Source organism: Sphingopyxis sp. H115 (assembly GCF_001468465.1).
Lineage (GTDB): Bacteria > Pseudomonadota > Alphaproteobacteria > Sphingomonadales > Sphingomonadaceae > Sphingopyxis.
Window position 1 is genome coordinate 1 of the sequence record NZ_LNSA01000018.1, and the last position, 93,062, is coordinate 93,062.

The 93,062-nt window shown below is 64.8% G+C and carries 75 protein-coding genes, 1 tRNA gene and 1 pseudogene; 50 read left to right on the forward strand and 27 right to left on the reverse strand.

Annotation, left to right across the window (positions count from 1 at the left end):
- From ATE71_RS22195 to ATE71_RS13345, 3 genes are all read left to right on the forward strand, one after another.
- On the forward strand, positions 1-96 hold a 96-nt coding region (locus tag ATE71_RS22195), incomplete at its 5' end, for a DUF4893 domain-containing protein (protein ID WP_152998778.1).
- Positions 97-133: 37 nt separating this feature from the next.
- Positions 134-1,447 carry an amidohydrolase gene (locus ATE71_RS13340; RefSeq protein ID WP_152998779.1) on the forward strand — a complete coding sequence of 438 codons (1,314 nt, stop codon included), beginning with the start codon at positions 134-136 and terminating at the stop codon, positions 1,445-1,447.
- A gap of 107 nt (positions 1,448-1,554) precedes the next feature.
- Entirely contained in the window at positions 1,555-2,376 is an 822-nt protein-coding gene (locus tag ATE71_RS13345; protein WP_235588015.1) for a helix-turn-helix domain-containing protein, read from the forward strand.
- 158 nt (positions 2,377-2,534) lie between these two features.
- Here ATE71_RS13345 and ATE71_RS13350 read toward each other — a convergent pair whose 3' ends face one another.
- Positions 2,535-3,302 (reverse strand): crotonase/enoyl-CoA hydratase family protein, encoded by a 768-nt coding sequence (locus tag ATE71_RS13350; protein ID WP_058803814.1) that lies wholly within the window; start codon positions 3,300-3,302, stop codon positions 2,535-2,537.
- A 241-nt stretch (positions 3,303-3,543) separates the two neighbouring features.
- Here ATE71_RS13350 and ATE71_RS13355 point away from each other — a divergent pair, with 241 nt between their 5' ends.
- The gene (locus ATE71_RS13355; RefSeq protein ID WP_235588016.1) at positions 3,544-3,741 is read left to right on the forward strand and encodes a DUF465 domain-containing protein; all 198 of its coding nucleotides are present in this window, start codon (positions 3,544-3,546) and stop codon (positions 3,739-3,741) included.
- Positions 3,742-3,809: 68 nt separating this feature from the next.
- On the forward strand, positions 3,810-4,796 hold the full coding sequence (locus ATE71_RS13360) for a TerC family protein (protein ID WP_058803815.1): 987 nt from the start codon (positions 3,810-3,812) through the stop codon (positions 4,794-4,796).
- Between the two features lie 144 nt (positions 4,797-4,940).
- Here ATE71_RS13360 and ATE71_RS13365 read toward each other — a convergent pair whose 3' ends face one another.
- Positions 4,941-6,533, reverse strand: a complete 1,593-nt coding sequence (locus ATE71_RS13365) for an isocitrate lyase (protein ID WP_058803816.1) — start codon at positions 6,531-6,533, stop codon at positions 4,941-4,943.
- Between the two features lie 140 nt (positions 6,534-6,673).
- On the opposite strand from ATE71_RS13365, the gene ATE71_RS13370 reads away from it, so the two are divergent.
- The 3 genes from ATE71_RS13370 to ATE71_RS13380 all read left to right on the forward strand — a co-directional run bounded on the left by ATE71_RS13370 (position 6,674) and on the right by ATE71_RS13380 (position 11,400).
- A complete protein-coding gene (locus ATE71_RS13370; protein ID WP_058803817.1) occupies positions 6,674-8,062 on the forward strand; it encodes a helix-turn-helix domain-containing protein in 1,389 nt (462 codons plus the stop codon).
- Between the two features lie 90 nt (positions 8,063-8,152).
- Positions 8,153-9,499 carry an HD-GYP domain-containing protein gene (locus ATE71_RS13375; RefSeq protein WP_152998780.1) on the forward strand — a complete coding sequence of 449 codons (1,347 nt, stop codon included), beginning with the start codon at positions 8,153-8,155 and terminating at the stop codon, positions 9,497-9,499.
- A 95-nt stretch (positions 9,500-9,594) separates the two neighbouring features.
- The gene (locus tag ATE71_RS13380; protein WP_058803819.1) at positions 9,595-11,400 is read left to right on the forward strand and encodes a diguanylate cyclase; all 1,806 of its coding nucleotides are present in this window, start codon (positions 9,595-9,597) and stop codon (positions 11,398-11,400) included.
- A gap of 33 nt (positions 11,401-11,433) precedes the next feature.
- Here the strand turns inward: ATE71_RS13380 and ATE71_RS13385 are convergent, their stop codons facing one another.
- From ATE71_RS13385 to ATE71_RS13400, 4 genes are all read right to left on the reverse strand, one after another.
- Complete coding sequence (locus tag ATE71_RS13385) at positions 11,434-13,512, reverse strand: TonB-dependent siderophore receptor (RefSeq protein WP_058803820.1); 2,079 nt, start codon at positions 13,510-13,512, stop codon at positions 11,434-11,436.
- Between the two features lie 152 nt (positions 13,513-13,664).
- Entirely contained in the window at positions 13,665-15,494 is a 1,830-nt protein-coding gene (locus tag ATE71_RS13390) for a DUF885 domain-containing protein (RefSeq protein WP_058803821.1), read from the reverse strand.
- A 48-nt stretch (positions 15,495-15,542) separates the two neighbouring features.
- A complete protein-coding gene (locus tag ATE71_RS13395; protein ID WP_058803823.1) occupies positions 15,543-16,253 on the reverse strand; it encodes a helix-turn-helix transcriptional regulator in 711 nt (236 codons plus the stop codon).
- Between the two features lie 3 nt (positions 16,254-16,256).
- The gene (locus ATE71_RS13400) at positions 16,257-17,303 is read right to left on the reverse strand and encodes a mannose-1-phosphate guanylyltransferase (RefSeq protein WP_058803825.1); all 1,047 of its coding nucleotides are present in this window, start codon (positions 17,301-17,303) and stop codon (positions 16,257-16,259) included.
- A gap of 166 nt (positions 17,304-17,469) precedes the next feature.
- Here ATE71_RS13400 and ATE71_RS13405 point away from each other — a divergent pair, with 166 nt between their 5' ends.
- The 5 genes from ATE71_RS13405 to ATE71_RS13425 all read left to right on the forward strand — a co-directional run bounded on the left by ATE71_RS13405 (position 17,470) and on the right by ATE71_RS13425 (position 24,727).
- Positions 17,470-18,858: a TIGR03013 family XrtA/PEP-CTERM system glycosyltransferase gene (locus ATE71_RS13405; protein ID WP_058803827.1), complete on the forward strand. Its 1,389-nt coding sequence runs from the start codon at positions 17,470-17,472 to the stop codon at positions 18,856-18,858.
- 4 nt (positions 18,859-18,862) lie between these two features.
- Entirely contained in the window at positions 18,863-20,980 is a 2,118-nt protein-coding gene (gene prsK / locus ATE71_RS13410; protein WP_058803829.1) for an XrtA/PEP-CTERM system histidine kinase PrsK, read from the forward strand.
- Positions 20,977-22,371: a PEP-CTERM-box response regulator transcription factor gene (gene prsR, locus ATE71_RS13415; protein ID WP_058803831.1), complete on the forward strand. Its 1,395-nt coding sequence runs from the start codon at positions 20,977-20,979 to the stop codon at positions 22,369-22,371. Before prsK ends, prsR begins: the two co-directional genes overlap by 4 nt.
- Positions 22,372-24,216: a tetratricopeptide repeat protein gene (locus ATE71_RS13420; RefSeq protein ID WP_058803833.1), complete on the forward strand. Its 1,845-nt coding sequence runs from the start codon at positions 22,372-22,374 to the stop codon at positions 24,214-24,216.
- Between the two features lie 97 nt (positions 24,217-24,313).
- A complete protein-coding gene (locus ATE71_RS13425) occupies positions 24,314-24,727 on the forward strand; it encodes a hypothetical protein (protein WP_152998781.1) in 414 nt (137 codons plus the stop codon).
- Positions 24,728-24,762: 35 nt separating this feature from the next.
- Here the strand turns inward: ATE71_RS13425 and ATE71_RS13430 are convergent, their stop codons facing one another.
- Together ATE71_RS13430 and ATE71_RS13435 are read right to left on the reverse strand one after the other, a co-directional pair.
- On the reverse strand, positions 24,763-25,110 hold the full coding sequence (locus tag ATE71_RS13430; RefSeq protein ID WP_058803837.1) for a GntR family transcriptional regulator: 348 nt from the start codon (positions 25,108-25,110) through the stop codon (positions 24,763-24,765).
- Positions 25,111-25,181: 71 nt separating this feature from the next.
- Positions 25,182-25,763: a nitroreductase gene (locus ATE71_RS13435; RefSeq protein ID WP_058803929.1), complete on the reverse strand. Its 582-nt coding sequence runs from the start codon at positions 25,761-25,763 to the stop codon at positions 25,182-25,184.
- 183 nt (positions 25,764-25,946) lie between these two features.
- On the opposite strand from ATE71_RS13435, the gene ATE71_RS13440 reads away from it, so the two are divergent.
- The 5 genes from ATE71_RS13440 (at position 25,947) to ATE71_RS13460 (ending at position 31,626) form a co-directional block, all read left to right on the forward strand.
- On the forward strand, positions 25,947-27,530 hold the full coding sequence (locus ATE71_RS13440; RefSeq protein ID WP_058803839.1) for a peptide MFS transporter: 1,584 nt from the start codon (positions 25,947-25,949) through the stop codon (positions 27,528-27,530).
- Between the two features lie 3 nt (positions 27,531-27,533).
- The gene (locus tag ATE71_RS13445; protein ID WP_082665205.1) at positions 27,534-28,946 is read left to right on the forward strand and encodes an amidohydrolase; all 1,413 of its coding nucleotides are present in this window, start codon (positions 27,534-27,536) and stop codon (positions 28,944-28,946) included.
- Positions 28,943-30,244, forward strand: a complete 1,302-nt coding sequence (locus tag ATE71_RS13450) for an amidohydrolase family protein (RefSeq protein WP_201022955.1) — start codon at positions 28,943-28,945, stop codon at positions 30,242-30,244. Before ATE71_RS13445 ends, ATE71_RS13450 begins: the two co-directional genes overlap by 4 nt.
- 136 nt (positions 30,245-30,380) lie before the next feature.
- Positions 30,381-31,079, forward strand: a complete 699-nt coding sequence (locus tag ATE71_RS13455) for an NnrU family protein (RefSeq protein ID WP_058803841.1) — start codon at positions 30,381-30,383, stop codon at positions 31,077-31,079.
- A gap of 10 nt (positions 31,080-31,089) precedes the next feature.
- Positions 31,090-31,626, forward strand: coding sequence for a DUF1003 domain-containing protein (locus ATE71_RS13460; protein ID WP_058803843.1), 537 nt, complete (start codon positions 31,090-31,092; stop codon positions 31,624-31,626).
- Between the two features lie 51 nt (positions 31,627-31,677).
- Here ATE71_RS13460 and ATE71_RS13465 read toward each other — a convergent pair whose 3' ends face one another.
- Positions 31,678-32,505: a hypothetical protein gene (locus ATE71_RS13465; RefSeq protein ID WP_058803845.1), complete on the reverse strand. Its 828-nt coding sequence runs from the start codon at positions 32,503-32,505 to the stop codon at positions 31,678-31,680.
- Between the two features lie 113 nt (positions 32,506-32,618).
- Complete coding sequence (locus ATE71_RS13470; protein WP_058803848.1) at positions 32,619-33,065, reverse strand: RrF2 family transcriptional regulator; 447 nt, start codon at positions 33,063-33,065, stop codon at positions 32,619-32,621.
- Positions 33,066-33,216: 151 nt separating this feature from the next.
- On the opposite strand from ATE71_RS13470, the gene ATE71_RS13475 reads away from it, so the two are divergent.
- From ATE71_RS13475 to ATE71_RS13485, 3 genes are all read left to right on the forward strand, one after another.
- On the forward strand, positions 33,217-33,774 hold the full coding sequence (locus tag ATE71_RS13475) for a hypothetical protein (protein ID WP_058803932.1): 558 nt from the start codon (positions 33,217-33,219) through the stop codon (positions 33,772-33,774).
- Entirely contained in the window at positions 33,771-34,478 is a 708-nt protein-coding gene (locus ATE71_RS13480) for a hypothetical protein (RefSeq protein ID WP_058803849.1), read from the forward strand. The genes ATE71_RS13475 and ATE71_RS13480 overlap by 4 nt, the downstream gene beginning before the upstream one ends.
- Positions 34,479-34,566: 88 nt before the next feature.
- On the forward strand, positions 34,567-35,169 hold the full coding sequence (locus tag ATE71_RS13485; RefSeq protein ID WP_058803852.1) for an HD domain-containing protein: 603 nt from the start codon (positions 34,567-34,569) through the stop codon (positions 35,167-35,169).
- A gap of 78 nt (positions 35,170-35,247) precedes the next feature.
- Here ATE71_RS13485 and ATE71_RS13490 read toward each other — a convergent pair whose 3' ends face one another.
- Both ATE71_RS13490 and ATE71_RS13495 read right to left on the reverse strand, forming a co-directional pair.
- A complete protein-coding gene (locus ATE71_RS13490; protein ID WP_058803854.1) occupies positions 35,248-36,051 on the reverse strand; it encodes an enoyl-CoA hydratase-related protein in 804 nt (267 codons plus the stop codon).
- A gap of 127 nt (positions 36,052-36,178) precedes the next feature.
- Positions 36,179-36,682 carry an FKBP-type peptidyl-prolyl cis-trans isomerase gene (locus tag ATE71_RS13495; RefSeq protein WP_058803856.1) on the reverse strand — a complete coding sequence of 168 codons (504 nt, stop codon included), beginning with the start codon at positions 36,680-36,682 and terminating at the stop codon, positions 36,179-36,181.
- 210 nt (positions 36,683-36,892) lie between these two features.
- Here ATE71_RS13495 and ATE71_RS21755 point away from each other — a divergent pair, with 210 nt between their 5' ends.
- The 4 genes from ATE71_RS21755 (at position 36,893) to ATE71_RS13510 (ending at position 40,249) form a co-directional block, all read left to right on the forward strand.
- A complete protein-coding gene (locus ATE71_RS21755) occupies positions 36,893-37,066 on the forward strand; it encodes a DUF1328 domain-containing protein (protein WP_082665206.1) in 174 nt (57 codons plus the stop codon).
- A 361-nt stretch (positions 37,067-37,427) separates the two neighbouring features.
- On the forward strand, positions 37,428-38,027 hold the full coding sequence (locus ATE71_RS13500; protein WP_058803858.1) for an EF-hand domain-containing protein: 600 nt from the start codon (positions 37,428-37,430) through the stop codon (positions 38,025-38,027).
- A 144-nt stretch (positions 38,028-38,171) separates the two neighbouring features.
- The gene (locus ATE71_RS13505; protein WP_058803860.1) at positions 38,172-38,906 is read left to right on the forward strand and encodes a response regulator; all 735 of its coding nucleotides are present in this window, start codon (positions 38,172-38,174) and stop codon (positions 38,904-38,906) included.
- Positions 38,903-40,249 (forward strand): sensor histidine kinase, encoded by a 1,347-nt coding sequence (locus ATE71_RS13510; protein ID WP_058803863.1) that lies wholly within the window; start codon positions 38,903-38,905, stop codon positions 40,247-40,249. Before ATE71_RS13505 ends, ATE71_RS13510 begins: the two co-directional genes overlap by 4 nt.
- Positions 40,250-40,367: 118 nt before the next feature.
- On the opposite strand, the gene ATE71_RS13515 is transcribed toward ATE71_RS13510, so the two are convergent.
- Together ATE71_RS13515 and ATE71_RS13520 are read right to left on the reverse strand one after the other, a co-directional pair.
- Positions 40,368-41,363 carry an aldo/keto reductase gene (locus tag ATE71_RS13515; protein WP_058803865.1) on the reverse strand — a complete coding sequence of 332 codons (996 nt, stop codon included), beginning with the start codon at positions 41,361-41,363 and terminating at the stop codon, positions 40,368-40,370.
- Positions 41,360-42,616: a dicarboxylate/amino acid:cation symporter gene (locus ATE71_RS13520; protein WP_082665208.1), complete on the reverse strand. Its 1,257-nt coding sequence runs from the start codon at positions 42,614-42,616 to the stop codon at positions 41,360-41,362. Before ATE71_RS13520 ends, ATE71_RS13515 begins: the two co-directional genes overlap by 4 nt.
- Positions 42,617-42,787: 171 nt before the next feature.
- Between ATE71_RS13520 and glmM the strand changes: the two genes are divergently transcribed.
- The 8 genes from glmM (at position 42,788) to ATE71_RS13560 (ending at position 50,078) form a co-directional block, all read left to right on the forward strand.
- The gene (glmM, locus tag ATE71_RS13525; RefSeq protein ID WP_058803867.1) at positions 42,788-44,128 is read left to right on the forward strand and encodes a phosphoglucosamine mutase; all 1,341 of its coding nucleotides are present in this window, start codon (positions 42,788-42,790) and stop codon (positions 44,126-44,128) included.
- A 118-nt stretch (positions 44,129-44,246) separates the two neighbouring features.
- The gene (locus ATE71_RS13530) at positions 44,247-44,480 is read left to right on the forward strand and encodes a DUF1272 domain-containing protein (protein ID WP_011541267.1); all 234 of its coding nucleotides are present in this window, start codon (positions 44,247-44,249) and stop codon (positions 44,478-44,480) included.
- A gap of 35 nt (positions 44,481-44,515) precedes the next feature.
- On the forward strand, positions 44,516-45,658 hold the full coding sequence (gene thiD, locus ATE71_RS13535) for a bifunctional hydroxymethylpyrimidine kinase/phosphomethylpyrimidine kinase (protein WP_058803869.1): 1,143 nt from the start codon (positions 44,516-44,518) through the stop codon (positions 45,656-45,658).
- A complete protein-coding gene (locus ATE71_RS13540; protein ID WP_235588019.1) occupies positions 45,655-46,209 on the forward strand; it encodes a ribonuclease HII in 555 nt (184 codons plus the stop codon). The genes thiD and ATE71_RS13540 overlap by 4 nt, the downstream gene beginning before the upstream one ends.
- A gap of 16 nt (positions 46,210-46,225) precedes the next feature.
- The gene (locus tag ATE71_RS13545) at positions 46,226-47,122 is read left to right on the forward strand and encodes an oxidoreductase (RefSeq protein ID WP_058803871.1); all 897 of its coding nucleotides are present in this window, start codon (positions 46,226-46,228) and stop codon (positions 47,120-47,122) included.
- Positions 47,123-47,339: 217 nt separating this feature from the next.
- Entirely contained in the window at positions 47,340-48,479 is a 1,140-nt protein-coding gene (locus tag ATE71_RS13550) for a site-specific DNA-methyltransferase (protein WP_058803873.1), read from the forward strand.
- Positions 48,479-49,609 (forward strand): dihydropteroate synthase, encoded by a 1,131-nt coding sequence (gene folP, locus ATE71_RS13555; RefSeq protein WP_058803875.1) that lies wholly within the window; start codon positions 48,479-48,481, stop codon positions 49,607-49,609. Before ATE71_RS13550 ends, folP begins: the two co-directional genes overlap by 1 nt.
- Before the next feature lie 88 nt (positions 49,610-49,697).
- A complete protein-coding gene (locus tag ATE71_RS13560) occupies positions 49,698-50,078 on the forward strand; it encodes a host attachment family protein (protein ID WP_058803877.1) in 381 nt (126 codons plus the stop codon).
- 7 nt (positions 50,079-50,085) lie between these two features.
- Here ATE71_RS13560 and ATE71_RS13565 read toward each other — a convergent pair whose 3' ends face one another.
- Positions 50,086-51,516 carry a sigma-54-dependent transcriptional regulator gene (locus tag ATE71_RS13565; protein WP_058803879.1) on the reverse strand — a complete coding sequence of 477 codons (1,431 nt, stop codon included), beginning with the start codon at positions 51,514-51,516 and terminating at the stop codon, positions 50,086-50,088.
- Between the two features lie 231 nt (positions 51,517-51,747).
- Here ATE71_RS13565 and ATE71_RS13570 point away from each other — a divergent pair, with 231 nt between their 5' ends.
- The 3 genes from ATE71_RS13570 (at position 51,748) to ATE71_RS13580 (ending at position 53,762) form a co-directional block, all read left to right on the forward strand.
- A complete protein-coding gene (locus ATE71_RS13570) occupies positions 51,748-51,870 on the forward strand; it encodes an aa3-type cytochrome c oxidase subunit IV (protein WP_058803880.1) in 123 nt (40 codons plus the stop codon).
- Positions 51,871-51,880: 10 nt separating this feature from the next.
- Positions 51,881-53,002 (forward strand): NAD(P) transhydrogenase subunit alpha, encoded by a 1,122-nt coding sequence (locus ATE71_RS13575; RefSeq protein WP_058803882.1) that lies wholly within the window; start codon positions 51,881-51,883, stop codon positions 53,000-53,002.
- Positions 53,003-53,144: 142 nt separating this feature from the next.
- Positions 53,145-53,762 carry a response regulator gene (locus ATE71_RS13580; RefSeq protein ID WP_058803884.1) on the forward strand — a complete coding sequence of 206 codons (618 nt, stop codon included), beginning with the start codon at positions 53,145-53,147 and terminating at the stop codon, positions 53,760-53,762.
- Here ATE71_RS13580 and ATE71_RS13585 read toward each other — a convergent pair.
- A complete protein-coding gene (locus ATE71_RS13585) occupies positions 53,748-55,991 on the reverse strand; it encodes a sensor histidine kinase (protein ID WP_082665209.1) in 2,244 nt (747 codons plus the stop codon). The genes ATE71_RS13580 and ATE71_RS13585 overlap by 15 nt on opposite strands.
- 346 nt (positions 55,992-56,337) lie before the next feature.
- Here ATE71_RS13585 and ATE71_RS13590 point away from each other — a divergent pair, with 346 nt between their 5' ends.
- The 9 genes and pseudogenes from ATE71_RS13590 to ATE71_RS22910 form a co-directional block, all read left to right on the forward strand.
- Positions 56,338-62,244 (forward strand): autotransporter domain-containing protein, encoded by a 5,907-nt coding sequence (locus tag ATE71_RS13590; protein WP_058803888.1) that lies wholly within the window; start codon positions 56,338-56,340, stop codon positions 62,242-62,244.
- A gap of 238 nt (positions 62,245-62,482) precedes the next feature.
- Positions 62,483-63,733, forward strand: coding sequence for a cation:proton antiporter (locus tag ATE71_RS13595; protein ID WP_058803890.1), 1,251 nt, complete (start codon positions 62,483-62,485; stop codon positions 63,731-63,733).
- 291 nt (positions 63,734-64,024) lie between these two features.
- The gene (locus tag ATE71_RS22200; RefSeq protein ID WP_058803892.1) at positions 64,025-67,708 is read left to right on the forward strand and encodes a BapA/Bap/LapF family large adhesin; all 3,684 of its coding nucleotides are present in this window, start codon (positions 64,025-64,027) and stop codon (positions 67,706-67,708) included.
- 208 nt (positions 67,709-67,916) lie between these two features.
- Positions 67,917-69,125: a TolC family outer membrane protein gene (locus ATE71_RS13605; RefSeq protein ID WP_235588017.1), complete on the forward strand. Its 1,209-nt coding sequence runs from the start codon at positions 67,917-67,919 to the stop codon at positions 69,123-69,125.
- Entirely contained in the window at positions 69,122-71,263 is a 2,142-nt protein-coding gene (locus tag ATE71_RS13610; protein ID WP_058803897.1) for a type I secretion system permease/ATPase, read from the forward strand. Before ATE71_RS13605 ends, ATE71_RS13610 begins: the two co-directional genes overlap by 4 nt.
- A complete protein-coding gene (locus ATE71_RS13615) occupies positions 71,260-72,444 on the forward strand; it encodes an HlyD family type I secretion periplasmic adaptor subunit (protein ID WP_058803899.1) in 1,185 nt (394 codons plus the stop codon). Before ATE71_RS13610 ends, ATE71_RS13615 begins: the two co-directional genes overlap by 4 nt.
- The gene (locus ATE71_RS13620; protein ID WP_082665211.1) at positions 72,441-75,590 is read left to right on the forward strand and encodes a UDP-N-acetylmuramoyl-tripeptide--D-alanyl-D-alanine ligase; all 3,150 of its coding nucleotides are present in this window, start codon (positions 72,441-72,443) and stop codon (positions 75,588-75,590) included. Before ATE71_RS13615 ends, ATE71_RS13620 begins: the two co-directional genes overlap by 4 nt.
- An 11-nt stretch (positions 75,591-75,601) precedes the next feature.
- Complete coding sequence (locus tag ATE71_RS13625) at positions 75,602-76,057, forward strand: winged helix DNA-binding protein (RefSeq protein ID WP_152998782.1); 456 nt, start codon at positions 75,602-75,604, stop codon at positions 76,055-76,057.
- A 58-nt stretch (positions 76,058-76,115) separates the two neighbouring features.
- A pseudogene (locus ATE71_RS22910) lies at positions 76,116-76,301 on the forward strand (integrase); the annotation flags it as partial.
- A 90-nt stretch (positions 76,302-76,391) separates the two neighbouring features.
- Here the strand turns inward: ATE71_RS22910 and ATE71_RS13635 are convergent.
- From ATE71_RS13635 to ATE71_RS13660, 6 genes are all read right to left on the reverse strand, one after another.
- Positions 76,392-76,467: transfer RNA gene (locus ATE71_RS13635), tRNA-Lys, on the reverse strand.
- A 110-nt stretch (positions 76,468-76,577) separates the two neighbouring features.
- Complete coding sequence (gene rodA, locus ATE71_RS13640; protein WP_058803905.1) at positions 76,578-77,684, reverse strand: rod shape-determining protein RodA; 1,107 nt, start codon at positions 77,682-77,684, stop codon at positions 76,578-76,580.
- Positions 77,681-79,588: a penicillin-binding protein 2 gene (gene mrdA / locus ATE71_RS13645; protein WP_058803907.1), complete on the reverse strand. Its 1,908-nt coding sequence runs from the start codon at positions 79,586-79,588 to the stop codon at positions 77,681-77,683. Before mrdA ends, rodA begins: the two co-directional genes overlap by 4 nt.
- 18 nt (positions 79,589-79,606) lie before the next feature.
- The gene (locus tag ATE71_RS13650) at positions 79,607-80,128 is read right to left on the reverse strand and encodes a rod shape-determining protein MreD (protein ID WP_058803908.1); all 522 of its coding nucleotides are present in this window, start codon (positions 80,126-80,128) and stop codon (positions 79,607-79,609) included.
- Positions 80,125-81,027 carry a rod shape-determining protein MreC gene (mreC, locus tag ATE71_RS13655; protein ID WP_058803910.1) on the reverse strand — a complete coding sequence of 301 codons (903 nt, stop codon included), beginning with the start codon at positions 81,025-81,027 and terminating at the stop codon, positions 80,125-80,127. Before mreC ends, ATE71_RS13650 begins: the two co-directional genes overlap by 4 nt.
- A 17-nt stretch (positions 81,028-81,044) precedes the next feature.
- Entirely contained in the window at positions 81,045-82,091 is a 1,047-nt protein-coding gene (locus tag ATE71_RS13660) for a rod shape-determining protein (protein ID WP_058803912.1), read from the reverse strand.
- 198 nt (positions 82,092-82,289) lie between these two features.
- On the opposite strand from ATE71_RS13660, the gene mutL reads away from it, so the two are divergent.
- From mutL to ATE71_RS13675, 3 genes are read left to right on the forward strand one after another with little or no spacing between them, the layout of a single operon-like run.
- Positions 82,290-84,113, forward strand: a complete 1,824-nt coding sequence (gene mutL / locus ATE71_RS13665; RefSeq protein ID WP_058803913.1) for a DNA mismatch repair endonuclease MutL — start codon at positions 82,290-82,292, stop codon at positions 84,111-84,113.
- 57 nt (positions 84,114-84,170) lie between these two features.
- Positions 84,171-84,443: a hypothetical protein gene (locus ATE71_RS13670; protein ID WP_152998783.1), complete on the forward strand. Its 273-nt coding sequence runs from the start codon at positions 84,171-84,173 to the stop codon at positions 84,441-84,443.
- 31 nt (positions 84,444-84,474) lie between these two features.
- Entirely contained in the window at positions 84,475-85,002 is a 528-nt protein-coding gene (locus ATE71_RS13675) for a hypothetical protein (protein WP_058803916.1), read from the forward strand.
- Here the strand turns inward: ATE71_RS13675 and ATE71_RS13680 are convergent.
- From ATE71_RS13680 to ATE71_RS13690, 3 genes are all read right to left on the reverse strand, one after another.
- Positions 84,953-86,182, reverse strand: a complete 1,230-nt coding sequence (locus tag ATE71_RS13680; RefSeq protein WP_058803918.1) for a nucleotide pyrophosphatase/phosphodiesterase family protein — start codon at positions 86,180-86,182, stop codon at positions 84,953-84,955. The two genes, ATE71_RS13675 and ATE71_RS13680, sit on opposite strands and share 50 nt — an antisense overlap.
- Positions 86,183-86,224: 42 nt before the next feature.
- Complete coding sequence (locus tag ATE71_RS13685; protein WP_058803920.1) at positions 86,225-87,793, reverse strand: alkaline phosphatase D family protein; 1,569 nt, start codon at positions 87,791-87,793, stop codon at positions 86,225-86,227.
- Between the two features lie 77 nt (positions 87,794-87,870).
- Complete coding sequence (locus ATE71_RS13690; RefSeq protein WP_235588018.1) at positions 87,871-88,608, reverse strand: MauE/DoxX family redox-associated membrane protein; 738 nt, start codon at positions 88,606-88,608, stop codon at positions 87,871-87,873.
- A 41-nt stretch (positions 88,609-88,649) separates the two neighbouring features.
- Here ATE71_RS13690 and ATE71_RS13695 point away from each other — a divergent pair, with 41 nt between their 5' ends.
- On the forward strand, positions 88,650-89,048 hold the full coding sequence (locus ATE71_RS13695) for a MerR family DNA-binding protein (protein WP_058803923.1): 399 nt from the start codon (positions 88,650-88,652) through the stop codon (positions 89,046-89,048).
- Positions 89,049-89,475: 427 nt separating this feature from the next.
- Here the strand turns inward: ATE71_RS13695 and ychF are convergent, their stop codons facing one another.
- Positions 89,476-90,573, reverse strand: a complete 1,098-nt coding sequence (gene ychF, locus ATE71_RS13700) for a redox-regulated ATPase YchF (RefSeq protein WP_058803924.1) — start codon at positions 90,571-90,573, stop codon at positions 89,476-89,478.
- Positions 90,574-90,703: 130 nt separating this feature from the next.
- Between ychF and ATE71_RS13705 the strand changes: the two genes are divergently transcribed.
- Positions 90,704-91,366 carry a CAP domain-containing protein gene (locus tag ATE71_RS13705; RefSeq protein ID WP_160328039.1) on the forward strand — a complete coding sequence of 221 codons (663 nt, stop codon included), beginning with the start codon at positions 90,704-90,706 and terminating at the stop codon, positions 91,364-91,366.
- Positions 91,367-91,418: 52 nt separating this feature from the next.
- On the opposite strand, the gene ATE71_RS13710 is transcribed toward ATE71_RS13705, so the two are convergent.
- The coding region (locus tag ATE71_RS13710; RefSeq protein WP_058803926.1) for a PhoX family protein at positions 91,419-93,062 on the reverse strand (1,644 nt) is incomplete at its 5' end.

Genomic DNA, 93,062 nt, shown 5'->3' on the forward strand with positions numbered 1-93,062 from the left:
GTCGAACGGATCGGCGACAATCGCTGGCGGCTCGTGTTGCCGGCGCCCGCCTATGAATCGCTGCTCGACGTGATCGAACTGGTCCCGGCGGGCTGAGGGCAGAACGGACAGACCGGCAAGCAGGGGAGTGAAGATGCGGATTTTGTGGACGGGCGCGGCGGCCCTGGCGCTCGCGATGCCGGCTTCGGCGCAGTCGCTGCGCGGCGAGGTGGATAAGCAGATGCCGTCACTGATGGCGATCTACAAGGATTTGCACGCCAATCCCGAACTCAGCTTCATGGAGGTGCGCTCGGCAGGCATCCTCGCTGCCGAGGCGCGCAAGCTGGATTTCAAGGTAACCGAAAAAGTAGGCGGCACCGGCGTCGTCGCGGTGATGGAGAATGGGCCCGGCCCGGTGGTGATGGTTCGTGCCGACATGGACGGGCTGCCGGTGACCGAGCAGACGGGCCTGCCCGGCGCATCGAAGGTGCGCGTCACCACCGAGGAAGGCGTCGAAACGGGCGTGATGCACGCTTGCGGGCACGACACGCATATGACCGCGTGGATCGGCGTCGCGCGGCTGATGGCGGCGAACAAGGCGAAGTGGTCGGGCACGCTGGTGATGATCGGCCAGCCCGCCGAAGAGCGCGGCGCGGGCGCGCGGATGATGCTCGAGGACGGGCTCTACACGCGCTTTCCCAAGCCGCAATATGCCCTTGCGTTTCACGACGCCGCGCAATTTCCCGCGGGCAAGATTGGCTATACGCCAGGCTATGCACTCGCCAATGTCGACAGCGTCGATATAGCGGTAAAGGGTGTCGGCGGTCACGGCGCCTATCCGCAGACGACGAAAGACCCGATCGTGCTTGCGAGCCGCATCGTCGGCGCGCTCCAGACGCTCGTATCGCGCGAGATCAGCCCGCTCGACAGTGCGGTGGTCACGGTTGGCAGCTTTCACGCTGGCGCGAAGCATAATATCATTTCCGACGAGGCAAAGTTGCAGCTGACAGTGCGCAGCTACACCGACGAGGTGCGCGATCACCTGCTGGAGGGCATCGCGCGCATCGCGAAGGGAGAGGCGATCGCCGCCGGGATGCCGGACGACAAGATGCCGGTCGTCACGGTGCAACGTGAAGAATATACGCCAGCGACGTTCAATACCCCCGATTTTACCGAGGAGATGGCGACGTTCCTGAAGGCCGGGTTTGGTGACGACCGGGTCGTGCAGATGCCGCCGGTGATGGGCGGCGAGGATTTCGGCCGCTTCGGCCGTGAGGACAAGAGCATCAAGAGCCTGATCGTCTGGGTCGGCGGGGTGCCGCAGGCCGAATATGATGCAGCGAAGAAGGATGGCCGGACGTTGCCCAGCCTGCACTCGCCCTTCTGGGCGCCCGACGCCCCCGCAGTGATCTCGACCGCGACCGAAGCGCTAACAGCGATGACGATGAAGCTGATGCCCAAAGGGTAGGTTGGAGCGCACCAGCGCTTCCTTGGCGCAATGTTCGGTGCGCCACGCGCCCGTTTCCCAAATAAATTGGGATGGACCTGTTCGCGGGGCTGTGGTGAGCGAAGGACATGTCTGCCAATCAACCTGCTCCTGGCTTGTCCGCATGCCTTACCGACCGGGAAATGGAAGTTCTGCGCCTGTTGGTTGCAGGGCATACCGTCAAGACCATCGCGGCGCGGCTGGGCCGATCAGAAACTTCAATCAACGAGCGTTTGCGTTCCGCCCGCCGCAAGACGGGGGTCGGTAGCAGCCGCGAACTGGCGCGGCTTCTGGATCTCCAAAAAACTTGTGACGAAAATATCGATCTTCCGGGCTCGCGCGGCGCGGTGACAGATTTGGCGCGCACCGCAGCCATCGGGGTTCGCGGTTCGAAAGGAATGATCGCCATGTTCATCGCAATATCTATGGCGGCCGTCGGATTGATGGTCGCAGCCCCGCCTTCCAGCGACCAGATGGGCATATCAAATGCCGTTCGAAGTGCAGCGTCCCAGCCGCCGCTGGCCGGAAGCTGGTCGCTCGACGCGTCGCAAATGCCCGAGCAAGAACGGCCTCAGCGCGTGACGATGACGTTCCGGCCCACGCACGACGGCAAATGGACAACGCGGGTCGAAATCATCGCGCCGGACGGCTCCGCTAGATATGCGGAATCGACCGCCGCGCTCGATGGCGTCGCCGTGCCCATCACCGGCAATATGGATTTTATCGATAGCGTCGCCCTGCGTCAGCCGGCGCCGGACACGCTGGTCATGACGCTGGGAAAGGCCGGCGCGCGGGTATCAACGCGCATTTACACCGTTGCCAAGGACCAGAAATCCATGACCGAAACGACTGTGTGGTCGAGTGACAAGCTTCAGAGATTGGAAACGACTCACTTTAATCGCGTTTCCTGATCGCTTCCACCACCGGCATCGCGCGGGGCTTCGAAGAAATGCCGGACCTCACGCGTTCAGGGCTTGCAAAGTTGCAGACGTCGGGCGCGCAATGCCCCCCTCCCAACCTTTGGCACCTCGGGCTTGCCCCCGGGGGGCCGCCTTCTATGGCTTCTCGGTCATTCTCCCGTGAATGCGGCAAAGCTGCCGCCGCGGCCTGCTCCGTCGGCAAAGCGTTTTGCGCCCACCGCCGCACCTTCGCGCAAGGGGATGACGCCGGCGTGGGCTTCGTGGGCGAGGGCCGCTTCGACGTCGAAATCCCATTGGGGGTACGCGCTCGACCGGTCGCTGTTCATGCAGATTTGCGGAAAGGCGGCGATCTGTTTGGCAAGTTCGATCGCGGCGGCTAGCGCGCTGCCGTCGGGCACGACGCGGTCGGCAAGGCCGATGCGCTGTGCCTCGTCCGCGCCGACGGGGCGGCCGGTCAGGATCATGTCGAGAGCGCGGCCTTGCCCGACGATGCGGGGCAGGCGCACCGTGCCGCCGTCGATCAGCGGCACGCCCCAACGGCGGCAAAAGACACCGAAAATCGCGCTTTCCGCCGCGACGCGGAGATCGCACCAGAGCGCTAGTTCGAGCCCGCCTGCGACGGCGTGCCCCTCGATCGCTGCGATCACCGGCTTTTCGAGTAGCATCCGCGTCGGCCCCATCGGCCCCGGGCCGTCGGGGTCGTAGCGCGAGGCGCCGACCGCGCCGAGGTCGAAGCCGGCACAGAAATGGCCTGAACTGCCGGTCAGGATCGCGACACGCGCGCCGGCATCTTTCGCGAACGCGGCGAAGGCTTCGCGGAGCGCGAGCGCGGTCAGCGGGTCGACCGCATTGCGCTTTGCCGGGCGATCGATCGTGACGATCGTGACGGGGCCATCCTTTGCGATGGTGACGCTCATCGGTTTGCTCCTTCCAGAAATGCAGCGTGGCGCGGGGCGGGGGGACTTGCAAGCGGCGGGCGCGCTTCCTACATAACGTCTATGCGGGCCGGGCCCCTCTGGCGTCGGCGGGAGATTTCCCGCCACGTGATGTCGGACCGCATCGGGTGACACCGATGCTTGCGGCCCTTTCTCCCCCCTGTTTTGAGGGTAGCGGCATCGGCGTCACCTGCTTGATTTCTCAATCAGGAGGCCCTTTTCGATGACCATTTCTCCCAATTTCTATCGCCTGACCCAGCTCCATCGCCAACTCGACGATGCCGAGCGGCGCGAGGCGCGCCGCCGCGGTGCCAATCCGTTCCGCCTGCTACGGCTGAAGACGCTGAAGCTCGCAGTCAAGGAACGGCTGGCGGCGCTGACAATGCGTTTGCCCGCGTTGCGCCCGGCGCTCGCCCGCTGATCACCGACATTTGACGACGGGAGCGCTGCCGAAAGGCGGCGCTTTCGGCGCATCCAGGGAAAGATATCATGGAATTTCTGTTCTCCGACTGGCTGGGGACCCCGGCTTGGTTTTGGCTTTCGTTCATCACGCTGGTGATCGCGCTGACCGCCTTCGACCTTGGCATCCTCAACAAGGAAAACAAGGAGATGGGGATCGGCGAGAGTTTGAAGCTCTCGGCGCTCTACATCGGCATCGCGGTGGCGTTCGGCGCGTGGGTCTGGGCTGCGAAGGGCGGCGAGGCCGGCTTGCAATATTATACCGGCTTCTTCATCGAGAAGGCGCTGTCGATCGACAATATCTTCGTGATCTCGCTGATCTTTACGACCTTTGCGATCCCGCCGCGCTACCAGTATCGCGCGCTCCTATGGGGGATCGTCGCAGTGATCGTGCTGCGCGGTATCATGATCGCGGGCGGCGCGGCGCTGGTCACCGAATATGGCTGGGTGCTCTATATTTTCGCCGCCTTCCTCGTTTTTACCGGCGTGAAGATGCTGTTCGCGAGCGATACGCCGATGGATGTGAAGGGCAATCCGGTCGTCAAATGGCTGTCGCGGCACATCCCGCTGACCGACGATCTGCACGGCGAGAAATTCTTCGTGCGCGTACCTGATACGAAAACAGGCAAGATGGTCGTGGCTGCGACGCCGCTGTTCCTTGCGCTGGTGGTTATCAATCTCGCCGACCTGGTGTTCGCGGTCGACAGCGTGCCCGCGATCTTCGCGATCACGACCGACACCTTCATCGTCTATACGTCGAACATCATGGCGATTCTCGGCCTGCGCGCGCTCTATTTCGCGCTGTCGGCGATGGTTCACCGTTTCCATTACCTCAAATATGCGCTTGCGCTGGTGCTGGTGTTCATCGGGTCGAAGATTTTCGTCGCCGATTTCATCCTCGGCGGCGACAAATTTCCGCCGTTGGTCAGCCTGGGCGTCACCGTCGCGCTGATCGCGGGCGGGATCATCTGGTCGCTCGTAAAGACGCGCGGCGAGGCGGCGGCGGTGCAGCGATAAAAATGTCCGCCGGAAGCGCAAAGAGCTTCCGGCGGACAGGCTTTCCTCCCCAGGAAAGCTCGGGAGGCGCGAGGCGGGTCGCTGGCCCCGCGCCAAGAGGGTTGGCGCGAGGGGGTGCAACGGGCCCCTCGCGCCGAACTCGTATCAGGCGGCGAACTGATTCATCGTATTGTCCTTGCCTGCGGCCTTCAGCGCCGCTTCGCCGGCGAAATATTCCTTGTGATCGTCGCCGATGTCGCTGCCCGACATATTCTGGTGCTTCACGCAGGCGATGCCCTGGCGGATCTCGGCGCGCTGGACGCCCTTGACGTAGCCGAGCATCGCTTCGTCGCCGAAATATTCCTTGGCGAGATTGTCGGTGCTGAGCGCCGCGGTGTGGTAGGTCGGCAGCGTGATCAGGTGGTGGAAGATGCCCGCCCGCTTTGCCGCGTCGCGCTGGAAGGTGCGGATGCGGTTGTCGGCCTCTTCGCCCAGCGGAGTCGCGTCATAATCGGCGCTCATCAGCTTGGCGCGGTCATAGGCGCTGAGGTCCTTGCCTTCCTTTTCCCAAGCGTCGAACACCTGCTGGCGGAAGTTAAGCGTCCAGTTGAAGCTTGGCGAATTATTGTACGCGAGCTTCGCATTGGGGACGACTTCGCGGATCCGGTCGACCATGCCAGCGATCTGTTCGATGTGCGGCTTTTCGGTTTCGATCCACAGCAAGTCGGCGCCGTTCTGAAGGCTGGCGATGCAATCCATCACGCAACGATCCTCGCCGGTTCCGGGACGGAACTGATAGAGGTTCGAGGGCAGGCGCTTCGGACGCATCAGCTTGCCGTCGCGGTTGATGAGGACGTCGCCGGGGTTGCCCGCGCCTTCGACCTCTTCGCAATCGAGATAGCTGTTATACTGGTCGCCAAGGTCGCCGGGCTCCTTTGAGAAGGCGATCTGCTTGGTGAGGCCTGCGCCTAGGCTGTCGGTGCGCGTCACGATGATGCCATCCTCGACGCCGAGTTCCATGAAGGCGTAGCGGCAGGCGCGGATCTTCGCGATGAAATCCTCATGCGGTACGGTGACCTTGCCGTCCTGGTGACCGCACTGCTTTTCGTCGGAGACCTGGTTTTCGATCTGCAGCGCGCAGGCGCCGGCTTCGATCATCTTCTTGGCGAGGAGGTACGTCGCCTCGGCATTGCCGAAGCCCGCGTCGATATCCGCGATGATCGGCACGACGTGCGTTTCATGATTGTCGATCGCGGCCTGGACCTGCTTGGCCTTGAGTTCGTCGCCCTCGGCGCGCGCGGCGTCGAGGTCGCGGAACAGCATACCGAGTTCGCGCGCGTCGGCCTGACGCAGGAAGGTGTAGATCTCCTCGATCAGCGCCGGAACGCTGGTCTTTTCGTGCATCGACTGATCGGGCAGCGGACCGAATTCGCTGCGCAGCGCGGCGATCATCCAGCCCGAGAGATAGATGTAGCGGCCCTTGACGGTGCCGAAATGCTTTTTGATCGCGATCATCTTCTGCTGCGCGATGAAGCCGTGCCAGCAACCCAAGGACTGGGTGTAGTTCGCCGGGTCGGCGTCATAGGCGGCCATGTCGGCGCGCATGATGCGTGCGGTGTAGCGCGCGATGTCGAGGCCGGTGCGGAACTTGTTCTGGGCGCGCATGCGGGCGACGCTTTCGCCGCTGATGCCGTCCCACGTGCCGTCGTAATCGCGAATGAGGCGGCCTGCCTGCGCCATGTCTTCTTGGTAGCCCATCGTCTTTGTCCTTGAGAGGAGGTGATGGGTGGATGTTGGCGAAGGTGCTGCGGAAAGTGAAAAGCTTTGTCAATAATATTTGTGAAATACGGCCATAAGGTGTAAATTGAGATGTAAATTAGTAAAGAAAGTTACATTTCATGGCGGAGCGACGGGTGTTTGCGGGGCCGGCGGTACGCAAGGTACGGCGCGAGGCGGGGATGACGCAGGCGGCGATGGCGGAGGCGCTCGATATTTCGCCGAGCTACCTCAATCTGATCGAACATGGCCAGCGGCCTTTGAGCGCGACAGTGCTGGTAAAGCTGGCAGAACGTTTCGGTTTCGACGCCGCGAGCCTCGGCGGTGAGGATGTGCCGGGGGGCGCGGCGGGGTTGCGCCGCCGGCTCGCCGATCCGCGCTTCGCCGACCTTGGCATCGGCGCGCTGGAGGTCGAGGAGTGGTTGCAGACCGCCCCCGCGACCGCCGCCGCCTTTACGCGGCTGTTCGATGCGGCGCCCGAGGAGCGTTCGGAAGGCGAAGGCGATGCGCCCGAAGTGGCCGCGGTGCGCCGCGCGATCGAGAAATGGCGCAACCATTTCCCCGATCTCGACCGTCAGGCCGAGGAGCTGGCCGACGAACTGCGGCTCGCTGGCGGCGATCTTTATGGCACGATTTCAGAGCGTTTACGCACGCGGCACCAACTGGGCATCCGTATATTGCCGAGTGACGTGATGCCCGACCGGTTGCGCTGGCTCGACTGGCACGCCCGGCAACTTATGCTGAACGAACTGCTGCGGCCCGCCTCGCGCACCTTCCAGGCAGCGGCGACACTGGCACAGGTCGAGGCAAAGGGCGAGATCGACGCACTGGTCGCGGGCGCCGAGTTCGCCGAACCCGCCGCCGCCCGCCTGTTCGAGCGCCATCTGGTCCATTATTTCGCGGCGGCGCTGATGATGCCATACAGCCGTTTTCTGCGGGCGTGCGACGCGACCGGTTATGACTTGCTGCTGCTTCAGCGGCGCTTCGGCGCGGGCTATGAGCAGGTCGCGCACCGGCTGACGACCTTGCAGCGCGTCGGCGCGCGCGGACTGCCCTTTTTCATGCTGCGCATCGATCGCGCGGGGCAGGGGAGCAAGCGCTATGCCGGCGCGAGCCAGTCGCCGCTGACGGGAGGCGACGCGCGCTGCCCGCTGTGGGGCATTCACGAAGCCTTTGCCCGCCCAGGCGAGGTCCTCGCCGACCTTGTCGAACTCGAAGACGGCTCGCGCTGGTTCACCCAGTCGCGTTCGGTCGCGGCGCCCGGCGCGACGGGCAGCGGCACGCCCGCGCGCTTTGCCGTGTGCGTCGGGGTCGACGCGAAGGTCGCCGCGCCGCTGGTCGCCGCGCGCGGGCTCGACCTGATGCGCAGCCCCGCGACGCCGATCGGCCTCGGATGCAGGCGTTGCACGCGCACCGGTTGCGTCCAGCGATCGATGCCGCCGCTCGGCCGGCCGCTGCGCTTTCGCGACGGCGAGCGCGGGGTGTCGGCGTTCGATTTCGCGGGCGATTGATCCCCCAGCTGCAGCGCCGCTTAAATTGGCACGCGCCGTGCCGTATCTGGAGGCGTGCGTGCTGATCAGGCGGCCGCAACGGGACCCGAAATGCTTGTTCGAATCGAATTGAAGGATGTCGAAATCGGTATGTTCGTCCACGCCTTTGAAGGGTCGTGGTTCGATCATCCGTTCTGGCGCCGCTATTTCCGGGTCGAAACGCAGGAGCAACTCGACCGGATCCGCAATTCGGACATCGACGGGATTATCATCGACGACGAGCGCGGGCGCGGGCCCGCCGACGGCCGCGAGCCCGACGCACCGGCGCAAATGCAGCGCGCCGCGCGCGCGCCGGCCTCCGGGCGGGGGCAGGGCAAGGCCAAGCCGGTTCGCACGGCCGCAGTCTTTTCGCCGCCGCACTCGCCCGCGGACGAAGCGTCGCGCCGCCGCACAGGATATGTCGGCGAATGTCGCCGGGCAAAGCGGACGATCGACCGGACGTGCGCGGCGGTGGTCGACATGTTCGACGATGCGCGATTGGGCCGCGCGATCGGGGTTCGCCGGATGGTCCGGCTCGCCGGCACGATCGGCGCGTCTATCGAGCGCGATTCCAAGGCGCTGATCAACCTCGTCCGGTTGAAAGAGAAGGATGAATATACCTATCTCCACTCGGTCGCGGTGTGCGCGCTGATGATCAATTTTGCCCGTCATCTCGAACTCGACCCGCAACAGGTCGAGGATCTTGGGGTCGCGGGCCTGTTGCACGATATCGGCAAGGTCGCGGTGTCCGATCAGATTTTGAACAAGCCCGGCGGACTATCGAAGGACGAAATGCGTTCGGTTCGGTCGCACCCGGTCGCCGGATATCGCCTGCTCGCGAGTTCGCCGGGTGCCCCCGCCCTCGCGCTGGAACTCTGTTTGCGCCACCATGAAAAGGTCGATGGCACCGGATATCCCGGCGGGCTGAAGGGCGACGAGCTATCTCTCGCCGCGCGCATGGGGGCGATTTGCGACGTTTATGACGCGGTGACGTCGAACCGCCCCTATAAGCGTGCATGGACGCCCTGCGAGGCGCTGACGGCGATGAAGCAGTGGGAGGGGCATTTCGACCCAGTGCTGCTCGACCGTTTTGCCGACAGCCTGGGCATCTATGCGGTCGGGACATTGGTCCGGCTGTCCACCGGCGAGTTGGGCATTGTCGTCGGAAGCACTGGCGAAGCCGACGAGGATGTCGTCGTTCGCGCTTTTTTCGATTGCGCGATGCTGGCCGAGATCGAGCCCGTCGATCGTGCGATCGCGCCCTCCGCCGAACATCCGCGGATCGTCGGGCGCGACAGCCCCAGTTTCTGGCGTTTCGACGATTGGGAGACGCTGCGGGCCCGCTTGCTTGCGCCGCCCGAGGCGCGCGAGGCGGCGGTTGGCGAGGGGCGACCGATCGGTCCGCGCGGCCTTGCGTAGCGCGCCGACGGCAAACCCTTATCCGCCGGGGCCGACCGGTTTTTTCCGGTAAGACGATTAACCCGCCGCAAGCATTTATCATTTAGGGCAAGCCCATGCGCCTCGCGACAATCACCAACTGGGCCTATGGCGCGACCGTCGTGTTGACGATCGTGTCGAGCACGACGATGATCTTTGCGTCCAACGCGCAGGATCGCGAGCGCGCCGCAGTCGAGCAACGATATGTCCTCGACCGCGCGACCGCCGAATTGGGCAATGAAATCTACCTGCTGAGCGACCGGGCGCGGCAATTCGTCAACACCGACGACCCCACCTATCTGGCGGCCTATCGCAGCGAAGTCGCGGCGTTGAAGGCGATCGAGGAGCGCATCGCGCATATCGGCAATGCCGGCGCGACCGCGAGCGAGCTTGGCGCGTTGAAGGAGGCGATCGCGCTGGCCGACACGCTCCACGACGAGCAGGAAGCCGCGCTGAAGGCTTATGTGAGCGGCGATGTGGCCGCCGCGCGGAAAATCCTGTTCGGGGCCGAATATGAACGGCAGCTCGACCGCGCCGAACTCGATATCCAGCGCTTCCAGGACCGGCTCGACAGCCGGATCGCCGCGCAAGTCGCCGATGCGACCGAGATTTCGCAGCTGTGGAAGCGGATATCCGAGGTCGCGCTGGCGCTGACCGCGCTGCTCGTGCTGTGCGTCCTCTATTTCGTTTTCAAGCAGCGCGTCCTGCACCCGGTGGTGAAGCTGAGCGATGTGGTCAACCGGCTTGCGGTACAGGATTATGCCGCCGAGCCGCCCGAATTCAGCCAGATCGACGAGATTGGCGACATGGCGCAGGCGATCCGCATCTTCCGCGAAAACGGCCTCGAGCGGCAGCGGCTGGAAGCCGAACGCGATGCCGACCGCATGATGCGCGATCTGTTGTCGCGGATGACCCAGCGCATGCAGGGTTGCGACACGCTTCACGACTTGCAGGAGGTCGTCCAGCGTTTCGTCCCCGAAATCGCGCCGGGCCTGCCGGGGCGGCTGTACCTGCTCGACAAACAGCGCAACCTTGTCGTCGAAGCAGGAAGCTGGCTCGGGCCGGTTCGGTCGGCGGGGCAATTTTCCCCGATATCCTGCTGGGCGCTGCGGCGCGGGCTTCGTCATCGCCCCGCCGGCGACAATGTCGACGTGCCCTGCGATCATGTCGATCGCGACACCGGGCTGCCGATCGATACCTTGTGCTTGCCGCTGACGGCGCAGCGCGAGACGCTTGGGCTGCTCTATTTCGAGATGCCCGCGGACGAGGCGCCACGGATCGCCGCGCAGATGATCTATTTCGACATGCTCGCGGAAAATATCGGGCTGGCGATCGCCAACCTTCAGCTTCGCGACACGCTGCGCGAGATGGCGATGGCCGACTCGCTGACCGGCCTCGCCAACCGGCGGCAACTCGGCCATGTGCTCGAGACGCAGATCGCGCAGGCCGAGCGCTTGGGCGAGCCGCTCGGCTGCCTGATGATCGACGTCGACCATTTCAAGCGTTTCAACGATGTCCATGGCCATGAGGCGGGCGACGCCGTGCTGCGCGCGGTCGGCCAGGTGCTCGCCAATGTGACCCGCGAAACGGGGCTGGCCTTTCGTTATGGGGGAGAGGAGTTTCTGGTACTGTTGCCGACGCTGTCGTCCCGGCAGGCCGAAGATCGTGCGCAGGATATCCGCGCGCGCATCGCGGCGCTGGAACTCGGGCATGGTGGCAAGGATCTCGATCCGATCAGCGTGTCAGTCGGGGTCGCGGTCGCGCCGGTTCATTGCGGGTTCGACCGGCTGGTGCGCACCGCCGACGCCGCGCTGCTCCGCGCGAAGGCGAACGGCCGCGACCGCGCCGAAATGGCGCAGCCGAGGGAGGCGAAGGCCGAATAGCCGCCGCGCGGGTGCGCAGCGGCCATCCGACGATCAGAAGCGATAGCCGATCGTTCCCATCACATTGCGCGGGGCGCCGACGAAACAGTCGCCGCGCGCCAGGCACGATGCGTAATATTTGTTGTTGAGCAGGTTGGTGGCGTTGACCGCGAAACGCCAATTGGTCCAGCTGATCTCGGCCAGCGCATCGACCGTCGTGCGCGATGGCGTGACGATCGACCACACCGGGCTCGTCGAGACGCTCTTGCCGCTGTAGACGACGCCGCCGCCAAGGCGGAGCTGCGCGTCCTCGGGAAGGCCGAAGGTCTTGGTCGACCAGAACGACGCGGTGTGGCGCGGCATATAGTCGAGGCTGGTGTTGGTTTCCGACTTGAGCTTGGCATAGCCGTAATTGGCGAGCAGCTCGAAATTGCCGGGCAGCGTGTGGCTGGCCTCGATCTCGAAACCCTTGGTATCGAGTACGCCCGACTGGGCCGTGCCGCCGGCGGCAAGATAGAGGACGCGGTTGCGCTCCTTGATCTTGAAGGCGGTGGCGGTGACGAGCGTGTTTGCCGTCGGCTGCCACTTCACGCCGGCTTCATACTGCGTGCCCGTCTGCGGCCGGTAGGGATCGCCGAAGGTGCCGTCGCCGTTTTCGATGCGGCCGGCGACCGGCAGGAAGCTCTCGGTGTAGCTGAAAAAGGGCGAGATGCCCGCGCCGATCTCGCCGATGATGCCGGCGCGGAAGGTGGTGGCATTGTCCTTCTGCCCCGACGATCCGGTGACGCGGTCGCGGCGCGCGCCAAGCACGACCGAGACGCGGTCGAAGAAGCGGATCTGGTCCTGGACATAGACGCCGAGCTGCTTCTGGCTTTCCGGGGTGAAATCGCCGCTGGGTTCGTAAGCGAGCAACGCGTCGCCGTCGATATCGTAGAGGTCGACGATCTCGAAGCCGAAAATCCCCCGCTTTTGCACCTTGTTCCAGCTGTAGTCGACGCCGACGAGCAGCTTGTGCGCGATATTGGCGCCGGTGTCGAAATTGAACTGCAGATTATTGTCGGTCGAAAAGACGTTCATCCGCGCGTCGCTGGCGTCGGCATAGAGGCCGATGGTGCGCCCGTCGGTGCCATAGACCGAGAAGGGATCCTGCGGGTTCGTATAGCTGTCGGCATAGTGCGTCTTATATTCGAGGTCGCTGTCGATATAGCGCGCCTTGAGGCTGAGCTGCACATGGTCCGAGAAGCGGTGCGTGATCGATCCGCCGCCCTGAAGCGAGCGGCCGGCATAACGGTCCCAGCCGGGCTTGCCGACGAAGGTGTAGCGATCGAGCTGCGCGCCGGCGACGGTGTTGGGCCGGAAGGTGCCGACGATCGGCAGGAATTGCGAGGTCGAGCCGGTGTCGTCCTCCTGATAGAGGCCGGTCAGCACGACGTCGGTGTCGGGGGTCGGTTGCCAGCGGATCGAGGGCGCGAACATCACGCGGTCGTCGGGGACGTGGTCGATATAGGTGTCGGCATCGCGCGCGCGGCCGACGAGGCGGACCGCGAGATTGTCGGCGAGCGCGAGGTTGATGTCGCCGAGCACTTCCTTGCGGTCATGGCTGCCATAAACAAGGCTCACTTCGCCGCGCGTATCGAAGTCGGGGGTCTTGCTGACCAGGTTGACGAGGCCGCCGATCGAACCCTGCCCGAACAGCACCGAAGCCGGGCCGCGCACGATCTCGACGCGCGAGAAATTATAGGGGTCAGAGGTGATCGAGGCATAATAGCTGAAGATATCGCGCATGCCGTCGCGGAATTGCAGCGCATCGAGCCCGCGGACGTTGAACCCGTCGACGCGGGTGTCGCGGCCATAGGGATTGGCGAGGACGCCGGCGGCATATTTCACCGTGTCGCTGATGCTGATCGCGCCCTGCGCTTCATATTGTTCGGCGGTGACGACCTTGATCGGCTGCGGCAATTCGGTGAGCGCGGTGTCGGTCTTGGTTCCGGTATAGCCGGTGACGACGATGGTGTCCTCGCCGGCGACCGCATCGGCGTCGGCAGTCTCGACGGCTTCGTCGGCGCGCGCGGCGGCGGCCGTGAAGGCGAGGGCGGCGGCGCCGCCCATGGCGAGCGTGCGGACGAGTTTCATATCATATCCCTTTTTTGCGACTCAATCTCAATTGGTCGCGTCGTTAGGGCTATTGATATTCATTCGCAAGAACAATGGCCGAAAAAATGCAACGTGCCGGCCGGGAGCAATCCCTTCGCCGTGCCAGCGCCGGCGAAGGGCCTCGCCCCGCGTCAGGCCATTTGCGCGGCGGTCCAGCGGGTGATCACCGATTCGAGCACCGAAATCGGCATGGCGCCCGCTGCCAGCGCGGTGTCGTGGAAAGCGCGCAGGTCGAACTTGTCGCCGAGCGCGGCCTTCGCCTGTTCGCGGATCGCGACCCACCGTGTCTGCCCGACCATGTAGCTCGTCGCCTGACCGGGCCAGACGCAATAGCGTTCGATTTCGGTGACGTTCGACGGCTCAGGGGTGCCGAGCGTGTCGTTATAGTAGCGGATCGCCTTCTCGCGCGTCCATTTATAATGGTGGAGCCCGGTGTCGGCGACGAGGCGTGCGGCGCGGAACATATAGCTCTGAAGATAGCCGAGCCGGCCCCACGGATCCTTTTCATAGACGCCCATCTCGTCGGCGAGCTGCTCGGCATAGAGGCCCCAGCCCTCGGTGTAGACCGAATAAGCGGGAAGGCGGCGAAGACGCGGGATTCCCTCGGCTTCCTGCGCGAGCGCGATCTGGTGATGATGGCCGGGCGAGGCTTCGTGATAGGTGAGCGTCGGCAGCGTCCAGCTCGGGTTTTCGGCGGTGTCGCGCAGATTGATATAATAGGCGCCGGGGCGCGAGCCGTCGAGCGCGGGGATCTGGTAATAGCCGCCGGTCGCGCCATCCTCGATATCCGCGGGGACGCGGCGGATCTCGACCTTCGCCTTGGGCAGGCGCCCGAAGGCTTCGGGAAGGCGCGCCTGGATCGCCTGCATCTGGGCGTTGAGCTCGGCGATCAGTTTCGCCTTGCCCTCGTCGGTGTTGGGGTAAAGGAAGCGCGGATCCTTGCCGAGCGCGCGCATCCGTTCGGCGACCGTCCCCTTGGTCATGCCCTGCGCCTTGAAGATCGCGTCGGCGCGCGCGCTGAGATCGGCGACGCGGTCGAGCCCGAGCTGGTGCACCTCCTCGGCCGACATGCCCGTTGTCGTCGCATAGCGCAGCGCATAGGCATAATATTCGTCGCCCTTTGGCAGGCGCCAGACGCCGGCGTCGTGCGTGGCGCGCGGGCGCGCGGCGCGGAGCTCATCGGCCTGGCGGCGCATCGCCGGATAGATCTTGCCCTCGATAAGTGCGGCGCAGCGTTTGGCCCAGTCGCCGGGGATGTCCTTCGTCTTGGCGGCGAGATTCTTCGTCAGGCCGTTGGCGTCGGGTGCGGGGCCCCAGATGCGGTCGAACTGGCCGAGCGTGCGGTCGATGACAAAATCGGGCGGGATGACCCCGTTCGCATGATCGGCCTTGATGCGGCCCGTTTCGTTATCGAGCTGCACCGCGAAATCAGCGCAGCGCGCGAGATAGGCCTCGGCATCGGCGGCGTTCGCGATGCTGTGCTGGTTGATCAGGAAGTCGGGGATCGAACGGTATGTGCCGCTCAATTGCGTCACCGGATGCGGTTCCGGCCAGCTGTGGAGGCCGTAGTCGAACGTGTCATAGGCGTTGACGAAATGCTCCCACGGATCACGGAAAGTTTCGTAATTTACGAGGTCCATCCCAGAAAGCTTTGAAACGTCGATCTTTTTCAGTTCGGTGAGGCCGTCGCGATAGAGCTGGTGGCTCCTCTTGATTCCCGCCGGAGAACGGTCGTCGAGCTTCGCCTTGAGCGGCAGGCGGGCGTCCTTGTCGAGCCCAAGCGCGGTCGCGAATTCGGGGCTTTCATCGACGAGCCGGTCGTAGAGGCGTTCGTAGAGCGCGGTGAGCTTCGCGCCTTCGCCGCTGGAGGCGTCGGCGACCATCGCGCGCGTGGGCGAGCGGACGCCCACGAGGGCGGACGTCGCGGCAAGCGTGGCGATCAGGGTGCGGCGGTCGAGCATGGGGAGGTCTCCGTTGACTGTGTATTGCAAGACTATAACGGCGCCGCGTCAGCGCTGTCTTGTATCCATTTGACGTCGCCGCCACCAACCGGGGGTGGCGCCGGTCAGGCCGGCGACGGCGTGCGTCATATGCGCCTGGTCGGTAAAGTTCAGGCGATGCGCGATGTCGGCGAAGGGTTCGCAGCCAAGCCGTGCGGCGGCAAAGGCGGCGCGCGCGCGGACGTCGGCGCGATAGGATTTGGGCGTGCAGCCATAGGCCGAGCGGAAGCCGCGGCTGAGCGTTTCGGGGCGGACGCCCTTGTCGTCGGCCCAATCGGCGAGCGCGAAGGGAGCGAGCCGGCGCAGGTCGTCGGCGAGCATATCGGGCCAGTCGAGCGCCGTTGGTGCGTCAGCGACGAACATCTCGCCGAAAAGCGTCGATGCGGCCCGGCCGTCGCGTTCGGCGAGCCGGACGAGGCTGTCGGGATCGGCGACATGCCCGCGGACGATCGAAGTCGCCGCAAGCCGCGCCGGCAGGTCCAGCACGAGTACGCGCGCACCTCGCGCCTCGACCCGGTCGAGATGCGATTCATAGGCGTGGTGGATTAGCGCGTCGCCGGGGCGGACGTTCCAGCGCCCCTCGTCGCCGGCCTCCTGATAACCGCCTTCGAGCACGACCGCGACAAAGGCGTCGTCGTGGCAATGGCGGTCGCGCAGCTCGCTGGGGCCGTGGTCGAGCAGGCCCAGCGGAGCGTCGGCGAAACAGGGCGGCGATGCCATGATCTATTCGCGCGCCTTTGCCGCGGCGCGAACCTCCTGCGACCGTTCGAGCGGGATGACCAATATATCGTCGCCGTCGACGATGACCGCGATATTGTCCATGCCGAGGATCGACACGCGCTTGTCGCCCGCGCGGACAAGGTTGCCGCGGCTTTCGTGGAGAAAGGCGTCGCCGGTGACCGCATTGTCGGCATCGTCCTTGTCGGCGAGCGCATGGATCGTGTGCCAGCAGCCAAGATCGGACCAGCCCATCGCGGCGGGGACGACGGCGACGCGATCGTCCTTTTCCATCACCGCATAATCGATCGAATCCGAGGGCGCTTTCGCAAATTCGATCGCGTCGGCATAAAGCGCGTCGCCGTCGCGCATGCCGGCGGCGATCGCCTTGTCCGCCGCCTCGAAAATCGAGCGGCAATGCGTCAGCATCGCGTCGCGCATCCGCGCCGCGCGGAAAAGGAAAATCCCGGCGTTCCAGCTGTAGCCGCCCGCGGCGAGCATCGCCTCGGCGTCGGCGAGCGGGGGCTTTTCGACGAAGCGGTCGACCGCGAAGCCCCAATTTTCGCCGCCTTCGCCGAGCGGCTTGCCCGCGGCAATATAGCCGAAGCCGGTTTCGGGCCGATCGGGGGTGATGCCAAAGGTGACGAGCCAGTCGCGTTGCGCAAGGCGGACCCCCTTGGCGATCGCGGCGTGAAAAGCCGCGACGTCGGCGATGACATGGTCGCTCGGCATGACGAGGAGCAGCGTATCGGCGTCGGCCTGCGCAACGGCCAGCGCGATCGCTGCGGCGGTGTTGCGCGGCATCGGTTCGACGAGCAGTTGTTCCTCGCGGTCACCCATCTGTTCGCGGACCATCGCGACATGGCCGTCGCCGCACAGCACGACGGGAGGCAGGAAATCGGGACCGGCTGGGGTGCGTTCGACGGTTTGGCGGAACAGGCTGCGCTGGCCGTGAAGAAGCAGGAACTGCTTGGCGCGCGTCCCCCGCGATTCGGGCCAGAGGCGCGTTCCGGCACCCCCGCACAGGATAACGGGCTGGATCATCAAGGTCATTCGGCAGGTCTATCGCGCGATGCCGGGGGGGCAAGCGATAAGATGTGGGCGAAGCGCTTGAGATGGCCAGCATCTCGTCGCCGGCGGGACAAATGATAAGTGTAAAATTAACCGACAGTTGACGCCTCGGCTGTAGTATCGCGCGGGCGAAAGGGTCCCGCGATCGATGTTCCGGCTGTTCAAACATTATGTCCCGCACGCCGTCGTCTGGCTGGCGCTGATCGAATTTGTCGCGCTGCTCTTCTCGGCCGAGGGGGCGTGGCATCTCTATGCACGTCAGGCAGGGTTCGACGCCGGACCGCTGGGCGACCGCTGGCTGCCGCTCGTCACCTTCGGCATCGCCAACTCGCTCGCGATGATGGCGACGGGGATGTACGGGAACGAGGGCCTGCGGTCGATGCGCTTTGCCACCGCGCGCCTGCTCGCGGCGATTTCGCTGGGCGTGATTTTCCTGTCGGTGCTGGGGTTCCTGCTGCCGACCGCGACGCTGTGGCGCGCGAACAGCCTCTATGCGATGATATTCGCGATCGCCGCGCTGTTCGTCATCCGGCTGGCGCTTACCCAGTCGGCGGGCGCCGACGCCTTTCGCCGCCGTATCCTCGTGCTGGGTGCGGGACCGCGCGCGGCGCGGCTCGCGGCGCTGGCAAGCGAACCCGGCAGCGGGCTGGAGATGGTCGGCTTCGTCGCGATGAGCGGAATCGAAAAGGCGGTTCCGGGCGCGATCCCGCGCGAGGCGATCGAGAATCTGTCGGACCATGTCGTCGCGCTGCGCGCGGGCGAAGTCGTCCTCGCGCTCGAGGAACGGCGCAACGCCCTGCCGCTGAACGATTTGCTGCGCGTCAAGACGACGGGGGTGCATGTCAACGATATCGCGAGCTTTATCGAGCGCGAAACGGGACGCGTCGACCTGGCGACGACCAACCCCAGCGGGCTGATCTTTTCCGACGGCTTTTCGGCGGGACAGCGGATTTCCAAGGTCGGCAAGCGATTGTTCGACATCCTCGCCAGCCTGCTCGTGCTGGTGATCGGCCTGCCGATCGTCATCGTCGCCGCGATCGCGGTGAAGCTCGACAGCCGCGGGCCGGTTTTCTATCGCCAGCCGCGCGTCGGGCTGTTCGGCGAAACCTATGACATCTTCAAGATCCGGTCGATGCGCACCGACGCCGAAGCGGAAGGCAAGGCGGTGTGGGCGAGCGAGAACGACCCGCGCGTGACGCGCGTGGGCCGGGTGATCCGCAAGCTGCGCATCGATGAACTACCGCAGACCTGGTGCGTGCTGAAAGGCGATATGAGCTTCGTCGGTCCGCGCCCCGAACGGCCGAGCTTTGTCGAGGAGCTCGAACAGAAGCTGCCCTATTATGCCGAACGCCATATGGTGAAGCCGGGACTGACGGGCTGGGCGCAGATCAACTATCCTTACGGCGCGTCGGTCGAGGACGCGCGGGTCAAGCTGGAATATGACCTTTATTACGCCAAAAATTATTCGCCGTTTCTCGACCTGTTGATCCTGCTCCAGACGGTGCGCGTCGTGCTGTGGCCGGACGGCGCGCGTTGACGCCATGACCGCGCTGGCGGGCCTGTCCCAATCCCTGTCGATGCTGGCCCTCGCGGGCTTTGCCGGGGCCGCGCTGTGGCTGCTGGCGCGATCGCCGGCGCGCATGGCGGCGCCGATGCCCGTGCCCCGCCGGTTGGCGCTGGCGGCGGCGGCGACCGCGATCTGGTGCGGCGCGCTCTATGCCTTTGCGCCGGGATCGTCGCAGGCGCTTGTCGTCCAGTCGCTCCGCGATCTCGCGATGCTGTTCTGGCTGTCGGGAACCTTCTGGTCGGCGACCGCGCCGATGTCGCGGCCGCAGCGCGTGATCCTGTGGATGCTTGTGACGATCGACCTGTTCGCGTTGCTGCTCGGCGGCGCGGCCTATTTGCGCGCGGGGGCGGGGGCCTTCCCGTGGATGACGTCGACGCTGACCGTCGGCGCGATGCTGGTCGCGGTCGGCGGGCTGCTGATCGTCGACAGCGGCGTGCGCCGCGCCGGGGCGGGGCAGCGGATGCCGGTGATGGCGGTCGCCGGCGGCTTTGCGATGCTGTGGGCCTATGAGCTCAATGTCCAGCTGATCGGCGCGCTGACGGGCGAGACGGCATCGACGCTGATCCAGCTGTTGCCGGCCGTCGCGCTGCTCGTCCTGCCGACCTATGTCGTCGCGGCGATGGACGCCGGCCGCGAGCGGATGCAGCTGTCGCGTACCGCCGCGATGCGGACGCTGCTGCTGCTTGGCGGTGCGGCCTATCTGGTGCTGATCGGGCTGACCGGCGCCGTCGCGCGGATGATCGGCGGCGACTATGCCGAACTGGCGCAGGCGACGTCGCTGGTCGTGGCGCTGGGGACCGGCGGCATATTATGGGCCTCAGACCGCGCGCGGGCGTGGCTGTCGGTCATGATTTCCAAGCATTTTTTCGAGCATCGCTACGATTATCGCACCGAATGGATGCGGTTCACGGCGACGCTGGGGCAGGGGGCCAAGGGCGACGGCGAAGACGACGGCAATCTTTACCGCCGCGTCGCAAAGGCGCTCGCCGAACTGACGGGCAGCCCCGGTGCGTTGCTGATGCTGCCGGCGGCTACGGGCGGCTTTCGCGTCGCGGAACAATGGCACTGGCCGGCGGGGATCGACGAGGATGCGGCGCTGTCATTGCGATCGGCGTTCATGTTGCAGGAAACGCGGCATATCGTCGATCTCGACGCCCAGCGGCGCGGCCAGCCGGCGCAGGACCTTGCGATCCCCGAGTGGCTGGTCGCCGACCATCGCGCGTGGGTGGTGGTGCCCGTCGTGCATTACCAGCGGATGATCGCGGTCGTCGTGCTCCACCGTCCGCCGGTGTCGCGCGCGCTCGATTGGGAAGACCTCGACGTGCTGCGCATCGCGGGCCAGCAGGCGGCGAGCTACCTGGCCGAATCGCAGAGTCAGCAGGCGCTGTCCGAGGCGCGGCGCTTCGACGAGTTCAATCGCCGCTTTGCCTTCATCATGCACGACATCAAGAATCTGGCGAGCCAGATCGGGCTGCTCGCGCGCAACGCCGAACGTCATGCCGACAAACCCGATTTTCGCGCCGACATGGTCGAAACGCTGAAGATTTCGGCGGGCCGGCTTTCGGACCTGCTCGTCCGCCTGTCGCCGCGCGAGCGGGGTCCCGCCGCGGAGGCCGGGCGCGTGCTGATCGAGCCGTTGCTGGCCAACGTTGCCGCCGAGGTGCGTCCGCGCCGCGAACTGTTCGTCGGGTGTCAGGCGGGGCTTGCCGCCTGGGGCGATGCGGGATCGATCCGCCAGGTCGTCCAGCACCTCGTCACCAATGCGATCGACGCGTCGGCGCCCGAAACGCCGGTGCAGCTTGTCGCGGTCGCCGAACAGGGGCGGGTGCGGATCGACGTGATCGACCAGGGATGCGGCATGACGCGCGATTTCATTCGCAACGAATTGTTCAAACCCTTCGTGTCGACGAAGGACGCGGGATTCGGGCTCGGCGCCTTTGAAGCCTTGCAGATCGCCCAGGCAATGGGCGGCGCGATCGAAGTGGCGAGCGCGCCCGGGCAGGGTAGCGACTTCACGCTGTGGCTGCCGCTCGCGGGCGCGCACGGCGAAGCGGGCGTCGACCCGCGCATGATGAAAGTGGGATCGAAATGAGTGCGGGAACCAAGGGGGCGGAGGCCGACATCCGCACATTGCTGGTGGTCGAGGACGACCCCGGGCTGCAGGCGCAGCTCAAATGGGCCTATGAAGATTATCGGGTGCTCGTCGCGGGCGACCATGACGCGGCGATCGAATTGCTGCGCGCCGAGGAGCCCGAGGTCGTCACGCTCGATCTGGGGTTGCCGCCCGATCCCGACGGGACGCGCGAGGGGTTCCGGACGCTGAAGGCAATCCTCGAGGCGAAACCCGATACGAAGGTGATCGTCGTATCGGGGCATGGCGAGCGCGCGAGCGCGCTAACGGCGATCGCCAGCGGGGCATGGGATTTCTACCAGAAACCGATCGATATCGAGGAACTAGGCCTGATCGTCGCGCGTGCCTTTCATGTGCGCGAGCTCGAAGCCGAAAATGCCCGGCTGGCGCAGCAGGGGGCGAGCGACAATCGCGTGCTGGGCGGGATGATCACCGGCGCGCCCGAGATGCTGAAAGTCGCGCGCACGATCGAACGCGTCGCGAACCTCGACGTGTCGGTCATGCTGCTCGGCGCGAGCGGGACAGGCAAGGAGCTGCTTGCGCGCGGGCTGCACGAGGCGAGCGCGCGGCGCGACGGCGCGTTCGTCGCGATCAATTGCGCCGCCATCCCGGAAAACCTGCTCGAAAGCGAGCTGTTCGGGCATGAAAAGGGGGCGTTCACCGGGGCGGTGAAGACGACCGAGGGCAAGATCGAACTCGCCCATGGCGGGACGCTGTTCCTCGACGAGGTCGGCGACATTCCGTTGCCGCTCCAGGTCAAGCTGCTGCGTTTTCTGCAGGAGCGCACGATCGAGCGCATCGGCGGGCGCAAGCCGATCGCGGTCGATACGCGTATCGTCTGCGCGACGCATCGCGACCTCGACGCGATGATCGCCGAACAGAGCTTTCGCAACGATCTCTATTACCGGCTTGCCGAAATGGTGGTGAGGATTCCGTCGCTGGCCGAGCGGCCGGGCGATGCCGTGCTGCTCGCGCGGCACTTCCTCCATCAATATGCGCCCGACATGAACCCCGGCGTGCGGGGATTTGCGCCCGATGCGTTGCAGGCGATCGACGAGGCGCGCTGGCCGGGGAATGTGCGCGAGCTTGAAAATCGCATCAAGCGTGCCGTTATCATGGCCGACGGCAAGCTGGTGATGCGCGAGGACCTCGATATGGCGGGCAGTGAAAGCGGCGAGGGAGCCGACGAGGCGTGGTTGAACCTGCGCAGCGCCCGCGAGGCGGCCGACCGCGTCGCGATCCGCCGCGCGATGACGCAGAGCGAGGGCAATATCTCGCTCGCCGCCAAGTTGCTCGGGATTAGCCGGCCGACGCTGTACGACCTGCTCAAACAATATCGGATGCAGGCCTGAGTGCGCTTGCGCCGTTCTTGGACCGGCACGCTGCTGATCGCAGCGCTGCTCGCGGGGTGCGACGGGGGCGGCGCCGCAGCGCCGCGTCGCGCGTTCGAGGAGCGGCGCGCCGAATTGCAGGAGGCGATCCGCGACAATCCGCAGGCGATCGCCGAGCGCGTCGAACTGGCGCGCGTCGCGATCCGGCTGGGCGACGGTGTCGGCGCCGAGGCGGCGGTCAAGGGCGCGCTGGCGGCCGGCGCGAAAGACGCGGCGCTGCGTCCGCTGCTCGCGCGCGCCTATGCCATGCAGGGCGAGGGGGCGCGGGCGCTCCAGACGATCGATGCCGGGCCGATCATTCCCGAGATGATCGGCGAGGCGGCGTGGGTCGCGGGCGACGTCCATCTGGAAAACGGCGACCTTGGCGCGGCGCGCGAGGCCTATGATCGCGCGGTTCACGAACTGCCGCGCAACGCCGCGCTCTGGGTCGATGTCGCGCGGTTCCGCGATGCCAATGCCGACACGCTCGGCGCGCGCGACGCGGTCGATTATGCGATCGAACTCGACAAGGCGAACAGCGCCGCGCTGGCGTTCAAGGCGAATCTCGTCCGCACCGAAGATGGCCTCAACGCCTCGCTCGACTGGTACGACCGCGCGCTGGCGGCCGATCCGGACAATGCCGACGCGCTGATCGAACAGGCGGCGACGCTAGGCGACCTTGGCCGGTATCGCGACATGCTCGGCGCGCTGCGCCACGCCGCGACGCTCGTCCCGCGCGATCCGCGCCTCTTTTACCTGCAGGCCGTGCTCGCGGCACGCGCCGACAATTACCGGCTGGCGCGCAGCCTGCTCCAACGGACGCGCGGCGAACTCGACGACCAGCCGTCGTTCATGCTGCTGAGCGCGATCGTCGAACTCGAACTGGGCGGCGAAGCGGTGGCCGCGACCTGGGCCGACCGGCTGATCGCGCAGCAGCCGCAGAACTTCACCGCGCACCGCATCCTCGCCGCCGCCAACTGGGCCGACGGCGATGCCGACGGCGCGATCGAGGCGCTGACGCCGATCGTCGACCGGCCCGATGCCGATAGCTGGTCGCTGCTGCTCGCCGCGCGCGCCGCCTCCGAACTGGGGCGGGGTGGCGAGGCTGCCGATTATCTTGCGCGCGCTGCCATGTTGACACGCGGGGAGGCGCTGCCCTTTGCCGCGAACAACGACTATGGCCTGCTGACGATGGCGGCCGACGCCGCGCCGCTCGATCCGGCAAAAGTGATCCCGGCGATTTCGGCCGATATATCGAGCGGGAACAGCAGCCGCGCGATCGAGCGCGCGATGCGGCTGCGCGACGCGAACCGCGGCGTTGCCGACGCGCATATCCTGCTCGGCGACGCGGCGCTCGCCGGCGGGCGATACGAGCTTGCGGTGCAGGCCTATCGCGCGGCGCGCGACCTCGACGCGGGCGAGCGGACGACGCTGCGGCTTGCCAATGCCTTGTTCCGGGCGGGTGATGTGGCCGGATCGGGCGCGGCCATCCTTGCGCTGCGCGACAGCCAGCCATCGAGTATCGCCGCCGACCGGCTGGCGGGGCATTTGGCAATGGACCTGGAACGCTGGGACCAGGCGATCGCCTATTTCGAACGGGTTCGCAGCCGGATCGGCGATCGCGATGTCGTGATCCTGCGCGAACTGGCGCGCGCCTGGGCCGCGAAGGGCGACGATGGGCGCGCGCTGCCGCTGATCGATCGGGCCTACCGGTTGCAGCCGCTCAATGCCGGGATCATGGAATTTTATGCGAGCCTGCTCGACCGGCGTGGCGACCGCCGGGCGGCAGCAGATTTACGCGACAAGTCGGCGCAGATCGGCCGGTAGGCCGGGGGCGACGGGTTTCGACCGATTGCTGACGTTTGGCACTTCGACCATAATGTCGCCTTCGCGTCGATGCGACGCGGCATCGGGAGAGCCGTGAATGAAAGTTTGGCTAATGATAGCTATAGCGGTCGCATTGATCGCTCCCGAAGCCCGCGCTACTTCAACAAGGTGTAGCAATCCGAAGAGAGAGCAAGTTCTTGCGACGGCCCGAGTGGCGCTACCCACTCGAGATATCGAAGCGCTGGAACAGCGCTTTGAGCTTGTTGCACCCAAAATCGGGATGACCACGTGGGGTGTCGCGGGAGATGACGGCCGTGGCATTCGCGACGTTACTTTAGGGCTGCAAAGTCCCAAGGTGAGCGTCAGTATAACGGCCGAATGGCGAACTGGTCAGAAAGCCGCTTTTTTGCAGGTAGAGCGAACTTGCATCAACGATGCTCTCGAACCGTGGCAGCCTTACTGGAAACACTTCCTAAGCGAGCTGCGGGAAGCTGGCTACGTCGTCGGGTGAAGTCCGCTTCCCACCCCAAAGCAGAAATGGCAGCTTTACGCCTCGGTCAAATCGAGCAGCGTCCGCGCGTCGAGGCCGATGCGGCGCATCTGCTGGGCGACGGGGGGCCACACATTGGTAAGGAAATCCTCGCGCATCAGGTCGCGGAGGCGCTCGGTGGCGCCTTCGGCGACGAACATGCCGACCCCGCGCTTGACCGTGACCAGTCCTTCGTCCTGAAACGTCTGGTACGCCTTGGCGACCGTCAGCGGGTTGGCGCCTTCGTCGGCCGCAAGCGAGCGGACCGACGGGAGCATGTCGCCGTCGCGAAAACTGCCGTCGAGGATCGCATTGGCGATGACATCGCGCAGGCGCTGGTACACGGGTTTGGACTGATCGAGCATGCCGCCTTAATGCCATAAGACAGCAGCACAGTCAAATGCGTTCCGTTACAACGTATACCGCATAGACGAAATTAAATTTCCCAAGTGGAGACAGTATCGTCATATTCGGGGCGCGGGCGTTCGTCGAGCGCGCGGCCGGCGGTGCCAAGGAAGAAATAGCCGACGATCGTATCGCCGTCGCCCGCACCGAAGGCCGCAGCGACATCGGCATTATAGGCGGCCCAGCCGGTGAGCCAGCTGCCGACGAAACCATGCGCATGCGCGGCGTGGAGCAGGTTCATGCCAACGGCGCCCGCCGACATCTGTTGCTCCCAGACCGGGATCTTGCTGCCCGCGACCGGCGTCGAAAGCAGCACGAGCAGCGTCGGTGCCTGATGCGCAAACTGGTCGAGTGCCGACAGGTCCATCCCCGCCGCACCGGGATTTTCGGCGACCCATGCATTTTTGAGCAGCGCGGCGAAAGCGTCGCGCTGGTCGTCGGCAACGGTGACGATGCGCCAGGGCGCGAGCTTGCCATGGTCGGGGGTGCGCAGCGCGAGGGCGATGATGTCCCTGAGCTGCGTGGCGTCGGGGCCCGGCGATATCATATCGCGGGCCTTGCCCGAACGTCGGGTGGCGAGGTAGGCGAGGAGTGAGGAGCGGTCGTTGAACATGCGCGCCATGTGGCCTTTTGCGAGGCTTTGCGCAAGTGTTGCGAATCATTCGCAACAGAATCCGGCCCGATCGCGATGGTTTCGCGCGCAATTAGATTCTTCCCATACGCAATTTTGACGCTAGTGTTACGGCCAGCCGCCCCGTTTCCCGGGGCCAACATCATATTCCAGGGAAGGGTCGCCATGACCAAAGCCTATGCCCAGCACGGGGATGCCGCCGGGACATTTCTCGGCCACCCGAAGGGCCTTTTTGTCCTGTTTTTCGCCGAAATGTGGGAGCGTTTTTCCTATTATGGGATGCGCGCGCTGCTCATTTTCTACCTGACCAAGCATTGGCTGTTCTCGGACAGTGAATCGGGCGTGATCTATGGCGCCTATACGGCGCTGGTCTATATTACCCCGGTGCTCGGCGGCTATCTTGCCGACCGTTGGCTGGGGCAGCGAAAAGCGGTCGCCTATGGCGCCATATTACTGACATTCGGCCATTTCATCATGGGATTCGAGGGCGATGGCGGGCAGGATCCGGCCAGCCTCAGCATCTTCTGGCTCGCGCTCGCCTTCATCATCGTGGGTTCGGGCTTCCTGAAAGCGAACATCTCGGTGATCGTCGGCCAGCTTTATCCGCGCACCGACGTGCGCCGCGACGGCGCCTATACGATCTTCTACATGGGGATTAACCTCGGCGCCTTCCTCGGTTCGCTGCTCTGCGGCTATCTCGGTGAAACCTATGGCTGGTCCTATGGCTTCGGCGCCGCGGGCTTCGGCATGCTGCTCGGTCTGATCGTCTTCATCTGGGGCAAACCGCTGCTGCTCGGCCGCGGCGAACCCGAAGATCCGGCGAAGCTGGCGCAGCCCGTCATGGGCATCAAGTTCGAGTGGCTGCTCTATATCATCGGCCTGCTGGCGGTCGGCGTCTGCTGGTGGATGGTGCAGAATCAGGCGCTTGTCGGGACGCTGCTCGGCGTCGCGGGCGCGGCGCTCGTTCTCTATGTCGTCTTCACCGCGGTCGTGAAACTGCCGCCCCACGACCGCGACCGTATTTTCGCCGCGATGTTCCTGATCCTCGGGTCGATCCTGTTCTGGGCGTTGTTCGAACAGGCGGGTTCGTCGCTCAACCTGTTCGCCGACCGTTATGTCGACCGCGCGGGCGTTCCGGCGTCGGTCTTCCAGTCGCTCAACGCCGGCTATATCGTCCTCTTTGCCCCCGTCTTCGCGGCGCTGTGGACCTGGCTCGGCCGCCGCGGGTGGGAGCCTTCGGCGCCTGCCAAGTTCGGCCTTGCGATGCTCCAGCTCGGGCTCGGCTTCTTCATCCTCAAATGGGGCGCCGAAGCCGCGGGCCTCGAAAATGCGACCCCGGTGCTGTTCATCTTCCTGATCTACCTGCTCCACACGACCGGCGAGCTGTGCCTGTCGCCCGTGGGCCTCAGCGCGATGAACCGGCTGGCGCCGGCGCATATGGCGTCGCTGATCATGGGCACCTGGTTCTTCGCATCGGCGACCGGCAATTTCGCTGCCGGTCTGATCGCGGCGGCGACGGGTTCGGAAAAGGCGAGCGGCGAGGGCGCCGGCAAGGCGCTGGTGCTCGACGTCTATGGCACGATCGGTCTGTGGGCCATCGGCTTTGGCGTGCTGGTGATCGTCGTGTCGCCGCTGATCAAGAAGCTGATGCATCTCGACACGCTGCGCGATGCCGAGGATCTTGCAGGCGAGAGCGAACTGGCCGAACCGCAGGGCGCCGGCGTTCATCCCGAACCCAAGGGGGCGTAATCGATGATCCGGGGCGTGAAGGGCAGCCTGCTGGCTGCGGTGTCGCTGGCGCTCGTCGGCTGCGCGGCGACCGGGGGCGAGGCGAAGTCGGCGGGCGATGCGCCTGCCGCACCCGCCGCGAAGCCGGCCAAGTTCGATAAGGATCCCTATCCGTCGACCTACAAGGGATATCCGACCCGTCTGACGGTGGTGAAGGGCGTCACCATCTTCGACGGCGAGGGCGGGCGGATCGACAATGGCTCGATCGTGATGTCGAGCGGGAAGGTCACGGCGGTAGGTGGCCCCGACATGGAGCTGCCGACCGACGCCGACGTCATTGACGGCACCGGCAAATATCTCACCCCCGGCATCATCGACATCCACAGCCACCTTGGCGACTATCCCTCGCCGTCGGTCGATGCGCATTCGGACGGCAATGAGGCGACGTCGCCGACGACGCCCGAAGTGTGGTCCGAACATAGCGTGTGGCCACAGGACCCCGGCTTCAGTCGTGCGCTGGCGAACGGCGGCGTGACCGCCCTTCAGATCCTGCCCGGTAGCGCGAATCTGATGGGCGGGCGCTCGATCACGCTCAAGAACGTTCCCTCGCGCACCGTGCAGGGGATGAAATTCCCCGGCGCACCCTATGGCCTCAAAATGGCGTGCGGCGAGAATCCGAAGCGCGTCTATGGCGGCAAGGGGCGGATGCCCTCGACCCGCATGGGCAATTTCGCGGTCAACCGCGCGACCTGGGCGAAGGCGGCAGCGTACAAGAAGAAGATGGACGACGGGAAAGCCGTCGAGCGCGACCTGGCGATGGAAACGCTCGCCGGCGTACTGGCGGGCGAGATCCTGGTGCACAATCATTGCTACCGCGCCGACGAAATGGCGCTGGTGATCGATATGTCGAAGGAATTTGGTTACAAGGTGTCGACCTTTCACCACGCGGTCGAAAGCTACAAGATCGCCGACGTCCTCGCGAAGGAAGGCATTTGTTCGGCGATGTGGGCCGACTGGTGGGGCTTCAAGATGGAAGCCTACGACAGCGTGAACGAGAATATCCCGCTGGTCTACAATGCCGGCGCGTGCACGATCGTCCATTCGGACGACGCGAACCAGATCCAGCGGCTGAATCAGGAAGCGGCGAAAGCGCGTGCCGCCGGGCGCCGCATCGGGATCGATGTCAGCGACGAAATGGCGTGGACCTGGCTGTCGTATAATCCCGCCAAAGCCTTGGGTATTGCCGACCAGACGGGCAGCCTGAAACCCGGCAAGATGGCCGACGTGGTGCTGTGGAACGGCAATCCGTTCAGCGCCTATACGCGGCCCGAAAAAGTGTGGATCGACGGCGCGTTGATGTTCGACGCGAACGATCCGAAACGGCGTCCGGTGAGCGATTTCGAACTGGGTCAGCCGGGTGAAGGAGACGTGAAATGATGCGCGCGCTTCTTCTTTCCGCCGCCGCCATGATCGCACTTCCCGCAGCGGCGCAGGATGTGGCGATCGTCAATGCCAAGCTGGTCATCGGCGACGGCAGCGCGCCGGTTGAGGGCGGCACCGTCGTCGTGCGCGGCGGCAAAATTGTCGCGGCGGGCGCGGGCGTTGCGGTGCCCGCGGGCATCGAGCGTGTCGATGCGGAGGGCAAATATGTCACCCCGGGGATCGTCGCGGCGTTCAGCCGCGTCGGGCTGACCGAGGTCGACGCGGTCAGCGGAACCAACGATCGCTCGGCGCCGCGCACGCGCTTTTCGGCGGGGCTCGACATCGCGCCCGCGCTGAACCCGATGGGCTCGCCCGTCGCGGTGAACCGCGCGTCGGGCGTGACGCGCGCGATCGTCGCGCCGGGCGGCAGCAGCAATTTGTTCGCCGGGCAGGGCGCGGTGGTCGACCTCGCCGACGACATGGACATGGTGACCAAGCCGCGCGCGCTGCAATATGTCGCGTTCGGGGAGGATGGCGCGTCGAAGGCCGGGGGCAGCCGTGCGGCGACCTTCCTGCTCTTCCGCGAACAATTGCTCGCGGCGCGCAGCTATGCGCGGAACCCCGCGACGCTGGCCGAATGGGGCAACGATGCGATGCTCCAGCGCGCCGACGCCGAGGCGCTGGTGCGCGTGATCGACGGCACGACGCCTTTGTTCGTCCGCGTCGATCGCGCCGCCGACATCGTCAATGTGCTGAAGCTCAGGCAAGAGTTCCCGGCGCTGAAGCTGGTGCTGGTCGGCGTGACCGACGGCTGGCTCGTCGCGCACGAGATTGCCGCGGCGAAGGTGCCGGTGCTCGTCTCGCCGCTCAGCGATCTGCCCGACAGCTTCGAGCGGCTGGCGGCGACGCAGTCGAACGCGGGGCGGCTCAAGGCCGCGGGCGTCGAGGTGTCGGTCGGTGTGTTCGACGACGATGACGCGCACAAGATGGGCTATGCGACGCAATATGCAGGCAATCTTGTCGGGCTGGCGCGCGTCCCGGGCGCGAGCGGAATGACCTGGGATCAGGCCTTCGCCGCGATCAGCAGCGTGCCCGCACGCGCGGTCGGCATGGAAGGCAGCATCGGGTCGCTGCGTCCGGGCCGCGCCGGCGACGTCGTGATCTGGGACAATGATCCGCTAGAGCTTGGCAGCCGCCCGACCGCCATCTGGATCGACGGCAAGGCGCAATCGCTCACGACTCGCCAGGACCGCCTGCGCGATCGTTACCGGACCCCGCAGGAAGGGACGCTGCCCAAGGCTTACGACCGCTAGCGACGGGCAGGCTCGGCGGCGCCTGCCTCGTCTCCACCTCTATGTTGACACTGTTATCTTTGTAGCGGATGGTGCCGGCATGAGGCCGCGAGTCGCCTGCCGCCGGCGGGATCACCGGGGCCGGGAAGGATGGACCATGCAACCGATATCGCTCTTGGTCGTCACCGGCGTGCTGTTCGTCGGTTCGCACCTCTTGCTGTCGCACCCCCTGCGCGCGGGGCTTGCGGGGCGGCTGGGCGAGCGGGGGTTCCAGATCGTCTACTCGATCGTCGCGATCGCAACGCTGATCATGGTGGTGCAGGCGTGGCGCGGGATGCCGCCCGAACCCCCGTTGTGGGCGGTCGGCGACGGCCTTTGGACGGTCGCGTCGCTGCTTGTGCTTTTTGCGAGCATCTTGTTCATGGGATCGCTCATCGGTAATCCGGCGCTGCCCGCACCGGGCGCCGAAAAGGCCGCCGGGGCGCCGCCGCGCGGCGTATTCGCGATCACGCGGCACCCGATGATGTGGGGCTTTACGCTCTGGGCGGTGGCGCATGCGATGGTGATGCCGACGCCGGGCCAGATCATATTGTCGGCGATCATCGCCTTTCTCGCGCTCGTCGGGTCGGCGGGGCAGGATACGAAAAAGGCGCGTTTGATGGGCGATGCCTGGCGCGGCTGGGCGGCGCGCACGAGCTTCATTCCCTATGCGCGGCAGGTTTCGGGCCAATCGCCGTGGGGCGACGCGATCCCGCGTCCGCATGCCCTCTTGGGCGGAATAGTGCTTTGGATTGCCGCGACCTGGGCGCATGGTGCGCTTGGTTACATGGTCGCCGGCATCTGGCGCTGGGTCTGATAGGAGCCCGATGAACGCGGTCACGCATCTCAACGATCTGTCCTTGCGGTTGCTGGGCCGCGCGTTCGACCAGCTCGATGCCGAAGAACGGCGCGTCGTTGAAGCGATCGCCGCGCGTGCGCCGAGCAGCCGCGACGCCGCCGATATCGAGGACGCGCAGGCCAGCTATGGCGACCGGCTGGCCGACAAGGTCGCGGCGGTCGGCGGATCGTGGGGGTTCATCATCGTCTTTTCGCTGGTGCTGCTCGGCTGGATGCTGCTCAATTCCGAGGTGCTCGAACGCTGGGGGCTGGCGTTCGATCCTTATCCCTTCATCTTCCTCAATCTGATGCTCTCCACGCTCGCCGCGGTGCAGGCACCAATTATTATGATGAGCCAGAACCGGCAGTCCGCGAAGGACCGGCTGACCGCGAGCGTCGATTACGAGATCAATCTGCGCGCCGAGCTGGAAATCATGCGGCTGCACGAAAAGCTCGACCAGATGCGCGTGAACGATCTGGCGGCCAAGGTCGACGAATTGTGCGCGCGGATGGAAGCCAAGGGCTGACGCCGCAAAAAAGGTCGGTTTGGGGGCGGGAAGCAGACGTCATTCTCGTGCTCATTTCAGTTCGGGATGAGGAGCCATCCAGAGCTTTTCATGAGGAAAAGGAAAGCGGATGGAAGCCGCCCATTTTTCATCGTCTATTTCGACGGCGCCTTTTTCCTTCCGGCGCTTTAGGAATGCGCGCAACTCGGCAAGTTGGAGCGACGGCATAAATATACTGAACGAGTCGCCTCGTCTAATCGTCTTTGGATCGCTGAGACCGGGCCATTCCGGTGGCCATCTCACCGACAGACCGGGTGCATTCTTATATGGCCAGATCATCACTTCAATGTTTTTAGGTAGCCAAGCGCGGCTTTTGGGGTGTTGGAATTGGGTCAGCATATCGTAGGCAGCGGTGACTTCCTTCGGTATCTTCGCCCGGACATTGCTGTCCTTAAGCGAGCCATACACAGAAACGAATACCGGCCTCTCAGCCCGATAGACGAGCAAATCTTGGGTGGGTTGATCCGTTGCGTTCTCGGCCTCAAAACGTCCGTAAAACCGCGAGAGGGCCGGAAGATTAAGTCGATCGAGAAAATACTTCAGTTCTTGGTCGGTTAAGCGCGTAGCCGTGAAGCCGTTCGCAGCTTTCTGGATTACAGTTCCCTCCTCATAGAGTGCGAACGTCGGGGAGTCCGACCCAATCACCGCCGCCCATGGGTCGCGATCAAGCAAAATCACGAGTGGGCTGGGCACATCGGACCTTCGGGCTGCGGCAAGCGTAATCGGTCGTTCGAAGAACGAGACTTGATCTGGTTGGGGGAGGATTGTCTTCTGCTCGACCTTGGGCTCGGCGGCGGTGGAGCCGCCGACAAAACACATGAGCGTAAGCTGCAATATCATGCGGGTAGCGCCCATTCCTTGCACCTTCTTATTCTATCGGCCTTGCCAACCGGAATGTTGTCGCAACCTCCGCCATCGAAGGAAGCCCGCTGGTCTGACGCAGCTTCCTGCCGCTATTCGGCCGCCTCGTCCTTTTCGAACAGGGGCTCCATCTTGATCGGGTCGGCCAGCGTGATGCGGTCGAGGATCGCCGCGGTGTCGTCGCGGACCTTCAGCATCAGGCTGCGCATCCGGCATTCGATTTCGGGCAGGCAATTCTTGCATTGTTCGTGCGCGTTGCGCGCCGCACAGGGAACGAGCGCAAGCGAGCCGCGCGTCAGCCGGACGAGGTCGCCATAGCTGATATCGACCGGCGGCAGGGCCAGCTGGTATCCGCCGTCGCGCCCGCGCTGCGAGATGAGCAGACCCTCACGCGCCATTTCGGACAGGATGACGGTCAGGAATTTGGGCGGGATATTCTGCGCCTCCGCAATGTCCGCCAGCTGCACCTGCCCCTTGCCCCAATGGTCGGCAAGGTGCTGGAACGCGCGGATCGTATAGCGGGTCTTTTGCGAGAGCATGGCGGCGTTACTGTGACATATTCGGTGTTAATTCAACCTGTCTGGATGACATAAGTTGCAAGGTTGATGAAAATCACAGCGGGTGGCATGAAAAGCGCCTATAAAAGGTCGCACGATGGCCCGGCACCGGGCGCCACGAGGGTGGATTATGATGCGTAAAATATGGGCGACCCCGGCCGTTCTTGCGGCCTGCCTGCTGACCGTCGCACCGGCGCAGGCGCAGTTCGGCAGTCTGCTGCGCAAGGTGACGACGCCTGCGCCCAAACCGAGCGAAGAGGGCAACGGCGGCTGTCCCAAGGGTAAGAAGGGCAATAGCATCGGCCGCAACATCCTCGGCAATGTGCTCAACGACGCGGTCGGCGATGCGGCGAGCAAGGCCGGTGTCTATTCCTATGTGCCGATTGCAGAGGTGAGCGGGACGCTGACCGACGCGATTGCCTGCCGCCTCGATCCCGGCGAGCAGGTGCAGGCGGCGGCAGCGACCGAGGAGGTGACGCGCGGCGAAGAGGTCGGCGCGACCGCGAACTGGACGAGCGCGACGCGCGAGAATGTTAGTGGATCGTCGACTGTCGTGGCGCGCAACGACGAGGCGGGCGGCCGGCGCTGTATGAGTGTTACCGACTTCATCATCGTCGAAGGCGAGGAAACGCGGGTCACCAAGCGCATGTGCAAGGAACCCGGCCAGGCGCGATATGTGGTTGCGGCATGAAGCCGTTCGCGCGTCTTTCGATCGCCGCCGCCGCGCTGCTTGCGATCGGCGCTACGCCGGCAAAGGATCCGATCAATCCGACTTGCCCGCTCAACCCCGGCTGGTCGACCAATCCGCAGATGCAATTCACCTATTTCGAGCAGGGCGGGTGGAAAATCATCAAGGGGGAAGGGCGCATCGACAAGGATGTCGTGCCCCGGCTGAAGGCCGCGCTCGCGAAGCATCCCGACCTCGATGAAATATGGCTGAGCTCGCCAGGCGGCGATGCGCGCGCAGGCAATGAAGCGGGGCGGTTGATCCGCGACACGCTGGACGTCGTCACGCGCATCCCTTCGGGTTGGGCCTGTTACAGCGCGTGTAACTTCATGTTCATGGGCGGGCGGTCGCGCACCATCGATCCCGGCGGGGAGTTTATCGTGCATATGTTCACCCGCACCGGCGACAGGAGCACGATCGATTACAGCGTCGCCATGGGTACCGATGCGACGACCGAGCTGATCGGCGAGATTGAGCAGGATGCGGCGCAGCTCGCAAGTGAGGACAATGATTTCATGATCCGCATGTTCCTGTCGCGTGAGCTGCTTACCGACATCATGTACAAGCAGAAGGCGGTGAAAGGCAGCGGTCCCGACAAGTCGACGCGGCGCTGCCTGACGCTGGACGAAGCCCGCAAATATGGCGTCATGAACGCCGAGTTCGAGTAGGCGCCGCAGGGCCGTCGGGGTTCGATCGCCGGACAGTTGCAAACAGCAACGAATGACGTAGACTGGTCGCCAACAAGGAGAGGCTGCCATGAACGACATGACGCACGAGCATGCGACCTTCCGGTCGATGATCGACGGGACGCAGGAAGACTGGGACATTATCGCGCGCGAGCAAAAGGAGTTCGCGCCCAACAATGGCAAGCGCATCCTAGAGCATCTGAAGCTGCTCGGTGGCGATTATGGCGGCTTCCCGGTCGACCGGCTCGAACATTGCCTGCAGACCGCAACGCGCGCGCACCGCGACGGCCGCGACGAGGAATATGTCGTGATGGCGCTGCTCCACGACATCGGCGACACGCTCGGCGCGTTCAATCATCCCGATGTCGCAGCCGCGATCCTCAAGCCTTTCCTGTCAGAAGAAAATCTGTGGATCGTCCAGCATCACGGCATCTTCCAAGGGCATTATTTCTTTCATTATCTCGGGCTCGATCGCGACATGCGCGATCAGTTCAAGGACAGCCCGCATTATGCGGCGTGCGCCGAATTCTGCGAGAAATATGACGCGCCGGCGTTCGATCCCGATTATGACAGCGAGCCGCTGGAATTCTTCGAGCCGATGGTGATGCGGCTCTGCTCCTATCCGCGCACGAGCATCTACAAGAAGGTGATGGTCGAGGAAGCGGCCGAATAAGGATCGTGGCCCCCGCCGAAAGCCGGGGCCCATTCACGGTTGGTTGCGGGACCCGGCTTTCGCCGGGGATCACAATGCTTACATCCCCTTGAACCCGGTCTTGCGCTTTTGCTGGAACGCCATGATGCCCTCCATCGCATCGGCGGTGCCGCCCGCGATGAACTGGCCCTTGGCTTCGGCATCGAGCGTCGTCGCGAAATCCTGCGTCAGCCCGTCGCGCAGAATCTTGCGCATCGTGCCGAGCGCGATCGTCGGCCCGTTCGCGAGCCGCGCCGCCAGCGCCTTCGCTTCGGCCATCAGGTCGGCATCGTCGACGCTCTTGTAGATCATGCCCCAGTCGGCGGCCTGATCGGCCGAAATCTTCTCGCCCAGCATCATCATCTGCAATGCGCGCGGCACGCCGACCAGTCGCGGCAGCAACCACGACGAGCCGCCGTCGGGGACGAGGCCGATGTTGACGAAAGCCTGCAGGAAATAGGCGCTCTTGCCCGCGATAGTGAAATCGCCGGACAGCGCAAAGCTGCACCCCACGCCCGCCGCGGGGCCGTTGACCGCGACGACGACGGGGATGTCGAGATTGGCGAGCGCGAGCAGCATCGGGTTGTAATGGCCACGCAGTGCATTGCGGCTCCGCGCGCCGCCGCTGACCGCACCGCCCGCCGAGCGATCGCCCGCAAGGTCGGCTCCCGAACAGAAGCCGCGGCCTTCGCCGGTGATCAGCAGCGCGCGCGCGCCAAGGCCCGGCAGATGATCGAGCGCTTCGCGGATATCGTCCGCCATTGCGGGCGGCATCGAATTGAGCCGGTCGGGACGATTGAGCGTGATCGTCGCAACATTATCGGTGATGTCGAGCTTGATCGTGTCGAAGGTCGGAAGGGTCATGGGGAAGAATCCTCTCGCGGCTGCTTTACCTTTACGTTCACGTAAAGTTGTGACCGATTCGCGAGGCGAGCGCAAGGGGGAAGGGGGGCGGTCCCCGCTCCGCAGCCGTCCCGGTGGCTTTGCCGGTTCAGCCAGCGGGTTTGACGCCCAGAAGTTCGACGGTGAACAACAGCGTCGCGCCGCCGGGGATAGGGCCCTTGCCCTCCGGTCCATAGGCGAGCTGCCAGGGGATCGCGAGTTCGACCTTGTCGCCGACGCCCATCAGGGCGACGCCCTCCTGCCAGCCTGCGATCACGCGGTTGAGCGGGAAGGTCGTCGGCTCGCCGCGCCGGACCGAACTGTCGAATTCCTGTCCGTCGGTAAAGGTGCCGACATAATGAACCGTGACTTCGTCGGTCGGGCCGGGGCGGGCGCCGCTGCCGTCGCCGGCGATCCGGCGCCAGCGCAGCCCCGACGGGGTGGCGCGCCAGCCGTCGATCCCGCTGCGCTCGGCAAGCGCCGCCATCTGTTTGTTGAGATAGGCGGTGCTCGGACCTGCTGCCTCGTCGGCCGGCTGGCCCTGTGCTGCGGAGGAAAGGCACAGCGCGGCGGTCGCAGCGGCAAGCAGCGGGTTAAGCGGTGAACTGGTCATGGAAACTCCCTCGAACGATATGCGCATAAGCGCATCGCGCGCACGATAGGCAAGGATTTATGTCGCTGGCCTTGCGGAACTTTGGTGCGGCGGCATCGTTATGCCTTCGTATCGACAATCCGAGATTTAGGGCGCGGCCGCCGGCCGTTCACCGTCGAAAGTTCTGGCTTTCGAGGCGGGTATGCCGCGCAAGGTGCAAGGAGATTTCAGATGTTCAAATGGGCTTTGATTTTTGCGGTGATCGCGCTGCTGGCCGGGGTGCTCGGTTTCGGCGGGGTCGCGGGTGCGGCCGCCGGCATCGCGAAGATCCTGTTCTTCGTCGGCCTTGCGCTGGTCGTGCTATTCCTGATCATGGGTTCGGCCGCCGCGCGAAAGCTGAGCTGAAAATAATCGGCGCGGGCGGGAACCATCGGAGCCTTGCCGCGTTTCATATACCTGCTTGATCGAAAGAAAGAGTGGATATGACTTCTGTCTTCGGACGAAGTCTAGGGAGCCCCGCCGCAGGAATGCGACGGGGCTTACCTGTTTCCGGGCATGGGAAAAGATAGGCGCGGAGTGGACTTGCCAGCGCCGAGTCCGCAATGTTTCCACCGCCGCTTTCGTTCAAATGAACGAGGCCGTATTTTTGCGACATATTGCGACAATTTGTCGTCGATCCGGCAATTCGTTGGGACAGATCGCATCTAGAACGCCTTCATCGGGGCCGGGGTTTTCCCTCCGAGTGTCCCATGCAGGAGTTTATGACGTGAAGAAAATCTCTCTTTTGACATTGGGCGCCGCATTGATCGCAGTGCCCGTCCTCGCCGCTCCCGGCGGGGACCGCAACGCCACGCTGACTCGCGCCGAGGCGCAAGCCAAGGCGGCCGACATGTTCGCCAAGATGGACGCCAACAAGGACGGCAAGCTCGACGCCGCCGACCGCGCCGCCAAACATGCCGAAATGCAGGCGAAGCGCTTTGCGTCGCTGGACGCCAATTCGGACGGCAGCATCAGCAAGGCCGAATGGGATCAGCATGGCGCCGAGCGCGCCGCGAAACGCGCCGAACGCAAGGAAAAGCGCGCCGCCGCGGGCGAAGCCGGCGAAGGCAAGCGCGACCATATGCGCGGCCATCGCGGCAAACGTGGCGGCCACGGCATGCGCGGCGGTCACGGCGGCTGGATGAAGGCCGACGCCGACGGCGACAAGGCGATCAGCCAGGCCGAGTTCCAGACGGCGGCGCTTGCCCGCTTCGACGCCGCCGATGCGAACAAGGATGGACAGGTAACGCCCGAGGAACGCCAGGCGCAACGCGGCGAATGGCGCGCCAAGCGCGGTGCGGCGCCCGCCGCCCCCGCCAACCCCTAACCATTTGGCAGGGACAAGGCGCGAAGCGCACCGCCTTCCTCCCCCCTCCCGGGCATTGCCTTTGCCGCCGGTCCCTGCCAGCTATCGCCCATCGGCCCCTCGCGGCCGGTGGGCGAACTAGCATCCATTTTTGACGGGAACCCCATGACCGATAGCGACGCGCCGCGCATTCTCCTCATCGACGATGAACCGTCGATACGCGAGCCGCTGGGCGAATATCTGACTGCGCAGGGTTTCGCCGTGACCGACGCCGCGAGTGCGGCCGAGGCGCGGTCTGTGCTGCGCGCGCAGGGCGTCGACCTTGTCGTCAGCGATATCATGATGCCGGGCGAGGACGGGCTGTCGCTGACCCGCCACCTGCGCGAGACGAGCAATATACCCGTAATCCTGCTGACCGCGCGCGCCGAGGATACCGAACGGATCGTCGGACTGGAAATCGGTGCCGACGATTATGTCGTCAAACCCTTTAATCCCCGCGAACTGGTCGCGCGCATCCGCACCGTGCTGCGCCGTACCCAGCAGGGCGGCCGCGCGATCGACGGCGGCGGCACCTGCTATGCCTTTGGTGACTGGGTGCTGCGCGAAGTCGAACGGGTGCTTGTCGATGCCGACGGCAACGAGGTCGCGCTGTCGTCGGGCGAATATCATCTGCTCCACGCGCTCGTTCGCCATCCGCGGCAGGTGATGAGCCGCGACCGCCTGCTCGACATGGTGCGCGGCCGCGAAGCCGATATTTTCGACCGGGCGATCGACAATCTGGTCAGCCGCCTGCGCAAGAAGATCGAGGTCGATGCCGCGCATCCGCAGATCGTCAAAACTGTGTGGGGCGGGGGCTATACGCTCGCGTGCGAGGTCCGGCGCATGGGGCCTGCGGCATGAAATTGCGTCTCTGGCCCAAAAGCCTTGTCGGCCAGCTTGTCTTCGCGGTGGCGGTGATGCTTTTCGTCGCGCAGGCGATCAACTTCGTCCTGCTGTCGCGCGGGATGCGGCAACAGGCGCTGGCGCACGGCGGCGGCATGGCGGTCGCGCGCGTGATCGATGCGATCGAGCGCGACCGGCGCGGCGATTTCCGGCGCCCACGAAGCGACGCCGAGGCGCGCGAGCGCGCGCAAAAGCTGGTGATCTCCGATACAATGCCGCCGCTGCCGGTTGGGGCGGTGCGGCTGCCCGATCTCGCCAAATATGTCAGCGGCCTCCTCGACGAGACGAACGTCCACGTCGAATCGGTCGATGCCTGGGCGCTCCCGCCGCGCGAACGCCAGCGGCTGCGGCGGCCGGCCTTTCCCGACCGCGCCGTCGTCGTCGTTGCCAAGGTCGACGAACGCTATTTCGCCGTGCGGACGCGGATCGCCGCCGGCGGCAATCGGTTGCAGGGCTTTCTCGCCTGGCAGACGCTGTCGCTTTACCTGCTCCTGCTCGTCCCGATCATGCTGATCGCGTGGCGAGCCGCGCGGCCGCTACGCGACCTGACGCGTGCCGCGCGCGTCAGCCCGGCGCTGCGCGAAGCCGAACCGATCGAAGAAGAGGGGCCGTCCGATGTCCGCGACCTGATCGCCGCCTTCAACGCTTATCGCACCCGCATCGCAACGATGCTGTCGGACAAGGACCGGATGCTCGGCGCGGTCGGACACGACCTGCGCACCCCGCTTGCCAGCCTGCGCGTCCGCGTCGAACAGGTCGACGACGACCTGCTGCGCGACAAGATGGTCGCGAGTATCGAGGAAATGACCGCGATGCTCAGCGACATATTGGCGCTCGCGCGGTCGGGCGCCGGGACCGAGGCGCTGGAGCGCCTGCCGCTGCGCGACCTGATCGGCGAACTGGCGGCCGATTATCAGGAGCGCGGTAAGGATGTTTCCGTCGCCGACGTCGCTGCCGTCGCGGTGCTGGCGCGGCCGCTGCTGCTCAAGCGGGCCTTGCGCAACCTTGCCGACAATGCGCTCGCCTATGGCCAGCGCGGCCGGCTGTCGGTGACGGCGGCAGCGGGGCGTGCGCGCATCATCGTGTCCGACGACGGCCCCGGACTGACGGAGGAGCAGATTCGCACCCTCGTCGAACCCTTTGCGCGCGGCGAACAGTCGCGCAACCGCGCAACCGGCGGCGCCGGGCTCGGCCTGTCGATCGCGCGCGATATAGCCGAAGGCGAGGGCGGCACGCTGACGCTGCACAACCGCCCGGGCGGCGGCCTCGACGCGATCATCGAATTGCCCGTTCAGGCATAGGGCCAGCGTCCTCGGTCGAAAGCGGCGGCGGCATTGGGGTAGGCAGCCGAAGTTAATATCCTCCTTGTGGCGCAGCCACAGGAAGGATCAAGGACCGCAACCAGTCGTCAGCGGTCGGCTAGAGCCGCACCATCCGCATCCCTGTCTCGCCATAGCGCAGGCCGCTCGTGCCGCCCTTGGGGGCTGCGGCGTCGATCGCGGCAAGGTCGTCGACGGTCAGCGTGACGTCGGCGGCGGCGACGCTGTCCTCCATCGTGGCGCGGCGCTTGGTGCCGGGAATGGGAACGATTTCGTCGCCCTGCGCCAGCAGCCAGGCCAGCGCGACCTGCGCCTTCGACACGCCATGCCGGTCGGCGACCGCGCCGATCGCGTCGACGATTGCGAGATTGGCGGGAAGATTCTCGTCCGAATAGCGTGGGTCGTTCCGCCGCCAGTCGCTCTCGGGCAATTCGTCGCGGCTGCGCACCGCGCCCGCTAGGAAGCCGCGGCCGAGCGGCGAATAGGGGACGAAGCCGATGCCATGCTCGCGGCAGGCGCCGAGGATATCGTCCTCGACGTCGCGCTCCCAGATCGAATATTCGCTCTGCAATGCGGTGATCGGCGCGGCCCTGGCGGCGCGGCGTATCGTCTCCGCGCCGGCTTCGGATAGCGCGATGTGGCGAACCTTGCCTTCCTTCACCAACTCCATCATCCCGCCGACGGTTTCCTCGATCGGGACCGACGGATCGACGCGGTGCTGGTAGAAGAGGTCGATCGTGTCGATGCCGAGCCGCTGGAGCGAGCCTTCGCACGCCGCGCGGGCATTGGCGGGCGATCCGTCGACGCCGGTGATCTGTTTGCCTTCGAAGCGGAAGCCGAATTTGGTGGCAATGACGAGGCCGTCGCGCTTGCCTCGGATAGCCTGTCCAAGCAGTTCCTCGTTCGAGAAAGGGCCATAGATTTGCGCGGTGTCGAAAAAGGTGACGCCAAGATCGATCGCGCGGTGGATCGTCCGCGTCGATTCGTCGGGATCGGCGGCCTCGCCATAAAGGATATTGCCGCCCTTGATCATTGGCATACAGCCGATGCCGATCGCCGACACCTCAAGGCCGTGGCCGAGCTTGCGATATTTCATGCGCTTTCTCCTGCTGCTGCGGGGGCTTCGGCTTCGACACCGTCGGCGGCATATTTGGTCGCCGCGACATCGCCGATCACATTGCCGATCGTTCGGAAAATGTCGGGAAAGGTCTCGACCGCGACGAGCAGGCCGAGCGGAGCGACCGGAACGCCCATCGACACCGCGATCGGCGCGATCGAGGTCACGAAGCTGATCGAGCCGGGCAGGCTGACCGACGAGAGCGCCGCCGCCATCGCGACGAGCAGGCCGACCGCCATTTCCCACGGGGTCAGCTCGACCCCGAACAGCCAGGCGACATAGATGACGACGGCGAGGTTCATCGCCGGGCTGGTGAAGCGGAACAGGGCGACGGCCAGCGGCAGGACGACGTCGGCCTTCTTGGGATCGACGCCGAGCTCTTCGGAGGATTTGAGCATCGCCGGGAGGCTGGCGAGCGAACTTTGCGTGCTGATCGCGACCGCAAGTGTCGGAACCATCGCGCGAATGAAGCGCGGGACGGTGATGCCGACGACGAGCCACGCGAGCAGCAGCCCGAGCAGGATGCAGCCGGTGCCGACCGCCGACAGGATCAGCACATAATGGATGAGGCCGCCGAACGCCGCGACCCCCGCCTTGACCGCAAGCGCATAGCCCAATGCGAAGACGCCGATCGGGGCGAGCGCGAGTACCCAGCCGATGACGATCAGCATCGCGTCGCCGAGCGCCTTGAACAGGCCGGACAGCGTCGCGCGCTGCGGCGGTTCGAGCCGGGTGATCGCAAAGGCGAAGATGGTGGTGAAGACGATCAGCGGCAGGATCGCGGTTTCGGCGGCCGCCGCGATGGGATTGGTCGGAACCAGCGAGAGCAGGAAGTCGCCGAAGGTCGGCGAAGGCCCCGCCTCCGCCGTGCCGCCGAGGCCGTGACGGAGCGCCGTGGCGGCCTCGGGCGACAGCGGAAAGAGCCGGAGCAACAACGGGGCGAGGAGCAAGGTCATCAGCCCAGACAGGAAAATCGCGCCAAGAAAGGTCATCACCGCGCGGAAAGCGAGCCGGCCTGCGCGCGCGGCGTCTGCGGTCGCGGTGATGCCGGTGATCAGCAGCGCGACAACAAGCGGGACAATCGTCATCTTGAGCGCGTTCAGCCAGAGCAGCCCGACGGGTTCGATCCATGGAAGCGACGCGGTGCCCGCCGCGGGCGAGACCAGTTCGACTGCAATCCCGAGCAACATGCCGGCGACGAGCGCCGAAAGGATGAACCAGGCGGATTTCAAGACGGATTCTCCCGGCGAATTTTATGGTCAGCTTGCCAAGCAAAAGAGGGTGACATAGAGCACCTCCCGAAAGAAGTGGGAACCGGTTTTTGGGCCAAGAAGGTCCGTGAAGGGGCCACCCCGGCCGGCCGGGGACGGTCCGGTAAGCCGGGCTTAGGTAGCAGAGGTGTCATGCGCAAGTTTTTCGGAACCGACGGGATTCGCGGACTGACGAACCAGATCCCGATGACGGTCGAAGTTGCGATGCGCGTCGGCATGGCGGCGGGCGCGCATTTCCTGCGCGGCGACCACAAGCATCGTGTCGTCATCGGCAAGGATACGCGCCTGTCGGGCTATATGCTCGAAAACGCGCTCGTCGCGGGGTTCACCAGTGTCGGGATGGACGTGGTGCAGGTCGGCCCGATGCCGACCCCGGCGATCGCGATGCTCACGCGCTCGATGCGCGCCGACCTCGGCGTCATGCTGTCGGCAAGCCACAACCCCTATTATGACAATGGCATCAAATTGTTCGGGCCCGATGGATACAAGCTCTCGGACGAGGACGAGGCGCAGATCGAATATCTGCTGGCACAAAATCCACCGCTCGCCGACCCCGCGCACATCGGCCGCGCAAAGCGCATCGAGGATGCACGCGGGCGCTACATCCATGCGGTAAAACAGAGCCTGCCCGAATCGATCCGCCTCGACGGGCTGAAGATGGTGCTCGATTGCGCCAATGGCGCCGCGTACAACAGCGCTCCGACGGTGTTTTGGGAATTGGGAGCCGACGTCGTCGCGGTGGGCATTTCCCCGAACGGCACCAACATCAACGACAAATGCGGATCGACTGCGCCCGCGCTGCTGCAGGAAACGGTCGTCGCGAGCGGTGCCGATATCGGCATTGCGCTCGACGGTGACGCCGACCGGCTGATCGTCGTCGATGAAAAGGGCACCATCGTCGATGGCGATCAGATCATGGGCCTGATCGGCGCGAGCTGGGCGCGGCAGGGGCGGCTGAAGGGCGGCGGGGTCGTTGCGACGGTGATGTCGAACCTCGGCCTCGAGCGCTTCCTCGAAGGCGAAGGATTGCGGCTCGAACGCACAAAGGTCGGCGACCGCTATGTGCTCGAACGGATGCGGGAGGGCGGTTTCAATGTCGGCGGCGAACAGTCGGGCCATATGATCCTGTCCGACTATGCGACGACGGGCGACGGCACGCTGGCCGCGCTGCAGGTCCTCGCCGAACTGGTGACCGCCGGCAAGCCGGCGAGCGAATTGCTACACCAGTTCGATCCGGTGCCGCAGCTATTGAAAAACGTCCGGTTCGCGGGCGGCAAGCCGCTGGAAGACGTGCGGGTGCAGGCGGCGATCGCCGAGGGCGAGGCGGCGCTGAACGGGCGCGGACGCCTGGTGATCCGTCCGTCGGGTACCGAACCGCTGATCCGCGTGATGGCCGAAGGCGACGATGCCGGCGAGGTCGAGCGCGTCGTCGACATGATCTGCGATGCGGTGCGGGGCGCGGCCGCCGCCTGAATATCACTCCCACCCGGTCTGCCGACCTTGTCGAAGCACCGTTCCTTTCTCTATGGACGGGGAAGGAAGAACGGCCCTTCGACGCGCTCGGGGCCAACGGCTTTTAAGGAATTTTGACATGCTTGAAATGCGACCCGATTGCGAACGCTGCGGCCGCGATTTGCCCGCCGATATCCATGGTGCCTTCATCTGCTCGTTCGAATGCACTTTCTGCGCGAACTGCGCCGACAAGCTCGACGAACGCTGCCCCAATTGCGGCGGCGACCTGCTCGATCGTCCGCTCCGCGAAGGCGCCGCGCTGGCCAAATTCCCCGCGTCGACCGAGCGGCGGCATCCGGGAGCGAGAGGCTAAGCTGTGATATCGGCTCCCATCGACGGAGTTGTTCCATGACCGCCCGCGTGTTGATTATCGCCGGCTCGGACAGCGGCGGCGGCGCAGGCGTCCAGGCCGATATCAAGGCGGTCACGATGCTGGGCGGTCATGCGATCACCGCGATCACCGCGATCACCGCGCAGAATACGCTAGGGGTGCAGGGCGTCCATCCGGTTCCGGCCGCGATGGTGCTGGCACAGATCGACAGCGTAGCATCGGACATCGGCGTCGACGCGGTGAAGATCGGCATGATCGGCAGCGCCGAGACCGCGGCGGCGGTCGCCGACCGGCTGGCGCAGCCCGATCTCGCGGCGGCAGCGCTCGTGTTCGATCCGGTGATGATTGCGACCAGCGGGTCGGTCCTCGCCGACGATGCCACGATCGCGGCGTTCAAGGCCTTGCTCGATCGCGCAACGGTGGCCACGCCCAACCTGCCCGAACTCGAAGCGCTCGGCGGCGAGGAAGCGGTGCTTGCGCATGGCTGCTCGTTGCTCGTCAAAGGCGGGCATGCCGAGGGCGAGACGGTGATCGACCGATTGCTGGAGGCCGGCGAGGGGGAGGTTGCGCGCTGGGAGGCGCCGCGGATCGATACGCCGCACAGCCACGGGACCGGCTGTACGCTGGCAAGCGCGATTGCGACGGGGCTGGCGCAGGGCATGCCGCTCGAACCCGCGATCGCGCGCGCGCGCGATTTCGTGCGGCTGTCGTTGCTCGACGCGCCGGGCCTTGGCACGGGGCACGGCCCGATGGGGCAGCAATATGTGCGCAACGACGGGCTGTTCACCGGCCCTGCGCTCAACCAGGTCACGCTTCCCGCAAGCGACTATACGGTGTCGGTGGCTTTCTACAAACAGATGGGTTTGAAACAGATCGTCGATAGCCCCGACAATGGGTATGCGCGCTTCGAAGCGGCGAACGGAGTCACCTTGTCGATCCACGCCAGCGATGAAGCCGCGGGCGGTACGACAACCTATCTGGAAAGCGGCGCGCTCGACGCGTGGGTCGCCTATCTGGCGCGGCGCGGGCTGCGTTTCGACCAGATGCCGAAGGACGAGGAATGGGGCTGGCGCGAAGCGCGGCTGACCGATCCCGCAGGCAATCGCCTGTGCCTCTACCAGGCGGCCGAATACCGGAGATATCCGCCTTGGCGTATTTGACTGTCGGCGTCGATGAGGCTGGGCGCGGGCCGCTCGCGGGGCCGGTCGTCGCTGCGGCCGTGCTGCTCTGCGAAGGCGGGATTGCCGGGCTCGACGACAGCAAGAAATTGACCGCAAAGCGGCGTGGCGAACTGGAGATCGAGATCAAGGCCCGTTGTCGCTGGGGTGTCGGCGAGGCGAGCGTCGCTGAAATCGACCGGATCAACATCTTGCAGGCGACCTTCCTCGCGATGACGCGCGCGGTCGAGGCGTTGGGGTTCGATCCGCATGAGGTGCTGGTCGACGGCAACCGTCTGCCCAAATGGCGTTACAGCGCGCGCGCGATCATCGGCGGCGATTCGCTGCATCCTTGTATTTCGGCGGCCAGTATCCTTGCAAAGGAACATCGCGACCGCTTCATGGTCGCGGTGGCCCGCGATTATCCGGGCTTTGGCTGGGAGACCAATATGGGCTATGGCACGGCTCATCACCTCGCGGCGCTGCGAAAGCATGGACCGACGCCGCATCACCGCGCCAGTTTCGCCCCGGTTGCGCAACTGACGCTGATCTGACCGGCGGGAGAGGGCGATGCGCAACGGATTTACGGCCGACGATGTCGGCACGCAAACGGGCCGGCGCTTCCTTGTCACCGGGGCCAACGCCGGTATCGGGTTCGAAGTTTCCAGGGTGTTGGCCGCGCGCGGCGCCCATGTCGTCCTCGCATGCCGCGATGCCGATAAGGCGGAGGCGGCGATGAACCGCATCCGCGTCGATGTGCCGAACGCCGACCTATCGTTCCAGCTGCTCGACCTTGCCGATCTCGATCAGGTTCGCGATGCCGCGAAGGCGATATTGTCGGCGCCGCGGATCGATGTGCTGGTGAACAATGCCGGGGTGATGATCCCGCCGCGGTCGCTGACCAAGCAGGGGTATGAGCTACAATTCGGGGTCAACCACCTCGGCACCTTTGCGCTGACCGGCCTCGTCCATCCGCATGTCGACGATCGAATCGTCGTCACGGGCAGCATCGCGCACAAGAGCGGGGAAATGGATTACAGCGACCTATCGGCGTCGCGCGGCTATCATAATTGGGCGCGTTACCAGATGAGCAAACTTGCGAACCTGCTCTTCCTGTTCGAGCTCGACCGCCGATTGAGCGCCGCGGGCCGCGCGACGCAGGCGATCGGGTGTCATCCCGGCGTCGCGCTCACCGAATTGCAGCGCCACCTGCCGTTGCCGCTCCGCGCGATGACCCCGCTCGCCTCGCCGTTCTTCAACAGCGCGGCGCAGGGGGCGTGGCCCACATTACAGGCGGCGACGGGCGCGCGGGTGCAGGGCGGCGACTATCTGGGCCCGCAGGGGTTGGGCGAGGTGACGGGCCGTTCGGGTCCGGCGCGCGCGGCGCGCATGGCGCGCGATCCTAATCTGGCCGGTGAGCTGTGGCTGCGGTCGATCAAACTGACCGGGGTCGATCCGAAGCTTTGAACCGTCGCGGCGAATTTTTTTTGCCGGTGAGTCCTCGTTGCCACACCACCAGTGGTTGAGTCCGCGATTCGCCCGGGACTCCATATCGTGTGTCAGACTCCTTTCGTTCTCGCTCCGTTAACCAGTTAGTCACGCGGAATCCCTAGAGTCCTGCGCTTGACGGCGGTTGCCGCCTGACTCATCAGGGCCTTCTTTCAGTCGAAGACAGGGGCGAGACATGGGTGTAATGGAACGGGTCAAGGCGCCGGCGACGAAGCGGCGGACGCCCAAGGTCGACCCTGCGGACCTGCCGCTCGACAGCATATTGCAGGGCGATTGCGTCGAGATGATGCGCTCGCTTCCGGCCGCGTCGGTCGACATGATCTTCGCCGATCCGCCCTATAATCTCCAGCTCGGCGGCGATCTGCTGCGTCCCGACGGCAGCCAGGTCGACGCGGTCGACGACGATTGGGACAAGTTCGACAGCCTCGCGACCTATGATCGCTTTACCCACGCCTGGCTGAAGGAAGCGAAGCGCATCCTGAAGCCGAACGGCAGCATCTGGGTGATCGGCAGCTATCACAATATCTTCCGCGTCGGCACCGCGCTGCAGGACAATGGCTATTGGATCCTCAACGACATTGTGTGGCGCAAGGCGAACCCGATGCCCAATTTCAAGGGTACGCGCTTCACCAATGCGCATGAGACTTTGATCTGGGCGTCGATGGGCGAAAAGTCGCGCTATACCTTCAACTATCGCGCGATGAAGACGCTGAACGACGAGCTTCAGATGCGCTCGGACTGGCTGATCCCGATCTGCGGCGGCCAGGAACGGCTGAAGAAGGGCGGTACGAAGGTCCATCCGACGCAAAAGCCCGAGGCGTTGCTTTATCGCATCCTGCTCGCCTGTTCGAACCCCGGTGACGTGATCCTCGATCCCTTTTTCGGCACGGGCACAACGGGCGCGGTCGCGAAGCGCCTCGGCCGCCATTTCATCGGGATCGAACGCGAGGATGATTATATCGAGGCTGCGCTCGAACGGATCGAGCTGGCGCTGCCGCTCGACGAAAGTGCGGTAAAAACGATGATGGCGCCCAAGGCCGCAACGCGCGTCGCGTTCGGCACGCTCGTCGAAGGCGGGCTGATCGCGCCGGGAACGTTGCTGACCGACGCCAAGCGACGCTGGAAGGCAAAGGTGCGCGTCGACGGCAGCCTCGATTGCGAGGGGCAGACGCCGGGATCGATCCACAAGGTCGGCGCGGGCGTGCAGGGCGCGCCGAGCTGTAACGGCTGGACCTTCTGGCATGTCGATACCGGCAAGGAATTGCGGGTGATCGATGCGGTGCGGCAGGACTGGCTGCTGGCGAACGAGGCCTGATGTTCCAGCCGCTGACCAAGCCGGACCTCGGCGCCGCGTCGGCGGATGCGCAAATCTATTGCCGCCCGACCTGCTTCGTCGACCGCCCGCACGAACTCGATGACAACTGCCTGCGGATCGCCGATTCTATGGTGTGGTTCGCCGCATGGCACGTCAGCCTGCGCGATGGCTTGAATGTCAAATCGACGATCGTTCCGGTTCCCGATTGGGACGGATGGATCGCCGCGATGCCCGACCGGCTCGCCGAGGCGGCGGATACGCAGCGCGCCGGTCTCGCGCGACCGCGCGGCAATCTCCAACTTGGCGAACGAACGATCCGGCTGAACGAGCCGCAGATCATGGGCATTTTGAACGTCACCCCCGACAGTTTTTCGGACGGCGGCAAGCATGTCGATGCCGCCGCTGCGGCGGACGCGGGCTTTGCGATGGGCGCGGCGGGTGCGGCGATCGTCGACGTCGGCGGCGAATCGACGCGTCCCGGCGCACCGCTGATATGGGAAGGCGACGAGATTGCGCGTATCGAAGGCGTCGTTGCGGCGCTGGCCAAGGGCGGCGTTGCGGTGTCGATCGACACGCGCAAGGCCGCGGTGATGGAGGCCGCGCTGGCAGCGGGTGCGCGCATCGTTAACGATATTTCGGCGCTGCGCTATGACGACCGCGCGATGGATGTGGTGGTGCAGGCGGGCTGCCCCGTCGTGCTGATGCACGCGCCATCGGCCAAAAGCGACCCGCACGAGGGCGGGACCTACGGGCATGTCCTGTTCGACGTTTACGACATGCTCGCCGAACGCGTCGCGACGTGCGTCGCGGCGGGGATCGACCGCGCGAAGATCATCGTCGATCCGGGGCTTGGCTTCGGCAAGGGCGTCGGCGAGAATCTGGCGCTGATAAATGGGCTCGCGCTGTTTCACACGCTTGGCTGCCCGATCCTGTTCGGTGCGAGCCGCAAACGGATGATCGGCGCGCTCGATAACGAAGCGCCCGCCGACCAAAGGCTGGGCGGCACCGTCGCGCTCCACTATCAGGCGGCGGCGCAGGGCGCGCAGCTGCTGCGCGTCCACGACGTTGCCGAGAACCGGCAGGCGCTGCGCATCTGGCGCGGGCTGCGCGATGCCGCGTTGACGGCCTGATCGGGCGAACGACGCAACCTGGAAGGTATCGATGCGTCTCCCCTATGAGGGCCGCCTTTTCAGGCGGCCGGTAACAAAGGAGACTTTCATGCAACTGCCCCACGACACCCATGTCGCAGTCGCCGACGGCAATCGTTTCGTGCTGTTTCGCAACGATGGCGACGAAGGGCTGATCAATCTGGTCGATGCTTCCAGCCCGGACGTCGACACGACCAATCGGGGTGGCGCGAAACCGGAACCCCGCGACCTTGACGAGCGTGGTCATGCGGCAGGGGTTGCGGCCTTCCTGAACAAGCTGGTGCTGGGCAATGAGGTTGAGAAGCTGCTGATCATAGCCGACCCGAATACGCTCGGCGTGATGCGCAGCCATTATCACGGCGAACTGGAAAAGCGGCTGGTTGGCGAGATCGCCAAGACGTTGACCAACAGCGACACGAGCCAGATCGAACAGGCGATCACGGCCGCCTGAGCCGCCGTCACGCGGCGGTATCGATCCCGAGGTCGCTCAATTTGCGGTAGAGCGTCGAGCGCCCGATGCCGAGGCGGCGGGCGACTTCGCTCATGCGGCCGCGGTAATGGCCGATCGCGAGGCGAATGACGTCGGCCTCGATCTCTTCGAGCGGGCGCAGATTGCCGTCGGGGAGGTAGAGTGTGACACCGATCGCCTCGCCGTTGATCGCAACCTCGCCGTCGCTGGCTGTGCCGCCGCCGAGTGTCGCCTCGATCGCGCGGAAATCGGCGGCGGTGAGGACGTCGGTCGTGCTGCCCACCGCGGCGCGGAACAGCACATCCTGAAGCTGACGGACGTTGCCCGGCCAGGCATAGGCGGCGAGCAGGCGCAGCGCGTCGTCGGTGACGCCGATCGGTCCCATGCCCGGAAGGCCACCGATGCGCGCGAGCAAATGGCGCGCGAGCGGGCCGACGTCGCCGCGTCGCTCGGACAGCGAGGGCAAGGTGAGCTGCGCGCTCGAGAGCGCGTAGAACAGGTCTTCGCGGAAATGTCCCGCCTCGATCAGCTTGTCGAGCGGGCTGGCGCTTGTTGCGATGATGCGCACATCGACGCTCTGGCGGATTGATCCGCCGATCATCTGGACTTCGCCGCTGTTCAAAAACTCGACGAGCTTCGCCTGCGTTTCGAGCGGGATGCATTCGACATGGTCGATGATGATGCTGCCGCCGTCCGCCTGGACGAGCCGGCCGACCTGCCGATCGAAAGCACCCGCAAAGGCCCCGCGTTCATGGCCGAACAGGCCCGATCCGATCAGGCCCGGCGACACCGCCGAACAATCGACCATCACCAGCGCGCCGCGCGCGCGCGGGCTCGCGCTGTGGATCGCGCGGGCAAAGACCTCCTTGCCGGTGCCCGGCTTGCCGTTGATCATCACCGGGACGCGCGCGCGCGCGGCCTTGGCGGCGATCGCGAGTGCGCTGCGGAAATTGGGACTCGACCCGATGATTTCCTCGAAAGCCAATGGAGCACGAAGCTTTTCGGTCAGCGGACGCAGCTCGCCCTGGGGGCCGCTGGTCGACACGACACGATCGAGCGCTTCGAGCAGGCGGTCGGGGGCGATGGGTTTCTGGACGAAGTCGCTCGCCCCGGCGCGCATCGCGCCGACCGCGACTTCGACCCCGTTGCGCATCGTGATGACGACGAGCGGCAGCGCGGGGCGCCAGCGGCGCAATTCGGCGACGAATTCCGCGACCGGCATGCCGGGCACGCCCTGGTCGACCAGCACCGCGTCGAGCGCCATGCCTTCCTGCGTACCGAGTTTGGCAAGCGCGGTGTCGGTATCGGCCGCGATCACACTGCGCCAGCCGCCGCGCGACACCAATGCCGCCAGAAAGCGCTGTTGAGCAGGCTCACTGTCGACAATCATCACTGTTCGCGTGTCGCGCGTGCTTGCCATCGTTCCGAATCTGCCCCCTGAACCAATAAGTCTATGTGGTTGTTCCGTGGATGAAGCGAGGTCTAGCCAATAGGGGTAAAGGGGCGATTAAGGCCATTCGACTTTTGCCGCGCATCGCTAGCTTCGGCTATTGAGCATAGGCGAGTGCGTAGCTAAGACCGGCGCAAAGGCCGATTCTGGACCGGGGCGGCGCGCCCGAGGCATCGAACCGGCAGCTGAAGGGGAAAAGCCATGGCACAGCAGGAAATGAAGGCGGCCGAGGAAACCTATGCGGGTTTCATCAACCTGTTCAAGATCGGGTCGATCATCACGGCGATCGTCACTGTCGGCGTCGTCCTCCTGATCGCGTCCTGACCGGACCGTGGTGCGCATCGCCGTCCTGAAGGAGCTCGCCGATGGCGAGACCCGCGTCGCCGCGACCCCGGAAACCGTGAAGAAATTCATTGGTCTGGGGGCTGAAGTTGCCATTGAATCCGGGGCGGGGGAGGCAGCATCGGTTGCCGATGCCGATTATAGCGCTGCCGGCGCAAGCGTCGGCAAGCGTACCGATGTCCTGAAGGGCGCGAACATCATTCTGGGCATTCAGGGACCCGACCCGGCGACTTTGAAGGGCTTTGCCGAAGGTGCCTGGCTCGCGGCCGGGCTCAACCCCTTCGGCGAACGCGCGCGCGTCGACGATTATGCGAAGCTCGGGCTCGAGGCGCTGGCGATGGAGTTCATGCCGCGCATCACGCGCGCGCAATCGATGGACATTCTCTCGAGCCAGGCGAACCTTGCCGGTTACAAGGCAGTTCTGATCGCCGCGAACGCCTATGGTCGTGCCTTTCCGATGATGATGACTGCCGCGGGCACGGTCAGCGCCGCAAAAGCCTTTGTGATGGGCGTCGGCGTCGCGGGGCTTCAGGCGATCGCGACCGCGCGCCGCCTTGGCGCGCAGGTCAGCGCGACCGACGTGCGTGCGGCGACCAAGGAACAGATCCTCTCGCTTGGCGCGAAGCCGATCTTCGTCGAGACGGTGGCGGGGATCGAAGGCGAGGGCGCCGGGGGCTATGCCACCGAGATGTCCGACGAGTATAAGGCGGCACAGGCCGAACTGGTATCGTCGCACATCGCCAAGCAGGACATTGTCATCACCACCGCGCTGATCCCGGGACGCCCCGCGCCGCGGCTGATTTCGGACGCACAGCTTGCGACGATGCGCAGCGGCAGCGTAATCGTCGACATGGCGGCCGAAAGCGGCGGCAACGTCGAAGGCTCGGCGCCAGGCGAAACGAAGAAAATCCACGGCGTCACGGTCATAGGCGCAAAGAATATCGCCGCGATGATGCCCGCCGACACCAGCGCGCTGTTCAGCCGTAACCTCTTCAACTTTCTGTCGGCTTTTTGGGAAAAGGAAGCGGGCAAGCCGGTGCTGGACGAGGAGATCGGCAACGCCGTGCGCCTGACGCAGGGCGGAAAGGTCGTGAACGAACGGCTGCTCGGCTAAGCCTGCTCGTGCCGAAAGCCCGCGTCGGCCGCCGGATCGTGCCGGCCTGACGACAATATGCCGGCGTCACCCCAATATTATTCGGGTTGCGGCGGGTGCGATATCGGCGGAATAGCTGTCATGGGCTGAGCGGGGCGCTGGCATGACGGTAAAGCATAATGTTCTGATCGTGGACGATCATCGCATCACGCAGAGCGGGCTGCGGTTCCTGTTCGATTCGCTCGATCGCTATGCGGTGGTCGGCGCGCTCGACCGCGGGGCGACGGTGGGCGCCTTTGTCCAGTCGCAGCCCGTCGATCTGGTGATTCTCGACCTCAACCTGCCCGACGTGCGCGGGATCAACGTGCTCGCCGAAATCGTCGGGTCGCGCGACATGACGGTGATCATCCTGACCGGCGAAACGCACCTCAACGAAATCCATTCGGCGCTGAAGCTCGGCGCGCGCGCGGTGGTCAGCAAGTCCGATCCGCTCGACCATATCGTCGCGGCGTGCGACGCCGCGCTGGCGGGCGATATCTATATCTCGCCGCATATCGGCGAGGCGCTCGGCAAATTCCAACAGCCGCCAGTCGCGTTGTCGTCGCGGCAAATGGCGATCCTGCACTATCTGGCGCAGGGCGAGACCAACAAGGAAATCGCCTATCGCCTGGCGATCGCGCCGCCGACGGTATCCTTCCATATCGCCGAACTGCGGCGCAAGCTCGACGCCCCGCACAATCGTAAGATCGTCGAGCGCGCGAACGAGCTAAACCTGCTCTGACCGGTCCGCGGCGAACAGCGGATGCGCGAGCAATTCGCGGCACGGCGGCTTGATCGCGACCATATCGACCAATTCGCTGAGCCGCCCGCGCGTAACCGTCGTATCGTCATAGGTCAGCGCGGCGACGCGGCTCGCGGCGGTTGCCAATCCGGTTTCAAAGCCCGGACGGTCGTCGAAATCGAGCAGGGTCCAGCCCTTGAGCGGCGCGCGCAACTCTTCGATGGAAACCGGGGTGGTCGTGGCAAAGGCGGCGGGCAGCAGGATGCGGATTTCGGTTCCGTCCGCGGTCGAGGATTCGATCTTCAGCGATCCATGCAATGTGTGGATGATACGCCGCGCCGACCCGAAACCCGACCCGGTGCCTTGGACATTTTCGTCCGCGCGAATCCGCGATTCGGTACCGCTATTGAGCGCCGCGACGACCTCCGCCGGCATTCCGATCCCGCTGTCGCGTATGACGATCATCGCCTGCCCGCCGGCGAGCGACAGGGCGATGCTCGCGCCGCCGCGGTCGGTGAATTTATAGCTGTTGCTGATCAGGTTGGCGAGCGCCCGCATCAACAGGGGCTTGTCCGAAATGATGGTGATATCGCCATCGACGCGGACATCGAGTGACAGTTTCTTGCCGGCGAACAGCGTCTTGAACATCATCGACAGCGGTTCGACGAGCGCTTGCGCGCGAAAGCTGCTTAGCGCGACGAAGCCGGAATCGCCGGCGGCGATATTGGCACCCGAAATCGTCGTCGAAACGATTTCATTCAGGTAGTCGGCCGAACTTTCGAGCATTTCGACCAGCCCGCGATCGGCGCCCGATCCGTCGCGTCGCTTGAGCACATCGACCGCACTGTTGAGCGCCAGGATCACCTGCCGGCTGTCATGCCCCGACGCGTGTAGCAGCGCATTCTGGCTGTTCACCGTTTCCAGCGCCGACGCCTTTTCCTCGGCCAGTCGTTTCGCCTGCTCGCTCATTTCCAGCCGTTCGGACAGCGAGCGCGCATAATTGGCGTCGGCGGCAATCTTTTCCTGCTGGATTTTCTTGAGGTTCAACCCGAGCGCCAGCGTGACCATGACCGATTCAAAGAGCCCGACGGGGCCGGCGAGATGCCAGTTGATCGGTAGCCAGGTAAATACGCCCATCGATGCGATGGCGGCGTAGATGATGAACAGGGCCAAGCTGGCCCAGCCCACGAAAAGCGGCCACAATTGGTACCCGAGCTGCCTCATCGCCGCATAGCCGACGAAGGGCAGGAACAGCGCGACGGCGACCGCGACGAGCCAACCCGACAGATGCAGGAAAAATCGCATGCCCGCCGGATAGGCGGCGAGCCCCGGCTGGAGCAGCATGACCGCGACAGCGAAGAAGATCAGCGCCTTCAGCGCCATGTCGCGCCGCGGGAAATTGATGCGTGTGTTGACGAAGCTGCGGCAGAATTGCGCCATCGACGCGGCAAAGCCGCATTTGATAAAATCCTCGACCGCCACACCCGTTAGCGGTTTGTCATAGAGGAAGAAGATCGTGATATAGCCTTCCGAATGGATGGTATTCAGGGCAAAAAAGGCTTCCGCCACCGCGAGCCACAGAAATTCCCTGAACCCCGTAATCGAGAAGAAGAGGAAATTGAGGAGCAGCAGCGTCAGCGCGCCCACGACGACGCCCGACACCATCGAGATATTGGCGCGTCGTTCCTTGAAAAAGCTGCCATAGCTCTGGATCCGGAGCGGCATGTAGGTCGAATTTTCGGAAACAAATTCGATCGCGACCAGCTTTTCCTGCCGCGGGGCGAGCGCAAGCTCTGCGCTGAAGGCCTGATAGGTGCCGAGATTGCGCCGCGCCGCCTCTGAATTGGTGCCGTCGACGATTAGCGAGAGCTGGCCGCGCCGCGCTTCGTAGAGCCGGAAATGCTTGAGCGAGCCGCGGCCGGTGGTCAGGATCCAGCTGCCCTGTTCATAGCTGGCATTCCGGACTTTCAGCAGGACGACGGTCCGGGTTCCCGGCGGTCCGAAATGGATGGTCGGACCCTCGATGCGCTGCAAGGGACCGGCCAGTATCTTGTCCAGCTGGGGTGTTCGCGTCTCGCCGGGGCGCTTGGCGAACCGTACGAAAGGCGCGAGCGGCGGGGCGTCTTCGTGCGCTTCCAGATCGAGCACCGGCAATTGCCCGGCTTCCGCGCGCGCCGGTTGCGCGGCAAAAAGGGCCATGAGGCCTAGGACCGCGTATAATAATTTCATCAGCACCCCCGCGCCGCGCGGGGAGCAGGTGCGCCATCGGGCACCCGGCGGGCGTGCGCTTCCGCGCGCCCGTCATCTGTTGCAGCCCACCCCCCGGTGATCGTCTTTCGTAACGGCCCCGGGCGCCTGTACGCAAGGGGGGCGGCAACGGCCCGTCGCAAAATTACCCTAAAAAACATTGGGTAGACGCTACGCCACGCCTCCTTCTAGTCATCGCGCACAAAGCCGGGGCGATCGAACCCGAAGGGCTTGAGGGCGCATAGCATTGAGGCGGGGTGGACCAGTCGGAGAGCCAAATGGCTCTCCGACGAACCCCTTGCCTTGCCTGTCACGTCAAGGGGGAAAGATGATGTCACGCATTTCCAAGTCACGCCTGCTCGCCACGAGCGCAGTCGTCGGCCTGTCCATCGGCCAGGTGATTTCGCCCGCCGGAGCCCAGGAATCCTTTGGCATCCACAACGACCAGCCCGAATTGCTGGAAATCGTGGTCGACGAGGATGAGGAAATCGTAGGCAGCGATATCGGCATCTACGCCGACAACGGCCCCGTCACGGTCGACAACGCCGGCGAGATTCGCGGCAACGGCACCAGCATCGGCAGCATCGACAGCCGGCCGAGCGGCGGGATCGTCATCGCCCAGCCCGGGTCGAGTGTGACCAACAGCGGGGACATTACGGGCGGTTCCAACGGCATCGCCACCTCATATTTTTTCAGCGAGGACGAAAATGACGACGAACTGCCGCCCGAAGCGCGCGCAGCGAACACCACTGTCGTCAACACGGGGCTGATCCGCGGCGACGCGGGCACCGGCGTTGCGCTGGCCGGTGGCGGTAGCGTCACCAACAATGACGGCGTGATCCAGGGCTTCAACGGCGCGCCGGGTAGCGGGGTCAACGGCATCGGCGTCGTCATTACCGAATTCCCCGACGCCATCGCAGAGGACGTCACGGGCGTCGGCACGGTCACGAACATCGACACGGGCATCATCGAGGGGCAGACCTTTGGCGTCGTTTTGCAGGGCGGCGGAACGATCAACAACGAGGGCGGCCGGATCCAGGCCACCGGCCAGTTCAACCCGGCTATTCCCGGCGCACAGATTCCCTTCGGGATCGTCATGGGCGCGACGCCCGACCAGACCGGGCGGAGCGCGACGCTGAACAACGAGGGCGTCGTCCTCGGCTTTTTCGGCGTGCTCGCGGGCGGCGCGCTGGAAACGACGACGATCAACAATGAAGGTATTATCAACGGCGCCGCCGGGGCGATCCTGGGACAGTCGAACGGCGAACTGATCGTCAGCAATGGCGAAGGCGCCGAAATCGCATCGGGCGGCAACGGCATCCAGGCTGGGACGAGCAAGCTCACAGTCGACAACGCGGGCATGATCCGTGGCGATTCGCAGAACGGGATCAACATCCTGACGGCCGATGGCGCGATCACCAACAGCGGGACGATCCGCGGCGGGCAGTTCGGGATCGTCACCAATGCGCAGCCGGCGACGCCGCAGGGTCCGGGGGCGTTCATTGCAGCCAACACCGCGGTGACCAACAGCGGCATGATCCTGGGCAACAATAATGACGCCGTGCGGCTTGTCGGCGGCGGCACGGTGATCAACAGCGGCGTGATCAGCGGCCTCAATAATGCCCAGTCCGACGGCGTCAACATGTACGCCTATGACGGGCAGGATCCGGCGACCTATGTGTCGAGCGTCACGAACAGCGCCGCAGGGCAGATCACCGGCGTGCGCGCCGGCGTCGCCTTGTCTTCGGGTGGCACGGTGGACAATGCTGGTGCGATCGACGGCAACGGCACGGGTGTGTTGATCCAGAATGGCGAAGCCCCCCTGACGGGGGCGATCACGAACAGCGGCACGATCAACGGCGTCGCGGGTGACGGCATCGTCGGTTTCGGCAATCTGGAAAGCTTCTCGGTTGCCAACAGCGGCACGATCGCCGGCGCGTCCGGCGACGGCGTCTATGCATCGATAAACGATGGCACAACGGTCATCGAAAACGCCGAAGACGGCACGATCATCGGCGGGGCGTCGGGTGTTCATGCCGAACTCGGCGGGCTCGACCTCACCAACGCAGGCACCATTCATGGCGACGGGGCCAATCCGGGCTTCGACGCGCCGCCCGACGCGGGCGTCACGATTTCGGGCGGGGTCAGCTCGGTCGTCAACAGCGGCAGCATCACCGGCAACCGCTTCGGCATCACGACCGCCAATTATTTCAACCCCGCGACCGGACAGCTTCAGGGCCTCGCGACCGGGACAACCGTGGTCAACAGCGGCACCATTTACGGATATAACGACGATGGCGTGCGTCTGATCGGCGGCGGCAGCGTGACGAACAGCGGCGAGATCGGCGGCCAGATCGACGCCTTCGCCGATGGCGTGTCGATGTTCGCCTATACCGACCAGGCGAACGAGGATTATAGCGCGCTCGTTACCAACGAGAGCGCGGGGCGGATCATTGGCGTCCGCTTCGGCGTCATCCTGTCGGGCGGCGGCGATGTCGTGAACGATGGCGAAATCATCGGCGCGTCGGGCGGTGTCTATGTCCAGGGTACCGCACTCAACACCGACCCCAACGAAGAGCGCAGCGGGCTCACTGCAAACGTCGTCAACCGCGGCACGATTATCGGACTCGGCGATTTCGGCGGCACGGGCACCGACGGCTATGGCGTCGGTTTCGGTAGCGACATGTCGACCGCAACGCTGGTCAACAGCGGCACGATCAGCAGTGAATATGCCGAGGGCGTCAGCCACGGCTCGCTCGCCGACCTCAGCGTGACCAACGAAGAAGGCGGGGTCATCACCGGCGCCACATCGGGCATATACAGCGGCGCGGGCGGCACGCTCGCGGTCGATAATGCGGGCACCATCCGCGGTAACGGCACCTATGACGGCTTTGCCGCACCGCCCGACGCCGGAATCACCATCGGCACCGCGGCGTCGAGCGTGACCAACAGCGGCACCATTTCGGGCGCGAGCGCGGGTATCACCACCGCTTCGCTGTTCGACGAGGAGGCCGGCGCGCTCGTCGGTCTCGCCATCGGCACCCAGGTGACTAACAGCGGCACGATCCTGGGCGAGGCGAACGACGGCGTGCGCCTGATCGGGGGCGGCACCGTCACCAACAGCGGATCGATCCGCGGCGAGGGCACCACCTTCTCCGACGGCATCTCGATGTATGCCTTCACCGATCAGGCGAACGAGGATTTCGGCGCCTCGGTCGTCAATGCCGAAGGCGGCGATATCAGCGGGACGCGTTTCGGGATCATCCTGTCGGGCGGCGGGGCGGTAGAGAATGCCGGCGACATCACTGGCGCCGATGGCGGGATGTTCATCCAGGGCACCGCGATCAACACCGACCCGGGCGAGGATCGCAGTGGGCTGACTGCCAGCCTCGTCAACAGCGGCACCATCACCGGCACCCGCGACGACGGCCTCAACGGCTACGGCGTCGGCTTCGGCAGCGATCTTTCGACCGCAACACTCGACAACAGCGGCACGATCACCAGCGTGGCGGGGACTGGCGTGTTCCACGGCACGCTCGGCGACGTGACGATCAACAACAGCGCAAGCGGGGTGATCGAGGGCGAGGCCTATGGCGTCTTTGCCAGCGGCGAAGGCACGCTCGACCTGATTAATGCCGGTACGATCCAGAGCGCCGGAACGGGCGTCGAATCGACGGCGGCGCCGACCAGCCTCGTCAACAGCGGCACCATCACCGGCGGCAACGGCGTCGCGGCGCTGCTCGGTGCATTCGACGACATGGTGACGCTGAAGACCGGCAGCGCGATTTCGGGCCTCGTCGATGCCGGCGACGGCGTCGATACGCTGACGCTCGACGGCGACGTCCTCGAGCTGACCCAGGCGCAGCGGCTTACGGCAGCCAGCGGCTTCGAGACGCTGGATGTCGCGGCGGGATATTGGTCGACGTCGGGATATGTCGGCGAATTCGGCAATGTCGCGATCGCCGAGAGCGGCGCGCTCCAGGTCAACGAGGTCGATCTGGGCGACGGCGACACCTCCTCGCCGATCCTCACCTCGAACGTGCGGACCGACGGCCTGCTCGTGCTCAACTTCGGTACCGACGAAACCGTCTCGGCGCTCGATGAACTGACGATCGACGGGGCGGGGCAGTTGCAGCTGATCGGCGATGCCGTGTTCACCGTCGATACCGCGAACATCGCGCACACCGGCGGCACGATCATCTCGAACGGCGGGCTGGTGCTGACCGGGGTGCTTCAGGGCGACGTCAAGACCGAGGGCAATGGCTTTTTCGAGCTGGGTGTCGGCGGGACCGAGGGCAGCTTTGCGGGCAATATCGTCAACGACGGCCGGTTCGTGTTCAACCGGTCCGACGATTATGATTTCCTTGGCGCCTTTTCGGGCAGCGGCACGCTCGACAAGAAGGGCGACGGCGTCCTGACCTTCATGGGCGACTATGCCTTTCAGGGCGTGACGAACATCCTCGGCGGATCGGTGCGGATCGGCGGTATGATCGACCCGGAGACCAGTTTCGACCTCGGCGAAGGCGGCATGCTCGACATTACGGGCAACGACCAGACCATCGGCGGGCTCGAAGGCGACGAGGGCGCGAGCGTCGTGATCGGCGAAAACCAGCTGACCGTCGCGCAGACCGGGAACTCCGAATTCGGTGGCGACATTTCGGGCGAGGGCAGCCTGGTCAAGGAAGGCGAGGGGACGCTCAACTTGACTGGCGACAGCAGCTATACCGGCCCGACCGCGGTCAATGGCGGCACGCTCGCGGTCAACGGTTCGATCGTGTCACCGGTCACGGTCAACAGCGGCGGCACGCTCGGCGGCAACGGCAGCGTGGGTTCGACGACGGTCGGCGACGGCGGCACGCTTGCGCCGGGCAATTCGATCGGCCAACTGACGGTCAACGGCGATCTCGCCTTTGCCGCCGGCTCGACCTACGAAGTCGAAGTCAACGCCGCGGGCGAGGCTGACCGCCTCGACGCCACCGGCGCGGTCACGATCGACAGCACGGCGAGCGTCGCCGTCCTCGCCGAGAATGGCGAATATAACGGGCGGACCGACTATGTGATCCTGACCGGCGCGGGCGGCATCACTGGCACCTTCGGGACGGTGACGAGCGATCTTGCCTTTCTCGACCCGCTGTTGCGATACAGCACGAATTCGGTGACGCTGTCGCTCTATCGCAACGACATCGATTTCGCCGATATCGCGGTCGGCTTCAACCAGGCGAGCGTGGCGACCACGGTCCAGGCGCTCGGGGCGGACAACCCGCTCTACGAAGCGGTGCTGGTCCAGAATGCCGCGACCGCGCAGGCAAGCTTCGGCGATCTGTCGGGCGAAATCCTCGCCAGTTCGCTCAGCGGCCTGACCGACGACAGCCGGCATCTGCGCAATAGCCTGATGGGGATGAAAGCACCCGAGGAAGGCGGCGCCTTCGTCTGGGGCTCAGCCTTCGGCAGCTGGGGCGATTTCGATGCCAACCGCAGCAACTTCGCGATGGACACCGATCACAAGGGCCTGATCGCAGGGGTCGGCATCGGCGGCAACGGCTTCGCCGCGGCGCTTTCGGCAGGGATCGGCAGTTCGGATTTCCGTTTCGACAGCCGCAATGACCGGGCCGAGGTCGACAGCAAATATCTTGCCGCGCACGCCACCTATGGCAGCGGCGAGGGGCTGCGTGGTACCGTCGGGGTCAGCTATGCCTGGCACGATATCGACAGCAGTCGGGGCATCGCGGGCGCACCGCTCGCGCAGACGCTGACGTCGACGCGCGACGCCGACACGCTGCAGGTCTTTGGCGAAATCGGGTACGACATCGTCACCGGCAGCATGGCGATCACGCCCTTCGCCCGGCTGGCGCATGTCGACACCGGCAGCGATGCCTTTGCCGAAACTGGCGGCAATGCGGCGCTGACGGTCGGCAAGGCCGATCAGAAGACGACCTTCTTCAGCCTTGGCGCGCGGGCGCAGTTCAATGCAGGCAAACCGGGCTTCCAGCCCTATGTCTCGGCCGCATGGAACCGCGCATCCGGCGACCGTGGCGCGCCGATCGTGTCGCGCTTCACAACCGGCGGACCGGCGTTCGATATCCTTGGCACCGCGATCCCCAAAAATTCGGCCGAGGTCGAAGCCGGTTTCGAATTCACCTCGGGCCTGTTCCGGCTCGGTGCCGCCTATACGGGCACGCTGGCATCGGATCGCAACGCCCATGGTGCAAGGGTTACTGCGCGCATCGCTTTCTGATCACGCGACCCGATCGGAAGCGATTCTCGTGGGGAGAGGCCGAGGTGACATGCGTCGCCTCGGCCTCTTCCGTCTGCCAGCGCGATCACACCCGGCCTGCCGCGTCTCGTCGCGCACATCACGGATCGCGTTGTCGCGCACGGTTTCAAGTCGTCCGCTTAGGAGGCGGACGGGTTCGGGGGAACGGTGGCACGCGCCGCAGCGTTTCCTTTGCTCCACGACTGTCATTGCAGGACGGATGAAAGACCAACCCTTCTTCGATCTCAGCAGCTATCATCTCGGGATGGCGCTTGTCGGGGCGGGTATGATCGCCGCATTCTGGCTCCCGCGTTTTCTGTCCGGACGCGAGCCTGCCGCATCGGCATTGCTTATCCTGTTCGGCATCGGCGTCCACTGGATATTCCCCGGTATATCGCAGGCGCTCGATCCGCGGCAGGCGCCGCTTTTCTGGGAACTCTCCAGCGAACTCGCCGTTATCGTCGCCTTGTTCGGCACCGGCATCCGGATCGATAACGTCACCGACTATCGGCGATGGCGGCCGACGATCCGGCTTCTGGTAATCGCGATGCCGATCACCATAGCGGCAGTCGCTTTCATGGGGTTCGCCTTTGCCGGCATGACGCTTGCCGGCGCACTCCTGCTTGGCGCAGTGTTGGCACCCACCGACCCCGTGCTTGCCGGGGAAGTGCAAGTGGGACCACCCACCGAAGGGGGCGAGCATCCGGTGCGCTTTGCTCTCACAACCGAGGCGGGGCTCAACGATGGCCTCGCTTTCCCTTTTGTCTACCTCGGACTGCTGGTGGGGACGACCGGCTTTTCAGCTGCCATGCTGGGCGAATGGCTGTTGCTGGACGTATTGTATCGCATCGCTGTGGGCTGTGCCGCGGGTGCCGCCGTCGGCTGGGTGCTGGGACGCGTCCTGTTCGTGATCCCGCGCGGCAATGTTCTCGCCGACACGGCATCCGGCCTTTTGGCCATCGCGGGTGTCCTGCTCTGTTATGGGATGACCGAACTTGCCGAAGGCTATGGCTTCATCGCCTGCTTCGTAGCCGGGGTCGTGCTGCGCCGCGTCGAGGCGGAGCACGCGTTCCATGGCGAGCTCCATGGCTTCAACGAGGCGATCGAGCTCGCGCTTACGGCGCTGCTCCTGATGCTCATCGGGGCGACATTTCCTCGCTTGTTCGTCGAACTCGACTGGGCGCATGCCGCGATCGCGCTCGGCCTTCTGTTCGTTGTGCGGCCGCTGGCCGGCTGGGTCAGCATGCTCCGGACCGAATTACCCCAGGCCGAACGCCTCGTGATCGCCTTTTACGGCATACGGGGCATCGGCTCCATTTACTATCTCGGCTATGCCGCAAGCCATCTGGAACTGGTGAACGAGGGGTCGCTCTGGGCGACGATCGCGCTCACGATCTTGCTATCCACCATGATTCACGGCTTTACCGCGGGTCCGGTGGTCGATCATATCGTTCGGCACCGGCAGCGCTAACCTGGGGGGTAACCCCGTGTCGGCTCACGGGCGATCCAGACGTTTGGACCAGTGGATCATCAAAATTCGTAAAAAGTAGACGATAGACGTGCCATCTTGGCACGAATTGATAATCCATTCCAATATCGGAACTTTGTGCCTGTAATTCGTTGCACAGGTTCAAAATTTCCATAGTCTGATGCAAATTAATATTCTCTCATCTCCGTCGTTATTGCGGAGAAATATTATATATCTTTGCTGCCTTATGTGCGGCGAAGGTACCCCATTGCGTCTGTATGTGGAGAATAAGCGATGCCGGCGGAAATCTTCGAGAAAAATAGTGGCGAGGTTCAATCCGTCGCGTTGGATTCTATCGATCTCGATCAACCGAGCGTCGTACGGCTTCAGTTGAGCCGCGAGGATGTCCAAAGCATGCAGCGGCAGGGCGGCGACCTGTTGATCGAGCTGCGTTCCGGTGAAACAATCCGGATTGTCGACTTCTATTCTGCAACGGCCGACGGGATCGGCAACGATATTGTCTTGCAGGAACCCGACGGTGCGATGTGGCTGGCGCGCCCTGGCGATGCGACGCAGTACTTCGAGCTGACGGATTGGGGCGAGCTCGTGGCCGGATCTTCGATCGCTTCGGACGCAGGTGGCGCTGGTGCCGGCGTACTTCTACCCGCCCTGGGCCTGCTGGGCGCTGGAGGAATTGCGGCCGCGGCCGGCGGCGGAGGCTCGGATGATACGGATGCCGACGCGGATGCTGACGCTGATGCGGATGCCGACGCGGATGCGGACGCTGACGCGGATGCCGACGCTGACGCCGATGCCGACGCTGACGCTGACGCTGACGCCGACGCCGACGCTGACGCTGACGCCGACGCCGACGCCGACGCCGATGCTGATGCCGACGCTGATGCGGATGCGGATGCTGATGCGGATGCCGATGCGGACGCCGACGCCGATGCCGATGCCGACGCTGATGCGGACGCCGATGCAGATGCCGACGCCGACGCTGACGCTGACGCTGACGCTGATGCGGATGCCGATGCGGATGCTGATGCTGACGCTGACGCGGATGCGGATGCGGACGCCGATGCAGATGCGGACGCCGATGCGGATGCCGACGCCGACGCTGATGCGGATGCTGACGCTGATGCGGATGCCGATGCCGATGCCGATGCGGATGCTGATGCCGATGCGGACGCCGACGCCGACGCCGATGCCGATGCCGATGCTGATGCGGATGCGGATGCGGATGCCGACGCTGACGCGGATGCCGACGCTGACGCAGACGCAGACGCAGACGCAGATGCTGATGCAGACGCGGATACCGATGCGCCTGAGGCGCCGACGGCCGATGTCGATGATGCCACCGGCACGATCGTGACGGGCGCCGGCGAGCCGGATGCCTTGGTGACGGTCTACGGCACCGATGGCGTTACCGTCCTTGGTACCGGCACGGTCCAGCCCGACGGGACGTACAGCGTCACTATTCCCGCCCAGGTCAATGGTGAGGAACTGAGCGTTACCTTGACCGACGCGGCGGGTAATGAATCGCTGCCGACGGCGACGCTTGCCCCCGATCTCACGGCACCCGATGCGCCGACCGCCGATGTTGATGACGCGACTGGAACCCAGGTTACCGGGATCGGCGAACCCGGTGCGACAGTCACAGTCTATGATATCGACGGAACGAGCATTCTTGGCACCGGCACGGTTCAGCCGGACGGTAGCTACGGCGTCACCATCCCCGCCCAGACGAATGGTGAGGATCTCACGGTCACGCAGACGGACACCGCTGGAAACGAATCGCTTCCGACAGCCGTCGAAGCGCCCGACCTAACCGCGCCGGACGCGCCTACGGCCGATGTTGACGATGGCACGGGTGCGCTCGTGACGGGGGTAGGCGAGCCCGGCGCAACCATCACCGTTTATGATGTCGACGGCACGACCGTGCTTGGCACGGGTTCAGTCGAGCCTGACGGCAGTTACAGCGTCACGATCCCGGCGCAGACGAACGGCGAAAATCTCACCGTCACGCAAACCGATGCGGCGGGCAACGAGTCGGATCCTGCCGCTGTTACTGCGCCCGACCAGTTCGACGCCTTCGACAATCTTGCCAGTGCCGCCCTCGACCTCGTACCGGTAACGACCGATGTCGATCTTGGCACCGCAAACTATCTGGTGCTTCTCGGGCTCGCCGACGTCGATCTCTCGCTCGATGTCGCAGGGCTGCAACTGCTCGGTATCGATGCGCTGACCTTCAGCGTCGATGACGGCCACACGCTCGATGCACAGTTCGATTACGGCGGCGTTCTCGATATCGGGGTTGCCGCGGATTACACGATCGTTGTTCAGCAATTGGTCGACGGCAATTGGGTGGGCGTTGGCGGCGAGGGTGCGGCGACGCTTCTCGAACTCAATCTGCTTGGCGGCGATTTGACCGCTGCCGAAAGCCTGGGTGCCGGTGACTATCGGGCGTTCGTGACCTTTGACGGGCTTGTCGGAGTCGGTGTGCTCGGCACGCTCGACGTTACGGGCACCGACAATGATTTCACGGACATCGCGGATATCGTCGCGGTCACTGCCGAAGGCAATGTGATCGCCGATACGAACGCCGCGAGTGAAACCGATCTGGCGCCGGTAGGCACGGTGGTCGCGAGTGTGACCTTCGATGGCACCACGACCGATGTCACCGCCGACGGCACGGTCGTCTCAGGCGACCATGGCACGCTCGTAATCGACCTTGACGGCAGCTATGTATATACCCCGAATGAAGACGCTGCGAATATCGGGGCAGCGGACTCGTTCACCTACACGATCGAAAGACCCGACGGAGCGCAGGAAAGCGCGGTGCTGGTCGTCGAGATCGGAAGCCCGGACGCCCAGCTAAGCTGGGGGGCGCCTGGCGACGACGCATCCACGGGTCTCGCGGCAGCCGACGATAGCGCCAGCGCGGCGGTCCTGTTCGAAAACACGGTCGACACGGTAGATACGCCACTCTTTTTGCTCAGCAACGGCATCATCGGGACCGAGAGCGACAGCGCCGGCTTCACGGTCGCGGCGGATACCGAATCCGACGCGACGGTGAATATTGCCGTGAGCAGCGTGATCACGCTGTTCCCGACCTACACGGTGACGCTGACCGATACCGACAGCGGAGCGACGATCGACACGCGGAGTGTGACCGCGGCGCTCGATTTGCTCGGACTGGTGAGCGCGAGTGTTACCTTTGACGACCTGCCGCCGGGGAATTACACGATCGAGGTCGCGGCCACGGGACTCGGTACCGGGTTCGACTCCGACGTTGTGCTCTCGGAGGCGGTGACCAACCTCACCGAATTCCAGGTCGACGCTGTGGCCGCAGCCAACGGCAACTTGCTGGCGAACGATATCACGGGAACATTGTTCAATGCCATCCTTGTCGATAGCGGGAGCGGGTTCGCCGAGATCGGCGATACGCCAGTGACGCTTACCGGGAATCACGGAACGCTCACTGTCGACGAGGCCGGAAATTATCACTATGAGCCCGATCCGGCGCTCGCATATTCGGCAGGCGACCTGACCGACAGCTTTACCTATCAGGTCCAGCATCCGAACGGTGAAACCGCCACTGCCGAGCTGACAATCGCGCTCGACACGATCGATCCGGGCGGCGCGTTGCCGGCGATGGCGATCACGGGAGCGCCTGACGGCCTCATGATGCTTGCCAGCTTCGAGGACATGGCGCGGATAAGCGGCGACGAAGCGGCGATGCCCGACGCACTGGCTTATGACCTGTTTGAGGGACAGGGTGATCTCGTTTCTGTTCTCGAAAACTATCTCGAGAACGAAGATTCATCCAAATCGGACAAATTTTCAGAATCGGCTCAGGAAGATGTAGATCAAATAGAAATATCGGGGATTGACCAGGGTGTCAGTGATCCACTTAGCTATCTATCTATTAATCCGGATGACGACCTATCTGGCAACCAACATACGTTAATTTAAGATTTTCGTCGTTGATTACACTCACGGATATGGAATCGCGTCGACCGCGAACGTCGTGCGATCCTCGAGAGGTCAATACAACGGCGGAGGATGTATGCCGCAAGGCACGTCGCGCACGCAACGATCGATTCGACATTCGGCCGACATGGGAGCGTTGGGTCTCTGCGCCGCAATCCTGATGGGAGCATCACCCGCTGGCGCCGAGCCCTTGAGTTGGCCTGAAGCCGTTCGCGAAGCGGTGCGGTGGCACCCGTCGGTCACCGAAGCGGTCGCACGGGTCAACGAACGCCGGCAAGAGGTCGAGGTCGCCAAGGCGGGGTATCGGCCGCAGCTCAGTGCCAGCCTCGGTTCGGGATATGACAATCTTGTCGACAGCGGCTGGCGGCCGCGGGCCAACCTGTCCGCGTCCCAGATGCTTTTCGACTTCGGCAAGACGAAGGCTTCGGTCGAGATCGCTGAAGCCGGCACTCGGGTCGGGCACGCTGACCTGCTGCTTGCCGTCGACAGCCTGATCCGCGATACAAGCTATGCGGTAATCGAAATTCAACGTGACCGCGCATTGCTTGAGGTGGCGCGCGACCAACTCGCGAGCATCGAGGATATCAACGAGCTCGTCCATCATCGGTACCGGCTCGGCGCAAGCACCAAGTCCGACGCATTGCAGGCGCAGGCGCGAGTTCAGGCTGCAGACGTGTCGCGCCAGGAAATCGAAGCAGAACAGCGGCGTTGGGAAAGCAATCTTGCCTATCTGCTCGGCCGGGAGGTCGCCCCGGAGATATCGGCCGATCCGCCACCGGGATTGCACGGTGCCTGTGAACGCGGCGCGCTCGATTGGTCGCTCGTCCCGGCGGTTCTGCAGGCCCGGGCCGAGCGTGACGAAGCCTTCGCATCGCTCGAGCGGAGCCGCGCCGACAGGCTGCCGACCGTTTCTATCGGCGCCAACGGCGGTACCGACCTGTTCGACCCCACTTCGCGGCGCGCGCAATATAGTATTGGTTTCAACGTCTCGACGCCTCTTTACAGCGGCGGTGCCCGGCGCGCGCGGGCGCGCGGGGCCGCCTATGCCTTGGGTGCCGCCGAGGCCGCCGTCGCGCGCGTACGCCATGACGTCATGCGGCAGATCGCTGAAGCGCGGCAGCAGCTCGAGAGCCTTCGCGTCGTCGTCGACACCCTCGCGGCACGGCGCGACAGCATGGACGAGACAGGGCGTCTGTACCGGTTGCAATATCTCGACATGGGGACCCGCACCCTGGTCGACCTCCTTAATGCCGAACAAGAATTGCATCAGGCGCGGTTCGATCTGGTCAATACGCGCTTCGATCTCCGTCGGCTCGAGGCCTCCTGTGTCTTTCAAACCGGCTCAGGCCGCTTGCTCTTCGGACTGAGCGGAATGACGGTGCGGGGGATCATGTTGTGACGGCGGCAACCGCACCGGCGGCTGAATTTCGTGCCGAGGCCTGGGTCGAGGCGCTGCGGCTCGTGGCGCATCATTACCGGCTTCCCGGACCGGCGGAGGCGTCGAGGCGCGCCAGCCTCTGGCAGGAGGGCGAAGATCCCGACCGCCGCCTCGCTGTTCTCGCGCGCGGTGCGGGCCTCCGCCTTCGTTTCGAGCCCGTCGATTCTGCAGGCCTCGCGCCGGGTCGCCTGCCGATGATCGCCGAGTTCGCGGACGGGCGCCTTGCGGTGGTCGGCGCGATCGATTCCGCAGGCCGCGCGACCCTTGCGATCGATGGGCGCGAAGCGTTGACCAACGAGATGCCCGTCGAGGCGCTTTGCCAGGCCGCGGTGCGTTTCGTCGCGGTGCGACCGGTCCGCGCGCTTCGCGACGCGCGGGTCGATACCTATATCCAGCCTTTTGAAGAGCATTGGCTACGGCGCCTGATCCTGCGCGATGCGCGTGCCTATTGGCACATTCTGATCGCGTCGCTCGTGGCGAACAGCCTTGCGCTCGCGGGGGTGCTTTTCTCGATGCAGGTCTACGACCGCGTCATTCCCGCCCAATCCTTCCCGACCCTTTATATCCTGTTCGTCGGTGTGCTGCTCGCGATCGGCTTCGACTTCCTGTTTCGCCGACTGCGCATGCGGATTATCGACCTGCTTGGCAAGCGTGCCGACCTGCGCATGTCCGACCAGGTGTTCGGGCACGCGCTGCGCGTACGCAACCGCGACCGGCCCACGTCGACAGGGGCCTTCATCGCCCAGTTGCGCGATCTCGAGCAAGTCCGCGAACTGCTCACCTCGACCACGGTCGCGGCAATCGCGGACATACCCTTTTTCCTGCTTTTCCTAGTGATCTTCTGGTTCATCGCCGGACCGCTTGCCATCGTGCCGCTTGGAGCCCTGGTGCTGCTCGTGCTGCCCGGTCTGCTCGCACAGCGGCGCCTGCGCGCCTACGCGAACGAGGCGATGCGCGAGGCGTCGCTTCGCAACGCGATGCTTGTCGAGGCGGTCCAGGGACTCGAAGACATCAAGACCCTCCAGGCGGAATCGCGCTTCCAGCAGCAATGGAATCATTTCAATTCCGCGGCGGCCGAAGCGCAGCTCAAGCTTCGCGGCCTGACGAACAGCCTCACCGTATGGACGCATAATATTCAGAATGCTGTCTACGCCTCGACCATCTTCGTGGGCGCCCCGCTCGTAATGGAAGGCGAAATCACGACCGGTGTCCTCGTCGCAGCGTCGATCCTCGGTTCTCGGATGATTGCGCCGGTCTCGCACGTCGCCCAGCTGCTCAACCGGCTCCAGCAGGCGAAGGTAGGCATCGGTAGCCTTGACCAGATCATGGCGCTTCCCGTCGACGACCCCGACGATGAGCACCGGATCCAGATTCCCGCCGTCGCAGGGAATTACCGGTTTCGTTCGGCGGTTTTTCGTTACTCGGACCCCAATTCGCCGCCGGCACTTTCGCTCGCCGACCTCGGTATCGCGGCGGGCGAGAAGATCGCCATTCTCGGCCGCAATGGCGCCGGAAAGTCGACTCTCCTTCAGGCCTGTTCAGGCCTCCTCCAGCCGATCTCCGGCGAGGTGCTGCTCGACGGCTTCGCACTTCACCAACTCGACCCTGCCGATGTCCGCCGCGACGTGGGGCTGCTCGGGCAGGGCAGTCGGTTGTTTCACGGTACCATCCGCGACAATTTGCGGCTCGGACGACCGCAAGCGAGCGACGACGACATTATGGCGATGCTGGCAATGGTCGGGGCCGATGGCTTCATACGTCGCTCACGGGCTGGGCTCGAACAGATGGTCCTCGAGGGCGGTGTCGGTCTGTCGGGCGGGCAGGTGCAGGCGCTTCTTCTCGCGCGGTTGCTGCTTCGCGAGCCGCAGGTACTCCTTCTCGACGAACCGACCGCGTCGATGGACGAGGCGGCCGAGCGTCTTTTCATCGAGCGCTTTGGCGACTGGAGCCGCGACCGCACCTTGCTTGTCGCAACGCACCGCATGCGCGTGCTTGAGCTTGTCGACCGTATCATCGTGATTCACGAGGGGCAGGTCGTGCTCGACGACAAGAAGACGGCGGCGCTGCAACGGATGCGGACGAAGGGCGGGGTGGCATGAAGGCCGGCGCCGCCCCCGAACCCTGGCTCGCCGTGGACGGCGATGTTCAGCTCGGCACGGCGGCGAGGCTTGTCTGGTTGCTTGCCGCGCTCTTTGCCGCCGGTCTGCTCTGGGCCTGGTTCGCCGAACTCGACGAGGTGGCGACTGGAGGCGGGCGCGTCGTGCCGACATCGCGTGAGCAGGTCATCCAGTCGCTCGAAGGCGGCATCCTGTCGCGCCTGCTGGTGCGCCAGGACCAGATCGTGAAGCCGGGACAGGTCCTGGCCCAGCTCGACCCGACGCAAGCCGGATCGACCGTGGAGGAAAGTGCGGCCAAATATCGCGCTGCGCTCGCGGCATCGGCGCGGCTGCGTGCCGAGGTCAACCAGACTGCGCTCGAATTTCCCGATGCACTCGCCGATTACGGCGACCTCAAGGCAGAGCAGCAGCGCCTATATGATGCGCGGCGCTCAAGCCTGTCATCCTCGCTCGGCCTTATCGACCAGTCGATTGCGCTCATCCGCAAGGAACTCGCGATTGGAGAGTCGCTGATCGAAGTCGGCGCAGCCAGCAATGTCGAGGTCTTGCGGCTCAAGCGCCAGCTTGCCGAACTACAGCTCAAGAAAGCCGACCTGCGCTCGCAATATGTGGTCGACGCGCGGCAGGAGCTGGCCAAGGCAGACGAGGAGGTCAAGGCGCTCGCACCTGTGGTTCGCGGACGGTCCGACACGCTCGAACGGCTGACGCTCCGCTCACCGGTGCGCGGCATCGTGAAAAGCATCGAAGTGTCAACGAAAGGCGGCGTGATTCCGCCGAATGGCAAGCTGATGGAAATCGTGCCGCTCGACGACCGGTTGATGATCGAAGCGCGCATGTCGCCGCGCGACATTGCGTTCATACACCCCGGGCAGCGGGCCACCGTCAAGATCACCGCCTATGACTATTCGATCTATGGGGGACTCGACGGGGTCGTTACGACGATCTCGCCCGACACGATCCGTGACGAGGTGCAGCCTGAGATATTCTACTATCGTGTGTTCGTGCGCACAAAGTCCGACACGCTGCGCAACAAGCAGGGCAAACGTTTCCCGATCGTGCCGGGAATGATCGCGACGGTCGATGTCCACACGGGGACGAAGACTGTCCTGCAATATCTGATGAAGCCGCTCAACCGCGCCGGGGAGGCGCTGCGCGAGCGGTGAACTTGCCATTCGCCTCCCGGCTCGCCGAGCTGCGTGCCGCCCTTGGCGGTATCGCACCGGTGGTGACGGGCGGGGCGAAACGGGTGATTCTCTTCCTCTCCTGGACCGATGGCTCGCATCGAGCCGAGGTCCGCACCGTCGTGGGCTGCGATGCGGACGACGCCTGGACGCGCGCGACGGCGTTGATGGACGCGGCGGGCAGGGAAGCGCGCTGGTTGCGGGCGGATTGGGTCGATGCGGTCGAACGCACCAGTTGGGGCGCTCTGCGTGCCCGGCTCGGCGACGTGAAGCGCAATTATTTCCGGCTCGGAATTTCGCTCGACGCTGGCTTCGAGCAGGCATTCCTCGAAACCGAGATCAACGCCAATGCGATGCTTTATGGCGGTCCGCGCGAGCCGGCGGCGACGGTCAACGAGCGCAATTTTCGACGCTATGCCGAACGGCGCCACGGGTTGCGGAATGTCGCGTTCGGCGATGAACGGCCGCTATGGCTGTTCACCACGCGCGGCGCCTTCTCCGGCGACGACGGCATCCATGCAATCGAGGGCAAGGGCGCGTCGAGCGGCCGGCGTACCTTGCCGCCGCTCGACGCCGAAGCGGTTGCCGGCCTGATTGAGCGGGGAAGCGCCTATCTTGCATCCCAGGTCGGGGACGACGGGCGGTTCACCTATGGCTGGCACCCCTGCTTCGATCGGCCGATCGCCGCCTATAACAGCCTTCGCCACGCGAGCACGCTCTACGCGATGATGGAGGCGTGGGAGGTCACCCGCGACCGCGTTCTCGGCACCGCGATCGAGCGCGCGCTAGCCTATCTGACGGGCGAACTGATAGCCGATCGCCCCCTCCCGGGCGGCGACGCGGCGGCCTTTCTCGTCGATGCAGGGGAGGAGGTGAAACTCGGAGGCAATGCGGTGGCGATACTGGCGCTGGTGAAATATCGCGACCTGACCGGCGATACGCGCCACGACGCCCTGTGCGAGCGGCTCGCACGCACAATGGTCTACATGCAGAACGCGGTGAGCGGCCGCTTCGTGCATGTCCTCGACTATCCCTCGCTCGCGGTGAAGCAACCGTTTCGGACCATCTATTACGACGGCGAAGCGGCCTTCGCCCTCGTGCGCCTCTTCGGCGTTACGGGCAATATTCGCTGGCTCGAAGCCGTCGAGCGCGCCTTTCTTCACTTCGTGCGCGAGCGCCACTGGACCGCGCACGACCATTGGCTGAGCTACTGTGTCAACGAGTTGACGATCCACGACCCGTCCGAGGTCTATTTCCGCTTCGGCCTCGATAATATCCGTGGCTATCTCGAATTCGTCGCCGAACGCATCACGACCTTTCCGACGCTGCTCGAACTGATGATGGCGACCGAGCGCATGATCGCGCGCCTGCGCGGCGAACCCGCACTCGCGCATCTTCTCGACGGTTTCGACATCGCGCGCTTCTACGAGGCGCTTCATCTGCGCGCCAACTATCTGGTCAACGGTCACTTCTGGCCGGAACTTGCAATGTTCTATGCTCGCCCGGACCGGATCGCCGGCAGCTTCTTCATTCGGCATCATGGCTTTCGCATCCGGATCGACGATGTCGAGCATTATCTGTCGGGGCTCGTCGCATATCGCCGTTACCTGCTGGACTGCGAAGACGGGGGCGGTTTCGCGCACGAGAAGCCCGTCCCTGTGCGCGAGGACATTGGCTGGACCGCCGACCATCTCGTCCGGGCGACCGGAGGTGAATGGGTTCGGCCACCGTCCGACGGATGGACGGCAGCCGGCCTGTGCATCGCGCCGATGACGATGCGCAAGGGCGACATGGTCGCCGTGCGGCTCCGCGAGGGTGAGGTCGGGGTCGACGTGCGGCGGGTCGCACGATTGCCCGAGACGCCGGCTGCGCTGATTGCGGCCGGCGGGGCAGAGGCGGTACCGGACGGTGCACCGCTGCTGCGGGTCGGCGACGTCGGCGGCGCGATTCTCGACCTCGGACGCTATGCCCGTCAGAAGCTCTCGGGGCAGGTCGTCGCGGTCACTGGAAGCGCGGGCAAGACGACCGCGGTCGCGATGCTCGCACATGCACTCGCGCCCTATGGCGACGTTGCGCAGACACGGCATAATGCCAACCTGCCGCACGGGATCGCCTGGAATCTAGCATCGATCCGCTGGGACGTGCCGCATGTCGTACTCGAACTTGCGATCGGCCGGATGGCGCGCAATGCACGGCTAGCGCGGCCGGATGTCGCGATCTTCACGAACATCCTGCCCGCGCATCTCGAATTTCATCACGACCTGGCTACCGTCGCGGCTCGGAAAAGTGCGATTTTCGGTGGCATGAAACCGGGCGGTACCGCAGTCCTCAATCGCGATATGGCTCAATGGGAACAGGTGCACATGGCCGCGACGACGCGTGGGCTTCGTATCGTTCACTACGGCCGATCGCCCGACTGCCATTTTCGTCTCCTTGCCTATGACCCGGCGCGCGGCGAGATCCACGCGTCGATCTTCGGGGGGGAGCGACGCTTCCGGCTGGGCGCTGCGGGCGAGCATATGGCACTCAACGGCCTTGCCGTACTCGCCGCGGTCGCGGCCGCTGGCCACGATATAGAGCCGGCGATCGCCACGCTCGCCAGCTTCGTGCCCGTGGCAGGCCGGGGCGATGTCCACCGGCTCACTCTCGGCGGGCGATGCGTCACGCTGGTCGACGACAGCTACAATGCCAATCCCGGTTCGATGGCGACGGCGTTCGCCCTGCTGCGCGATATGGACACGACGGGACGCAAGATCGCGCTACTTGGCGAAATGCGCGAGCTCGGCCATGAAGCCGCCGCTTACCATGCCGCGCTCGCACCGCTTGCCGCGGCGGCCGGAATCGCACGTGTGCACGCGGTCGGCGACCTTTACGACGGCTTCTGGAAAGCGCTTTCCGCGGATCGGCGCGGACTGCGCGCGCGGGCGCCTGAAGATATCGAGGCCTTGCTGCTTGCCGATCTGCGCGACGGCGATGTGCTGTTGGTGAAGGGCTCGCACGGCAGCCGGGTCCACGAGCTAGCCGAAAGGTTGAGGCGTCGCGGCATCATTTCACGAGAAAGGGACCGGAACGCGCCGAAGGAGGTCGCAAGCGTGGGGGCGCCGCGATCTGCCGACGTGCAAATGTGAAGGAGGGGCAGATGATGTACCGCCGCGACGAAACCGAGATCGACGACCCGCCCGCGCGGGTTATGCACCGAACCCTCGACGCGCTGTCGCGTGCAGCACGACGCGAGGCGAGTGTCGCGGAACGCGGGCTCGTTGAAGGCGCGCGCCACCTGCTTCAGGCGCGCAACCGCATGGCCGGGGTGCTGCCGAAGGGGCTGCTGCGCGATTCGGCGTGGGACATGATCCTCGAGCTGTTCATTTCCTATGAGGAAGGCGGCGTCCTGTACGTCAAGCAGCTTATCCTGAGTTCAGGGGAGTCGGCGGCGGCGGCGATCCGCCGCATCGACCGGCTCGAGGAAGCCCGGCTGATCGAGCGCTTCGCCGATCCGCTCGACGGTCGCCGCGTCATCGTGCGGATATCCGAACGCGGGCGCGCCGCCATGCTGTCGATGCTGCAGCAGGTCTTTCCTGCAGAGGAAAGCAAGTGAGGGACAGCTAACTTCGCCGCGCCCGCATTTTGGTGCAAAGCGGCCGTGGATATAGGCAATTCCCTTTCGCCTGGATCCAGAGCATCGGCTTCGGAACAGGGCTGTTTTCGATCTTGCGATCGACAGCAAGCTGAGAGGCTGCGATCTGGTGAAGATGAAGATCGGTGATCTTGTCGCGGGCGGTGAAAAGACGAGTCAGCCGGGTCAATTTGACATTGTGTCGGATGCCCGTGCGAGCGTCCTTGCTCGACATTGGTGCCACCTCCGAATTCCCGCACTGGCAGAGAATCGTCTCAAGACCGTAGATGGATAAGTTTTTGAAAATATATAAAAATGGTGGACGCACTAGGGCTCGAACCTAGGACCCGCTGATTAAGAGTCAGCTGCTCTACCAACTGAGCTATGCGTCCACCGCCGGTTTCCGGCATTCACGACATGGGAGCAACGCCTCCGTGTCGTGAAGAGAGCGGCCCGCTATCATGGCGCCCTATGCTTGGCAATGGCCTTTTGCACTTTTTTGTCAGTGAAAGCGCCGCGTGCCCGTTTTGCTGTCGTTTTCGATTGCCAGCACAATGCCGACGCAGGTCATGATCGTCAGCATCGACGAGCCGCCGTAGGAAAAGAGCGGAAGCGGGATGCCGACGACGGGGGCAAGGCCCATCACCATCATCAGGTTGATCGCGATATAGAAGAAGATCGTCATCGTGAGGCCCGCGGCGGCGAGTTGCCCGAACCGCGTTCGCGCCTTCAGCGCCACGCGCGTCGACCAGCGCAACAGCAGGAAGAAGCCGAAGAGCAGCGCCAGCCCACCGATCAGTCCCCATTCCTCGGCCATCGTTGCAAAGATGAAATCGGTATGGCCTTCGGGGAGATAGTCGAGATGGCTCTGCGATCCGTTGAGGAAACCCTTGCCGCCGATGCCGCCCGACCCGATCGCGATCTTGGACTGGCTGATATGATAACCGGCGCCGAGAGGGTCGCTTTCGGGGTCTAGGAATATCAGCACGCGTTTCTGCTGATAGTCGTGCAGGAAAGAGAAGAGCACGGGCAGCGCCGCGAGTCCGGCAACGGCGGTGCTGCCGAACCACCAGAAAGGCAACCCTGCGACGAACATCACGACAACGCCGCCCACGCAGATCGACAGCGCGGTGCCGAGGTCGGGTTGCAGCATGACGAGCGCGGCGGGGAGCCCGATCATCACCATTGCGGGCCACAGCGCGGTGACGGTGCGCGTATTGCCTGGAGGAAGCTGCGCATAGAAGCGCGCGAGCGCGACGACGATCGCGACCTTCATCAACTCCGACGGCTGAAGGTTCATAAAACCGAGGTTGAGCCATCGCTGGCTGCCTCCGCCGACGAAACCGAGCAGTTCGACCGCGAACAGCAGGACCAGCACGCCGATATAGGCAAGATAGGCGAACTCCTCGAAGATGCGCAGCGGGAAGCGCCCGATCACGAGCGCCATGGTCAGGAAAATGAGGAAGCGTGCGCCCTGTTGCAGCGCCCAGGGCGACCAGTTGCCGCCCGCCGCCGAATAGAGGACGAGCAGGCCAAAGCCCGCGATGCCGCTCAGGATGGCGATCAGTTTCCACGGAATGCGCTGGATTGCTGGCGGGATGGGGATCATTGCGGTACCCCCGGATCGGGATCGCTCGCCGCGCCCGATTTCCACGCCGCATAGTCGCGGTCCATCCGTTCCTTGATCGTTCCGCCCCAGCCGGCCTCGAAGGTGGTGAGTGCTTCCATCGCCTTCTCGCGGTCGAAAAGGAAGGTCATGAAGTCTTTTGCCACCGGCGCGGCGGCGCGGCTGCCGCCCATTCCATGCTCGATGACGACGGCGGTCGCATAGCGCGGATTGTCCACCGGCGCGAAGCCGACAAACAGGCCGTGGTCGCGGAATTTCCACGTCCCCGCCTTGCCGTTTCCGGTATTGAGCCCACGCACCTGCGCGGTCCCCGTCTTGCCCGCCATGGTGATGCCGTCGAGCGGAAGCCGGCTGCGTCCGGCGGTTCCCCCCGGGCCGTTGACGACAAGGTCCATGCCGTGGCGCGCGGCGGCGAGCGCCTCGGCTGAAAAGGGCAGGGGCTCGTTCTGGAATTCGCGGTTGATCAGCCGCGGGTAAAGCCGGCGGCCCGATGCGATCCGCGCGGTCATCACCGCGAGTTGCAGCGGATTGACGCTGACATAGCCCTGTCCGATGACCGCGTTCAGCGAGTCCGATGCCGACCATTGCTGGTCGTATTTCTTCATCTTCCACGCGCTGTCGGGAATGGTGCCGTATCGCTGGTTGCTGCCGGCAAGCTGGAATTCCTCGCCGAGCCCAAGCAGCCGCGCGGTCGGGGCCATCGCATCATAGCCGAGCCGATGCGCCAGCCAGTAAAAATAGCTGTTGCAGCTTTTCATGATCGCCGAGGGCATGTCGAGGCTGCCATGCGTGCCTAGGCAGCGGAAAAAGCGGTTGCCCAGGCGGTATCCGCCGACGCAGGTGTGGCGCTCGCTGGGATCGACGCCATGTTCGACTGCGGCGATCGCCGCCATCGGCTTCAGCGTCGATCCGGGCGGATACAGGCCGCGCGTCGCCTTGTTGATCAGCGGCTGGTGATCGTCGGCGCGCAGCCAGGCATATTCGCTGGTGCTGATCCCGTCCGAAAAACTGTTGGGGTCGAAGCTCGGCATCGAGACGAAGGCGAGGATGTCGCCGTTGTGGCAGTCGATGACCACGGCCGCGCCCGACTCGCGACCCATGCGCCGCGCGACAAATTCCTGCAGGTCGGCGTCGATCGTCAAATGGACCGTCTTGCCCTGCACATCGGCCTGGGTGGACAGGTCGCGGACGACCTTGCCGCGCGCGGTCACCTCGACGCGACGCGCGCCGGGTTCGCCTTTCAGCATCTTCTGGAAATATTTCTCCAGCCCGTCCTTGCCGATCTTGTAGCCGGGGGTGATGTAGAGCGGATCCTTCGCCTTTTCATATTCCTCCGCGTTCGGCGCGCCGACATAGCCGATCAGATGGCCGACCGCGGCGCCGGTCGGGTAATTGCGTGCAAAGCCGCGCTGCGGCGCGATACCGGGCAATTCGGGCAGGCGGACGAGGATCGAGCTATATTCCGCTTCGGTCATGTCTTCCTTGACCGCAACGGGCTGGAAACCCGACGCGGCCTTGAGGTCGCGGTTGATGCGTTCCATCGCGTCGCCGTCGAGCCGCAGCAATGTCTGGAGCTGGCCGAGCACCATCTTCCTATTGTGCAGCCGGTCGGGGATGATGTCGATGCGAAGGCTGACGCGATTGTTCGCAAGCGCCTTGCCGTTGCGGTCGACGATCCAGCCGCGCCGCGGCGGGATCAGCGTCAGGTTGACGCGGTTGCTTTCCGATTCGAGCACATAGCGATCATTGTCGACCACCGAAATATAGGCCATCCGCGCTGCGAGGGCCACGCCGACCGCCGCCTGCGCCCCGCCGACCACAAGCGCGCGGCGGGTGAAGGTTATGCCCCTCCAGGCTTCGGTAATCGGCGGACTCTTCTTCGGCATTTGCGGGTTGGAACCAGTCTATCGGCGCTTCAGGCGGAAATTGTCAAACTTGCCCGTCAGGCGCATGAATAGCGGCACGAGCAACGCCGAAATGACGATCTGCGGTACGACGAGGCCCAGCACCCGGCCCATATCCGCGTGCGGATGGGTGATCAGCGCCGCGAGCGACTGGACGATGGCGACGAGCAGGGCCGCAATGGCCCAGTCGTGGAAAAAGCCGCGCCAATAGATGCGCTGCGAGGAATAGGCGATGACGATGCTGGCGAGGGTCCACAGCCCGACGGCGGTTCCGATCGGCGCGCCGCTGAACAGATCGTCCCAAAGGCCGAGCGGAAGACCGATCCACACCGGCCACATTTCGGCGCGGAGCAATTGCCAGCAGAGGAAGAACAGCAGGCCGAGCGGCGGCAGGACCGGCGAATTGGCGATCAAAGGGAGCATCAGCGGCAGGGCCGAGGCGAACATCACGCTCGCGATCGGCACGATGCGCATCCGCCACAGCGATGCCGGTTCGCCGAGGCGCGGCCCTTTCTGGCTCATGGTGCTTTCGCAGGGGCGAGGGCCGCGGGCCCGGGCAAGCCCTGCGCTTCGATATTGTCGGGCGTATAGGGGCGCAGCACCGACACCGCATCGACCTTGCCGGGGTCGGCGAGCGGCCGGGCAAGCGCGCCGTCGTCCTGTCGCCGCACCACGATCGCGACGGGAATATTGGGCGGATACAGCCCGCCGGTTCCCGAGGTGACAAGGATATCGCCGGGTTTGAAGGGGTTGTTCGCAATGTTCAGCGTACGAACGTCGAGGTCGCCATTGCCGCGGCCGCTGGCGAGCGCGGGCAGGCCGTCGCGCGCGCGGCGGATGGGCACGATATTATCGACGTCGGTCAGCAGCAACACTTGCGAGACCGATGGCCCCGCGCCGAGCACGCGGCCGATCAACCCGTCGGCGCCGCGTACCGGCTGGCCCGCGGCGACACCGAGATTGCGGCCGATGCTGAGCAGCGCAATACGTTTACTGCTGGTCGAGGTGGAGGTCAGGAGATAGCCGTTGGCGAGCGCGGTCTTGTCGGTTTCCTGCAGCTTGAGAAGCGCCTTCAACTGGCGGTTTTCTTCCTGCAACGAACTGGTCGCGACCAGTTCGCGGCGCGTGTCTGCGAGTTCCTTGCGGAGCCGCCGGTTCTGCGTGCCCGCGCGGACATAGGCGCCGACGGTGTCGTCGATGCCCGAGATCGATCCGATAACCGACCGCGACGCGCGCGCGACCGGCGCGGCGATTTCCTGGCTTGCCACGCGCAGCTGGGCAAAACCCACGGGGTCGACCACCGACAGGATCGCCAGAAGCAGCCCGGCCACCGCCCCGGTCACCGCAATGACATAGGCAGCGAACAGGCTGTACTGGGCCTTTCGGGATTGCCCCGGACGCCGATGTGCCGGGCGAGCCATGGTTCAGCGCCTTGGTATCAAGCTTGCTGCAACACGCCGCGGAAGGCGGGGTCTTCCATCGCGCGGCCGGTGCCGATCGCGACGCAGGTCAACGGATCTTCGGCCACCGTGACGGGCAGGCCGGTCGCGTCGCGCAGCAGTTCGTCGAGTTCGGCGATCAGCGCGCCGCCGCCGGTCAGCACGATGCCCTGGTCGACGATGTCGGCGGCGAGTTCGGGCGCGGTGTTTTCGAGCGCGATCCGCACACCCTCGACGATGGTGCCGATCGGTTCGGACAGCGCCTCGGCGATCTGCGCCTGGTTGATAGAGATTTCCTTGGGAACGCCGTTCACAAGGTCGCGGCCCTTGATGTGGATTGTCAGGCCGGTGCCGTCCGCAGGGATGCGCGCAATCCCGAAATCCTTCTTGATCCGCTCGGCAGTCGCTTCGCCGATCAGCAGATTATGATGCCGGCGGACATAGGAAACGATCGCCTCGTCCATCTTGTCGCCGCCCGCGCGGACCGACGTCGTATACGCAAGGCCGCGCAAGCTCAGCACCGCGACTTCGGTCGTGCCGCCGCCGATATCGACGACCATCGAACCGATGGGCTCGGTTACCGGCATGTCGGCGCCGATCGCAGCGGCCATAGGCTCTTCGATCAACCACACTTCGCTGGCGCCGGCATTCGATGCGGCATCGCGGATCGCCCGGCGTTCGACGCTGGTCGATCCCGAGGGGACGCAGATCACGATCTCGGGGCTGCGGAACGCGTTTGGCTTGCCGCCGTGCACCTTGGTGATGAAATGCTTGATCATCTGTTCGGCGACGTCGATGTCGGCGATGACGCCGTCGCGCAGCGGGCGGATCGCTTCGATGCTGTCGGGCGTCTTGCCCATCATCAGCTTGGCATCGTCGCCGACTGCCTTGACCCGCTTGATCCCGTTCAGCGTCTCGACCGCGACGACCGAAGGCTCGTTGAGTACGATGCCCTTGCCGCGCACATAAACAACCGTGTTCGCGGTGCCGAGGTCGATAGCCATGTCTTGCGAGTTGAATTTAAGCCAGCGGGAAAAGAAGGACATCTATACTGCTTCCTGTCATCGGCGCCCTCGGCCCCCGAAACGGCCCCGTGCCCCTGTCGTGATTGCTTCCGCGCGCCGGCCCGGCGACAGCTTCAATCAGGGGGAGATTCCGGCTCGTCTGGGGGGACTCGCTGGACGGAATGATCAGGCTGTGCGGGTGGGTCGCGATTTGCGTCCGACTGCGCTAGGAGAGCCCCCATGTCAATACGTCGCCTTCCGGAAAAGCTCGTAAATCGGATCGCAGCCGGTGAAGTGGTTGAAAGACCCGCCGCAGCGCTCAAGGAACTGGTTGAAAACGCCATAGACGCCGGTGCGACTCGCATATCGGCGCGAATCGCCGACGGCGGAATTTCGCGGATCGAGGTCGAGGACGACGGGTGCGGGATGACCGCCGCCGACATGGCGCTCGCGCTCGAACGCCATGCAACGTCGAAGTTGCCGACCGACGCGATCGAGGATGTCGCGACGATGGGCTTTCGCGGCGAGGCGCTGCCATCGATCGCGAGTGTCGCGCGGCTGACGCTCGAAAGCCGGATCGCAGGTGGCGACGGCTGGAAACGCGTCGTCGACAATGGCGCCGTCGCCGCCGAGGGGCCCGCGGCGCTTGCGAAGGGCACGCGCGTGATGGTGGAGGATCTGTTCGCGCGCGTCCCCGCGCGGCGCAAGTTCCTGCGCAGCGCGCGCAGCGAATATGCGGCTTGCCTCGATGTCGTGCGGCGGCTTGCGATGGCGCGGCCCGATATCGCTTTCGTGGTGGAGCATGACGGGCGCCGCGTGCTCGATGTGCAGGGCGACCAGGACCGGGTTGCGCGCGTCGCCGCGCTCACCAGCCGCGATCTCGCCGCGAACAGTGTCGGAATCGATCTCGATCGCGGCGCGGTACATCTGGGCGGCGTTATCAGCCTGCCGACGTACAACCGCGGGATCGCCGATCACCAATATCTGTTCGTGAACGGCCGTCCGGTGAAGGACCGGCTGCTCGTCGGGGCGCTGCGCGGCGCTTATGCTGACCTGCTCGCGCGCGACCGCCATCCGGTCGTTGCGCTGTTCCTCGACGTGCCGACGAGCGAGGTCGATGTGAATGTCCATCCGGCCAAGACCGAGGTGCGCTTTCGCGATCCGCAGCTGATCCGCGGCATGATCGTCGGGGGCCTCCGCCGCGCGCTCGACGAGCATGGCTTTCGCAGCGTCCAGCGCCCCGCCGAGGCCGCGCTCGCCGCCTGGCAGCAGGAACCTGTCGCTCCGCAGTCGCCGGCGCCGACGCTGTTCGCGTCGCATTTGCCCTATCCGCACGCGCCCGCCGCGCACCTGTTCGGCGCCGAGGAGGATCCGGCGACGACCGCCTTGCTGCGCGACCGTATCGTCGCTTTCGCACCGCCGCGCGATGCGCTGCCGATGGGCCGCGCCGAACCCGCGGTGGCTCCCGCGCCGCAGGCCGAGGCCCATCCGCTCGGCATCGCGCGCGGCCAGATCGCGAAAACCTATATCGTCGCCGAGGCCGAGGACGGGCTCGTCATCGTCGACCAGCACGCCGCGCACGAACGGCTGGTGCTCGAGCAACTCCGCCGCGGAATGAGCGGGCAGGCGGTGCCATCGCAGGGGCTGCTGCTCCCCGAAGTCGTCGAACTCGACGAACCCGCCTGCGACCGGCTCGAAGCGGCCGCGCTGCAGCTCGCGGCGCTCGGCGTCGAGCTCGAACGCTTCGGCCCGGCGGCGGTGATGGTCCGCGCGACCCCTGCGATGCTCGGCGCGATCGACTGCCAGAAGCTCGTGACCGACATCGCCGACGATCTTGCCGGCTATGACGCCGCGCTGGGGCTCAGTGAGCGGCTCGAACTGGTCGCGGCGACGATGGCGTGCCATGGATCGGTGCGGGCGGGACGGACACTGAGCGTTGCCGAAATGAACGCGCTGCTCCGCACGATGGAAGTGACGCCGCATTCGGGGCAGTGCAACCATGGGCGCCCGACGTGGGTGAAGCTCGCGATGGACGATGTCGAGAAATTGTTCGGGAGGAAATGAGGCCCGCGCATCTTGGGGGGCATGAACGGCGAGGCTTCGTTTGAGGGAGGAACAGGAATGAACGACGTGAGTGGCCCGCAAGAAGGATCATCAGACATAGCGAATTTCCGCTTTCCGGGAACGGCGGCCCTGATATTCGGCCTTTTGTCCTTTCTGCTGTTTTTCATGTTTCCCATGACGGGTCTCGGGTTGCTTTTTTCGCTTCTGGCCATCGTCTTCGGTATATTCGGGTTGACCACCAAGGCGCGCGTTCGCGCGGGCCTTGGCTTGGTTGCGGGAGTCGGGGGCGGTCTTTTATCCACTGTCCCATTTTTGGTGGTGCCGATGTAAATCTCGATGCGGGAAGTCTGGAGGAAATAGGATGAAGTTTCGCGCCATGACCCTTTTGTTGCTTGCTGCCTCGCCCGCGTTCGCTTCTGCTCCGCAGGCGAATGTAGATGCTTCCTGCTCCGGCAAACCCGTGCTGCCGCCTGAGCTTTCAGGCTGGTCGCGCGACGCGGCGGGCAGGACCATCTATGCCTATGGCGACGACCTTGGCGCCGACTGGTCGCCGCTCGGCGCAGCACGGACCATGCTGCCACTGCACCGGTTCGAAAGCCTGCGCTACGGCACCACCCCCGAGCGCAAGCCCGACGTCCATAAATTCGGCGGGATGATCCCGATTGAGGTCAAAAGGGCGGGGCGGCTCATGATCGCACTCGATCAGGGCGCGTGGATCGATCTTGTCCAGGATGGCGTGGCCCGGAAATCGGTCGCGCACGGCCATGGGCCGGGCTGTTCGGGCATTCGCAAGCTGGTCGAATATGATGTGACGCCGGGACGTTACCAGCTCCAGATCGTCAACGCGCCGGCCGCGTCGATCCGCGCGATGGCAGTGCTGCGCGACTGACCAGCACGCCTGCCGCGTCGCTGGCAAGCGGCGTGACGCCCAGGAGCGACATCAGCAGCGGATAGACCTCGATATTGTCGACAATGCCAAGGTCGCCCTTGAGGCCAGTGCCGCTCGCGACGAACAGCGCGAGCATCTGGGGATCCTGATTGTCATAGCCGTGCGCGCCGCCCCTGACCGGCCATGTCGGCGGTCCCGCGAGGATCGTCCAGCCGGGTTCGGCGATGCAGATGATCGCGGCGACGCGCGGGTTCTGGCCATAATGCAGCCGCTTCGGCAATTCCTCACGGCGGTTGCAGCGCATATGCTCGTGCGGTTTCAGCAGCGCGTCATACACGCGGTTGTCGGTCGCGGCGGCGGGTTCGATCGCGGCGTAGGGGCCGGTTTCGACCGCGATGATGCTGGGGAGGTCGATCAGGTCGGCGAGCTGGATCACGCGGCTCGCGTCGATCGCGCGCATGCCGTGATCGGCGACGACGATCATTTGCGCGGGCTGGTCCAGCTTCGCCAGGCCCGAGACAAGCTCGCCGATACGCGCATCGACCCCGGCGATCGCGGTGTTGACCTCGGCGCTGTCGGGACCGAATTCGTGCCCCGCGCTGTCGACTGCCTCGAAATAGAGCGTGACGAAGGCGGGGCGGATATCGGCGGGGCGGCGCATCCAGTCGAGGATCGTGTTGACGCGCTGCGCATAGCCGACATGCTCGTCGTAGCGCAGCCAGTCGGCGGGGCGTGCCTCGTCGATCGCGACCTCGCTCCCCGGCCAGAACATCGTCGCGCTGCGCACGCCCGCCTTGCTCGCCGTCACCCACGCCGGTTCGGCCTCGTCCCACCAAAAGGGATCGAGCGATTGTTTCGGATCGCCCAGGCTGAACTTCACGCCGGGGCGCCGCGGATCGATCATATTGTTGCCGACGATGCCGTTATTGTCGGGGCGCTTGCCCGTGACGATCGCATAATGGTTGGGGAAGGTCTTGGTGGGGAATGAAGGGCGCAGCTTGCCATGCGCACCGTCGGCCGCGAGCCGCGAGAGGTTCGGCGTAATCCCGCGATCCAGATAGTCGGCACGAAAGCCGTCGATCGAGATCAGGAGCGTGACGGGTTTGCGAACGCCTCCTTCCTGCGCCTGCGCGGCGAGGGGAAGGAGGAAGGCGAGCAGCAACGACAGAAGGCGGTTCATGGGCGCTCCGCTATGGCGCCTTTGTGACCGTCCGGCGACAGGTCACGCCATCTTGATCCCTGCGACATCGCGCTCGACGAGCCCCGTCGCGCGTTTCGACAGCGTGTTCACCGGAGTCGTCACCTTGTCGACGACCATGAAATGCGTCTGCCAGGCGTCGCGTGTGACGTCGCACACGACATAGCCGCGCTGGTCGTTGGCGAATTTGAGCTCGGGATTTTCCTTGAGCCAGTCGGCGGTGCCCTGTCGCTGATCGCTGCCGTCGCCGCCGCTCGAGATCGATGTCGCGACGAACTCGGCACCCACCACCTTGTCGCGATGCACCAGGTCTCCGCAGAAATTCTGGTGCTCGTCGCCCGTCAGGACGACATTGTTCTTCAGCCCTGCCATGCGCGACAAGATGCGCTCGCGCGGCGCTTCATAACCCGCCCAGCTGTCGAGATTGAGGATCTTCGCGGGTTCATCGGGTTTGCGGCGGCGGTCGAGCGACATCATCGTGACCTGCTGCGCAAACGCGTTCCAGGTCGCGCCGCCTTTCGTGAGGTTGCGGCCCAGCCATTCTTCCTGCGCCTTGCCCAGCACCTCTGCCTTTTTGTCGAACACGCCGGGACAGGCGGGCTTGAAGCCGTCCCCGCACGGCTGGTCGCTGCGATATTGCCGCGTGTCGAGCAATTGCATCGCCATCAGGTCGCCCCAGCGGAATTCGCGATTGAGCGCGACCATGCCGGCGCGCGGCAGCAGCGCCTTGCGTACGGGCATATGTTCGTACCATGCCTGCATCGCGGCCTGTTTCTTCAGCATGAAAACCTCGGGCGGCGCGGCTTCGGGATCATTGCCGTCGAGGCCGAGCTTCCAATTGTCGATGTCCGAAACCCAGTCGTTGCGGATTTCATGATCGTCGAAACTCGACAGGAAGGCGTGGGTGCAGCGCGCCGCCTGCAAATCGATGTCGCCGAGTTGCTGTGCGTAGGCGAGGCGGAAGTCGCCAAGGTCGATCAGGTTGCGGAACGCGTGCTTGCGCACCGGCCGGGTCGGCAGGCCCGCGTCGAACAGATAATCCTGGCTATATTCATAGATGAAGTCGCCATAATGATAGACGAAGGCAAGGTCTTCGCGCGCAAGATGGCGATAGGCGCCGAAAAAGCCCGCCTCGAAATGCTGGCACCCGGCGACCCCGAATTTCAGCGCGTCGGCCTTTGCGCCGGGCGCGGGCAGGGTGCGCGCGCGGCCGCGCAGGCTGCGTTCGCCGCCCGCAGTGAATCGGTAATAATAGGGGCGGTCCGGCCCAAGCCCAGCGACCTCGACATGGACGCTATGGCCGAGTTCGGGGCGCGCGAGTTCGGTGCCCTTGGCGACGACATCGCGAAAGCCGCCGTCGCTCGCGACTTCCCAGTCGACCGGGACGATCGCCAGCGGCATGCCGCCGTGGCGCTCCATCGGTTCGGGGGCGAGGCGCGTCCAGATGACGAAGCCGTCGCTCGCCGGATCGCCCGCCGCGACACCCAGGCTGAACGGGAACTCGCGGAAGACGCCACCCTCGGCGCGGAGGATCGCGGGGGCGGCAAGGCTGGCAAAAGTGGCCCCGGCAAGGAAATGGCGGCGGTTGAACATGGCGGGGCTCCGTGGGGCGAATCGATGCCCCTCGATAGCCGAGCCGTGCGTTACATCAATGACCGATGGTCCTCGCGCTAAAGCCACATACGCGCCATCCACAGCGCCATCGCGACCATCATGACATTCTCGGTCAGCGAGACGAAGCCCAGCGGCACCTTGCTGCTGCCGCCGACGCAGGCGCATTTGATGTCGCGCTTGTCGACATAGACCGCCTTGAACACCGAAGCCGCGCCGATGCCACCGATGAAAAGCGCTACGGGGATCGACAGCCAGGGCAGGGCGTTCGCAGTCATCAACACACCCGCCAGCCCCTCGGCAAAAGGATAGATGCTGGCATAGGGGACCCAGCGGCGTGCGAGCAGGTCGTAATTCAAGAACATCGTGGCGAATTTGTCGACGTCCTGCAATTTCAGCAGGGCGAGCACGATCATGCTGAACGAGATGAACCATTCGGCGGCGCGCGGGGTGAAGGGATTACCTTCGACGGCGAAACTGGCCGCGATCGCCATCAGCGCAGTCATTGCGAACAGCGCGATCACGGGGGTGTAGCTGGTCGTGTCGGGATCGGCGACCTTCAACCCGAAATGACGGCGCAGGTCGTCATATCCGCCGATGCGAACGCCGTCGATGAAGGTCTGCGGCGTTGTCGCGACGCCATGTTCGCGCTTGAATGCGTCGGTTTCCTCGCGGGTCGTCAGCCGGCGGTCGTCGACGGCGATGCCGCGGCTTTCGAGCAGGTATTTTGCCTTGAGGCCATAGGGGCAGATGTGCCCGGGCATGACCATGCGGTGGAGGGTTGCTTGGCTTTTCATGCACCCCATATAGCGTCCGTACCATGGTACGGAGTCAAGTGATGCAACTGACGATCGGAAAATTGGCCGCGGCAGGGGACGTCGGGGTCGAGACGGTGCGCTATTATCAGCGACGCGGCTTGATGGGTACGCCCGCGCGCGCCGGCGGCGGCTGGGGCGGCCGTGTACGCCGTTATGACGCGGACGATCTCCGGCGTCTCAAATTCATCCGTTCTGCGCAGGCGTCGGGTTTCACGCTCGAAGAGATATCCGAACTGCTCGCGCTCGAGGCGAGCGACGACCGCGTGCGTGTCCGAACGCTCGCGCGGAAGCGGATCGAAGCGCTAGACGAAAAAATCGCGCAGATGACGGCAGCGCGCGCCGCGCTGGCGCGCCTCGCCGACCAATGCGCGGCGAGCGACGGGGGTCCGTGCCCGATTCTGGCGGCGTTCGAGCCTTAGCCCGCTTGCAACGGCGGTTGGCGACCGATTGCGGACGTAAAGTCCTCCCCATGGCTGCGTCACAGGGAGGATATCCCACCCATCGTCATCTCGGACTTGATCCGGGAGCCATCGCGGCGTCGAAGTCATGGACCCCGGATCAAGTCCGGGGTGACGAGGGGGCGGAACCGACGTCCGCTTTCACTCGAAAGCTGACATCGACAATGGGTGAAAATTCGCTGTCCTACATTATCGCGCCGTGCCAGCGTCGATCGGCTCTTTGATCGCGTCAAAAAATTCCGCTCCTCTGCCGAAGCGACGAAGAGGGCATTCGACGTGTACGTCCGTGTCCTGGCTGCCTTAAGGCCACAAAGGACACAAAATCGATGAGCCTATGCGGGGCTTTTGTGGCTTTAGGCGCGAACCGGTCCCGGCATCGCTATGCAGATCAGCTGTGCAGGAAGTGCATCACGTCGCCGTCGTGGACGACATAGGCCTTGCCCTCGGCGCGCAGCTTGCCCGCCTCGCGCGCCTTCGCTTCGCCGCCGAGAGTGACATAATCGTCGTACGCGATCGTTTCGGCCCGGATGAAGCCCTTCTGGAAATCGCTGTGGATCTCGCCCGCGGCCTCGGGCGCGGTGGCGCCGGTGTGGACGGTCCACGCGCGCGCTTCCTGCGGCCCGACGGTGAAGAAGGTGATGAGGTGGAGCAGTTCGTAACCGGCGCGGATCACGCGCGCGAGGCCGGTTTCGTGGAGGCCCATTTCTTCGAGGAACTCGAGCCGGTCGGCCATGTCCATCGTGACGAGTTCGCTTTCGATCGCCGCCGAAACGACGACCGCCTGCGCGCCTTCCGCCGCCGCCTTGGCAAAGACTTTTTCGGAGAAGGCGTTGCCGTTCGCGGCGCTGCCTTCGTCGACGTTGCAAACGTAAAGGACGGGCTTCGAGGTCAAAAGCTGCGCCGTGCGCAGCACGCGGGCTTCCTCGTCGTCCTTGGGTTCGACAAGCCGTGCGGGCTTGCCTTCGCGGAGGAGATCGAGAGCCTGACCGAGCACCGATGCCGCGATCTTGGCTTCCTTGTCGCCCTGCGCGGCCTTCTTCGCAAAGGCTGGGACGCGCTTTTCGAGGCTTTCGAGGTCGGCGAGCAGCAATTCGGTCTCGACGGTTTCGGCGTCGGCGACCGGGTCGACCTTGTTTTCGACATGCTGGATGTCGTCATCCTCGAAACAGCGCAGGACGTGGACGATTGCATCGACCTCGCGGATGTTGCCGAGGAACTGGTTGCCCAGCCCTTCGCCCTTCGACGCGCCGCGCACGAGGCCCGCGATGTCGACAAAGGCGAGCTGAGTCGCGATGATCTTCTTGCTGCTGGCGATCGCGGCCAGCTTTTCGAGGCGCGCGTCGGGCACCGCGACATTGCCGATATTGGGCTCGATCGTGCAGAAGGGATAATTGGCTGCCTGCGCCGCCGCAGTTTCGGTCAGCGCGTTGAACAGGGTGGACTTGCCGACGTTGGGCAGGCCGACGATCCCGCATTTGAAACCCATAATAACTCCGTGAGATTCGGCGCGCGATTAGGCGCGGCGCCACTGTTGCTGCGCCCCTAGCGCCAAGTCGCGTTCGATGCCAGCCTTTGCCGTTGCGCGTCATTCAGACTTGCGGCCTTATCGCGCCGATATGATACCGCGCCTTCTTCTCTCGGCTGCTTTCCTCGTTACGATGGGGGCGCCCGCCGCGGTCGCCGCGCCCGATCGGTTCGAGGAAGGCGTTTTCGTCGAACTCAACCGCTTTCGCAGCGATCCCGCCGCCTATGCCGAATATCTCGCCGACTATCGCCCACGGTTCGAGGGCAAGCTGTTGATTGGCGACGACGACAGCGAAATCGATATCATGACGCGCGAGGGCGTTGTGGCAGTCGACGAGGCGATCCGGGACCTGCGCCGTGAAAAGCCGTTACCGAAGCTGGAATGGAGCGATGCGCTGGCGCGGGCGGCCGCCGACCATGTCGCGGTCCAGTCGCGATCGGGCGCCGTCGGCCATTATACGAAGGGAGCCGGACCCGGCGAACGGATGCGGGCACGCGGCGGCGGTCCCTATGTCAACGAAGTCATCACCTATGGGCATCACACGCCCGCCGGGGTCGTCGACCAGCTGCTCATCGACGATGGCGTGCCCGACCGCGGGCATCGCCACAGCCTGCTGCGCCCGTTGCACCGATATGCAGGCGTCGCCTGTGGTCGGCACCCGGTCCACCGGACGATGTGCGTGACGCTCATGTCGCAGACACGCGACGGATCGCCGCCGCCTCCGCCCAAACGAGCGGCGACGAAAGCCGACTGAAGCGAGGATGGCGGGGCCGGCCCGGCCCTGAAGCGGGCCGGCCCCCGCGCGATCAGTTGCCGACCGGCTGGCTGTCGGTGCGCCGCACCACGATGGTCGACGAACGCGGCTGTTCGCCGGCGACCGGCCAGTCGCCCGTCGGATGCTGGATGTTGACGAAGAAGGTCGTGAGGTCGGGCGTATAGGCAAGCCCGGTAATCTCGCAGCCGACGGGTCCCACGAGGAACCGCTTCGACTGCTTCGTCGTCTGATCGACATAGAACATCGCATTGTGGCCGAAGGTACCGTCGATCGTCGTGCCCGGAACGCCCGAATTGCCCGGAACGCTATGATCGGTCTGGATCCACATCCGGCCCTGTGGGTCGATGCGGAGGCCATCGGGGCTGGAGAAGGTATCGCCGTTGATATCGCCCACGAGGTTGCTGCCGCCTGCCGAAAGCGACGGATCGCCGGCGGTCAGGAAGATTTCCCAGCTGAAGCTGGTCGCCAGCGGCGAATCGCCCTCTTCACGGAATTTGATGATGTGACCGTGAAGGTTGCGGATCCGCGGGTTCGCCGGATCGGTGACGCGGCGGCCGCTATTGTTGGTCAGCGTGCAGAAAATCGCGCTGTTGTCGGGCGCGACGGTCAGCCACTCGGGCCGGTCCATCACGGTGCCGCCCGCGACGCGCGCCGCCTGCTGGCATTTGATCAGCACATCGGCCTGATTGTTGAAATCGACCGTCGTCGGCGCCGGCGGCGTCTCGCTCTGGCTGACATTGCCCGGATCGGAAGCGCCGGCGGTCAGGCCGTTCTCACCAACGACCAGCGCGCGCCATTCGCCCGTGCCGTCGCCGTTAAAGCGCGCCACATAGAGCGTGCCATAGTCGAGCAGGTCGGTGTTCGCGGCGCGGTTGGTATCGCTCCAGGCGCGGTCGGGCACGAATTTATAGATGCAGCCGGGCGTCGAATCGTCACCCATGTAAAAGGCGACGCGGCGATCGCTGCTCGACATGAACGCGACGTTTTCGTGGCTGAAACGCCCCATCGCAGTGCGCTTCGTCGGCTGGGCCAATTCGCGGCGCGGGTCGATTTCCACGACCCAGCCATAATTGGCTTCGGGCTGCGTCGGGTCGAGATAATTGTCGGTGGTTTCTTCGCAGGTGAGGTACGTGTCCCACGGCGTCCGTCCGCTCGAGCAATTGTTGAGCATGCCCTTGATCGAACCCGACAGGAGGCCCGCGGCGGGGCCGCCGGCGCGATAGCTGCTGTTGCCCGTATAGCGGCGGTTGTAGGTCGATCCGTCCTTGATCGCCCATTTGCCGTCGCTGCCCTTGGTGACTTCGACGACCCCGATGCCGACAGCCGACAGCGCGATCGCCTTTTGATCGGCGCTGGCGGTTGCGGGATCGTAATTGTCCATCAGGATGTTGAAATCGGGATATTCATAATTCATCGCCAGCAGGCCGCCGGCATTGGCATCGACGTTCGGCAGCGCGAAATATTCCATCCCGTCATGATTGCCGCCGGCCCATTTTTCGGCAACGGCGGGGCTGGTGGGAAAGCTGCCCGAATAGGGCGTGCCGGCCTCGACCGAATCGCCCGCTTTCAGCAGTACGTCGACGGTGTAGCCGTTGGGGACGGTCACCGTGTCGTTCTGGTTGGCCGCGACAGCCGTGAAGGCAACGGCGAAGCTCGGCGGTGTGGGGGTGGGCGT

Excerpts from the sequence above, each read along its gene's own strand:
- ATE71_RS13460 (WP_058803843.1), top strand. The coding sequence starts at position 31,090 with ATGAACGCGGTCACGCATCTCAACGATCTGTCCTTGCGGTTGCTGGGC.
- ATE71_RS13705 (WP_160328039.1), top strand. The coding sequence starts at position 90,704 with ATGATACCGCGCCTTCTTCTCTCGGCTGCTTTCCTCGTTACGATGGGG.
- glmM (WP_058803867.1), top strand. The coding sequence starts at position 42,788 with ATGCGCAAGTTTTTCGGAACCGACGGGATTCGCGGACTGACGAACCAG.
- ATE71_RS13360 (WP_058803815.1), top strand. The coding sequence starts at position 3,810 with ATGGAATTTCTGTTCTCCGACTGGCTGGGGACCCCGGCTTGGTTTTGG.
- ATE71_RS13485 (WP_058803852.1), top strand. The coding sequence starts at position 34,567 with ATGAACGACATGACGCACGAGCATGCGACCTTCCGGTCGATGATCGAC.
- ATE71_RS13365 (WP_058803816.1), bottom strand. The coding sequence starts at position 6,533 with ATGGGCTACCAAGAAGACATGGCGCAGGCAGGCCGCCTCATTCGCGAT.
- ATE71_RS13495 (WP_058803856.1), bottom strand. The coding sequence starts at position 36,682 with ATGACCAGTTCACCGCTTAACCCGCTGCTTGCCGCTGCGACCGCCGCG.
- ATE71_RS13350 (WP_058803814.1), bottom strand. The coding sequence starts at position 3,302 with ATGAGCGTCACCATCGCAAAGGATGGCCCCGTCACGATCGTCACGATC.
- ATE71_RS13355 (WP_235588016.1), top strand. The coding sequence starts at position 3,544 with ATGACCATTTCTCCCAATTTCTATCGCCTGACCCAGCTCCATCGCCAA.
- ATE71_RS13465 (WP_058803845.1), bottom strand. The coding sequence starts at position 32,505 with ATGATATTGCAGCTTACGCTCATGTGTTTTGTCGGCGGCTCCACCGCC.
- mreC (WP_058803910.1), bottom strand. The coding sequence starts at position 81,027 with ATGGCTCGCCCGGCACATCGGCGTCCGGGGCAATCCCGAAAGGCCCAG.
- ATE71_RS13390 (WP_058803821.1), bottom strand. The coding sequence starts at position 15,494 with ATGCTCGACCGCCGCACCCTGATCGCCACGCTTGCCGCGACGTCCGCC.
- ATE71_RS13580 (WP_058803884.1), top strand. The coding sequence starts at position 53,145 with ATGACGGTAAAGCATAATGTTCTGATCGTGGACGATCATCGCATCACG.
- ATE71_RS13455 (WP_058803841.1), top strand. The coding sequence starts at position 30,381 with ATGCAACCGATATCGCTCTTGGTCGTCACCGGCGTGCTGTTCGTCGGT.
- ATE71_RS13445 (WP_082665205.1), top strand. The coding sequence starts at position 27,534 with ATGATCCGGGGCGTGAAGGGCAGCCTGCTGGCTGCGGTGTCGCTGGCG.
- ATE71_RS13435 (WP_058803929.1), bottom strand. The coding sequence starts at position 25,763 with ATGTTCAACGACCGCTCCTCACTCCTCGCCTACCTCGCCACCCGACGT.
- rodA (WP_058803905.1), bottom strand. The coding sequence starts at position 77,684 with ATGATCCCCATCCCGCCAGCAATCCAGCGCATTCCGTGGAAACTGATC.
- mrdA (WP_058803907.1), bottom strand. The coding sequence starts at position 79,588 with ATGCCGAAGAAGAGTCCGCCGATTACCGAAGCCTGGAGGGGCATAACC.
- ATE71_RS13395 (WP_058803823.1), bottom strand. The coding sequence starts at position 16,253 with ATGGCATCGCCGCCCTGTTTCGCCGACGCTCCGCTGGGCCTGCTCGAC.
- ATE71_RS13550 (WP_058803873.1), top strand. The coding sequence starts at position 47,340 with ATGGGTGTAATGGAACGGGTCAAGGCGCCGGCGACGAAGCGGCGGACG.
- ATE71_RS13670 (WP_152998783.1), top strand. The coding sequence starts at position 84,171 with ATGAACGACGTGAGTGGCCCGCAAGAAGGATCATCAGACATAGCGAAT.
- ATE71_RS13570 (WP_058803880.1), top strand. The coding sequence starts at position 51,748 with ATGGCACAGCAGGAAATGAAGGCGGCCGAGGAAACCTATGCGGGTTTC.
- ATE71_RS13440 (WP_058803839.1), top strand. The coding sequence starts at position 25,947 with ATGACCAAAGCCTATGCCCAGCACGGGGATGCCGCCGGGACATTTCTC.
- mutL (WP_058803913.1), top strand. The coding sequence starts at position 82,290 with ATGTCAATACGTCGCCTTCCGGAAAAGCTCGTAAATCGGATCGCAGCC.
- ATE71_RS13650 (WP_058803908.1), bottom strand. The coding sequence starts at position 80,128 with ATGAGCCAGAAAGGGCCGCGCCTCGGCGAACCGGCATCGCTGTGGCGG.
- ATE71_RS13565 (WP_058803879.1), bottom strand. The coding sequence starts at position 51,516 with ATGGCAAGCACGCGCGACACGCGAACAGTGATGATTGTCGACAGTGAG.
- ATE71_RS13595 (WP_058803890.1), top strand. The coding sequence starts at position 62,483 with ATGAAAGACCAACCCTTCTTCGATCTCAGCAGCTATCATCTCGGGATG.
- ATE71_RS21755 (WP_082665206.1), top strand. The coding sequence starts at position 36,893 with ATGTTCAAATGGGCTTTGATTTTTGCGGTGATCGCGCTGCTGGCCGGG.
- ATE71_RS13585 (WP_082665209.1), bottom strand. The coding sequence starts at position 55,991 with ATGAAATTATTATACGCGGTCCTAGGCCTCATGGCCCTTTTTGCCGCG.
- ATE71_RS22200 (WP_058803892.1), top strand. The coding sequence starts at position 64,025 with ATGCCGGCGGAAATCTTCGAGAAAAATAGTGGCGAGGTTCAATCCGTC.
- ATE71_RS13690 (WP_235588018.1), bottom strand. The coding sequence starts at position 88,608 with ATGAAAAGCCAAGCAACCCTCCACCGCATGGTCATGCCCGGGCACATC.
- ATE71_RS13680 (WP_058803918.1), bottom strand. The coding sequence starts at position 86,182 with ATGAACCGCCTTCTGTCGTTGCTGCTCGCCTTCCTCCTTCCCCTCGCC.
- ATE71_RS13490 (WP_058803854.1), bottom strand. The coding sequence starts at position 36,051 with ATGACCCTTCCGACCTTCGACACGATCAAGCTCGACATCACCGATAAT.
- prsK (WP_058803829.1), top strand. The coding sequence starts at position 18,863 with ATGACCGCGCTGGCGGGCCTGTCCCAATCCCTGTCGATGCTGGCCCTC.
- ATE71_RS13675 (WP_058803916.1), top strand. The coding sequence starts at position 84,475 with ATGAAGTTTCGCGCCATGACCCTTTTGTTGCTTGCTGCCTCGCCCGCG.
- ATE71_RS13450 (WP_201022955.1), top strand. The coding sequence starts at position 28,943 with ATGATGCGCGCGCTTCTTCTTTCCGCCGCCGCCATGATCGCACTTCCC.
- ATE71_RS13405 (WP_058803827.1), top strand. The coding sequence starts at position 17,470 with ATGTTCCGGCTGTTCAAACATTATGTCCCGCACGCCGTCGTCTGGCTG.
- ATE71_RS13615 (WP_058803899.1), top strand. The coding sequence starts at position 71,260 with ATGAAGGCCGGCGCCGCCCCCGAACCCTGGCTCGCCGTGGACGGCGAT.
- folP (WP_058803875.1), top strand. The coding sequence starts at position 48,479 with ATGTTCCAGCCGCTGACCAAGCCGGACCTCGGCGCCGCGTCGGCGGAT.
- ATE71_RS13685 (WP_058803920.1), bottom strand. The coding sequence starts at position 87,793 with ATGTTCAACCGCCGCCATTTCCTTGCCGGGGCCACTTTTGCCAGCCTT.
- ATE71_RS13515 (WP_058803865.1), bottom strand. The coding sequence starts at position 41,363 with ATGAAATATCGCAAGCTCGGCCACGGCCTTGAGGTGTCGGCGATCGGC.
- ATE71_RS13375 (WP_152998780.1), top strand. The coding sequence starts at position 8,153 with ATGCTTGTTCGAATCGAATTGAAGGATGTCGAAATCGGTATGTTCGTC.
- thiD (WP_058803869.1), top strand. The coding sequence starts at position 44,516 with ATGACCGCCCGCGTGTTGATTATCGCCGGCTCGGACAGCGGCGGCGGC.
- ATE71_RS13475 (WP_058803932.1), top strand. The coding sequence starts at position 33,217 with ATGCGTAAAATATGGGCGACCCCGGCCGTTCTTGCGGCCTGCCTGCTG.
- ATE71_RS13470 (WP_058803848.1), bottom strand. The coding sequence starts at position 33,065 with ATGCTCTCGCAAAAGACCCGCTATACGATCCGCGCGTTCCAGCACCTT.
- ATE71_RS13660 (WP_058803912.1), bottom strand. The coding sequence starts at position 82,091 with ATGTCCTTCTTTTCCCGCTGGCTTAAATTCAACTCGCAAGACATGGCT.
- ATE71_RS13370 (WP_058803817.1), top strand. The coding sequence starts at position 6,674 with ATGGCGGAGCGACGGGTGTTTGCGGGGCCGGCGGTACGCAAGGTACGG.
- ATE71_RS13590 (WP_058803888.1), top strand. The coding sequence starts at position 56,338 with ATGATGTCACGCATTTCCAAGTCACGCCTGCTCGCCACGAGCGCAGTC.
- ATE71_RS13560 (WP_058803877.1), top strand. The coding sequence starts at position 49,698 with ATGCAACTGCCCCACGACACCCATGTCGCAGTCGCCGACGGCAATCGT.
- ATE71_RS13340 (WP_152998779.1), top strand. The coding sequence starts at position 134 with ATGCGGATTTTGTGGACGGGCGCGGCGGCCCTGGCGCTCGCGATGCCG.
- ATE71_RS13480 (WP_058803849.1), top strand. The coding sequence starts at position 33,771 with ATGAAGCCGTTCGCGCGTCTTTCGATCGCCGCCGCCGCGCTGCTTGCG.
- ATE71_RS13530 (WP_011541267.1), top strand. The coding sequence starts at position 44,247 with ATGCTTGAAATGCGACCCGATTGCGAACGCTGCGGCCGCGATTTGCCC.
- ATE71_RS13380 (WP_058803819.1), top strand. The coding sequence starts at position 9,595 with ATGCGCCTCGCGACAATCACCAACTGGGCCTATGGCGCGACCGTCGTG.
- prsR (WP_058803831.1), top strand. The coding sequence starts at position 20,977 with ATGAGTGCGGGAACCAAGGGGGCGGAGGCCGACATCCGCACATTGCTG.
- ATE71_RS13425 (WP_152998781.1), top strand. The coding sequence starts at position 24,314 with ATGAAAGTTTGGCTAATGATAGCTATAGCGGTCGCATTGATCGCTCCC.
- ATE71_RS13430 (WP_058803837.1), bottom strand. The coding sequence starts at position 25,110 with ATGCTCGATCAGTCCAAACCCGTGTACCAGCGCCTGCGCGATGTCATC.
- ATE71_RS13625 (WP_152998782.1), top strand. The coding sequence starts at position 75,602 with ATGATGTACCGCCGCGACGAAACCGAGATCGACGACCCGCCCGCGCGG.
- ATE71_RS13385 (WP_058803820.1), bottom strand. The coding sequence starts at position 13,512 with ATGAAACTCGTCCGCACGCTCGCCATGGGCGGCGCCGCCGCCCTCGCC.
- ATE71_RS13400 (WP_058803825.1), bottom strand. The coding sequence starts at position 17,303 with ATGACCTTGATGATCCAGCCCGTTATCCTGTGCGGGGGTGCCGGAACG.
- ATE71_RS13345 (WP_235588015.1), top strand. The coding sequence starts at position 1,555 with ATGTCTGCCAATCAACCTGCTCCTGGCTTGTCCGCATGCCTTACCGAC.
- ATE71_RS13545 (WP_058803871.1), top strand. The coding sequence starts at position 46,226 with ATGCGCAACGGATTTACGGCCGACGATGTCGGCACGCAAACGGGCCGG.
- ATE71_RS13505 (WP_058803860.1), top strand. The coding sequence starts at position 38,172 with ATGACCGATAGCGACGCGCCGCGCATTCTCCTCATCGACGATGAACCG.
- ychF (WP_058803924.1), bottom strand. The coding sequence starts at position 90,573 with ATGGGTTTCAAATGCGGGATCGTCGGCCTGCCCAACGTCGGCAAGTCC.
- ATE71_RS13695 (WP_058803923.1), top strand. The coding sequence starts at position 88,650 with ATGCAACTGACGATCGGAAAATTGGCCGCGGCAGGGGACGTCGGGGTC.
- ATE71_RS13510 (WP_058803863.1), top strand. The coding sequence starts at position 38,903 with ATGAAATTGCGTCTCTGGCCCAAAAGCCTTGTCGGCCAGCTTGTCTTC.